Genomic DNA, 112061 nt, shown 5'->3' with positions numbered 1-112061 from the left:
CAAGCACGCGGACCGTGAGCTGGGGCATGGTGACAACGTTCTTGAGCGCGGTACTCAGTTCACCTCGAATCTGATCCGGGGTCTTGCCAGTGACTTTCACCACGCCGGCATACGGGAACTGGATGGTGCCAGCCGGACTCACCACGTAGCCTGGTACGTTGGCCGCCCCACTGTAGTTGGGGATGTCATAGGCGGCGCCAATCGAGTAGGTCTGCGTGGGGAATACCAGCTCGGGGTGGTCCCACACCACGATTGACAGGATGTCGCCAGGCCCCAGTGTGTACGGCGCCGGCGTGCCGAACAGATCCGCCACGCCTTCATTGGTCGGCCGGGCAGCAGCCCTTTGGGCGCGCACCAGTTCTGGCGTGATTGGGGTGACCTTGGGTACAGAATTGGGATCGTCCGGGTTCAGCGGACGCTGCGGATCAAAGCGCATACCCGGAGACAGCGCGCAGGACGCCAGCCAGGGAACCATTGCGATTGCGACCAGCCCTCTTCGGACACTCGGGAGTCTTGACAGCATTGAATACGTCTTCAAAGGTTGACTTGACGCCGAAGACGCGTGAAGCGAGGGCTTGCCGGGTGGCTGTGCCAGCGGCATCCCTTCCTGCGAACGCTTTGCATTCTTCCGGCGTGCCTGGTGTAACGCCGGACTGCCGGCCCCCACCACTTCCTCCACCCAGCATCACGGGCTTGCCGATGGCACGCCTCGCGCAGCTTTCTTAGCCGCTCTGGATCTGCATCGCGTCTGGCATCAGCGCGATTTTCTCGAATTTGGCCATTTTAGCATTTCGACCTTCCAGTGACCATGGGTTTTCCCGCATTGCAACAGGCGGATAAATGTCTACTACAAAGCACATGGCATGGTGTCGCTGCAGTGCAGCAAAGTTCCGCCCCCTGAGGGCAAGAGACGGGAGACTGCGATTAGGCGGCCAGCGATCCCGGACAACAACACCCAAGCGGGTGAGATGCAATGTTGCGACGCCGCAATACATTCCCGGCATCGCATAAGGGGTCCAAATGGCGAGGACGGCAGCGCCTTATACATCACCACATTCCTTGTGATGCTGCCGCTCCGCATGAAGCACCAACCAAGTTCTTCATATAAATCAATTGATTAGGGAATTCTTGGTTGCAACGGGACATACCTGCCGCTTCAGGTCAAATGTTGCCCGCCCGGGAGACTGGACGTGATGTTAATGCTTCGGTAACGGCGCTTGTCGGTACGGCTGCCACATTCTTTACCCCACAAAGGGGGTACCCCCACGATAGTAGGGGTGCAGTGCACAAAAGCCGTTCGGATAATCCGGGGAAGTGAGCGAAACAAGGCCTTGATAAAGCCCTATGACCATGAACAGCGCGCCCTTTATTCTGCTAGGCCTGGTGGTGTTCGAATTGTTATGGTTCGTACCGTTCCAGCGGGTCTTCCGGCAGGCACATTTTTCTTCCGGGTACGCCTATCTTTCGCTGGTGCCCCTGCTGGGCCCTCTCCTTTGCATCTGGATCCTTGCCTCGAAGCGCTGGCCGCTCAAGTCCAAACTGGTCAAGTCGTATTCTTGACAGTTGGCGATGGTTTAGGCGTTCCTGGTTCCCCGTGCCATTTGCGCCATTTTTATTCAATGTGAGACATCTAGAGTCTTCCCTCTAGACTCAAATCCCGCGTTAGGTGGCGGAGGCCGCGCTGGCCATGGGTTCTTCCTGGTAGCCGTCTTGCTCCTTTTTGACCGACTGGCGCGCGTCCCGCACCTTGCGGCAGGCCAAGTCTTTAGTGTGGCACTTCACCCCCCGCTCGGATGGGTGAAGGAACTTGGCCCAGTAGCGCTCCCTTCACTATAGTTCTCTACACATAGCCGTTTGTTATAGCCAAGACACCGTTTCGTACTGGTGGGGCAGTGGGAACGAAAAATCCCAAATTTGTGTCAAACCCCACAAATGTGCGGCAGGTCATAGAAGTGGCGGAGTGAAACGTAATATAAGGTTTCACCTAGTCGTTTTTTCCGAAGAAGCGCATATGATTGCCGCATCCCCTCCGTTGGGGGGTTTACCTAAAAGTGGCACATGTCGTTAACGCACCATAGAGTGCATTCTGCCAACCCACCGGGTGGCGGTAAGTGCATACGACAGTAGCAGGCCGCGGCGCAGGAAAAAGATGGGCAGCCAAGTTTGAGTATGGCGGCCTAGGGGAGCTGGAACCGGCACACGCAATGTACCGGTCTATTCTGTCAACGATCACGGGTGAGGAAATGTCAATCGACATCGATGTGACTGATAAGCCTTATTACAGTACACGTACCGCTGCGAAACTCCTTAACGTATCGCTCGGAACGGTTCAGAAAATGGTGGAGCGCGGTGAGCTGGGAGCATGGAAGACCAATGGCGGCCACCGCCGTATCCACAAGGAGACGGTTCACAACTTGCTGGCCACCCGGGTGGGCAGCCAGCCGGCATCCGAGCATGAACTGGATCTGGTGGTGTTCCACCCTAACCACCAGGAAGCCCAGCGCATCCACTCTCAGTTGTCTAAGTGGGGACTGCCGCTCAAGAGTGTCGTGGTGGAAGACGTGCTCGACACGGTGATCACTTCAGTCAGCGCCCATCCGCGCGTAGTGCTGTACTACGTAGAAGAGCTGGACGACGCTGAATCGGCCACCATCGAGAAGCTGCAAAACTTTTTTTCCAAACTGCACGTCGTCTTTGCCGTCATCACCAACCGCCAGGCCTATGACGGTGTGGCGGATGCCTTGCAGCACTGGGGCATCATGGTTTTCCTCAAGACACCGTCGCTTGAAGAGGTCAAGGGCTTTCTGCGGGCCCAGTTGATGATTGGCCGAAGAGGCTGAGTGCTCGCCCCGGGGTAAGCTAAGCCCGGGGACGCATGACTAGCTACGGCGCTGTCACTCGTTGCACGAGGACAGCGCCTTTTTCTTTTGCACCGCTGACAACTGAGCCCTGTGTACGCGGGGACCGGGACTGCTCTCGCCTCTCATGCCACCGCGGCCGTGTGCGGCACGGGCTTGTGGAGTCGCTGCGTTTCCATCATCCAGCCGTACAGGTTGCGCGGATCCGGCGGCACAGCTACCAGTTCGACAGCCCGGCCGGCATGGTGGACATGGGCGGCCGCGTACAGCCAGCGCAGCGCGGCATAGTCTTCCAGCGCAAACCCCACTGAATCGAAGATCGTCACATCGTCGACAGCGGTGCGGCCGGGTGCGCTGCCTGAGAGGACCTGCCAAAGCTCGGTCACCGGGTGGTCCGGCGGCAACTGCTGGATCTCGCCCTCGAGCCGCGTTTGTGGCTCGTACTCCACCACGACATGGGACGTGCGCAAAATGTCAGCATGCAGTTCGGTCTTGCCCGGGCAGTCCCCGCCCACTGCATTGACATGAATGCCCCGCTGGACCATGTCAGGCGTCAGGATGGTCGCGCGTGTCTTGTCAGCGGTGACGGTCGACACAATGTCCGCGCCGGCCAGGGCCGCATGCACTGATGTAGCCGGCACTATCTCCAGCCCCGGCACCCCCGCAAGGTTGCGCATCAGCCTTGCCGTGGCGGCGGGATCGATGTCGTAGGCGGCGATCTCGCGCACGCCCAGCATGGCGTGGAAGGCAAGCACCTGGAACTCGGCCTGTGCGCCGTTGCCGATCAGCGCCATGGTGCGCGCGCCAGGCCGCGCCATCGCCTGCGCCGCCAGCGCCGAAGTGGCGGCGGTGCGCAGCGCGGTGGCCAGCGTCAGGTCGGCCAGCATCAGCGGGAAGCCGGTTTCCACTTCGGCCAGCAGGCCGCACGCCATCACGGTTGGCATGCCATGCTGCGCATTGCGCGGATGGCCGTTGACGTACTTGAACGCGTACTGGATGCCATCGCTCACCGGCATCAGCTCGATCACGCCGCGCGCGGAATGGCTGGCCAGGCGGGCGGACTTGTCGAAGGCATCCCAGCGCAGGAAGTCCTGGCGGATATGTTCTGCCATCTGCACGATGGCGGGCTGCACGCCGAGCGCGGCCACCAGCCGGGCCACGTCGTTGGCGTCGAGGAACAGCGAGCGGGCGGTCTCTTTCATGATTGGCTCCATCATGCCGCGGCCGCGGCGATGCCGGGCCCGCTGCTGCGGTCGAGCCGCAGCGTCATGCAATAGGCGCCGCCGCCTGAGAGCATGAAGGGCGTCAGGTCGACCTCGTGCAAGTGATAACCGCGCCGGCTCAGTTCGGTGCGCAGATGCGGCGTGGTGCGGGTCATCACCACCTGGTCGTCCAGGTTGACGGCGTTGACGCTGAAGTGGCGCAGGTCGTCGGCGCTGGCCTCGATGCGCAGGCGCGCCGGCAGCCGGGCGCGCAGCTCGCGCAGCGCCGCTTCGCTGAAGGCCGGCGGGTAATAGAGGATCTCGCCGCCGGACAGCGGGCAGAAGCAAACGTCGAGGTGGTAGCTCTGCTCGGTGGCCAGCTCCAGTGCCACGACTTCCTTGCCAAAGAAATCCGACACGGCGGTGGCCGCCTCATGCGACGAGCGCGGCCCGAAGCCGGCCCAGAAATGGCCGCGGCCGGCATCCCAGATGCAGTCCCCCGCGCCCTCCTGGAAGCAGCCTTCGGGCAGCAGCGCCACTTCATCGAGCAGGCCGCGCTCCCGCAGCGCGCCGAAGATGGCCGCGAACGGCACTTCTTCGCCGCGGCGCTGCGGGTAGCGGAAGCGCGCCAGCAGTGCGCGACCGTCGAGCACCACGGCGGCATTTGCCGGGAACACCATGTCTGGCAGGCCGGGTGCACCCGCGGCCACTTCCACCGTAAAACCGGCCCGGCCCAGCGCGGTGCGCAGCGCGTCGAACGACTGCATGGCGTTGCTGTGCATGCCGCGCGGATCGCGCGCCCAGGCGGCGGGGTCCATCCACGGATTGATGCTGTACGACACGTCGTAGAAGGTCGGCTCGACAAGCAGGATCGTGGGGGTGTGGATCACGGCGGCTCCTTATTTAGGGGTTCTTGAAAGAATTCAGTCGATTGCATTCTGGTGCAGGCTGGTGTTAACTAATAGCCAGCAAGTTGTGCAATTTGCCTCCTGTGTCGATCAAAACGCCAGACACTATTGGCAATTCGACAAAACGCCCCTTACGCCATGGATGCCACCGATCAACAACTGCTCTCCCTGCTGCGCGACAACGCCCGGACGCCGGTCACCGCGTTGGCGCAAGCATTGCGCGTGTCGCGTGCAACCGTGCAGAACCGGATCGACAAACTGGAGAAGGAAGGGCTGATCGTCGGCTATACCGTGCGCCTGCGGCCCGAGGCCGAGGCGCACCGGATCCGCGCGTGGATGACGATCGCCGTCGAAGGCAACAAGGCCCGCACCGTGTTGCAGGCCCTGCGCGGCGAGCCCAACGTACAAGCCCTGCATACGACCAATGGGCGCTGGGACATCATTGCAGAGCTGCGTGCGGACACGCTCGAGGCGTTCGACCGGACGCTGGATCGGATACGGCTGATCGAGGGCATTGCAGCTACGGAGACGAGCATCCTGCTCTCTACTTACAAGCTTTGAACTTGCCCTTCACCGGCAGGCTTATGGCGCATAAGGTGAGGCTCCTACACCGCGGCCATTCTTCGCTAATCCGGACAACGGCCTGGATTCATCGCGGCACCGCACGTATGCAGATAGTATTGCGAGTCCTGGTTTTCGGACTGTTCAGCGTTTGGCATCCATGCACCTCTGGAACCTGGTTTCCCATTTCGGCGAGAGCGCTTATCTGCTGCCTAGTGCGCTGCTGATCGCAGTGTGGCTCCGCTACAGCCACACAACCGGCAGCGCCCTGCGCTGGCTCGCAGCCGTCATGACCGCTGCGGGGACGACCCTGATATCCAAACTTGCCTTCATGGGATGGGGACTGGGCATCCCCGCGCTCGATTTCACGGGCATTTCCGGCCATAGCGCGATGGCTGCGGCGGTATTTCCCGTGCTTCTTTATTTGTGCATACCGGCATCGCGGCCCGGGCTGGCGCGGTTCGGCGTGGGCTGCGGCATTGGCCTGGCCACGCTGATCGGCTGGTCGCGCCTGGCCCTGCATGCGCACTCGCCGTCCGAGGTTGTCACCGGGCTGGCATTGGGGCTGGCAACCAGCCTGGCCTTCCTCAACTGGCCCGGGCATGGCGCTCTGCCCCGTAGCGTGGCGCCGCTGGTCGCCGCACTGGTTGGCTTGGCCACCCTGCAAGCGCTCACCGGCGCAAGCTTTGTCGGCAACACTCACCGCTTGGTAGAAAGCACGGCGACCTTCCTGTCGGGGCACGATCATCCCTACCGCCGCGGCGAGCCAAAGAGTGAGTAAGGCTGCGAAGCCAGCTCCGAAGTGCCGGCTCGAAATTGCCGCGGATGCCGACCACCAGCCCGCCGATCGCCGGCCACCACATCTAGTAGTGCAGCGGCAGGGCGCGAGAACGCGGCGACATCTTGCTCTTGCCGAACAGCACGGTGAGGGAACGACATGGGGACGCCCCTTTTTTGCTCTTGTGCGGTGCGTCACGCCCCAACACAGGGATGCGCTGCACCAAAGGCGGCCACATATATCACCGCGTGATATATTACGTGCACCATTCCCAAGCCGCCCCCAGTCCAAGAATGCCAACTGCCCCCGCTGTCGCCTCGCTGGCGCAAAATACACGTGCATGGCTGCGCACTTTTGTGCCGTTGCCGGTCGCTGCCAACCGCCATGAGCGCATCAAGAGTTGCTTTGGCGCGCTGCTAGGCCTCTTCATCACCGAATGGATCAGCCACCAGACGCTGGGCGGATTCAATCCCTGGTTCGTCGCGCCGATGGGCGCCTCGGCGGTCCTGCTGTTCGCAGTGCCGTCTTCGCCACTGGCGCAGCCGTGGTCGATCATCGGCGGCAACCTGTTCGCGGCACTGGTGGGCGTGGCCTGCGCGCGCTGGATTCCGGACCCGGGCCTTGCCGCGGCGACGGCGGTGGCCGTGGCGATTGCGGTGATGTTCCAGTTTCGCTGCGTGCACCCGCCCAGCGGCGCCGTGGCTGTCACGGCGGTATTCGGCGGCCCGGCGGTCAGTACGCTCGGTTTCGGCTTCGTGGTGGTGCCGGTGCTGTTCAACTCGATGTTGCTGCTGCTGATGGCGCTGGCCTTCAACAACCTGTCGCGGCGGCGCTACCCGCACCGCCCGCCCGAGCCCGCGGTGCAGCATGGCACCAAGGACGTGCCGCCAACGCAGCGCGTGGGCTTTACCCGTGCCGACCTGGACGCGGCCCTGCAGGCGCGCGGTGAATTCCTCGATATCGAAGAAGACGACCTGGAAGCCATCCTGGTGGCGGCGCAGCTGCACGCGTACCGGCGCCACTTCGGCAACGTGCTGTGCGGCGAGATCATGTCGCGCGACGTCATCCTGGTGCGGCCCGAGCAGCCCGCGCACGAGGCCGGCCACCTGCTGTCGCGGCACCGCATCAAGGCGCTGCCGGTGGTCGATGCGAACAACCGCCTCGAGGGCATCATCACGCAGAGTGACTTTTTCGCCGCACAGCGTGATACCGGCGCGCGCCGGCTGGCCGGCACCGTGCGCGACCTGATGACGCGCGCCGTGGTCACCGCGCGCCCCGACCAACCCATGGTGGAGCTGGCGCGGGCCTTCTCCGACGGCGGCCTGCACCATGCGCCGGTGATCGACGACAAGCACCGCGTGGTCGGCATGGTGACGCAATCCGACCTGGTTGCCGCGCTGCTCAAGAGCGGCGTGATGGCGGTGCCGGGCTGAGGCTGGCCCTTTCCCCCGGTGCCGGCCACGCCCGGCGCCTTCTAGCTCCGTTTCCGCCTCCCCGCGTTGACGCCACGGCCCGCCGCGCTGTTCAACGTCACAAAGCTATGGCACTGTGGATGCGTCCGGGCATGCTGCGCCGGCGCACCGCGGTGGTGGCGCCTGAAGCACCCTTCCAGCACCCCTTTGGCATCGCCCGCCCCGGCGTAGGCTATATTTACGCCGTTTCCGTCACACCGGCGGGCCCAGGGAGAGCCATCGATGAGTTCCGGTCAGTTAATCGAGAAGATTGCTGCAGTCTTTGCGCTGATCGTGTTGATCGGCGGCTCGCTGCTGGTGCTCGCACCATTCACCACGGCGCTGCTGTGGGGCGCGATCCTGGCCTACAGCTCGTGGTACCCGTACACGGTGCTGTCGCGCTGGCTCGGCAACCGGCGCAGCCTGTCGGCGCTGATCTGCGTGCTGCTGGCCACGGTGATCGTGCTGGGCCCGTTCGTCTACGCTGGCGCCAGCTTTTCGGCGCACGTCGACGACCTGTCGGCGCTGGTCAACCGCTATATGGAACAGGGCATCCCGCAGCTGCCCGAATGGCTGAGCAGCCTGCCCTATGTCGGCACTTACCTGCAAAGCTCGTGGAACAGCATCATCAACGCCGACTCCGAGATGGTGGCCAACCTGCGCAAGCTGATCGCGCCGGTCGGGCATGTGCTGCTCGGCGCCGGCCTGTCGATCGGCGCGGGGCTGGGGCAGCTGGCGCTGTCGATCATCCTGGCATTCTTCTTCTATACCGGCGGCGAGTTCGCCATCGCGTGGTTGCGCGCGGGCATGCGCCGCATTGCCGGCGAGCGCGCCGACCACCTGCTGGAACTGGCCGGCAGCACGGTCAAGGGCGTGGTCTACGGCGTGCTCGGCACGGCCTTTATTCAGGCGGTGCTGGCCGCCATCGGGCTGTGGATCGCCGGCGTGCCGGGCGCGGCCATCCTCGGCTTCGTCACCTTCTTCCTGTCGGTGGTGCCGGTGGGCCCGCCGCTGGTGTGGCTGCCGGCGGCGCTGTGGCTGTACCACACCGGGTCCACCGGCTGGGCCATCTTCCTGGTGATCTGGGGCGTGGGCGTGGTCAGCATGGCCGACAACATCGTCAAGCCGCTGCTGATCAGCAAGGGCACCGGCATGCCGCTGATCTGGATCATGCTGGGCGTGCTGGGCGGCGCGCTGGCGTTCGGCTTCCTGGGAGTGTTCATCGGCCCGACGCTGCTGGCGGTGGCGTATGCGCTGCTGCGCGACTGGACCATCGGCTCGCAGGAGGAGCTGAAGCAGGAACTCGCGCGCGACCTGAAGCCGGGCGGCGCGCCGGCGGTGTCCGCGGCGACGCACCCCGCCGCGGCGGCCCCGGCGGCTCCGGCAGTCCCCGCCGTGGTCGACAATCCCGACGTGCCGCCGGCGACCACCGGCAAGCACTCCGGCTGAACGGCTGATGGCAGGTCCAGACAACGCTCCCGCACCCGCCTTGCCCGATACCTCGCCCGCCGCGCTGCACCGGCTGGTGGCGTGCGAATACTGCGATGCGGTCTACGAGCGCACCCCGATCTCGCCCGGCGAGCGCGCGCTGTGCCTGCGCTGCGGCGGCGAGCTGTACCGCGAGAGCCGCCGCCATTACCGGCGCCTGCTGCCGCTGGTGGTCACCGCGCTGATCCTGTTCCTGGTTTCCAACGCCTACCCCATCGTCGAGATGGACCTCAAGGGGGTGCGCACGCAAACCACGCTGCTGGGCGCGGTGCACGCGCTGTATGAAGACCACATGGCGCTGGTGGCGGCGCTGGTGTTCGCCACCACCATATTGTTCCCGCTGTCCGAGCTGCTGATGATGATCTACCTGCTGGTGCCGATGGCGCAGCACCGCATGCCCCTGGGCTTCGACCGCATCGTGCGCGGCATCCGCCAGACGCGGCCATGGGGCATGATCGAGGTCTTCATGATCGGCGTGCTGGTCACGCTTGTGAAGCTGTCCACGATGGCGCGCGTGCTGCCCGGCATCGCGCTGTGGTCGTTCTCCGCGCTGGTGATCGTGCTGGCGGCGATGCTGTCGTTCGACCCGCGCGACCTGTGGCGCTACCTGGAGACGCCGGACGATGAGGGCGCGACAGGCGGGTCCGGCGAGGGCGGCCAATGACGAACGCGCTCCCGCCACAACCGCCACGGCCTTCGCGCCCCGACCGCCTGGCGCACCCGCGCCGGCTCGCGCGCGAAGTGGTGGCCGAACTCACCGACGACGACGAACGCACGCCGCTGCCGCAGGTGCCCACCGCCGGCCGCCTGGGCCTGCTCTCCTGCCACGCCTGCGACCTGGTCAGCCCGCGCACGCTGGAAGGCGAGCCCTGCCCGCGCTGCGGCGCCACGCTGCACCACCGCAAGCCGGACAGCCTGGCACGCACCTGGGCCTTCCTGCTGGCTGCCTTTATCCTGTACATCCCGGCCAACATGCTGCCGGTGATGGTCACACAGTCGATCCTCGGCACCCAGCGGGACACCATCCTGTCCGGCGTGATCTACCTGTGGCTGTCCGGCTCGCACATGCTGGCGGTGCTGGTGCTGATCGCCAGCATCATTGTGCCGCTGCTGAAGATGCTGATCCTTACCTTCCTGCTGCTGTCGGTGCATTTCCGCGCGACCTGGCGCATCCGGCAGCAGACCCGGCTGTACGGGCTGGTGGAAGTGATCGGCCGCTGGTCGATGCTCGATATTTTCGTGGTGGCGCTGCTGGCCTCGCTGGTGCGGGCCGGGGCGCTGGCCACCATCATCCCGGGCGGCGGCGCGCTGGCCTTCGGCGCGGTCGTGGTGCTGACCATGCTGGCCTCGCTCAGCTTCGATCCGCGCCTGCTGTGGGATTCGCTGGAAGACGACAATGCCCGACACTGAACAACATCCGCCTGATCCCGCCGCCCCGCCCGGCCCTCCCGGCCCTCCCGGCCTGCCGCGGCCCGAGCGCCGGCGCCGCGCGCGCTGGCTGCCATCGCTGGTGTGGCTGATCCCGATCGTCGCGGCGGTCGTCGGCGTGTCGCTGCTGGTGCACACGCTGGCCTCTCGCGGGCCGGAGATCACCGTCAGCTTCCGCACCGCCGAGGGCCTGACGCCGGGCAAGACCGCGGTGCGCTACAAGGACGTCGATATCGGCCTGGTCAAGTCGGTGCGGCTCGCGCGCGACCGTTCGCATGTGATCGCGTCGATCGACCTGACCAAGGACGCCGAGAACTTCGCCGTGGCCGACACGCGCTTCTGGGTGGTGCGCCCGCGCTTCGCCGCCAGCGGCGTGTCGGGGCTGGAGACGCTGCTGTCCGGCGCCTATATCGGTGTCGATGCCGGCAAGTCCGGCGAGACCACGCACGAATTCAAGGGACTGGAAGTGCCGCCGGTGGTGACCACCGACGCATCCGGCAAGCAGTTCGTGCTGCGCGCCTCCGAGCTGGGCTCGCTCGACATCGGTTCGCCGGTCTACTACCGCCGCGTGCAGGTAGGCCAGGTGGTGGCCTACCAGCTGGAGCCCAACGGGCGCGACATCACGCTGAGGGTGTTCGTCAACAAGCCCTATGACAAGCTGGTCACCGCCGATACGCGCTTCTGGCATGCCAGCGGCGTCGACCTCAAGCTCGATGCCGGCGGCCTCAAGCTGTCGACGCAATCACTGGTGACGGTGCTGCTGGGCGGCGTTGCGTTCCAGGCGCCGGAGCGTACCACCGCCACCGATGCCGCCGCGGAAAACACGCAATTCCTGCTGGCCGCCGACCAGTCCGAGGCGATGAAGGAGCCCGAGGAACTGGCGCCGACGCTGGCCATGCTCAACTTCGACCAGTCCGTGCGCGGCCTGTCGCCGGGCGCGCCGGTGGACTTCCGCGGCGTGATCGTGGGCCAGGTGCGCTCGATCGGCATCGAATACCAGCGCGACAAGAAGGCCTTCCGCATGCCGGTGGTGGTCGAGCTGTACCCGTCGCGCATGGGCTTCCGCGAACGCGACGTGGAAGACCGCGCGCGCGCCCGGCAGATCATCGAGGGCCTGCTCAAGCGCGGCATGCGTGCGCAGCTGCGCACCGGCAACCTGTTGACAGGCCAGCTGTATGTGGCGCTCGACTTCTTCCCGAAGGCGCCGCCCGCCAAGGTCGACCTGGATGCGCCGATCCCCGAGTTCGCCACCACGCCGGGCACCTTCGACCAGCTGCAGGCGCAGGTCGGCGATATCGTCAACCGCATCGACAAGATCCCGTTCGACCAGATCGGCCAGGACCTGCGCACCACGGTGGCAAGCCTGAACAAGACGCTCAACACCGCCGACCAGCTGGTGCAGCAGCTCAACGGCGACGTCGCGCCGCAGGTGCTGGCGGCGCTGCAGGACGCGCGCAAGACGCTGACCGCGGCCAACGGCACGCTGGCGTCGGATGCGCCGCTGCAGCAGGACACGCGCCGCATGCTGCAGGAACTGACGCGCACCGCCACGTCGCTGCGCACGTTGACCGATTACCTCGAACGCCATCCCGAAGCGCTGCTGCGCGGCAAGCCGGAGAAAGACTGATGAAGCGCCATCCCCCAACCTCCGCACCTGCCGCCGTGCTTGCCCGCTGCGCCATTGCCGGCGCCATTGCCAGCACACTGGGCGCCGCCGTGCTGGCCGGTTGCGCCTCGCCGGAGCCGCGCTACTACACGCTGGCCCAGGGGCCTGCAGGCGTCGCCACGCTGCCGGCGGCGACGCCGGCGCCGTCGACCAGCACGCTGTGGCTGGAAGTCGCGCCGGTACGCGTGCCGGAGCGCCTCAACCGGCCGCAGCTGGTGGTGCGCGACGGCGGCAATGACGCCAGCCTGCGCCTGCTCGACCTGGCGCGCTGGTCGTCGCCGCTGCCGGATGAGTTGCGCGATGCGCTGTCACAGCGCCTGCAGGCCACGCTGGGCGCGGTCGATACCTACCAGCAGGGGCTGTCGGACGTGCAGCCGCTGTATCGGATCACGACGGAAGTACTGCGGCTCGACGCGGATGTCGGACAGCGCGCCGGCGCCACGATCAACTGGACCGTGCGGCGGTTGCCGGACGGCAAGGTGGTCAGCGGCCGCACGCAGGCGGAGTTGTCCGCGCCCGGCGAGGTCGATGGCGTGGTGGCGGCTTACCGGGAGATCGTGGCAAGCACGGCGAAGGATATTGCGGCAGGGGTGGAGGCGCTAAGGCGATAAACCGAACGCGACGGAGCTTGCCGGAAGGAAGGTGCGCCCAAGCCGCGAGATCTGGCCTCAGCAAGGTGTTCTCCCTCTCCCCTCAGCGGGAGAGCAAGGGAAGCAAACCAGCGGTAGAAAAAACGCCCTCAGTCATCCCCCCACACCGCGGCCTCCCGCTCGCGCCGCGCAGCCGCCTCCGCAGCGCGCCGGTGGATGGCCTCGGCCATCGCCGCCAGGCATTCCGCCGCCCCGCCCCGCACCAGCCTCACCGGGCACGCCAGCATCAGGTTCACGGGCAAGCCGAAGTCCTCCACCACGAACCCGCGTGCATCCAGCGGCCGGCCTTCCGCGTCGGTCACCACCGTGGCGCGATCGCGCACCGTTCCCAGGTCCGCGCTGTAGCCCCATACCGGCTTCTGCAGCGCCACCGCAAACCCCACCTCGAAGGCCGTGCCCGAGTCCGGCTCGCCCGGCCCGCGGAAATCGTCGAGGTTGGCCATCACCATGTCCGCGCGGCGCAGCAGCGCGATATTCGCGTCATAGATCCAGCGCGCCGCGTCTGGCGCCGACAGGCCTGCCGGCGCCGCCTTGTCGAGTGGATACAGCCCGGTGAAGCCATGCGCCGCGCACAGCGACTTGAGTTGCTCGCCCCAGGCGATGGCGTCCTTGCGGAAGACGTCGAAGCCGGCCAGGTAGATGGTTTTCATGGCGGTGTGTTCTTCAGGAAAGAAACGGGATGCCGCAGCATAACCTGCCGCCGCACGAACATCGCACAAAGTTGCTCGCGCGCCGGGGCGGCAGCGGCTGTGTGGTGGCCGGCACGACGCGGGGGCTTGCGCTACCATCTCTGCTCCCTCCGCCGCTACCGCTACCCCTCATGTCCGCTTCCCAGATCCTCCAGGTCGGCCCGCTCGCGCCCCAGACCAATGCCACGCTCCAGCAACAGTACGGCGCCATCGCGCTGTGGCAGCAGGGCGATGCGCTGGCGTGGGCGCGCGAGCATGGCCAGCAAGTGCGCGTGGTGGTGACCTCGGCGCGCCATGGCTGCAGCGCCGCGCTGATCGACGCGCTGCCGGCGCTGCAGGCCATCGTCAGCTTCGGCGTGGGCTACGACTCGATCGCACTGGATGCCGCCCGCGCGCGCGGCATCCAGGTCAGCAACACGCCCGACGTGCTCAACGACTGCGTCGCCGACCTGGCTTTCGGGCTGCTGCTCGACGCGGCGCGCGGCATCGCCCACGGCGACCGCTTCGTCCGGGCCGGGCGCTGGCCGCAGGGCGGCTTTCCGTTGACGACGCGGGTCTCGGGCAAAAAGCTCGGCATCCTCGGGCTGGGCCGCATCGGCGAGATCGTGGCGCGGCGCGCGCAGGGCTTCGACATGGAGATCGCCTACAACAACCGCCGCCCGCGCGACGGCGCGCCATGGCGCTTCGAGGCCGACCTGAAGGCGCTGGCCGCGTGGTCCGACTTCCTGGTGGTGACCTGCGTGGGTGGCCCGGAAACCGCCGGGCTGGTGTCGCGCGAGATCATCGACGCGCTCGGGCCCGGGGGCATCCTCATCAATGTCTCGCGCGGCAGCGTGATCGACGAAGACGCGCTGGTGGCGGCGCTGGCCGAAGGACGCCTGGGCGGCGCCGGCCTCGATGTGTTCCGCGACGAGCCCAACGTGCCGGCCGCGCTGCAGGCGCTCGACAACGTCGTGCTCGCGCCGCACATGGCCAGCGGCACGCACGAGACCCGCGCCGCGATGACCGCGCTGACGCTGCAGAATCTCGATGCGTTCCTGGCCGATGGCAAGGTGCTGACGCCGGTGCTGTAGTGGCTGGTCCCCCTGCCTATACTGGATACGCCGGCCGCGCGGCCGGTGACAGGAGGCACCATGGGACGCAAGTTTATCGATTGCCGCGAATACCCGAGCGACATCGGCTGCACGGTTGCGATGAGCGCCGACACTGAAGACGAACTGCTCGAAGCCGCGGTCCAGCACGCGGTCGCGGTGCACCAGCACCAGGACACCCCTGAGCTGCGCGCTCAGTTGAAGTCCTTGTTCAAGGAAGGCAACCCGCCGGCCTGAAGCCGGACAAGCTGGCGCCGCAACGGCGCCAGCCCTGGCACTTCCTCGCCGCGGGGCTCATTCGCAGATCCTGATACCGCACTTGCGGCTGCCGGAATACCCATGCCGGTGGTCATGGCGCATCATTGACGCACCGCTATATACGGACGTATATTGCGCCTGACAGTCCACCCATCCCAGCGCCAGCTTTTCTGGCCGCTTCGCCGAGGATTCCCATGTCCGCGTTCCGCTCCGCCCGCACCGGGCGCCGCTCCGTTCTTGCCGGCGCCGTCGGTGCCATGCTGGCCGCCGTGGCGCTGGCCCTGCCCGCCGGGCCGGCTTTCGGCGCCGACCTGGTGGTGTCCGCCGCGGCCAGCCTGACCAACGCCTTCAGGTCGCTGGCCGAGTCGTACGAGCGCACCCATCCCGGAACCAGGGTGGTACTGAACTTCGGTGCGTCCGACGTGCTGATGCAGCAGATCGTCAAGGGCGCGCCGGCCGATGTGTTCGCCTCGGCCGACCAGGAAGCGATGAACAAGGCCGAGACCGAGAAGGTGATTGCTCATGCCACGCGCCGCAATTTCGCCGCCAACGAGGTGGTGCTGATCGTGCCGTCGGACAGCAAGCTGAACATCGGCTCGCTGCAGGACCTGAGGCGGCCGGAAGTGAAGCGCATCGCCTATGGCAACCCGGCCTCGGTGCCGGTCGGCCGCTACACCCGCGGCGCGCTGGAAGCCGCCGGGTTGTGGGACGCGGTCGCCGCCAAGGGCGTGCCGGCGCAGAACGTACGCCAGAGCCTGGACTACGTAGCGCGCGGCGAGGTCGAGGCCGGCTTCGTCTTTGCCACCGACACCACCGTGATGCCGGACAAGGTCAAGGTCGCCGTGCGCGTGCCGAGCCGCACCCCGGTGACCTACCCCATCGCCATCACCAGCCAGACCCGCCAGCAGAAGGAAGCGGCGCAGTTCGTCGACTTCGTGGCGTCGCCGCAAGGCCAGGCGATCCTGTCGCGCTACGGCTTCCAGAAGCCCTGATTTCCGCCACGCCATGGATGCCGTCTGGGTCCCGCTGCTGTTGTCGCTGAAGGTCGCGGGCTGGGCCACGGCGCTGAACGCCGTGCTCGGCGTCGGCGCGGCGTATGCGCTGGCGCGCTGGCGCTCGCCGCTGCGCGACGTGGTCGACGCGGTGCTGACGCTGCCGCTGGTGCTGCCGCCGACCGTGCTCGGCTACTACCTGCTGGTGCTGGTGGGCCGGCGCGGCGTGTTTGGCGAGTGGCTGTCCAGCCTCGGCATCGAGCTGGTCTTCACCTGGCAGGGCGCGGTGCTGGCCTCGACCATCGTCGCCTTCCCGCTGGTGCTCAAGTCAGCCCGCGCCGCCTTCGAAGGGGTCGATCATCAACTGGAAAACGCCGCGCGCGTGCTGGGTGTTTCCGAATCCGGCATCTTCTTCCGCGTGACGCTGCCGCTGGCGGCGCGCGGCATCATCGCCGGCGTGCTGCTGGCCTTTGCGCGCGCGCTGGGCGAGTTCGGCGCCACGCTGATGATCGCCGGCAACCTGCCCGGGCGCACGCAGACGCTGTCGGTGGCGATCTACGAGGCCGTGCAGGCCGGCGACGACAACACCGCCAACCTGCTGGTGCTGGTGACCTCGGTCACCTGCGTGCTGCTGCTGGTGGTCGCCGGCCGGCTGGTGCCCGCCACGGCGCGCAATCCCGCCGAAGTGTATGAACGCCGGCGCCTGCGCCCGCGTGCCGCGCGCTGAGGAACGCCATGGGCATGCATGTCAGCATCCGCAAGCAGATGGTGTCGGCCGACCGTCAGTTTTCGCTTGATATCGATTTCGACTCCGACAGCCGCCGCATCGCGCTGTTCGGGCCGTCCGGCGCCGGCAAGAGCCTGACGCTGCGCGCCATCGCCGGGCTGCTCGCGCCCGACAGCGGCCGCATCGAGCTGAACGGGCGCACGCTGTTCGACAGCGAAGCAGGCATCGACGTCCGCCCGCAGGAACGCCGCGTGGCCTACCTGTTCCAGGAATACGCGCTGTTCCCGCACCTGACCGTGGGCCAGAACGTCGCCTTCGGGCTGGCGCGCGGCTGGCGCAACCCGCGCCGCGGCGCGATCCCGCCGGAAGCGCGGCGCTGGATCGATGCCTTCGGGCTGGACGAGATCGTCGGCAACTATCCCGCCGAGATCTCCGGCGGGCAAAAGCAGCGCGTGGCGCTGGCGCGCGCGCTGGTGGCGCAGCCCGATATCGTGCTGCTCGACGAACCGTTCTCGGCGCTCGATCCCGCCCTGCGCGCCCGCATGCGCGCCGAGTTGCGCACGCTGCAGGCAAGCCTGGAAGTGCCGATGCTGGTGATCTCGCACGATCCCGCCGATGTCGAAGCGCTGGGCGACCATGTGCTCGAGATCCGCGAAGGCCGCATCTTCGGCAGCGGCGACAGCCGCCACCATGCGCCGGTCTACGCGCCGGTGTCGGCGCGCGTGGCCTGAGCGCGCAACAGGCCTTTCTGCATTACCCCACCACCCCCAGGATCACGCTGGACGCCTTGAACACCGCCACCGCCGGCACACCCGCCGCCAGGCCCAGCGTCTCGACGCTGCCATTGGTAACGATCGCGGCGATCGTGCCGCCGCCGTCCAGTTCGATCACCACCTCCGCATTGACCGCGCCCGGCATCACGCGCGACACCACGCCCGGCAGCTGGTTGCGCGCCGACAGCCGCACGCCCGGATCGGGCAACCCAACCAGCACCGAAGACGCCTTGATCAGCACGAACGCTTCCACGCCCGCAGCCAGCCCCAGCGTCTCGACGCTTTCATGCGTGATCGTCGCCACGATCTGCTGGCCGCCCGGCAGCGCCAGCACCACCTCGTCGTTGACCGCGCCGCCACGCACGCTGGCGACGCGGCCGAACAGCTTGTTGCGCGCGCTGGTCTTGATCATCATTCGCCTCATCAGGTGGATATCGTCGGCAGCGCCCTCGCCGAGGCGCGACAGCTGCGCGACAAAGCGCCGGTGTTCGTCCTCGAGCGCGCGGTAGGTGTGGATCAGTTGCTCGCCCCGCGCCGTCAGGCGCGTGCCGCCGCCGCCCTTGCCGCCGGCGGCACGCACCACCAGCGCTTCGCCGGCGCTGTTGTTCATCAGGTCGATGGCGTCCCACGCAGCCTTGTAGCTGATGCCGACCGCACGCGCGGCGGCGGTGATCGAGCCGTGCTCGCCGATGGCGGCGAGCAGCGCGATGCGGTCCTTGCCGCCCCAGTCCTGCGAGCCGGAGCGGAACCAGATGGCTCCCTGGAGTTCAAGCATGAGTAGCCGGCACCGCGAACCGGTGCCGTGACAGAGTGGCAAACGCGGCTATGGTAATCCCAATCCCGTTTCCAGGATCAGCACCTGCACGCCCGCTCCGCTACGCCATGATGTGCACGCCGCCATCGACGTACACCGTATTGCCCGAAATCCGCCGCGCGTACGGCGTGGCCAGGTACGCCGTGGCAAAGCCCACGTCCATGATGTCGACCACCTCGCCCAGCGGGGCGCGCCCAGCGGCATCGGCCAGCATCTGGTCGAAGTCCTTCAGCCCAGACGCTGCGCGCGTCTTCAGCGGCCCGGGCGAGATCGCATGCACGCGGATGCCCTGTGGCCCCAGTTCATGCGCCAGGTAGCGGCAGCTGGCTTCCAGCGCGGCCTTGACCGGCCCCATCAGGTCATAGTTGGGGACCACGCGGTTGGCGCCTTCATAGCTCATCGCGAACAGCGTGCCGCCGTTGTGCATCAGCGGCGCGGCCAGCCGTGCCATGCGGATGAACGAATGGCACGAGACGTCCATGGCGCGCGCGAAGCCTTCCGCGGAGGAGTTGAGCAGCCCGCCCTGCAGGTCTTCCTTCGGCGCGAAGGCGATGGAGTGGACCACCGCATCGAGCCCGCCCCATACCGCTTCGATGCGCGCGAACAGCGCGCGCATCTGCTCGTGGTCTTCCACGTTCAGCGGCATCAGGATCGGCGCCTGCACGGCCTCGGCCAGCGGCGCGACGTGCGGATAGGCCTTGTCGTTCAGGTACGTCATGGCGATCTGCGCGCCGAGCTCGTGGAAGGCCCTGGCGCAGCCCCACGCGATCGAGCCGTCATTGGCGACGCCGGCCACCAGCACACGGGAACCGGCGAGCGGCGGGTTGGATAAGTTGACCATCGATGCCTCCGGGGGAAGACTTCAAGCTGGACTGGGTGGAATAGGATGACTGAAGCGGGTCACTCCGCGCACGGGTCAGCTGCCAGGCCGCGGCGCGGCCTTGCGCTGCGCCGAAGCACGCGAAGCCGGCTTGCCTGTGCTGTCGGCAGCCTGGGGCGCCGCGTGACGATCTGCGCCGACACGGCCTTCTCCAGCGTCAGGAAGGGATTGTCCGCGAGCAGCTGCACGTAACGCTGCCAAACATCGGCGAGGTATTCCAGCGCCGGCTGGCCCGACGCTGCGAATGGATTGGCGCCATCGTCGGATGGATGCGTGGCGGTGCCGGTGTCTTGCTCGGGCGGAACGGCGGCTATGCGTGCGGTCATTCCACTTCCCCCAGTTGGCGCCGCTTGCGGGCGTTGCGCGCTGGCGGCGCAGGCCGGAGTGGCGCATGTTGCACTGCAACCAGGATTAAGCCTAGCAGCCGGCGCTGCCCGCCGCAAGGCGCCGGAGGTGTGGCGATGGCTACGCCTGCCGGATGCAGGCGCGCCAATTCCACCTGTCATCCTGCAGTCCGAATCGTCGCCTATGCGGCCCGGCGCACTTACGCGATGCAGTAGTCCTGACACCCGGCGCAACCGCTGCGGGCCGTTCCGGCGCGTCAGTCTTCGAGGTAGTGCGCGCGCAGCCGCGCGACGTCGACGCCGAGCGCGTCGGCCAGGTAGTTGTCGACGCTGCCCCAGCCCTGCTCGATCGCCTGCAGCGAGGCATCGAGATAGCTGGCACGGACCTCGAGCAGCGGCATCATGGCCTCGGCGCTCACGCCCAGCCGCGCCATGCGGGCCAGCGCGGTCTCGTTGAAGCGGGCATTGCGCTGGTTCGATTCCAGGTAGTTGGCGAGGATGTCGTCCTGCGCCACGCCCAGCGCCGACAGCAGCAGCAACGAGGCAAAGCCGGTGCGGTCCTTGCCCGCGGTGCAGTGGAACAGCAGCGTCTTGCCCTCCTGCGCGGTCTGCATGAAGCCGCCGAAGGCGTCGCGGTAGCGCACCGGGAAATCGCGGTAGACCTCGAGCATGAAGCCGTCGATCTGCGCCGGCGTGCTGGCGCGCAGGCGCGGCATCAGCACGTCCATTGCCATGCTGCCATCGAGCACCGGCACCGCCACCCAGTTGAAGCGCGCACCGAAGCCGGCCTCGTCCGGCGACTTCTCGCCGGGGGAGCGGAAATCGACCACCATGTCGAGGCCGAGCGCATGCAGCCGGTCCAGGTCGGCCGCGCTGGCCAGCGCCGGGTTGCCGCTGCGATACAGCCGGCCGCTGCGAACGCGGCGTCCGGACGCGCCGCGCAGGCCGCCGAGGTCGCGGGCATTGCTGATGGTGTCGAATGCCAGCCCGGCGTCGCCGATCATGCCGTCCAATGCCGCCGGCCCGGGCGACACGACCGTGTGGGCATGCGGAAATGCCCGGTGGAACCACTTGTTCATTATTGCTCCCTGACTGTTCTTATCGATGCGGACCCGGCAGCCGTCAGTGGCTGAGGTCGGGCGCCCAACCTCAGCGGCCGCGGTACGCCGGCACATACCAGCGCAGGTGGGAGCCAGCGATATAGCGCCGGTCCAGCCGCGCCACCAGCTTCCACACCGCCAGCGCGCCGGCGTCGATATCGACCCAGGCCCACGGGCGCTTCGGGTCGCCGGCGTCGACCAGCTCGACCGAGCGGATGCTGGCGTATTGCGCCAGTGCCTTGCGCAGCGCCGCTGCGCTGAGTCCTGCCTTCAGTCCGCGCACCAAAACCTTCATCATCGGCTCCAATTATTTCAGATCACCCTGACGCATGCATCACCTGGCTGGCCGGGTGTGGCGACGCGTCCGCCGCATCAGCCGCCAGGCCTTGTGGCGCCTGCCTTTACAGATGGGATCACGAATCCGCCGCAGGATTTCGTCGTCCGAAGCAAAACTTGATCTGAATCATTGTCGGCGCAATAAGGCCCAATGAGGCGCTTTGGAGCCTCGACATCACCCCTACCGGCTCGGACAATTCCTATCATGTCGAACGCAACGGCCAGGCCAGAAGCCCGGCCGCCGGAGCAAGCCCGACGCGGATGCCGCCTCGCGACCGACAATGCCACCGCCGGTGCAGTTGCCGGCTTGTGCACCGATCGCCAGCACGCCGTGTCGAGGTATTCGACGAGGATCATCAACACAAGGATGACGGCGATGCCCGATACCTCTCACGCTTCACCTGCCTCCCCGGCCTCCCCGGCCACCCCGGCCACCCCCACTCCGCCCACGGCGCCCCCGACCGCTGCAACCGCCAGCGCCACCGCGCCCAGGATGACGCTGCACTGGGGCCTGTTCGTCGCCGTCGCGGTGCTGCTCGGCGTACTCGCGATCCCGCAGCCCGAAGGCCTGACCATTGCCGGCCAGCGCATGCTGGCCATCCTTGCCTTCGCCATCGTGGTGTGGATCACCGAGGCGGTCTCGTACGAGGCCAGCGCGATCATGATCACCTCGCTGATGGCGGGCCTGATCGGCTTCGCGCCAACGGTCAACGACCCCAGCGTGCAATACGGCACCTCCCGCGCGCTGGGCATGGCGCTGGCCGGCTTCTCCAACACCGCGCTGGCGCTGGTGGCCGCCGCGCTGTTCATCTCCGCGGCCATGACCGTGACCGGGCTGGACCGGCGCATCGCGCTGGTGACGCTGTCGGCGATCGGCACCAGCACGCGCCGCATCCTGGTCGGCACGATCGCCGTCACCATCGCGCTGAGCCTGGTGGTGCCCAGCGCCACCGCGCGCAGCGCCTGCGTGGTGCCGATCATGATGGGCGTGATCGCCGCGTTCGGCGTCGACAAGAAATCCAATATCGCCGCCGGCATCATGATCACGGTGGCGCAGGCGACCAGCATCTGGAACGTCGGCATCCAGACCGCCGCCGCGCAGAACCTGCTGACGGTGGGCTTCATGGACAAGCTGCTGGGCGAGCGCATCACCTGGCTGCAATGGCTGATCGCCGGCGCGCCGTGGGCGATCGTCATGTCGGTGGTGCTGTACTTCCTGGTGCGCTGGCTGCTGCCGCCCGAGACCGACGCCATTCCCGGCGGCAAGGAAGCGGTGCAGCGCGAGCTGTCCGGACTGGGCCCGATGACCGGCCCGCAGAAGCGCCTGGCCGCGGTGTCGATCGGCCTGCTGCTGTTCTGGGCCACCGAAGGCAAGCTGCACAGCTTCGACACCGCCACGGTGACCTTTGTCGGGCTGGTGATCCTGATGCTGCCGCGCATCGGCGTGATGGACTGGAAGACCATGCAGCAGCGCACGCCGTGGGGCACGCTGATCGTGTTCGGCGTCGGCATCAGCCTTGGCACCGCGCTGCTGTCCACCAAGGCCGGCCAGTGGCTGGGCGAGTTCGTGGTGACGCATTCGGGCCTGGCCACGCAGGGCGCGGTGATGGTGTTCGCGATCCTGGCGGCGTTCCTGATCCTGATCCACCTGGGCTTTGCCAGCGCCACCGCGCTGACCGCGGCGCTGCTGCCGATCCTGATCTCGGTGCTGCAGACCCTGCCCGGCGACATCAACCGCGTCGGCCTGACCATGCTGCTGGGCTTTACCGTGAGCTTCGGCTTTATCCTGCCGATCAACGCCCCGCAGAACATGGTGTGCCTGGGCACCGAGACCTTCAACGGCCGCCAGTTCGCGCGCATCGGCATCCCGGTCACCATCGTCGGTTATGGCCTGATGCTGCTGTTTGCGGCCACCTACTGGCGCTGGCTGGGCTGGGTGTAAGAGGCCATGAAGGAGGCCACGATGAGACTTTCCCTGGATTCCGCCCGCAGTTTCGCGCGCGACCTGCTGGTGGCGCAGTCGGTACCCGAAGACATCGCCGACGACGTCGCCGAGCACCTGGTGGAAGCCGACCGCTGCGGCTACGCCAGCCACGGCATCTCGATCCTGCCCAACTACCGCAAGGCCATCGAGACCGACAACGTCAACCGCGAAGGCCGCGCCACCTGCGCGCTGGACCGGGGCTCGCTGATGGTGTTCGACGGCCACCGCGGCTTCGGCCAGCACGTGGGCAAGACCGTGATGCAGGCGGCCATCGGGCGCGTGCGCGAGCATGGCCATTGCATCGTCACGCTGCGCCATTCGCACCACCTCGGCCGCATGGGGCACTACGGCGAGCTGGTGGCGGCGGCCGGCTTCGTGCTGCTGAGCTTCACCAACGTGACCAACCGCCCGCCGGTGGTGGCACCGTACGGCGGCCGCGTCGCGCGCCTGACCACCAACCCGCTGTGTTTCGCCGGCCCCATGCCGAACGGCCGCCCGCCGATCGTGGTCGACATGGCCACCAGCGCGATCGCCATCAACAAGGCGCGCGTGCTGGCGGAGAAAGGCGAAGCCGCGCCGGAGAACAGCATCATCGATGCCGAAGGCAATCCCACCACCGACGCCTCGACCATGTTCGGCGAGGATCCCGGCGCGCTGCTGCCGTTCGGCCTGCACAAGGGCTATGCGCTCGGCGTGGTGGCGGAACTGCTGGCGGGCGTGCTGTCGGGCGGCGGCACCATCCAGCCGGAAAACCCGCGCGGCGGCGTGGCCACCAACAATATGTTCGCGGTGCTGGTCAATCCCGAACTGGACCTCGGCCTGAGCTGGGAAAGCGCCGAGGTGGAGGCCTTCGTCAAATACCTGCACGACACGCCGACGGCCCCGGGCTTCGACCGGGTGCAGTATCCCGGCGAGTTCGAGGCGGCCAACCGCGAGCGTGCGGCCGATGCCCTCGACATCAATCCCGCGATCTGGCGCAACCTGGAACAGCTGGCGCAGGCGGTAGGCGTGCCGGTGCCGAAGGGCTGACCGCCGCGGTGCTGCCAGCCGCCGGCCAGAGGTACGGCAAGGGACAGCAGGAACTCGCCCCCCGCCGCCCGCGGCTGGCACAATACGCGGCATGAAAAGCCTCTGGTCCGCCTTCGTCAGGCTGCTGGTGCTCGCCGTGGTCGGCGGCGCGCTGCTTGCCACCGTTGCCATCCTCGCTCTCCAGCGGCAATTGCCGTCGCTCGACGCGCTGGCGGATTTTCGCCGCAGCGCTGACTATGTCCCGCTGTCGCGCTATCCGCGCGGGCTGATCGACGCCGTGGTGGCGATCGAGGACGAGCGCTTCTACGTGCATGACGGCATCGACTACGTCGGCGTGATCCGCGCGGGCGTCGCCAACCTGTCCGACGACCTGTCGCAGGGCGCGTCGACCATCACCATGCAGGTGGCGCGCAACTTCTACCTGTCGCGCGACAAGACCTATACGCGCAAGCTGTACGAGGTGCTGCTGTCGTACCGGATCGAGGACGCGCTGAGCAAGGACGAAATCCTCGAGCTGTACCTGAACAAGATCTATCTCGGCCAGGGCGCGTATGGCTTCGCCGATGCGGCGCAGACCTATTTCGGCAAGCCGCTGGCGCAACTGTCGCTGGCCGAATCCGCGATGCTGGCCGGCCTGCCCAAGGCTCCCTCGGCGAACAACCCGGTCGCCAACCCTCGCCGGGCGCGGCAGCGGCAGGTCTATATCCTGCGGCGCATGCTGGAGCTGGGCAGGATTTCGCATCCCGAATATGACGGTGCCTTGCTGGAGCCCTTGCGCCTGAAGTGATGCCTGACGGGCGGGAAGAAGCTCAAGGTCTATGCAGACGTCGACAGCGCATTCACGCAGAACTTTGCGGCCCGTCTGCGGCAAGCAACCCTATTCCAGCACGCTCCGGTGCCGCGCCAGCGCCTCCTGCACGATCGCATCCAGCCCCACGCCGGATTCGCCGTCGACGTGCCCCAGCAGCGCGCGGCGCATGCGTGGCTCCCAGAAGCGCTTGATATGCCCGGCGATATCGGAAACCGCCTCCTCGCGATCAGGCATCGCCTCGAAGAAGCTGCCGATCTGGTTGGCCATGGTGATCAGGTTGTCGACGTTCATACGAGGCTCGCTTCGTGTTGCAGGCCGTGTTGCAGGCGTTGTGGATGGGCATAGACGACGTGCGCGCCGGCGCGCACGAACCCGGCCAGCGTGATATTGGTCTGCTCCGCCAGCCGCACCGCCAGCGCCGTCGGCGCCGACACTGCCGCCAGTACGCCGGCGCCGATGGCGGCGGTCTTGAGCACCATTTCATAGCTGGCGCGGCTGGTGACCAGCACGGCGCCCGTGGAGATGTCCTCGCCGCTGCGCGCCAGCGCGCCGGCCAGCTTGTCGAGGGCGTTGTGGCGGCCCACGTCTTCGCGCACCAGCGATACGTGGCCATCGGCGCGCAGCCACGCGGCGGCATGCGTCGCGCCGGTGTGGCGCTGCAGTGCCTGGCGCAGCTGGAGCTGCACGAACGCGGCCTGGATCACGTCGGTATGGAAGCTGCCGTCGCTGCGCACCGGTGCCGGGGTGCGCATCACCTGCTCCAGCGATTCCGTCCCGCACAGTCCGCAGCCGGTGCGCCCCGCCAGCGAGCGGCGGCGCTCCTTCAGCTGCATGAACGCTTCCGAGGCAATTTCCAGACGCACCGCGATGCCGTGCTCGCGCATGTCGACTTCGATGTCATAGACATCGCGCGCCGTCGGCACGATGCCTTCGCTCAGGCTGAAACCGAGCGCGAAGTCTTCCAGGTCGGCCGGCGTGGCCAGCATCACCGCATGCGAGATGCCGTTGTATTCCAGCGCGACCGGTACCTCCTCGGCCACCTCGTCGGGGCTGAGCGAGATTTCGCCCTGCCGCCAGCGGCTGACGGCAAAGGTGCTGTGGGTCGGCATCTCGTCCAGCGTCACCGGATCTGCCTGCGGTGACTGCATGCAGCGCATCATGATGTCGCCCTCCCCTCAGTTTGCCGCCTGCGCCGCGGTTTGTGCCGGATCCGCGCTGGCGGCTTCCAGCAACTGCAGCTGCTGCGTGTTGAAGTCCTGGTACTGCTGCTGCCACGCCGACGGTTGCGCCACCGGCATCACCTGCACCGCGGTGACCTTGTATTCCGGGCAGTTGGTGGCCCAGTCCGAGTTGTCGGTGGTGATCACGTTGGCACCGGATTCCGGGAAGTGGAAGGTGGTGTAGACCACGCCCGGCTGCATGCGCTCGCTGACGATGGCCCGCAGCACCGTATCGCCCGCGCGGCTCTGCACGCCGACCCAGTCGCCGTCCTTGATGCCGCGCTCTTCCGCGTCGTGCGGATGGATTTCCAGCCGGTCCTCGGCGTGCCAGTAGACGTTGTCGGTGCGCCGCGTCTGCGCGCCCACGTTGTACTGCGACAGGATGCGCCCGGTGGTCAGGATCAGCGGGAAGGCGCGCGTGATCTTCTCGGTGGTCGGCACGTACTTGGTGATGATGAACTTGCCCTTGCCGCGCACGAAGGCGTCGATGTGCATGGTCGGCGTGCCTTCCGGCGCGTCGGCGTTGCACGGCCACTGGATGCTGCCCAGCTCGTCGAGCCGCTTGTAGCTGACGCCGGAGAACGTCGGCGTCAGGCGCGCGATCTCGTCCATGATCTGCGACGGGTGGGTGTAGTCCATCGGGTAGCCGAGCGCGTTGGCCAGCAGGATGGTGGCTTCCCAGTCGGCGTAGCCGGCCTTGGGCGGCATCACCTTGCGCACGCGCGAGATGCGGCGTTCGGCATTGGTGAAGGTGCCGTCCTTCTCCAGGAACGACGAACCCGGCAGGAACACGTGCGCGTACTTGGCGGTCTCGTTCAGGAAGATGTCCTGCACCACGATGCATTCCATCGACGAGAGCGCCGCGGACACGTGCTGCGTGTTCGGATCCGACTGGACGATGTCCTCGCCCTGGCAGTAAAGGCCCTTGAAGCTGCCACCAAGCGCGGCCTCGAACATGTTGGGAATGCGCAGGCCCGGCTCGGGGCTGATCTCGACATTCCACGCGGCCTCGAACATGCCGCGCACGGTCGAGTCCGACACGTGGCGATAGCCAGGCAGCTCATGCGGGAACGAGCCGATATCGCACGAGCCCTGCACGTTGTTCTGCCCGCGCAGCGGATTCACACCCACGCCCTCGCGGCCGATATTGCCGGTGGCCATGGCCAGGTTGGCGATGCCCATCACGGTGGTGGAACCCTGCGCATGCTCGGTGACGCCCAGGCCGTAATAGATCGCGGCGTTGCCGCCGGTGGCATACAGGCGCGCGGCAGCGCGCAGCTGGCCGGCTGGAATGCCGGTGACGGATTCCATCGCCTCGGGCGAGTTCTCCGGCAGCGCGACAAAGTCGCGCCATTGCCCGAAGGCACGATCCTCGCAGCGTTCGGCGATAAAGGCTTCGTTGAGCAGGCCTTCGGTGACGATCACGTGGGCCAGCGACGTCACCAGCGCGACGTTGGTGCCCGGACGCAGCTGCAGGTGGAAATCAGCGCGGATATGCGGCGAGTCGACCAGGTCGATCCGGCGCGGATCGACCACGATCAGCTTGGCGCCGGCACGCAGGCGCTTCTTCATGCGCGACGCAAACACCGGGTGGCCGTCGGTCGGGTTGGCGCCGATCACCATGATCACGTCGGCCTTCTCCACCGACTTGAAGGTCTGCGTGCCCGCCGATTCGCCCAGCGTCTGCTTCAGGCCATAGCCGGTGGGCGAATGGCAAACGCGCGCGCAGGTGTCGACATTGTTGTTGCCGAAGGCGGCGCGCACCAGCTTCTGCACCAGGTAGCCCTCTTCGTTGGTGCAGCGCGACGATACGATGCCGCCGATCGAATCCTTGCCGTGCTTGCCCTGGATGCGCTTGAACTCGGAAGCCGCGTAGCCGATCGCCTCCTCCCACGACACTTCGCGCCACGGGTCGGTGATCTTCGCGCGGATCATCGGCTTGAGGATGCGGTCCTTGTGCGTGGCGTAGCCCCAGGCAAAGCGGCCCTTGACGCAGGCGTGGCCCTCGTTGGCCTTGCCGTCCTTGTACGGGACCATGCGCACGACCTCGTTGCCCTTCATCTCGGCCTTGAACGAGCAGCCCACGCCGCAGTATGCGCAGGTGGTGACGGTGCTGTGCGAGGCCTGGCCCAGCTTGATGACCGAGGTCTCGGTCAGCGTCGCGGTCGGGCACGCCTGCACGCAGGCGCCGCACGAAACGCAGTCCGAGTCCATGAACGACTGGCTGGTGCCGGGCGACACGCGCGAGTCAAAGCCGCGGCCGCTGATGGTCAGCGCGAAGGTGCCTTGCGTTTCCTCGCAAGCGCGCACGCAGCGGTTGCAGACGATGCACTTGGACGCGTCGTAGGTGAAGTACGGGTTGGACTCGTCCTTCTTCAAAGCCATGTGCGTGGCAATCGGCTTCGCCTCGGGGCCGCCGTCGTTGTAGCGCACCTCGCGCAGGCCCACCACGCCGGCCATGTCCTGCAGCTCGCAGTTGCCGTTGGTCGGGCAGGTCAGGCAGTCGAGCGGGTGGTCCGAGATATACAGCTCCATCACGCCGCGGCGCAGGTCGGCGAGCTTGTCGCTCTGCGTCTTCACCTTCATGCCGGCTTCCACCGGCGTGGTGCACGAGGCCGGGTAGCCGCGGCGCCCCTCGATCTCGACCAGGCACAGGCGGCACGAGCCGAAGGCCTTGAGGCTGTCGGTCGCACACAGCTTGGGCACGGCGATCTCGGCTTCCATCGCGGCGCGCATCACCGACGTGCCGGCGGGCACGGTGACGCTGACGCCGTCGACTTCAAGGGTGACCATCTCGGTCGATTCGCTGGCGGGGGTACCGAAGTCGATTACATCGCGGCAGTCCATCTTTGTCTCCCGTGTTCTGTTCTGGCGTCAGACTGTGTCGGCTTATGCCGCCTTGGCCGCCGTCGTGGTCCGATTGGGGGCGAGGCCGAAGTCCTCGGGGAATTCATTCAGTGCGGACAGCACCGGGTACGGCGTCATGCCGCCCATGGCGCAGAGCGAGCCGTAAAGCATGGTGTCGCACAGGTCGCGCACCAGTTGCACGTGCCGGATGACGCTTTCCTGCGGTTGCTCGCCGGCGATGATGCGGTCCATCACCTCGACGCCGCGGGTCGAGCCGATCCGGCACGGCGTGCACTTGCCGCAGGATTCGATCGCGCAGAACTCCATCGCGTAGCGCGCCTGCTTTGCCATGTCGACGGTTTCGTCGAACACCACGATGCCGCCGTGGCCGACCACGCCGCCGAACGCGGCATAGGCCTCGTAGTCCAGCGGCACGTCGAAGCGCGTCTCCGGCAGGTAGGCGCCCAGCGGCCCGCCCACCTGCACCGCGCGGATGGCGCGGCCGCTGCGGGTGCCGCCGCCGTAGTCAACCAGCAGTTCGCGCAGCGTGACGCCGAACGCCTTTTCCACCAGCCCGCCTTGCTTGATATTGCCGGCCAGCTGGAACGGCAGCGTGCCGCGCGAACGGCCCATGCCGTAGTCGCGGTAGTACTGCGCGCCGCGCGCCAGGATCACCGGCACGGTGGCGAGCGAGATTACGTTGTTGATCACGGTGGGCTTGCCGAACAAGCCCTCCAGCGCCGGCAGCGGCGGCTTGGCGCGCACCACGCCGCGCTTGCCTTCCAGGCTTTCCAGCAGCGCGGTTTCTTCGCCGCAGACGTAGGCGCCGGCGCCCTTGCGCACTTCGAGGTGGAAGCGCTTGCCGCTGCCGCGCAGATCGTCGCCCAGCCAGCCGGCCGCGTTGGCGATGGCAATCGCGCTTTCCAGCACGGCGATGGCGTGGGGGTATTCGGAACGGCAGTAGATGTAGCCCTGCTCGGCGCCCACCGCGAGGCCGGCGATGGTCATGCCTTCGATCAGCATGAAGGGGTCGTCTTCCATCACCATGCGGTCGGAGAACGTGCCCGAGTCGCCTTCGTCGGCATTGCAGACGATGTACTTGATGGCCGACTGCGCGCCCAGCACCGTCTTCCACTTGATGCCGGTCGGGAAGGCGGCGCCGCCGCGGCCGCGCAGGCCGGAATCGGTGACCTCCTGCACGATCTCGGCGGGCGCCATCGACAACGCGCGCTCCAGGCCGGCAAAGCCTTCGTGCGCGCGGTAGTCGTCCAGCGACAGCGGGTCGGTGATGCCGATGCGTGCAAAGGTCAGGCGCTCCTGCTTCGTCAGGAAGGGGATCTCTTCGGTCAGGCCGTGCGCCAGCGCATGCGCGCCGCCCTGCAGCAGGCCCGCGTCGAACAGCGCCGGCACGTCTGCCGCGCTGACCGGGCCATAGGCCACGCGCCCCGCTTCGGTCTGCACCTCGACCAGCGGCTCCAGCCAGAACATGCCGCGCGAGCCGTTGCGGACGATGCGCACCGCTTCGCCGCGGCGGGCCGCCTCGCGTTCGATCGCGCGGGCGACTTCATCGGCGCCGAGCGCCAGCGCGGTGGAATCGCGCGGCACGAAGATGGTGTTGACGGTGGGATTGACAGCGGCGCTCATGCCTGGACCTCCGCGGTTTCGTTGGCGGCCTGCGCTTCGCGCAGCGACCGCACCAGCGCATCGAAGCGCTTCGCATCGACATAGCCGTGCAGCCGCTCGCCGACCATCACGGCCGGGCCGCACGCGCACTGGCCCAGGCAGTACACCGGCTCCAGCGTGACCGCGCCGTCGGTGGTGGTTTCATGGAAGTCGCAGCCAAGCGCCCGCCTGGCATGCTCGGCCAGCGCCTCGGCGCCGACCGCCTGGCACGCTTCGGCGCGGCACACCTGGATCACGTGGCGGCCGGCCGGCTGCTGGCGAAAGTGGTGGTAGAAGGTGATCACGCCATGCACCTCGGCGCGCGACAGGTTCAGCGCGCGGGCGATTACCGGGACAGCGGCGTCCGGTATATGGCCCTGCGTGTCCTGGATCTCGTGCAGGATCGGCAGCAATGCGCCCGGCATGTCTTGCCGCGCGGCCACGATGGCGTCAATCGTGGCCGCGCAGGCCTGGGCGTTGGGAGTATCTGGCATGGCGTCTCCTGTGGGGTCGCTTGGGGGCTCGCAGCATGGCCGCCAGGATCCCTCTATATGCTATTTTTTTCCTATTTACGGGCCTCCATCCCTGCCGTTTGGCCCGTGGATGCAATATATGAGAGTGACAACGGTCCATCAATAAGCTATTTTTTTCATATGCTTCGCATCTCGATCCTCCCCCACCTGCAAATCCGCGACGACGGCACCCCCGGCGCCGAGGCCCTCGACGTGTCGCGGCTGGTCGCCCTGCTAAGCCATGTCGGGGAATCGGGCAGCATCAGTCACTCCGCGCAGGCGGTGTCGCTGTCTTACCGCTACGCCTGGGGCATCCTGCGCGATGCCGAGGCCCTGTTCGGCGGCCCGCTGATCGACAAGACCCGCGGGCGCGGCAGCGCCCTGACCCCGCTGGCGCAGCAACTGGTGTGGGCCAGCAAGCGCATCGGCGCGCGGCTGTCGCCGACGCTGGACAGCCTGGCCTCCGAGCTGGAAATCGAACTGAAGAAGCTGATGGAGCAGTCCGAGGCGGCAGTGCGGCTGCATGCCAGCCACGGCTTCGCGGTGGCGGCACTGCGCGACTTCCTCGACGAGCAGCACGTGCGGCACGACCTGAAGTACTGCGGCAGCGTCGAGGCGGTGGCGGCACTGGCCGAGGGCGCATGCGATATCGCCGGTTTCCATGTGCCGGTGGGCGAGTTCGAGCACGGCATGTGGCGCCACTTCACCACCTGGCTCAAGCCCGACACGCACTGCCTGGTGCACCTGGCGGTGCGCAGCCAGGGACTGTTCGTGCGGCCGGGCAACCCCCTTGGGATCCGCACGCTGGAAGACCTGACCCGGCGCGAGGTGCGCTTCGTCAACCGGCAGGTGGGCTCGGGCACGCGGCTGCTGCTCGACCTGATGCTGGCCGCGCGCAACATCGACCCGGCACGGATCGAGGGCTACAGCAACGGCGAGTTCACCCACGCCGCGGTGGCGGCGTACATCGGCAGCGGCATGGCGGATGTGGGCTTCGGCGTGGAAACCGCGGCGCGGCGCTTCGGGCTGGAATTCGAGCCGGTGATCAAGGAGCGCTACTTCTTCGCCATCGAGAAATCGATGCTGCGCAGCGCGGCGCTCTCGGGCGCGGTCGGCGCGCTGACCAGCGAGGCGTTCCGCCAGCGCGTCAATGCGCTGCCGGGCTATGACGGCGCGCTGACCGGCAGCGTGCTGACGCTGGACGAAGCGTTTCCCGACTACGCCGGCACGCGCTAGCGCACCAGCAGCCCCAGGCGGTCAGGATGGTCCGCCCATTGCTCGTGGCCGGCGATCGGGCCCTTGGCCTGCAGCAGCGGCGGCCAGTCGGGCCGGCGCGACAGTTCGGCGTTCAGTGCGATGAAATGGCGCTTGTCGTCGGGCAGGTCATGCTCGGAATAGATTGCGCCCACGGGGCACATCGGCACGCACATCGAGCAGTCGATGCACTGGTCGGGATCGATGGCGAGGAAGTTGGGCCCTTCATGGAAGCAGGTCATCGGGCAGACTTCGACGCAATCGGTATGGCGGCACTGGATGCAGGCATCCGTCACGACAAAGGTCATGGGCAGGACAGTACGGCGGTACGGCTGTGAAGACCGCGCCATATTAGCCGCGTGCCGGCCGCGACGGGACGCGCTGCCTTGTGCGACTCTTTCAAATCGACTGATGTCCGCCCCTTTCGGGTCTGCTCCGGAGCGAGCATTGACGGGACCGGTGGGAGTCGTCTGGGCTTAACGAACGCGAGCGGTGGCAGTTCACCAGCCACCGCTCGCGACCGGCGCGGGAAGCCGATCAGGCGGTTTCCTGCATCAGTTCTTCCTTGCGCGCCGCCAGGGCCCGTGCCACGTCGCGCAGGTTGATTTTCTCCCTGATCACGTTCTTGAACAGTTCGCCTTCCTCCTCCTCGATATGGTGGGCGACATACTCCGAGAGCACCGTGAAGCTGGCTACGAGCATATCGCCGGCCGGGTCTTGCTCGATCGCCGCGATCAGGTCCTTGGCGACCTGGTGCTCGACCTGGGCTTCGTCCAGCATGTCGTCGATGTCATCGCTGGCGCCGCGCAGCGCCGGGTAGAAAATCTCTTCCTCGATAGTGGCATGCACGGTCAGCTGGTGACAGGCTTCGAGCGCGATCGATTCCTTTTCATCGCGGTCCTCGGTGTCCTTGAACGCCTTGAACAGCTTCTTGACCGCGCGATGATCGTCCATCAAGGCGCCGAGGGCCTCGGCCTGGTCTGCGGGGATCTTCGACTTGTCCACGATTACCTCCTGGGAGCTTGAGGGGGAAGCCGGTCGCACCCGGCTTTGCCCCCCGTCAGCAGGTTCTGTGCCCAGCCAGCGCACCGCCGGGCCGTGGCAAGGGCGGGCACGGACCCGGCACGCGTGCGCGGCAAACATTGCAATTCCTGCGCGAAAGGGTTGTTATTCGTGCCCGCCAAGGCGCGCGCCGCCGCGGCCGAACTCGAGCGCGTGGCGCCAGGCGCGTGCAGGTGCCGACGGCGCCGCACGCACAAGGAAAGGAAGACCGGAAACACTGGAACGCCGGATGGCGCGGGCGTTGGCCGCCAAGGCGCGGCCGACGCTCGAGGCATTGCCTTCGAGCTGGCCGGGATCATGACGTCAGAGGTATCGCCCTGGCTTGCGGGTCAGGCTTGCGGCTTGGCGCCGAGCCCGGCAACCACGGGGCAGGCGGCAATGCGGCGGGTGGCGCGCATACCGCCCAGCGAGATCGGCACGCCCCCGGGAAGGCGCGCGCGCAGAACCGTTGCGCGGCCTGGCGCGAATCGAAACCCGTTGGCCCACCGGCACTCTCATCCTCATGAACCGGCGTGGCGTACCAGCGCCCGCACACCGTGGTGATGACGATGTGGATCACCCTGGCCATGGCTACGTCCTCGCCGCGGCAGGCTTGCGTGCGCCGGCACGCAGGTCGGTGTAGCCACGCACTCGCATGTCGACCCAGACCTTGCCCCAGGCTATGCCTTCGGCAATGGCACGCTTGCTAGCCGAGACATGCACGTCTCACGACGATCGAACAGAGTACGTAAAAAGTGCTTTACGTACATGCCAAAAAAGCACACACGAGCACGTTAGCCATCACTATCTTGCCGACCCCCGCTGCTGGGACGAGTTTTGCTAATCAGAAGAAACAGGTCGCCTGCCGGATGCCGGGAGGGACGCCCGCCGCGCGACCGCAGACGAAAACCAGAACGAGGAATCCTCATGACGTCTACCTTCATCTACTCGAACCGCGCCCGTGACCTCGAAACGATGGAAGACGAATTGCGCATAGCCGACCGGGCCGGCTATACCGTCGACCTGCGTCGCGCCTTCTGGGAGTGCGAGCCGGCCTCGGTGCCCGCGGCCGAACGGCCGCGGCTGCTGTCGCTGCTGCAACGGGTGCGGGCCGGCGATATCCTGGTGACGATGCAGCTGAGCTGCCTGGGCTGGAGCGTGCAGGAAGTGCTCGGCACGATCCGCAGGTTCCGCCTGCTCGGGGTGGCGCTGCATTGCGTGCAGCTCAGCCGCGCCAATCTGGCCAGCGCCGCACCGCCGGAGTCTGTCATGGTGCTGCGCGCAGTGGCCGCGCTGGAGGGCAGCACGCGCAGCGCGCGCGTGCGCGACAGCCTGGCGGCGGCCAAGGCCATGGGCCGGGCGGTCGGTCGCCCGCCCAAGCACAAGCCCGACGAGCGCGATGCCATCCTGCGCTCGCTGGCGGACGGCCAGTCGGTCAGCGAAACCGCGCGGCGCTTCAACACCTCGCGCCAGACCGTGCTGCGCATACGCGCCGCGGCGCCGGCCATCGTCCAGCCATCCGACACCGGCGCCGCTGCCGTGCCCGAAGTGCCGGCAGAGGTATCGACCGCGGAATAGCGCGGAATAGACCGGCAGCCTGCCGATCCCCCTTGCTGCGGGCAGCGGCCTGAAATCAACCCGAGATACCATGAAGCGCGACACCGTAGTACTGGGCACTTCCTCCGGCGGCGTCGATGCGCTGCGGGAAATCGCCGCCGGGTTGCCGCCGGACCTGGATGCGACCGTACTGGCCGTGCTGCACATCGGCGCCAATCCGAGCATGCTGCCTGACATGCTGTCCAGCGCCGGACCGCTGCCGGCCCGCCACGCCCGCGATGGCGAGCCACTGCGCCCCGGCGCGATCTACGTGGCACCGCCAGACCACCACCTGCTGATCGTCGACGAGCATGCGCACCTCGTGCGTGGGCCCAAGGAGAACTTCGCGCGGCCGGCAATCGACCCGCTGTTCCGCAGCGCGGCCGTCGCGCGCGGCAGCCGCGTGGTGGCGGCAGTGTTGACCGGCCAGCTCGACGACGGCGCGGCCGGCCTGCGCGCGGTGAGCCAATGCGGCGGCGTGACCATCGTGCAGGATCCCGACAGCGCTTTCGCCGCCGACATGCCGCGCAATGCCATCCGCGCCTCGCCACCCGACTACGTGCTGCCCCTGGCGGCAATCGCGCCCAAGCTGGTGGAACTGGCCGGCTCCGTGGCAGGCCCTCCCGCAGACCCACCCGAATCGCTGCGCATCGAGCACAGCGTAGCGCTGGGCCCCTCCTCGATCGAAGCCGTGGAAAGGATCGCGCTGCCGTCGGCGCTGACGTGTCCGGCATGCGGCGGCACCCTATGGCAATTGCGCGACAGCCTGCCCCCGCGCTTCCGCTGCCACACCGGCCATGCCTTCGGCATCGCGACGCTGCGCCACGCCGCCCATGGCGCACTCGAACACACGCTCTTCGACGCCTTGCGCGCGCTGCACGAACAGAGCGAGCTCTACACACAGATAGCGGCGTATCATATGCAAGTCGGCGAAAGCGGCGAATCACGCCGGTATACCGAGGCAGCGGGCCGCGCTGCAGCGTCCGCGAAGCGCATCGAAGGCTGGCTTCGCGAGGGATAGCGCCGCATCCGGCCGGCGCACCTAAATTATCCACGCAGCGATGGCCAAGAATCGTGAACGCCCCCTGCCCAGCCAGCTTTCCTTTCCCGTAGTCGGGGTGGGCGCGTCGGCCGGGGGTATTGAAGCCCTGATCCAGGTGTTCGATGGACTGCCCGCCAGCACCGGCGCAGCCTTTGTCCTTGTCGTCCACCTCTCTCCCGACCACGCCAGCAACCTGGCGCCGGTGCTGCAGGCACGCACCACCATGCCGGTACGGCAGGTCACCGACACCACGCGCATCGAAGCCAACCACGTCTACGTGATTGCGCCCAACCACAGCCTGACCATGATCGACGGCTACCTGCGCGTGAGCCCGCAGGAACACCGCGACATCCGCAGCGCGGCCATCGACCTGTTCTTCCGCTCGCTGGCCGATGCGCATCGGCAGCGCGCCGTGTGCGTGGTTTTGTCCGGCGCCGGCTCCGACGGATCGGTCGGCCTGACCCGCGTCAAGGAGCTGGGCGGCATCGCCATCGCCCAGGAGCCGGAGGAAGCCGAATACTCGAGCATGCCGCGCGCGGCCATCAGCACCGGCCTGGTCGACTTCGTGATGCCGGCCAACGAGATCCCGCAGCGCCTGCTCGACCTGTGGAAGACCGCCAGCCATATCCAGCTGCCCAAGCCGCCCGAGGACGAAGAGGCACCCGAGCCCGCACCGCAGTCGGAAAGCAACGAGCGCGCGCTGCGCGAGATCATGGTGATCCTGCGCACCCGCACTTCGCATGATTTCCGCCATTACAAGCGCGCCACGGTGCTGCGACGCATCGAGCGCCGGCTCCAGGTCAACGGCCTGACGGACCTGCAGCAATACCGCGACTACCTGCACCTGCATCCGGAAGAAACGGCACCGCTGCTGCAGGACATGCTGATCAGCGTGACCAATTTCTTCCGCGACAAGGAAGCGTTCGACCTGCTGCGCGCGGACGTGCTGCCGCGCCTGTTCCAGGACCGCGCCGAGAGCGACTCGATCCGCGTGTGGGCGCCTGGCTGCGCCACCGGCGAAGAAGCGTATTCGCTGGCCATGCTGCTGCAGGAAGTTTCGTCGCAGACAGCCGAGCAGCTGCCCTTCCAGGTCTTTGCCACCGATATCGACGAGCGCGCAGTGGCGATCGCGCGCAACGGTCTGTATCCCGAACCGATCATCGCCGACGTCGAGCCGGCGCGGGTCCGGCAGTTCTTCACCAAGGACGGCGCGCACTACCGTGTGCGCAAGGAGCTGCGCGAACGCGTGCTGTTCGCGCTGCACAATGTGCTCAGCGACCCGCCATTCTCGCGGCTGGACCTGATCTGCTGCCGCAACCTGCTGATCTACCTGGACCGCGACGCGCAGGCCGAGATCCTGCGCACCTTCCATTTCGCGCTGCGCCCGGGCGGCTACCTGTTCCTGGGCAGCTCCGAAGCCGCCGACAGCGTCAGCAACCTGTTTTCGGTGGTCGACAAGAAGGCCCGCATCTATCGCGCCAACGTCGCGGTGCGCGCCGAAACGCCGTTGCCGCTGTCGGCCGGCATGCTCAATGCGCGCTCGCCGGTGGCGGTGCTGCAGCCGGCCGGCAAGCGCAAGTTCTCCTTCGGCGACCTGCACCAGCGGCTGATCGAGCAGCACGCGCCGCCGAGCGTGCTGGTCAGCCGCGATTCCGAGATCGTGCACCTTTCGGACCGCGCCGGGCGCTTCCTGCAGTACGCCGGCGGCGTGCCTTCGCACAACATCATCGGCGCGGTGCGCCAGGAACTGCGGCTGGAACTGCGTACCGCGATCTACCAGGCGCTGCAGACCAATCACAGCGTCGAGGCCAGGCGCGTGCAGCTCGAACGCGACGGCAGGCATTTCTTCGTCAACATGACCGCGCGCCCGGTACACGACACCGAAGCCAACGGCGACTTCGTGCTGGTGCTGTTCGACGAGGTTGAAGACAGCATGAGCGCAGCGCCGCGTGGCCAGGCGGGCGACGAGCGCGACCCGATGATCGCGCAGCTCGAGCGCGAACTGTATCGCACCAAGGAGCAGCTGCAGGCCACCATCGAGCAGTCGGAGACCTCGACCGAGGAGCTGAAGGCCTCCAACGAAGAACTGCAGGCGATCAACGAGGAGCTGCGCTCGACCACGGAAGAGCTGGAGACCAGCAAGGAAGAACTGCAGTCGATCAACGAGGAGCTGACCACCGTCAACGCCGAGCTCAAGTCCAAGGTCGAGGAAACCGGCAAGATCAACGACGACCTGCAGAACCTGATCATGGCCAACGATGTCGGCACGGTCTTCGTCGATCGCAACCTGTGCATCAAGCGCTATACCCCGCGTGCCACCGATGTCTTCAGCATCATCCCGTCGGACATCGGCCGTTCGCTGCTCGATATCACGCACCGGCTCGACTACGACAAGCTTGCCGACGATGCGGGCGAAGCCTTCGACTCGCTGCGCCTGATCGAGCGCGAGGTCAAGAGCAACGACGGCCGCTGGTACCTGGCGCGCTTCCTGCCGTACCGCACCACCGAGGACCGCATCGAGGGCGCGGTGCTGTCGTTCCTCGACATCACCTCGCGCCGCGCCGCCGAAGAGCGCCTGAGCGAGGGCGAGAAGCGCATGAATATCGTGGCGGAAAGCACCCGCGACTACGCCATCATCACCTTCGACGACGAAGGCCACGTCACCAGCTGGAACACCGGCGCGGAACGCATCTTCGGCTACACCGAGGCGGAAATGCTCGGACAGGAGGCGGAAGTCCTGTACACGCCCGAAGACCGTACCGAGCGCATCGCGCAGGAAGAAATGGCGCAGGCGCGCCTGTACGGCCGCGTTGAGGAGGACCGCTGGCACCAGCGCAAGGACGGCAGCCGCTTCCGCGCCAGCGGCGTGCTGTCGCGCCTGGACAAGGGCGGCTTCAGCGGCTTTGCCAAGATCATGCGCAACCTCGACGAAGTCGCGCTGACGCGGCTGGCCACGCGCACGGGGCGCCAGGTGGGCAACGAATCCGCCGAGGCGCGCGCCGGCGAACGCGCCGACGCGCGTGCCGAACGCATGCGCGACGAATTCCTGGCGGTGGTGTCGCACGAACTCAAGCATCCGCTCAACCTGATCAGCGCCAGCGCCGAACTGATCAGCCGTTCGCCCGAAGCACGCGGCAACCCGGTGATCCAGCGCGCCGCCGGCACCATCCGGCGCACCGTGATCGGCCAGGCACACATCATCGACGACCTGCTCGACATGTCGCGCCTGCGCACCGGCAAGCTGTCGATCGCGCGCGCGCCGGTCGACTGGGGCGAAGTGGTCGACCGCGTCTGCCGCGCCATCGAGGAAGAGGCCGGGCGCAAGGACATCGCGCTGGAGCGCAGCTTGCCGGCCCGCCCGCTGATGATCGACGCCGACCTGACCCGGGTCGAGCAAGTGGTCTGGAACCTGGTCAGCAATGCGCTCAAATACACCAGCGCCGGCGGCAAGATCACGGTCTCGCTATCCATAGCGGGCGGCGACGGCGTGCTGGAGGTGCGCGACACCGGCGTTGGCATCGACGCACAGAACCTGCCGCATATCTTTGACATGTTCCGCCAGGGCACTGCGCCGAGCGCGCGGCAGGGCGGCCTAGGCATCGGCCTGTCGCTGGTACGCGAACTGGTGACCATGCAGAACGGCACAGTGCGCGCGAATTCTGACGGGATCGGCAAGGGCTCGGTGTTCACGGTAACGCTGCCGCTGCGCGAGGAAATCGCTACCGACACCGCGCCGGCGCTGGCGCCCTCGCTGCCGCTGAATGGCACCGAGATCCTGCTGGTCGACGACGATTCCGGCACGGTCGAGACGTTCAAGCTGCTGCTCGAAATGGAAGGCGCCAGCGTGTCGGTCGCCACCAGCGGGCAGGAGGCACTGGACCGTCTCGGCGAGCATTGCCCCGACCTGCTGCTGTCCGACATCGGCATGCCTGGCATGTCGGGACTGGATTTCATTCGCGCCATCCGCCGCCAGCCACACCTCCACAAGCTGACCGCGATTGCATTGAGCGGCTATGGCCGGCCGGACGATATCCGCGAGTCGATGCAGGCAGGCTTCGACGCCCACCTGACCAAGCCGGTCTCACTGGAAGCCTTGCTCAACGCCATCCGGGAATTGCGCGTTGCCTGAAGCAGCGCGGCGTACGTTTTGCGTGCGTTTTTTTGCGTTTCGCCGGGTGCGCCAACGAACGTAGCGCCGGATTTACGCGCAACGTTGCAATAATCCCTGCAGGCCGGGCGCCGCCCTCACCGGCGCCCCGCCTGCCGTCACGATGGCGCGTTGGAACGCTCCTTGCAGCGCTACCAGTGAGCGCGCAAGCGCAACAGACTCCGGCACCGCGGCCCGACTTCATGCTTCGCATAAGTGGCAGATGCGGGCGCCGCCCCACCGCCATGACCTTCTTCCTGCATCACGACGCGCCCGCGGAGACCCCCGCGGAGACCGAGCCCGCGACTGGCGTCACTTCCGCGCAATCCCCCGGCTTACAGCCCCACGCCAGACGCCCCGCGCGGCCCACCATATTCCTCGAAGCCCTGCTGGCGACGCGCCTGGAACTGCTGAGCCGCGACCGCGTGTGGCCCGCGCATACCATGGCGCAACGAGAGCGGGTTCTACTGACGCTCTGGGCGCAACGGCCCGAAGACCTTTTCGAGCAGCATGGCACCGCCGACAGCATCGAGCATTGCTTGCACGAGGCGTTTGCCAGCGCCGAAGCGGGCTCGAAAGTGCAGGCCGCGATGGCGTTGAAACGCGCGTACTACCTGGTTTGCTGCACGGTCTCGGCCAGTACATCGGTGCGCGGAGGCGCAAGCGCGGCGCCGGACGGCGATGGCAATGGCAATGGCAATGGCAGCGTCAACGGCAGTGGCCGTACCCACGACAAGCGCTGAACGGGTGCGCTGCCTCCGGCTTATCCCGCCACCGTACGCAGGGCCTCGTCCCATTCCGCAACGAAGCGCCCGATGCCGAAGCGCTCGCGCGCCAGCCGGCAGCCACGCTCGCCCCATGCGAGCGCCAGCTCCGGATCGTCGAGCAGCTCGCGCATCACGCTGACCAGCACGTCCAGGCGCGTATCGACGTAGCCGTTGCTGCCGCTCTGGATCACCGTGGCGAGTTCCGCGGTCGCCAGCCCCACCACCGGCACGCCCAGCGTCATGGCCTCCACCACGGCCAGCCCCAGGCTGGTATAGCGGATCGGATTGAAGAAGAAGCGGTAGCGCGCGACAAAGGCGGCCAGTTGCGGATTGGGTATTTCACCGAGCCCTCCCGCCTGCTGCGCCGCCATGCCGACCAGGTCCAGCGGCACCAGCTCCCGCACCTGCGCAAACACGTCCGCGCCCAGCCGGCGGCCCCGGCTCTGCAGGTTGTTGACGACGCTGATGCCGCGCGCCAGCTCGCCGCTGTATTGCACCTGGCTGTCGACGATCACGCCGTGCTCGATCACGCGCCACGGCGTCACGCCGCTGTCCCACATCAGCGCATTGAACGGTGTCACATGGACCAGCAGCACCGATGCATCCTGGACCGGATGCAGCGTATTGGTGGGATGTTCCTGCGGCGGGTCGTGCTCGAGGTAGATTGCCGGCAGCGCGCGCTGCGCGTCGCTCAGCAGTTCCACGCGATCGCGCAGGTAATGGTGCCGGTGCTGGTACAGCACGCAGTCGAACTGCCCTTGCGGCACTCTCTGGTACGGCACCTCGCGCACGTTGTTGCCCCATGGCAGCGCGCCGCCGGCGCCGGCATAGCCGGGCGTGCCGTCGTCGCGCGTCACCAGGTACAGGTCGTGCGGGACCTGCGACAGGTAGTACAGGTAATTGCCATGGACATGCCAGGTCAGGATGCGCAGGCGCCTAGGCATGGTCATACTCCCGCGCCGCCAGTTCCAGCGCGGTATCGACCACGCGCTTTACGCTGATGCCGGCGGCGCACGGGTGGCCGGCGACCGGGCATTGCTGGTGCATGCAGGGACGGCACGGCGGATGCTCGGCCAGCACGCGGTGCAGCGAGGCATCGAGCGGCGCCCAGCGCGCGCTGTCGCTGCCGCAGGACACCACCACGCTGGGCGTATCCATGGCCGCGGCGATATGCGAGGCGCCGGTGTCGTTGCACAGCAGCAGGCGCGCATGGCCGATCAGCGCGGCCAGCGTGCCCAGCGAAGTCTGTCCGCACAGGTTGACCACCGGCTTGCCGATGCGCCGCGCGAGCTGATCGATAAGCGCCGCTTCGTCGCGGCTGCCGGTCAGCACCACCTTCCAGTGGCGGCGCAGCGCCCTGCCCGCCTCGGCGAAGCGCTGCAGCGGCCAGCGCCGCGACAGCATGCGCGCGCCGGCGTGGATGCAGACATAGCCGCCCGGGCCAAGCCCATGCTCTTCGGCCAGCAGGCGCCAGCTGGCATGATCGAGCGGGCGCAGCGGGAACTCCAGGTGGGGATCGGCGGCGGGATAGCCCAGCGCCTGCATCAGTGACAGCAGCCGCACGACTTCATTGCCTTGCGGCCACGGTAGCAGCATGCCTTCGCGCGTGCTGCGCACGCCCGTGGTATGGGCAGCGTCATGGTCGGCTGCGTCGGGGCAGAATCCTGCCGTGCGGCGCGCACCCAGTCGCCGCACCACCGCATTGCTGAGCGAGCCGCTGCCATGCAGCTGGATCGCCAGGTCGAAGCGCGCCGCGCGCGCGGCCGCGTAGAACGGTGCGGCGGCCGCCTCGGCGTAGGACTGCTCCGGCATGCCGGGCGCACCCGGGAAGACCATCAGCGCATCCACCAGCGCACCGAAGCGCGAGACGAACTCCTGCGCCCACGGCAGCCCGATCAGCGTGATGTGCGCATCGGGCTCGCCTTCGCGCAGCGCACGCAGCGCCGGCACCGCGCACAGCATGTCGCCCAGCTGCAGCGCGCGGAACACCGCGATGCGGCGCGCCGGCGCATGCGGCTTGCGCGCGGGCATCAGCGGCAGGTTCAAAGGGGAAATGGTTGCGCTTGTCATAGGAACACCACCCGGAATGCCAGTGCGCCGCGCAGGCGCCAGAACAGCGACAGCGGCGGAATCAATACGGAAGTGAGCGCCATCTCGGCCACATGCGCGGGCGTCAGCGCCGTGCCGCGCAGCCGGCGCAGGCAGAACGACACCGTCAGCGCCAGCCACAGCAGGCCGGCGCCGGCGGCAACACGCGGCGCCCCGGCCAGCAACGCCACCGGCGCGGCCAGCAGCGCCAGCACCGCCACGTAGTAATGCCACGGCGGCGTGCGGCGGATGCGCTGCCGGTACAGGCGCGGATGCTTCTTGTACAGCAGCGCGTCGTAATACACCTTGGCCTGCGCGGCGATACTGCTGCCCCATGCCGCCGGCCGCACCGGATGCACGACGACCGCGCGCGGCGCGCGGCCGACCGGGCAGACCTCGTTCATCAGCCGGAACTGCAGGTCCGAGTCCTCGCGCCACGCGCGCGTGAAGCGTTCGTCGAAGCCGCCGATGCGCCGCAGCGCTTCACGCCGCACGAAGCAGTTGGCGGTAACGAACTCCGCCTGCGCCAGTCCGCCGGTATCGCGCTCATGATCGGTCGGCCGCGGCGGCAGCGGCACCTCGACGGCGCCGGCCACGGCGCAGCATTCGGGCTGGCGCGCCAGCGCCGCGCAGCCTTCGCGCAACCAGTGCGGATCCGGCACGGTATCGTCGTCGGTGAATGCGATCACCGCGCTCGCAGCGCGGCGCCAGCCGGCATTGCGCGCCCCGGACGGACCCTGTGTGCCGGACACGGCCACGTAGCGCAGCGCATGCGCGGGATGCCGGGACGCCATCAGCGCCACCAGCCGTTCGATGCGCGCCTCGCAGCCGTCGTCGGCGACGATGATCTCGTACGACTGCGGCGGCAGCCGTTGCGCGCACAGCGCCTGCAGGCAGCGCGCCAGCAGCGCCGGGCGTCGCCAGGTGGGAATCACCACCGAGACCAGCGGCTCAGTCCTGTGCATGGGGTCCTCCCCGGCTGCCCGCCGCGGGCTTTTCCAGCAGGAACGAGCCGATCACCAGGGCATCCAGCGGCGAGGTCCAGAAGCACTCGACCGCATCGCGCGGCGTGCAGACGATGGGCTCGCCGCGCGTATTGAACGAGGTGTTGACCAGCACCGGCACGCCGGTGCGGCGCTCGAACGCGGCCAGCAGGTCGTAGTAGGCGGGATTCTGCTCGCGCCGCACCGTTTGCACGCGCGCGGTGCCGTCGACGTGGCAAACCGCCGGAATGCGCGGCGCCTGTTCCGGGCGCACGTCGTAGATGAACAGCATGAACGGCGCCTCGCCGCGGCCCGGCCTGGCCGCGGTGAACCAGTCGGCGGCGCGCTCCTGCATCACCACCGGCGCCACCGGGCGGAAGTCCTCGCGGTCCTTGATCTCGTTGAGCCGCTGCTGCATGCCGGCGTCGATCGGCGAGGCCAGGATCGAGCGCGCGCCCAGCGCGCGCGGGCCGAATTCCATGCGCCCCTGGAACCAGCCGATGATCTGGTTCTGCGCCAGCAGCTCGGCGGTCTGCGCGGCGATATCGTCAAGCCGGCGGTACGGCAGGTGCGCCCAGTCGAGGAACGCGGCGATCTCGTCGTCGGTATAGGCCGGGCCGAGGTAGGCGTGGTCCATCGACCACTGCCGCGCCGGCCGGCCGCGCTGCAGGAAGTCGACCCACAGCGCCGCGCCCAGCGCGGTGCCGGCATCGCCCGCGGCCGGCTGCACCCAGACTTCGTCAAAGGGGCTGCGGTCGCGCACGCGCGCGTTCATCACGCAGTTCAGCGCGACGCCGCCCGCCATCGACAGGTGGCGCTCGCCGGTCGCTTCGGCCAGCCACGTGGTCATGCCGACCACGGTTTCCTCCAGCACCTCCTGCAGCGAACGCGCGATATCGAGATGCCGGGGCCCGAACGCCTCGCCGCGCTGCCGCGGCGGTCCCAGCAGCGCCGTCAGGTCCGCTTGCGCCACGCGGTAACCGCCTTCTGCATCGCGGCTCACCATGCCGCGGAAGGCATCGAGGCAGTCCGGCTTGCCGTACGAGGCCAGCGCCATCACCTTGTACTCGTCCGACGAATGCAGGAAGCCGAGGTGCCTGGTCACCCGCTCGTACAGCAGCCCGAGCGAGTCGGGCAGGTCGATCTGCTTGATGCGGCGGTATTCCCTGCCGTCGAACACGCCGTAGCTGGTAGTGGCGCGCTCGCCGCGTCCGTCCATGGTCAGCACCGCGCAGCGCGCGAACGGCGCCGCGAGGAAGGCGCTGGCCTCGTGCGCCATGTGGTGCTCGACAAAGTGCCAGCGGAACGGGCCGTCATGGGTAACGCCGCGGAAGCGCGCGGCCAGGTGGTGCGGCGCGCCGCTGGCCAGCTGGCGCGGCGCGTTGACCACGTACGACAGGAACAGCGGGTCCCATGGCGATGCGTTGCCGGCGGGTGCGCCCTGCTTCGATGGCTCCAGCGGCAGCGTCACGGTGGCATCGTGCGTGCGCGCGCCCGGCATCAGCGCTGGGTCGAACGAGTAGGCCACGTGGTCGACGTCGCGCAGCGTGATGCCGGCTTCGGCCAGGCAATAGTCGATCGCGTGGAACGGCAGCTCCCACGCGGTGAACGGCACCGGGCGCTTGCCATGCTTGATGTGGGTGAAGCGCTCGTCTTCCGCGGCGGCGATCACCGCGCCGTCGTGCACGAGGCAGGCGGCGGAGTCATGGTACGCGGCGTTAATGCCAAGGGTGAACATGGGCAACCTCGTCGGGGCTCGGTGGATCGGCAGCCGGCACGGCCGGGGCGGCGCGTGCCGCGCCAAGGGCGGAAATGGCGGCGGGGACAAAGGGGGCAGCCGGGACAAAGCCCGCTGCCGGTTCGGTCAATGGAGCATCGGCGCCAGGCCACGGCAGCGGCTGCGCCGGCGGCGCGTCCGCATCGCCGGCAAGCAGCGCCAGCGCGCCCTGCACGGCGTGTGCGGCCGGCACGTCCTCCAGGCAGCGATGGTGGCCCTGCGGGCAGGTGCTCTTGTAGCAGTAGCGGCACGGCACGTCGGCGAACAAGGTGCGGTGCGGCACCTGCCACGGCGTGTGCTGCGGGTTGGTCAGCGCGTACAGGTCGACCACCGGCGTGCCAAGCGCGGCGGCAAGATGGACCGGACCAGTGTTGTTCGACACCAGCAGGTCGGCTGCCTCCAGCAGCGCGCCCATCTCGCCCAGCGTCAGCGCGCCCGCCAGCGGCACCACGCGCGCATGGTGTGCACCGGCGCAGACCGCCTGCACGGTTTCGCGCTCGCTGTCGGCGCCGGTCACCAGCACGTGCGCGCCGGCCTGCGTGGCGAGCGCGTGCGCGACCTCGGCAAAGCGCGCCGCAGGCCAGCGGCGCGAGGCCGCGCTGGCGCCCGGATGCACCACCACCAGCGGGCCGCTGCGGCCGCGGCGCCAGCCCGCGATGCGGGCGGCGAGCGCGGCACGGTCGGCCGCCAGCACGCGGAAGCGCAGCCGGGTATCGCGCGCGCTGGCGCCAACCTGAGCGACCAGGTCGAGCTGCCGCCGGGTCTCGTGGCGCAGGCGCTGGCCGGGCTGCATCGCAGGCTCGCGCTCGGGCACCCAGTCGGTCAGCAATGCATAGGGATTCTCGCGGCAGCAGGCGAGCCGCAGCGGAATGCCCGCCAGCGCGCACAGCATCGCGGCCGGCAACGGGCTCTGGCTGTAGACCGTGAAGATCACCGCGGCATCGAAGCGGTAGCGCGCCAGCCAGCGCGCGCAGCGCAGCATCGCAGGACCGGGCGCGACTGGCGCGGCTTCATCGTGGCGCGCCCACGGCGCATCCCACGCCAGCACGCGCCTGACCATCGGCAAATGCGGCGCGAGCGAGGCGGCGGCATTCGAGGTCAGCAGCGTCAGCCGGCGGCCGGGCATCGACTCGGCCAGCGCCTGCATCGCGGGCGTGCTCATCAGCACGTCGCCCATGTTGTCGAGCCGTACGCATAGTACCTGCCGCGCCGTCTGCCAGGTCGTCATGGCGCCACCGTTTGCATGGCGGGGACGTTGCCGCAGGCGCGCATGCGGGCGGCCACGATGCGCGCGGCAGCGTCGAGCGTGGGCACCACATAGTGCGCCAGGCGCGCTGGCGAAAGCTGCCATTCGGTCTCGTTGCCGCAATCGACCAGCACGGTGCCGCAGCCGGCACGACGCCCGGCTTCGACATCGTTGAGGATGTCACCGACCATCCAGGACCGGCCCAGCGCGAAACGCAGCGCACTGGCGGCCTGCACCAGCAAGCCCGGCATCGGCTTGCGGCAAAGGCAGGCGCGCGTGTAGGCGGGGACCGTGCCCTGGGGGTGGTGCGGGCAGTAATAGAAGCCCGCGAGCGTGGCGCCGTGTTCGGCGAACATCGCCGCCAGCCGCTCGCGCACCGGCACGAGGTCGGCCTCGGCGTGATAGCCGTGCGCGACGCCCGGCTGGTTGGTCACCACCACCAGCGGCACGCCGAGGCTGCCCAGGTCGCGCAGAGCCGCCGCGGCGCCGCGCGCGAGGCGCATCCGGCCGGGATCGACGTTGTACGGCACGTCGTCGAGCAGCGTGCCGTCCTTGTCGAGCAGCACCGCGCCGGGCAATACGCACGCGTTTTGAACCGGGTCGCTCATGGCCAGGAGGTTTCCTTCATCGGCAGCACCATGACCTCGGGGATCACGGTCTCTTCCGGCTGCGTCAGCACGAAGCGCACGGCGTTGGCCACGTTGGCGGGATCCTGCAGGTTGCCCTGGTCGATGTCGGGGAAACGGTCGAGCAGGAACGGCGTGCGCATGCCGCCGGCGACGATCGCCGATACCTTGATGCCATGCGGGCGCAGCTCCGCATGCAGCGCATGCGAGAAGCCGAGCAGCCCCCACTTGGTGGCGTGATAGGCCGACGCATTGGGCCAGGCGCGCTTGGATGCGGTCGACGCGATATTGACGATGTGCCCGCCGCCCTGCGCCTTCATCAGCGGCACGGCCGCATGCGACATCAGGTAGGGACCGTACAGATTGACCATCAGCACCTTGCGCCAGGTCTCGGCATCGACTTCCTCGACCGGCAGCGTGACGTCGATGGCCGCGTTGTTGACAATGCCGTCGAGCCGCTGCACCCGTTCGCGCACGGCATCGAAGGCGGCACGCACCGAACCCGGCTCCGCCACATCGAGTCGCAGCGGCCACGCCTGGCCGCCGGCTTCGGTCAAGGTCTCGGCGCTGTCGCGGGCCAGCTTGTCGTCGATATCGGCAACGATCACGCCCGCACCGGCCTGGACCAGCGTGCGGCACACGGCGGCCCCAAGGCCACGTCCGCCGCCGGTCACGAGGTAATGACGGTCCTGCAGCGGCAGCGCCGCCGCGGTGTTTGGATCGGGACGTTGCGAAGGTTGCGGAGTCTGCATGGTGAATCCTCGTGCAAAGGTGAGCGGTTGCCGCGGCGCTCATGGCGTCCGCAGATTCGGACAGCCGGAATCGGACAGCGGGTCGGACAGCCGGTCGGCCCGGCCGGGAATCACGCCGCAGCGAAATATGTGCCAAGCCCCGGCGCGAGCTTTCCTCAACCGGCCTGCGCGCGATGGCAGCACTCCTGCGCGACCCCACGCAACAGCGCCGCCACGCAGCCAGCGAAGGCTTCGTCGTACCAGGCATTGGCACCGCTTACCGCGACCACGATGCCGTCGAACACGGCCGCGCCGCCGAGTAGCGGGTCGTCGCTGCGCAACCGGTGCGGTGCGCAGTGGACCACCGCGGCGCTGGCCATGCCGGTGCGCCACGACAGGCTGGCCTTGGCGCGCGCATACAGGCTGTAGTCCGCATCCCACGCCTCGCGCGAAGGCAGCGAATGCTCGTACAGGATGGCTTCCTCGAAGGTGCAGTCGCCGGGTTGCAGCGTCGGATCCATCACGACTACGTGCATGCATCCGCTCTCGCCGACGGCCTTGTCGCGCAGCGATGCCTCCAGCATCGGCAGCGCCAGTTCGACGGCTCGCCTCGCCGCGGCGCGATCGCTGAAGCGGCTGGCGCCGGCATGCGAGGCGCGCGGGGAAGGCTCGGCACCAGGACGTGCGTTGTCGCTCGGATTCATGGGCAGCTCCATGGTGGGTGGCATGTTTTGCGCCTTCGACGCTGCAAGCATCGCGCCCGATCCGGTATGCGCCCGGGCGTGTTGCAAGCGTTCCAAGGCTCATGCCTGAATGGAAAAACTCGTAAGCGCAAATTACAACCGGCGGCGTAAGAATGACTCAATGCGGTAGCAATGCCGCAAGGCGCCTGCTTCGATACGCACAAAGCGATCTGTGATCGAGAAGCGCCGAGAATCGCTATAACGCTTCTCGGTCGGTTCCCTTCCGTCCGTCCTTTTCAACGCCTTTCGCAGTCGCGCGATCACGCCAGCGCACTGGCACGCTAGCTGCTGAGGCCAGCCCCTGTCCGAGTCGCCCGAATCCGCGGGCGGAGCGGCAACCAGGGAGACCGCCATGCGCAAGATCGCGCTTATCAGTGAACACGCTTCGCCGCTGGCCAGTGTCGGCAGCACCGATTGCGGCGGCCAGAATATCTACGTGGCACACCTGGCGCGCCAGCTTGGCACGCGCGGCTACCTGGTCGACGTGTTCACCCGCCGCGACAAGGCGCTGCTGCCCGAGGTGGTCGCCTTTGCGCCCAATGTACACGTGATCCACGTGCCCGCCGGACCACCGGTGCAGGTGCCCAAGGAGCAATTGCTGCCCTACATGGACGCCTTCGGCGAGTTCCTGGTGGAGTTCATCCGGCACGATCCGGTGGGCTACGACGTGCTGCACGCGAACTTCTTCATGTCGGGGCTGGCCGCGCTGCAGGCACGCCGGGCGCTGGGCATTCCGCTGGTGATGACCTTCCATGCGCTGGGCAAGGTGCGGCGCCTGCACCAGGGCAGCACCGACGGCTTTCCCGATGCGCGCTTCGACATCGAAGACACGCTGGTGCGCGTGTCCGACTGCGTGGTGGCGGAATGTCCGCAGGACCTGGACGACCTGGTCAGCCTGTACGGCGCCGATCCCGGCCGCATCAGCACGGTGCCATGCGGGTTCGACGGCGCCGAGTTTGCCCCGGTAGCGCGACACGCGGCGCGGCGCGAGCTGGGCTGGCAGCGCGATGCCTTCAGCGTGCTGCAGCTGGGCCGGCTGGTGCCGCGCAAGGGCATCGACAACGTCATCCGCGCGCTCGGCTGCCTGCGCCGCGACCACGGCATGCGCGCCGCGCTGTACGTGGTGGGCGGCAATGCCGAGCAGCCCAGCGTGCAGGCCACGCCCGAAATCGGCCGGCTGCAGGGCGTGGCCAAGGAAGAAGGCGTGGCCGACAGCGTGGTGTTCGTCGGCCGGCGCGGACGCGACACACTGCGCCTGTTCTACAGCGCCGCCGACGTGTTCGTCACCACGCCCTGGTACGAGCCCTTCGGCATCACGCCGGTCGAGGCGATGGCCTGCGGCGCGCCGGTGATCGGCGCCGACGTGGGCGGCATCCGTTCCACCGTGGTCGACGGGCAGACCGGCTACCTGGTGCCGCCGAAGGCGCCGGCCGCGCTGGCGGCGCGGCTGGCGACGCTGGCCACGGACCCCGCGCATGCGCGCCAGCTCGGCGAAGCGGGACGGCGCCGCGCGCAGCGCCATTTCACCTGGGCCGGCGTGGCGCAGCAGATGGAAGCCGTGTATGCCGGCGTGTGCGCCGGCGCCTGCCCCATCACGGCCGGCGCGCGCCGGGCCGCGGCGTGATCCCGGCCCAAGGAGAACAGAGATGAAGGAAAGCGACCGCAAGCGCATCCTGGTCACGGGCGGCGCGGGATTCCTTGGCTCGCACCTGTGCGAACGGCTGGTGCGGGCCGGGCAGGACGTGCTGTGCGTGGACAATTTCTATACCGGCACCAAGGAGAACATCGCGCACCTGCTCGGGCGGCCGAACTTCGAGCTGCTGCGCCACGACATTACTTTTCCGCTGTACGTCGAGGTCGACGAGATCTACAACCTTGCCTGCCCCGCCTCGCCCGTGCACTACCAGCACGACCCGGTGCAGACCACCAAGACCAGCGTCAACGGCGCGATCAACATGCTGGGGCTGGCCAAGCGGCTCAAGGCGCGCATCCTGCAGGCATCGACCAGCGAAGTCTACGGCGATCCCGAGATGCATCCGCAGCAGGAGGCATACTGGGGCCACGTCAATCCCGTCGGCATCCGCTCCTGCTATGACGAGGGCAAGCGCTGCGCCGAGACGCTGTTCATGGATTACCACCGGCAGCACCGGCTCGATGTCCGGATCGCGCGAATTTTCAACACCTATGGCCCGCGCATGCATCCCGCGGACGGCCGCGTGGTGTCCAACTTCATCACCCAGGCATTGGCCGGCCAGCCGCTGACTGTCTATGGCAACGGCGCGCAGACGCGCGCCTTCTGCTATGTCGACGACCTCGTGGACGCGCTGGTGCTGCTGATGGACGCGCCCGCTTCCGGCATGCCGGTCAACCTCGGCAATCCGCGCGAGACGACTATGCTGGAGATTGCGCAGGAAGTGCTGCGCGCCACCGGCTCGCATTCGCCGGTCGAGATGCGCCCCCTGCCCGCCGACGACCCGCACCAGCGCTGCCCCGATATCTCGCTGGCGCAAAGCCTGCTGGGCTGGGAGCCGCGCACGTCGCTTGAAGAGGGCCTGCGCCACACGGTCGACTACTTCGCGGCGCGGCTGGCGGCACAGGCGCACGCGCAGGGCGCGCGGGGCAACGTGGTGCCGGTATCCGCCACGGCACGCGAAGCCCGCGCCGTGGTGCTCAACAGGTAGCGCGCGACACGAACCTGCCAGTGGCGATGGCAAGGGTGATTCGATGGTGACTGACATAGCCGGCCCGGTGACGGTGATTGCACCGCACCTGGACGATGCGGTGTTCAGCTGCGGCGGCCTGATCGCCGCGGCACGGGGCGCGCGCGTGGTGACGGTCTTCGCCGGCGTCCCGCCCGCCGATGTGCCGGCACCGGACTGTGACCGCGCCGCGGGCTTCGACAGTGCCGAGCAGGCAGTGCGCGCGCGCCGGCGCGAGGACAACCGCGCCCTTGGCATGCTGGGCGCGCAGCCGGTCTGGCTCGATTTCTGGGACAGCCAGTATGGCCGCCGCCATACGCCGCGCGAGATCGCGGACAGCCTGCAGCCCGTGCTGCTGGCGCAGACCGACGGCATGGTGGTTGCGCCGCTCGGCCTGTTCCATTCCGACCACGTGCTGGCGCATGAAGCCTGCCGCCTGCTGATGCAGGCGGCGCAGGTGCGCGCCGCGGCGTGGGCCGCGCTGCTGGTGCCCTCGCGAGGGCAAGCGGCATCGGCGCTGCCGGTGCAGTGGCTGTACTACGAGGACGTAATCTACCGCCGGCTGCCCGGGGTGCTGCAGCAACGGCTGGCCGAATGCCTGGGTGCAGGACTGCAAGCGACCCCGGTCAACCTGCCGGTCAGCCAGCACCTCGCGCAGAAGAGCTACGCCGTCAATGCCTACCAGAGCCAGGTACAGATGTTCGGCGAAGAGCAGCTGTGCGACCTGTGCGCGCCGGAGCGCTACTGGTCGCTGTCCGCCGGCGAGCCTGCGCAACGCTGATTTCCCTTCGCGATACCAATACCGATACCGATGCCTGCCGACCCAGCCTTGCATGCCGCGCCGCCGCGCGCCTCGCTCGACATCAGCGTGGTGGTGCTGACGCACAACCGGCGCGACACCGTGCGCCACGCCCTGCGCCAGCTCAGCGCGCTGCCGGCGCAACCTCGGCGCAAAATGGGCGCGCACGCGCTATGTCGCCTTCTGCGACGACGATTGCTGCTGGACGCCGGGCTCGCTCGCCACCGCCTGCGCCATGTTCCGCGACCATCCAATGGAGGAAACGGCGGCTGAGTTGCCGCGCCTGCTGCGTTCGCAGGGGTGGCGCGGCATTGCGGAGGTGCTGAAGGGGATGCCGTGGGTGATGCGCGAGCGGCGGGTGATACCGCGGGAATTGGCCGCGTTGAGGCGGGATTTGCGGGGGCGGTGAAAGCCCTCATCCAGGCTCCTGCTCCGCCCGCGTCGCCAGCGACCTCACCGCCGCCACCAGCTCGCCGATCCGCACCGGCTTTGACAGATGCAGCTGGAACCCCGCCATCATCGCGCGCATGCGGTCCTGCGGCTCGGCGTGTCCCGATAGCGCGATGGCCGTCATGCGCCGCCCCAGCGGCACCTGCATCTGCGCTTCCAGCCGGCGCACGCGGCGCAGCACGGTGTAGCCGTCTTCCTCGCCGAGCGCCAGGTCGCACAGCAGCACCTGCGGCCACTCGGCCTGCGGCGTCGCCGCCAGCAACCCGATCACTTCGTCGCCGCGCTCCTGCGCGATCGCATGCGCGCCGTAGTCTTCAAGCGCGGCGCTCAGCACCTCGCGCGTGGTTTCGTCGTCGTCCAGCAGCAGCACGCGCATGCCCTTGAGCGCTTGCGTGTCGGGCACTTCGAGCGCCTCGGGCGTGCCGGGCGCCGGGGCGCGCCGCGGCTCCGGCTCCTGCACCGCGCGCATCGGCATCAGCAACTGGCACGCATGAGCGCCGGGATCGGCGGTCAGCGTCACGCCGTGCTTGCCCAGCCATTCGCGCAGTCCCTCCACGTCTTCCAGCGGCCCCTGCTGCGGCGACGCCGACACGCGCAGCCCGGCCTGCCCGTCGTGCCGTTCCAGACGCAGCTCCAGCCGCCCGCCCGGTTCCGTGGTGGCAATCATCTGCTGGCAGAGTTCCCAGATGGCCTTCTGCAGCACGCCGGGATCGCCGGTCACGCGCAGCTCGGCTTCGCTCTGCACCGTGAACAGGTTGACGTGGCGCTCGGCGATGGTCTCACGCAGGCCATCGACCACGCTGGCCACCAGCGTCTCCAGCCGCACCGGCTGCAGCGCCAGGCGCCGCTCGGCGCGCTCCAGTTCGCGCTGCTGCTGCTGCAGCTGCCACATCTGCGTGTAGATGCCGCCGCGCGCCAGCAGCGTGGCGTGCGAGCCCTGCTCGACGATGCGGCCGTGCTCCATCACCAGGATCTGGTCGGCATCGACGATGGTGGAAAGCCGGTGCGCGATGATCAGCGCGGTGCGGCCGCGCGCCACCGCCGACAGCTCCTGCTGGATCGCGCGCTCCGAGCGCGTGTCCAGCGCCGAGGTGGCCTCGTCGAACACCACCAGTGGCGGGCGCTTGAGCATCGCGCGCGCGATCGCCACGCGCTGCCGCTCGCCCCCGGACAGGCGCACGCCGCGCTCGCCGACCTGGGTTTCGTAGCCGTCGGGCAGGCGATCGATAAAGGCATCGAGCTGCGCCGCGCGCGCCGCCGCGACGATATCGGCGCGGGTCGCGCCTTCGCGGCCGTAGCCGATGTTGTAGGCGATGGTGTCGTTGAACAGGATGGTGTCCTGCGGCACGATGCCGATCATCTCGCGCAGGCTGCGCTGCGTCACCAGCCGCAGGTCCTGCCCGTCGATGCCGATGCTGCCGCTATCGGGCTGGTACAGGCGGAACAGCAGCCGCGCCAGCGTCGACTTGCCCGAGCCGCTGCCGCCGACCACCGCCACGGTCTGCCCCGCCTGCGCGCGGAAGCTGACCTCCCACAGGGTCTGGTGGCTGGGGTCGTAGCTGAAGTTGACGCGGTCGAACACGATCTCGCCGCGCGTCACGCGCAGCGGCCGCGCCCCCGGCGCGTCGTCGTCCTCGCCGGGCCTGCCGCGCGCGTCGAGCAACGCGAACAGGCGCTCGACGTTGGTCATGGCGTCGTTCGACTCGCGGAAGATAAAACCCAGCGTATTGAGCGGCAGCACCACCTGGATGATGTAGGCATTGATCAGCACCAGGTCGCCCACCGACAGCGAACCCTGGATCACGCGCTGCGTGGCCAGCAGCATCACCGCCGCCACGCCGAGCGCAATGCATACGCTCTGGCCGATATGCAGCGTCGACAGCGCGTACTGGTTCTCGACGCTGATGCCGACCCAGCGCCGCAATATGTCGGACAGCCGCCGTGTCTCGAACGACTCGCGCGCGAAGAACTTGACCGTGTCGTAGTTGAGCAGGCTGTCGACCACCTTGCTGTTGGTGGTGGCCTCCACCGCATTGACCTTGCGCTGCACGCGCATGCGCCGCTGCGTGTAGTACCAGGTAAAGGCCGAGTACAGCACGAACACGCCCAGGATGATCGCGGCGAACGCGCCGCCATAGGCGCCGATCATGATGGCCAGCACGGAGACGATTTCCATCAGCGTCGGCACGATGGTGAAGACTGCCACGCCCAGCAGGAAGCCGATCGCCGCTGTGCCCTTCTCCAGGTCGCGGATCACGCTGCCGGTGGCGCGCCTGGCATGGAAGCGCGCGCCCAGCGCGTGCAGGTGCGCGAAGGTGCGCTCCATGAACGCTGCCACTGTGCTTTGCGTGACATAGGCGAAGACCACGTCGCGCAGTTCGCTGAAGGCATTGCCCATCAGCCGCAGGATCGCGTAGGCCAGCACCAGGAACACGGGCATGGCCACCAGCCCGAGCCGCGCCGCATCGGTGCCGGCCGCGGCCGGCGTGACTTCGTCGACCACGAGCTTGAGCAGCAGCGGCACCGCCACCGCGCAGGCCTTGGCCAGCAGCAACAGCGATACCGCCACCACCACGCGCAGGCGGAAACGCCATATCGCGCGGAACAGTTCCGCGGCAATGCGGCGGCGGGACGGGGGCGCGATCGGTTGCTGGGGCATGCGTGCTGGGAATCGGCGTTCAGGTCAACGGAGGAAGCGGCGGGACCGGCCGCCTCCGAGGTGTTGGGGCGAGGCAAATTCCGTACCGGTGCGTAGCGCCCGCGGCGCATGGCGCGGAACCTGCTGCGCACCGGCTAGCGGCGCCATGCGTCCCACTGCCAGACATCGATGATGCCCGAGCGCAAGAAGCCACCAGTCAGCCGTGCCGAACTGAACGAATGCCGGCGTTGCCCGCTATGGCGCAATGCCACGCAAGGCGTGCCCGGTGCCGGCGCGGCGCACGCGCGCATCATGCTGGTGGGCGAGCAGCCCGGCTCGCAGGAAGACCTGCAGGGCTCGCCGTTCGTGGGTCCCGCGGGACAGCTGCTGGACGATGCGCTGGAGCGTGCCGGACTGGACCGCGACAAGCTGTTCATGACCAATGCGGTCAAGCATTTCAAGTTCGAATTGCGCGGCAAGCGGCGGCTGCACAAGTCGCCGGGCCAGCTGGAGATCGAAGCGTGCCACCTGTGGCTCGAGCGCGAGCTCAAGCAGGTGGATCCGCGGATCATCGTCGCGCTGGGCGCCACCGCCGCGCGCGCGGTGCTGGGCCGCAAGAGCGTGACGCTGGGCACGATGATGGACACGCCGGTCGAGCACGAGGGCCGGCTCGTCATCGCCACCTATCATCCGTCGTTTGCGCTGCGCCAGCGCTCCGACGACGCGCGCGCAGCCGCGTTCGACCGCATCGTGCGCAGCCTGCGCGCCGCCGCGCGCCTGGCGCGCGGTGAACGCTAGCCAGTTTCAGGAGCGGTTCATGGTGGGCGGCGCATCCGGATCGCGGCTGCCGGGGTCGTGCAGGTCGCGCTTGCCGACGCCGGGCGGGAACTCGCCGCGCGCGGGCTTCTCTTCGCGCCGCTGCGCGGGTTGGTCCGCGGATGGCTCCGCGGATTGGTCCTTGGGTGCGTCCTTTCTATGCGAAGCCGCATGCTCCCACTCCGCAGCGGCGCGTTCGCGCGCGCGCTGGTTTTCCGCCGCGTTTTCCTGCAGTTCGCGGTCATCCATCCCCTGCCGCTTGTCGAGCGAGGGGTTGCCCGACGTGTCGTGCTTGCTTTGCTTCATGGCGCCTCCTGAGCATCAGGCCGCGGCGCGGCCACTCCAGCATGGCGCGCAACTTTCATTCCACGGCGGCACTGCTGCAGCGGGCCGGACACATGCGCCGCGGCACCGCACGCCGCGGGTGACGCCTGTAAGAAGCGCCAGTGCTTGTAGAAAGTGCGATGCAGCGGGTGGCCACGGCGACACGGGCCGTCGTCGTATCCGTGGCCCGGCAAATGCTTTGCACAACAACAGCAGGACAACATCACGCCAGGAGAAACCAATGCGCATCCGCCTTGCGTCCGCTGTGACATCCACTTCCCGCTTTGCCGCGGCCGCCGCGCTGCTGTCGCTGCTGGCCGGCGGCGCGCTGGCCCAGAAGACAGACAGCACCGGTGTGCGCACCGACAAAGGGCCCATCGGCAGCCAGACCATTCCGCCGCCGGGCGCCGCGGTGGCGCCATCCAGCACGCCGGGTGCCACGCCGACCAATCCAGGCGGGCTCGCGCGCGAGCTGGGCGACGTGCCGAAGGAACCGCATACGGCTGGCGGCCTGCCCGGCCGCGACAAGCCCAAGCCGGCATCGGAAAGCGCCGGCAAGGCCGACCGCGATGGCTTGCACGGCAAGCCGCGCACCGGCAGCGGCGGCGCCAGCATCGACCAGACCCGCGTGCCCGATTCCAAGGGACGCTGACATCGATTCGAACTCGCGGCGGCCTTTTCCGCAGACATCACGACGGCGGGCTGATGGCGTAGAACGGACAACCCAGACAGGATTGAGGAGGCCATCATGATACGACCGGTCCATAAGATGATCCTGGCGGCGATGGCGCTGCTGCTTGCCACCGCCACCTATGCGGCGCCGTTGTCGGACAAGCCAGGCACCGCGATGGCGCCGAACAAGGACGCACTGTTCCTGCGCGACGCGGCCGAGGCCAGCGCGCTGGAAATCGCCGCCAGCAAGCTGGCGCAGACCCGCGCTGGCGGCGAACAGGTCAAGGCCTTCGCCGCGCAGATGATCCGCGACCATCAGGCCGCGGACGAGAAGATGCTGCAGCTGGCGAGGAAACTCGGCATACAGCTGCCGGCGTCGCCTCCCGAGCTAAAGAAGCAGCAACTGGAAGACCTCGGCAAGCTCAGCGGCGGCGCGTTCGATAGCGCCTACGCCCGGCAGTTCGGCGTCGAGGCCCACCAGGAGGCGGTGGCACTGTTCCGCAAGGCGGCCGACGATGCCAAGGACGACAGCGTCAAGGCATTCGCGCGGCAGACGCTGCCGACGCTGAACCACCACCTCGAGATGGCGCGGCAGCTGGCATCGCAGGCGAAGCAGTGAGCGGCGAAACACACGCGTCAATCAAACGCCAAACAAAAAGCCCCGGAATTTCCGGGGCTTTTTGCTGCTGCAAGGATGACCGGGGCTCAGGCGAAGTTCTTGCCGGCGAAGTCCCAGTTCACGACGTTCCAGAATGCCTCGACGTACTTCGGACGGGCATTGCGGTAGTCGATGTAGTAGGCGTGTTCCCACACGTCGCAGGTCAGCAGCGGCTTGGCATCGGTGGTCAGCGGCGTCGCGGCGTTGGAGGTGGACACCAGGTCCAGCGAGCCGTCGGCCTTCTTCACCAGCCAGGCCCAGCCCGAACCGAAGGTGCCGACGGCAACCTTGGTGAATTCTTCCTTGAACTTGTCGAACGAGCCCCACTTGGCGTTGATGGCATCAGCCAGCGCGCCGGTCGGCTGGCCGCCGCCGTTGGGCTTCAGCGAATCCCAGTAGAAGGTGTGGTTCCACACCTGGGCAGCGTTGTTGAAGATGCCGCCCGACGACTTCTTGACGATCTCTTCCAGGGTCGCGTTCTCGAACTCGGTGCCCTTGATGAGGTTGTTCAGGTTGGTGACGTAGGTCTGGTGGTGCTTGTCATGATGGAACTCCAGCGTCTCCTTGGAGATGTGCGGAGCCAGGGCATCATGCGCGTACGGAAGCGGGGGGAGCTTGTGTTCCATTGTTCTGTCTCTGTGGGTTGGGGTTGTAGGGTCCGGAATTGCCGATTGTAGGGGACTTGGAATACCCGCGCAAACCGCAGGCCTATGCCCCTGCTTCGATGTTAGTTTGTCTGGCGGCGGGTTTCCGGGGCGATTGAGAAAGGCGCCGGTTTGCTCCCGTCTCCCGCTGAGGGGAGAGGGAGAACACCTTGCCTGGGCAAGCTCGGGCCGCTCGGGAGCACCAAGACCACGCTTTTCTTCGTGCCTCAGAAATCGCCCAGCTTCGCCTGCACGCCGGCAATCGACAGGTCGGCCACGCCCTCGGCCAGATGCGCCTCGACCACGCTGCCCGGGCGGATCTCGGTGGGCGAGCGCAGCGCACGGCCGCGCTGGTCGAGCAGCACCGCGTAGCCGCGCTCGAGCGTGCGCTGCGGTGCCAGCAGCTCCAGCGCACCGGCGGCGCGCGCCAGGCGCTGTCCGGCGCGCTCGTGGCCGCGAGTGGCGGCGGCCTGCAGCCGCTGCCATAGCCGTGCCAGGTCCGCTTGTGCCGCGGCGGTGTCGGGGCGGCATGCGCTCCAGCGCATCGCCAGCACCTGCTGGCGATGCCGCTGCGACACCACGGTGTCGCGCAATGCCGACCGCAAGTGTCGGGCCAGATTGTCGACGCGCGCGCGGCGTTCCTGCAGCTGCGCCTGCGGGCTGCGCACGCGCCGCGCCAGCCAGTCCAGGTGCTGGGCGCGCAGGTCAAGCGCGCGGCGCATCGCCTGCGCCAGCGCGTCGCGGCCGCGCAGGGTCTGCGCCAGCAGGTGCGAGCGGTCGGGGCTGACCAGCTCGGCCGCGCCGGTCGGCGTGGGCGCGCGCACGTCGGCGACGAAATCGGCAATGGTGAAGTCGGTCTCGTGGCCGACGCCGGAAATCAGCGGCAGTGCGCAACTCGCGATCGCATGCGCCACCACCTCTTCATTGAACGACCACAGGTCTTCGATGCTGCCCCCGCCGCGGCACAGGATCAGCACGTCGCAGTCGCGGCGCGCATCGGCCAGGTCGATCGCGTCGGCGATCTTCTGGGCCGCCCCGGCCCCCTGCACCGGTACCGGATAGACCACCACCGGCACATGCGGCGCGCGCCGGCGCAGCGTGGTCAGCACATCGCGCAAGGCGGCTGCCTGCAGCGAAGTGATGACGCCGATGGTGCGCGGGTGCGACGGCACCGCCCGCTTGCGCTCCGGTGCGAACAGGCCGGCCTGCGCCAGCTTTTCCTTCAGCCGCAGGAAGGCTTCGTAAAGGTTGCCCAGGCCGGCGCGGCGCATCGCCTCCACGCCGAGCTGCAGTTCGCCGCGCGCCTCGTACATCGTGACCACGGCGCGCACCTCGACCGCCTCGCCCTCGCGCGGCTGGAAGTCGACATGCTGGTTGCGGCCGCGGAACATCACGCAGCGGATCTGGGCACGCGCATCCTTGAGCGAGAAATACCAGTGGCCGCTGGCCGCGCGGGTGAAGTTGGAGATTTCTCCGCGTACCCAGGCCAGCGGGAAGCTGCGCTCCAGCAATCGGGCGATAGTGTGGTTTAGCTCACCGACAGGAATGACTTCGCGGCCACCGCGGGGGCTGGTGGAGGAAGCGTCACGCGAAAAGCTGGTCAGGTCGGGCATGGCGCACGCCGGTCAAGCGGCGTTGATGGGACATGTCCACAGCATAACTGGTCTGTCAAGGGGGTAGCAGTGATGGGCCGATGCTGCCCGGCGAGCCGCATCACTTCGTACAACTCTTTGATTTTTATGAGATTTATGATTGAAATAAAAATTAGGCAATATAACCAATTCTCTTTTGCATCAACCACTTAGCGGGCGCCAATGGGGCTTGTTCACAAAGTTATCCACAGGATCTCTGGATAAAACGCGCCGTTTACCCGACTTTTTCGCTGATTATTACCTCAAGCGTGGCCGGCATCACGCTGCGGGGCGGCGTAGGCGGCATGTCAAGCCATGCGCCCGCACTGCACCATGTGGAACGTCGAATAGCGAGGCGCCGCCTATTTTTTAGGCAGCGAGCAACACCCCTCATGAAATCAATGGGTTAGCCCACCTCTCCAGACTTTATCCACAGGCCATCCACAATTCTCTCCCTGCCGGGTGTGGAAAAGCTCGGGTATACCCATGCATCGCACCATCGGGCGGTCGTGCAGCACGTCAGGAAGCATTTGCCTATTTTTTCAGCAATCACATGCAAGGCTTTTAAAATCAAGGACTTAGGTGGATTCTCCGACACCTGTCCACAACCGCTCCACAATTCTGTCCCGCAATGGTGTGGATGACCGCGTCACATCGTGCGCGATCGCACCGACAAGGGATGCAGCAGCTGCAAACACGCCTTTCCCCGGTGTGCGGCAAGCGTCGCGAGCGCCCGGGACGGATCTGCTTAATTTTTAAGCAGATCCACGCTTCCTTTTGCGAATCAAGCACTTGCATCGCTTGTCCGGCGGCTTTCCACAATCGATCCACAATTCTGTCCCTGCGCCCTGTGGAAAGTCGCCGCCAACATCGGCCGGCACCGATGCGCGCCCGAGACAGCCGGCCCGGCCGTCGCTTGCCGCGCGGCAGGCCGCGGGGTAGAGTTGCGCCTGATTTTTCAGAGCAATGCCGGAGTGCGCTGCCTGCTGACGCGCCTCAAGGCATGCCGACCAGCTGGTTGGGGTTTCTTTATTGGGTTGTCGATCCCGGGGGTCCAATTGTTTTCCATCATTCAAGCGGCCGGCTGGCCGATCTGGCCGCTGTTGCTGGCCTCGGTCCTCGCGCTGGCGCTGGTCGTCGAACGCTTCCTGTCGCTCAAGCGCAGCAAGGTGCTGCCGCCGCGGCTCTATGACGAAGCGCTGGCCGCCGCGCAGCAGCGCCGCGCGACGCCGGAAGTGGTCAACACGATCGAACAGAATTCGCCGCTCGGCCGCGTGCTGGCCGCCGGCCTGCGCCACGTGGTGCTGCAGCCGCACACCTCGCGCGACGCCGCCAAGGATGTCGTCGAGGAAGCCGGCCGTGCGGTCGCGCATGAGCTGGAGCGCTACCTGAACGCACTCGGCACGATCGCCTCGGTGGCGCCGCTGATGGGGCTGCTGGGCACCGTGATCGGCATGATCGAGATCTTCGGCAGCCAGGGCGGCACCGGCGCCAACCCGGAGCAGCTGGCGCACGGCATCTCGGTGGCGCTGTACAACACCGCCTTCGGCCTGATCGTGGCGATCCCGGCGCTGATCTTCTGGCGCTACTTCCGCCGCCGCGTTGACGACTACGTGGCCGAGCTGGAATTCCGCGCCACCGCGTTCCTGGACGCGATCCTGCCGCAGCGCCGCAGCTGATCACGGACCCGCCACGCCATGCGATTCCGTTCCCGCCAGCGGCGCGAAGAGCCGGAGATCAACCTGATCCCGCTGATCGACGTGCTGCTCGTGATCCTGATCTTCCTGATGATCACGACCACGTACTCGCGCTATACCGAGCTGCAGATCCAGCTGCCCACCGCCGACGCCGAGCGCGCCCAGCAGCGGCCGCAGGAAATCGTGGTGTCGGTGTCGTCGCGCGGGGTCTACTCGATCAACAAGAAAGTGCTGGAGCAGAAGGATGTAACCAGCCTCGCCGACCAGCTGCGCGCCGCGTCCGGCCCCGCCGGCGCCGGGGGATCCGGCAATGGCCAGCCGCCGGTGGTGATCGTCAACGCCGACGCGCAGGCCAGCCACCAGGCGGTGGTCAACGTGATGGAAGCCGCGCGGCTGGCCGGGCTGTCGCGCCTGACCTTCGCCACGCAGAGCTCGCAGCCGCGCTGAGCTCCGGCATCGTCGTTGCCCCACGGAAGCGGGGAACGGCGGCCTTGCCTGCGGGCGCGAAGCCAGCCTGGCCGGGCTTGCCCCATGCGCTGCGCAGTGCCCATAATGGGTGGATCCGCCGGTCCTTGCCGATCCACCCTTTCGGTCCCTTCCAGTCCCTTTGGGTCCCTTTTCGGGGGCGCGGGATCCCGGGCGCACTACAATCCCATCCCATCCACGACCTGAACGACTCGCCGCGTCCATGCCCGCTCCCCGCCATGCCCTCGCCGACTTCGTGACCGCCCAGTGGCAGCGCCGCGGCTGGTTTGCCTGGGTCATGCTGCCGTTCTCGCTGCTGTTCGGGCTGGTCGCCCGCGTGCGCCGGCACGGCTACCGGCGTGGCTGGTTCAAGTCCACGCGGCTGCCGATGCCGGTGGTGGTGGTGGGCAACGTGACCGTGGGCGGCACCGGCAAGACGCCGGCGGTGATCGCGCTGGCCCACGCGCTGACCGAGGCCGGCCTGCGCCCCGGCGTGGTGTCGCGCGGCTATGGCGTCGAGCTCAAGCATCCGCGCCGGGTCAAGCCGACCTCGCAGGCCAGCGACGTCGGCGACGAGCCGCTGCTGATCGCGCGCGCCACCGACGTGCCGGTGTGGGTGTTCCCGGACCGCGCGCTGTGCGCGCAGACCATGCTGGTGTCGCACCCCGGCGTCAACGTGCTGCTGCTCGACGACGGCCTGCAGCACTACAAGCTGCAGCGCGATTTCGAGATCGTGATGTTCGACACGCGCATGGGCGGCAATGGCCTGATGCTGCCGGCCGGCCCGCTGCGCGAGCCGCTGACGCGCCCGCGCGACGCCACGCTGATCAATGATCCCAACTTCCGCGCCACGCCCGACCGCCCCGGCGTCTACGGCATGCGGCTGGAGCTGGAAGACGCCTGGCAGCTGAACGACCCGACCATGGCGCGGCCCGTTGCCGCCTTTGCCGGGCGGCGCGTGCTCGCCGCGGCCGGCATCGGCAACCCCGAGCGCTTCTTCGCCAGCCTGCGCGGCGCCGGTCTGTCGCCGAAGACGCTGCCGCTGCCCGACCACTATGACTTTGCCGAAGACCCGTTCACCGGCAACGCCGACGCGCTCGATGCCGACGTGATCCTGATCACCGAGAAGGATGCCGTAAAATGCGAGCGCTTCGACGACCCGCGCATCTGGGTCGTGCCTACCAGGCCGGTGATCGACGCTGGCCTGATCGACAAAATCCGCAGCGCCGTGCTGGCGCATATCAACACCGCACCGACCGCGCAGTCGGCGGCGGCCACGTCCGGCGGCGCCGGGCGCAACGAGGAACACCGAGATGGACAACCGGCTGCTTGAAATCCTGGTCTGCCCGCTGTGCAAGGGCAAGCTGGAATACGACCGCGCCGCGCAGGAACTGATCTGCCACGCCGACAAGCTCGCATACCCGATCCGCGACGGCATCCCGGTGATGCTCGCCGACGAAGCGCGCCAGTCGGTGCCGGGCCGTGCCATCGACCCTGACGCGCCGGTGAATGGCAACTGAGCGCCACCGCGGGCAACTGAAGCTAACCAAGCCAGCACCATGACCGTTCCGGCCTTCACCGTCGTCATCCCCGCGCGGCTCGCTTCGACCCGCCTGCCCGACAAGCCGCTGGCCGATATCGGCGGGCGCCCGATGATCGTGCGCGTGGCCGAACGCGCCCATGCCTCGTCCGCCCGGCGCACCGTGGTCGCCACCGACGCCCCGTCCGTGGCGCAGGTCTGCGCGGACCACGGCATCGAAGCCGTGCTGACCCGCGCCGACCACCCCACCGGCACCGACCGCCTGGCCGAAGTGGCAACGCAACTCGGCCTGCCCGACGACGCCATCGTGGTCAACGTGCAAGGCGACGAGCCGCTGATCGACCCCACGCTGATCGACGAGGTGGCGCTGCACCTGTCGCGCCACGCCGACTGCGCCATCGCCACCGCGGCCCACCCGCTGCACGATATCGCCGAGGTCTTCAATCCCAACGTGGTCAAGGTCGTGTGCGACGCCGCCGGACGCGCGCTGTATTTCTCGCGCGCGCCGATCCCGTGGGCGCGCGACGCGTGGGCGGGTGTGCCGGCCGTGCCCGCCGCGATGGCCCTGGTCCCGCTGCCGGCCATGCCGGTGCTGCGCCATATCGGCCTGTACGCCTATCGCGCCGGCTTCCTGCGGCGCTTCCCGACCCTGGCCGCCGCGCCGCTCGAGCAGACCGAGGCGCTGGAGCAACTGCGCGCAATGTGGCATGGCGAGCGCATCGCCGTGGTGGAAACCGCTGCCGCCCCGGCGCCCGGCGTCGACACCCCGGCCGACCTGGAGCGCGTGCGCGCGCTGTGGGCCGAGTCGATGGCGCAGGACGGGCCCTGATCGCCACCCCACCCTGATCGACAACCTGGGCGCCAGCCACTCCGGCCAGCCGCCCGCTCAGGTTCAAACTGCTGCAACCTGAACCGGGGGGCGGATTTCAGGCCGAATCGGCGCCGCCTCATGGCATAATGCTTGCCGATACAGAGCCGCCCCGGCTGTGCGCCAACGCGCCGCCGGCCAAGGCTCGGTGGGGAGATAAAGATAGAGCCCGACTGGTGCGCCGCGCCGCCATCCCCCTGGCAGCCGCCGCCGGACGTCCGCGTGGGCATGATGTGCCTGCGCCAAATGCCGTCAATATCCGAACAAGACAGCTAGTAAGTCTTGCGTCAAGTTGCGGCATTACCCTCCTTCTGATCTCCCGCCACACCAGATTCAAAACTCTGAGGACCCGTAAATGCGTTTGATCCTGTTGGGCGCACCCGGCGCCGGCAAAGGCACGCAAGCCAAGTTCATCTGCGAGAAGTTCGCCATTCCGCAAATTTCCACCGGCGACATGCTGCGCGCGGCGGTGAAGGCCGGCACCCCCCTGGGCGTGGAAGCCAAGAAGGTCATGGACGCGGGCGGACTGGTGTCGGATGACATCATCATCGGCCTGGTGAAAGACCGGCTGAAGCAGGACGACTGCAAGAACGGCTACCTGTTCGACGGCTTCCCGCGCACCATCCCGCAGGCCGAAGCCATGAAGGAAGCCGGCGTGGCAATCGACTACGTGCTGGAAATCGACGTCCCGTTCGATGCCATCATCGAGCGCATGAGCGGCCGCCGCGTCCACGTGGCCTCGGGCCGCACCTACCACGTCAAGTACAACCCGCCGAAGGCCGAAGGCATCGACGACGAAACCGGCGAAGCGCTGATCCAGCGCGACGACGACAAGGAAGAGACGGTCAAGAAGCGCCTGGACGTCTACTCCCAGCAAACCCGCCCGCTGGTCGACTACTACTCGGACTGGGCCGCCAAGGGCGACCCCAGCGCCAAGGTAGCGCCGCCGAAGTACCGCAAGATCTCCGGCGTCGGCAACGTCGACGAGATCACCGCGCAAGTGTTTGACGCACTGAAGTAAGCCAGACAAAACCACGCAAAAAGCGGCCCAAGGGCCGCTTTTTCTTTGGGGCTGGGCGCTGCGCAGCCGCAGGCGTTCCTACATTAAACCGTGCATATCAAATATCCACCAGGTATCAGCACGGGCCAAACCCCCTTGCACAACAACCTCCACCCCGTACAATAGTTGACGTTTACGTAAACGGAAATCAACCCCAAAAGGAGACACCGCAAAATGCAAATCAAAGACAACGTCTTCATCATCACCGGCGGCGCCTCCGGCCTGGGCGCCGGCACGGCAAAAATGCTGGCTGAAGCCGGCGCCAAAGTCATCATCGCGGACCTCAACGAGCAAACCGGCCAATCCCTCGCCACCGAACTGAACGGCCAGTTCATCCGCTGCGACGTCACCTCCGAAGCCGACGGCCAGGCCGTGGTCGCCGCCGCCCAGGCACTGGGCCGCCTGTCGGGCCTGATCAACTGCGCCGGCATCGCCACCGCCAACAAGACGGTAGGCAAGAACGGCCCGCATCCGCTGGATGCCTTCGACAAGACCATCCGCATCAACCTGATCGGCACCTTCAACATGATCCGCCTGGCCGCCGCCGCCATGGTCCAGAACACTCCCGACAGCGAAGGCGAGCGCGGCGTGATCATCAACACCGCCTCGGTGGCGGCCTTCGACGGCCAGATCGGCCAGGCCGCCTATGCCGCCTCCAAGGGCGGCGTGGTCGCCATGACCCTGGCCATCGCCCGCGACCTGTCCCGCGACGGCGTCCGCTGCATGACCATCGCCCCGGGCATCTTTGAAACGCCCATGCTGCTCGGCATGCCGCAGGAAGTGCAGGACGCCCTCGGCAGGATGGTTCCGTTCCCCCCGCGCCTGGGCCGTCCGGCGGAGTACGCCAAGCTGGCCCGCGCGATCATCGAAAACACGATGCTGAACGGCGAAGTGATCCGTCTCGACGGCGCGATCCGGATGCAGCCGAAGTAATCAAGCGCCGGCGCTCAGGCCGCTGCGCCCATCGCGGGCGCCTCGACGCGCAGCGTCAGGCGCCGCACCAGCGCCCACACCGCCGCCGCGGCGGGCGACAGCGAGCGGTCCTCGCGCCGGACCATGACGATGCTGCGCTCCTCGCGCGGCACCAGCGGCCGCCACACCAGCGGCGATGCGGCGGGCAGCGGCAGCGAGAAAGAGGGCAGCACGGAGGCGCCAATGCCGGCCTCGACCATGCCGAACACGCTGGCCGAGTGCCCGAGTTCCTGCACCACCTGCGGCGCCACGCCGTGGCGGCCGAAGATGCGGTCGATCAGCGGCCGGCTGCCCGAGGCAAAGTCCAGCAGCACCAGCCGCATGCCATGCAGCGCCGACCACGGCACCGTTGCCGACTGCGCCAGCGGATGGTCGCGCCGGCAGACAAAGCAGAACGGGTCAGTTGCCACCGGCTCCACCGCCAGCCCTTCGCGCACCAGCGGATCGATCAGCACGCCGAAATCGACTGCGCCGGCGCGGACCTGCTCGAGGCCGTCGGCCTGTACGTTGTCGCGCACAATCAGCCGGATATCGGGGTATTGCGCGGCGCAGGCGGCGACATACATCGGCATCAGCCGCGCGGAAATGGTTGGAGCTCCAGCTATTACGACACGGCCGCGATAGCGTTCGCCTAACTGCCTCGTTTCTTCGAGGGTGTCGTCGAGCTGCCCCAGCAGCCGCTCCAGCGCCGGCACCAGCGCATGGCCGGCATCGGTCAGCACCACCTCACGCGTAGTGCGGTCGAGCAGCTTGACGCCAAGTGCCTCTTCCAGCTCTGCGACGCCGCGGCTGACCGCCGGCTGGGTCAGTCCCACCACCTCCGCGGCGCGGCTGAAACCGCCGCTGCCGGCCACCGCGAGGAAGACGCGCAGCTGGCGCAGTGTGTAATTCATGCAACGACCGGATAAATAGATTCTATAAATGAATTTGCATTCTAGACCCGGCTGGCGTCCAATACTAGGCAAAACCCTAACCAACCGCAGTCATGTCTCGTCTTTTTGCCAAGCTCAAGAAACTTTATGACCTGATCGACGGCTTCGTCCTCGTCATGCTGACCGCCATCGCCATTGCCCTGGCGGCCCCGGAGATCGGCACCGGCAAGGGCCCGCTGCACCTGGGCCTGGTCACCAGCGTGGGCGTGGCACTGGTCTTCTTCCTGCATGGCGCGGCGCTGTCGCGTGACAAGCTGGTGTCTGGCGCCAAGAACTGGCGCCTGCATGTGTTCGTGCAGTCGTTCACCTACGTGGTCTTTCCGGTGGTCGGCGCGCTGCTGATGCTGGCCCTGCACAACACGCTGCCGGCGGACCTGCTGCTGGGTGTGTTCTTCCTGTGCGCGCTGCCTTCGACGGTGTCGTCGTCGGTGGCCATGACCTCGATGGCGCGCGGCAACGTGTCGGGCGCGATCTTCAATGCCACCATCTCGGGCCTGATCGGCATGCTGGTCACGCCGGTGCTGATGGGGCTGGTGATCAGCGCCAGCGGCGCCTCGATGCCGCTGGGCAAGGCGCTCACCGGCGTGGCGCTGCAGCTGCTGCTGCCGTTCGCGCTGGGCCAGCTGCTGCGCCCGCTGATCGGCAACTGGCTGGCGAAGAAGAAGCAGATCACCACCAAGATCGACCGCGGCGTGATCGTGCTGATCGTCTATTCATCGTTCTGCGATGCCACCGCACAGGGCCTGTGGCACCAGTATGAGTGGCAGACCATTGGCGCGGTGATGCTGATCGCCGCGGTGCTGCTGTTCGTGGTGCTGGGCTTCACCACGCTGACCGCCCGCCGCATGGGTTTCTCGGTCGAGGACGAGATCACCGCGGTGTTCTGCGGCTCGAAGAAGAGCCTGGCCAACGGCATCCCGATGGCAAAGATCCTGTTTGCCGGGCATCCCGCGCTGGGGCTGCTGGTGCTGCCGCTGATGGTCTATCACCAGCTGCAGCTGATCGTCTGCTCGGTGATCGCGGCACGCTACGCCAACCGGGATGCGCTGCTGGAGGATCGCGCGGCGGCGCGGGCGTAAGATGGCGCAGTCGTAAAAAAACCGGGGCATGCCCCGGTTTTCTTCGTCCATCCCGGTCACACCGACGGGTTCTTCGACAACGGCGGATTCTTCGCGAAGTAGGCCTTGATCCCGCGCAGGATGGCATTGGCCAGCTGTTCCTGGTGCGCGCTGTCGTTGAGCTTGCGCTCCTCCGCCGGGTTGCTGATAAACGCGGTTTCGATCAGGATCGACGGGATGTCCGGCGCCTTCAGCACCGCAAACCCGGCCTGTTCCACGTGCGCCTTGTGCAGCCGGTTGATGCCGCCGATTTCGCCCAGCACGGACTTGCCGACCTGCAGGCTGTCGTTGATCTGCGCGGTGGTGGACAGGTCCAGCAGCACGCGCGCGACCTGCGCATCCTTGTTGCCCATGTTGGCGCCGCCGATCAGGTCGGAGGCGTTTTCCTTGTTGGCCAGCCAGCGCGCCGCGGTGCTGGAGGCGCCGCGCTCGGACAGCGCGAATACCGAAGCACCATTGGCTTCCGGCGACAGGAAGGCATCGGCGTGGATCGACACGAACAGGTCGGCCTGCACCCGGCGCGCCTTCTGCACGCGCACGTTCAGCGGCACGAAGAAATCGGCATCGCGCGTCATCATCGCGCGCATATTGGGCTGGGCGTCGATCTTGGCGCGCAGCCGGTGCGCGATCTGCAGGACCACGTCCTTCTCGCGCGAACCAGCGGCGCCGATCGCGCCGGGGTCTTCGCCGCCGTGGCCCGGATCGAGCGCCACCGTCAGCAGGCGGCGCATCTTGAACGGGCGCTCGGCAGTCGGGTTGTCGCGCGCGACGGGCGGCACCACGGGGGCATCGGGCTTCGGCACCACCGGCGCAGACGGCTTGGGCCGGGTGGCAACCACCGGCGGCGGCGGCGCGGTGGTGGCCGGCACTTCGCCCTTCTCGTCGAACTTGCGCACCAGCGCGCCAATGGCATCTTCCTCGGCACCGGCCGGGGCGCCGGCGATGCTGTCCGGACCCGGGGCCGGGTCCGAGGTGGCGAAGCGGCGCTGCTTGTCCTCGGTGTCGCGCACCAGTTTCCACAGCGGGTCGGGCGGGTTGACCGGGTACAGGTCGAACACCAGCCGGTTGCGGTAGCTGCCGATCGGCAGCAACGTGAACACCTGGGGCGCCACGTTCTCCTTCAGGTCGAACACCATCCGCACCACGCGCGGGCGGTTCTGGCCGACGCGCACGGTCTGGATATACGGGTCGTTGGGCGTGATCTTGGCCACCAGCTCGCGCAGCGTGGGCGACAGGTCCAGGCCATCGATATCCACCACCAGCCTGTCCGGATCGCGAATCATCTGGTGCACCGCGGACAGCGGCGCGTCGGATTCGATGGTGACGCGGGTGTAGTCCTCGGCCGGCCATACGCGCACCGCGACGATGCCGGCGCCGAACGCGATCTGCGGACCGGCAAGCGTCAGCACGGCAGTGCCCGCGCCCAGCTTCAGCGCCTGCGCCATCCATTTGCGGCGCGCCTGCAGCAGGCCGTCGGGTCCATCGGGGCGGTCGGTGGCTAGTCGCTTGATCAGCATGCGTTCAGCAGGGTAAGTCCAGTGGGAGTATAGGCGCGCAAGGTCGCGATGCGCCGCTCGCCGGCGTCGCCGGCGAGCATTTCGCTGTCGGCCGGCCGTGCCGTGTCCGATTGGAGCAACACGTGCAGGTCGGGTTCCCCCAGCAGGCGCCCCGCCTTCTCCGGCCATTCGACCAGGTTAAAGGCCGGTTCGGCGAAACAGTCGCGGAAACCCGCATCGATCCACTCCTCCGGATCGGCGAAGCGGTACAGGTCGAAGTGGTAGACCGTCAGCGGCGAGCCGTCGGCGCGGGCCACCTCGTAGGGCTCGCACAGCGTGTAGGTGGGGCTGCGGACCTTGCCGGCATGGCCGAGCGCGCGCAGCACCGCGCGCGACAGCGTGGTCTTGCCGGCGCCGAGGTCGCCGGACAGCTGCACATGCACCGCGCGCGGCGGCATGGCCTGCACGGTGGCGGCCAGCGCGGCGCCCAGGCGCGCGGTGGCGGCTTCGTCGGGCAGCGTCAGGGTGCGTTCTTCGAGCAAGGGCATTGCGTACAATTCAGGGATGATCGACCCAGCAGTCAAGCCGCCGGCCAGCGCGCCAGGCGCGCACAGTGTTCCCGCAAACGCTCCAGGGCAATCCGGCCAGGCCGGGCACGCCAACCCTGAGGAGCTGGCGGCGCTTGCGGAGTCCATCCGCGCATGGGGCGCCGCGCTGGGTTTTGCGTCGGTGCGCATCGCCGACGTCGATCTTGGCCATGCCGAGCCGGGGCTTCTGGCATGGCTGGAGCAGGGTTACCACGGCGACATGGATTATATGGCCAACCACGGCTTGCGGCGCGCCCGTCCGGCCGAACTGGTGCCGGGCACGGTACGTGCCATCGTGGCGCGCATGCCCTATGTCCCCGCCAGCGAGACCCCGCCGGGCGCGCCCGACTGGCGCCGGCGCGAACTGGCGCGGCTGGGCGATCCGGCCACCGCGGTGGTGTCGCTGTACGCGCGCGGCCGCGACTATCACAAGGTCCTGCGCAGCCGTCTCCAGCAGCTCGCCAGCCGGATCGAGGCCGAAATCGGCAAGTTCGGCTACCGCGTCTTTACCGATTCCGCGCCGGTGATGGAAGTGGCGCTGGCCAGCCAGGGCGGACTCGGCTGGCGCGGCAAGCATACGCTGCTGCTCGACCGCGACGGCGGCTCGATGTTCTTCCTGGGCGAGATCCTGGTCGATATCCCGCTGCCGGCCGATGCGCCCGAAACGGACCACTGCGGCAATTGCCACCGCTGCCTCGACATCTGCCCCACGCACGCGATCGTCGCGCCCTACCGGCTCGATGCGCGCCGCTGCATCTCCTATCTGACCATCGAGCACAAGGGCCCGATCCCGGTCGAATTCCGCGCGCCGATGGGCAACCGTGTCTACGGCTGCGACGACTGCCAGCTGGCCTGCCCGTGGAACAAGTTCGCGCACGTGGCCAGCGTGCCGGATTTCGACGTGCGCAATGGCCTGGACGCGCCCGACATGGTGGCGCTGTTCCAGTGGACCGAAGACGAGTTCAACCAGCGCCTGGAGGGCAGCCCGATCCGCCGCATCGGCCATGAGCGCTGGCTGCGCAACCTGGCGGTGGGGCTTGGCAACAGCCTGCGCGCTGCGCTTTCCGGCACGCGCGCGGAAGACGCCGCCCTGGCCGCGCGCATCCGCGAAGCGTTGCAGGCGCGGCGCGATTCCGCTTCGCCGCTGGTGCAGGAGCATATCGACTGGGCACTCGCGCAGGGCGAGCCCGCACGCACTAGCTGACCAGGGCCAGCCACAGCGGCGTGGTAACGATGGCACCCACCGTCATCACCGATATCGTGGCCGCCACCATGGGTCCGTTGCCGCCCATGCGCACCGCCAGGATATAGGCGCTCGACGCGGTCGGCAGCGAGGCATACAGCACCACGATCTGGTACTGCAACGCGGTCAGCGGCAAGTACCGGCCCACCAGCCACGCCGTGCACGGCATCGCCAGCAGCTTGACCCCGGTCCACCACGCCACCGGCCCCGCCGTGCCGGTCGCCCCGCTCATCTGCAACCCGGCGCCCACCGTCATCAGCCCCAGCGCGGTCGAGGCCGAGCCAAGCCGGTTCAGCGTCATCGCCACCACCTCGGGCGGGTGCAAGCCCAGCAGGTTGGTCACGAGGCCGCCTGCGGTGGCCAGGATCAGCGGGTTGCGCGCCAGTTCCTTCCACAGCGCGGTCTCGCCGTGCCGGGCCAGCGCCCACACCGCCGCCACGTTGCACAGCGGAACGGTACAGCCGACGATCACCGCCATCAGCGCGAGCCCTTCGCTGCCGCCCAGGCGCGACGCCAGCGCCAGGCCGATGTAAGAGTTGAAGCGAAAGGCGGTCTGCAGGCCCGAGGCAAAGCTCAGCGCATCGGGCTTCAGCACCCACTTGACGGCGTAGCCGCCGGCCATGCCGACGGCCATCGCCAGCAGCGCCAGGCCCAGCATCGCCGAGGTCGAGGAAAAATCAAAGACCGCGGCATTGGTCGACTGCAGCAGCAGCGCCGGGAACAGCACAAAGTAGACCAGCCGCTCCACCCCGCCCCAGAAGGCGCGGTCGAACGGGGAATAGCGCACCAGCAGCCAGCCGATCAGGATCAGGCTGAAGTCAGGCACCAGCAGGAGAGCAGAAGACATTGTCGTTGTTGTTGTAATGGCGAGGGCACGGCGCGGTAACTGCCCGGCGTCCCGTCGCGATCCCGGCCGCATGGGGATGCAAATAACGGCTGGCGATCTGGAATGTGCAGACTAGGGCAGATACGGATAGGTATTTTTCCAGATTTAGGTCAGCATCGCATGCCAAGTTGTATGCCCTGCCGCCATGTTGTCCCGCATCCGTTCCGCGCCGCCGGGCCCGGACACCCGCCTTCGCTCCCGTTCACGCCCTGGCCTGCCAAGCGGCCTGACCAGCCGCCTGCGCTCGCGCGCGGCCGCCCTGCTGGTGATGCTGTGCACCACCACCGCGGCTGTTGCCATGCCGGCGCGCGCGGTCGAGATGGAAGGAATCCGCTTCGATGACGCCGCGCGCGTGGGCGGCAAGGAACTGCAGCTCAACGGCGCCGCGCTGCGCGCGGGCTTCCTGACCAAGGGCTACGTGGCCGCGCTGTACCTGCAGGAAAAGGCCCGCAATGCGACCGTGGTACTCGGCACGCCCGGCGCCAAGCGGCTACAGTTGCGCATGCTGCGCGAGGCCGAACCGCCCGCCTTTGCCCGCGCCATCCGCCAGGGCATCCGCGACAACCACAGCGAAGCGCAAGTGCAGGGCCTGGCCGCGCGGCTGGTGCAGTTCGAGCGCACCCTGGGCGAGATCGGCAACGCGCACAAGGGCGACGTGATCAACCTGGACTTTACCCCGCAGGCGGGCACCGTCGTCGCCATCAACGGCACGCCGCGCGGCCGCCCGATCCCTGGCGAAGACTTCTACCAGGCCGTGCTGCGGGTGTTCCTGGGCGACCGTCCGGTCGACCAGGACGTCAAGCGCGGACTGCTCGGCGGATAACGCGGCAGCCCTCCTTTACGCTGCGGCCGCCCTCATTTACGCTGCCGCCGCCGTGCCTGTACCTGTGGCACCGCGACGGTTTCTTTGCTTCCGGGCAGCACCCTGCCCGGACTTCTGACGGGAGACATGATCTCATGCAAGCTGGCAAACTCGCTCTGACCCTGGCCCTGGCCGCGGCCGCCACCACGGCGCACGCCCAGAGCTTTCCGACCAAGCCGATCCGCCTGATTATTCCGTTCGCACCGGGCGGCACCACCGACATCGTCGGCCGCGGCGCCGCTGACCAGATGAGCCGCATCCTGGGCCAGCCGGTGGTCGTGGAAAACCGCGCCGGCGGGGGCGGCTCGATCGGTGCGGACGCGATCGCCAAGGCGGCGCCGGACGGCTACACCATCGGCATCTCGACGGTGTCGACCATGGCCGTGAACCCGGCCTGCAACCCCAAGCTGTCGTACGACCCGATCAAGGACTTCAAGCCCATCACCAACCTGGCCAACGTGGCCAACGTGATCGCGGTGAACCCGAACTTCCCGGCCAAGACCTACAAGGAATTCCTGGCCGTGCTGAAAGCCAACCCGGGCAAGTACTCTTACGCCTCATCGGGCACCTGCGGCTTCGGCCACATGCTGGGCGAGCAGTTCAAGGTCTCGACCAAGACCTTCATGGTCCATATCCCGTACCGCGGCGCGGGCCCGGCGCTGAACGACGTGCTGGCCGGCCAGGTACCGATCATGGTGGACAACCTGCCGTCGTCGATGCCCTACATCAAGGCCGGCAAGCTGCGCCCGCTGGTGGTGGCCTGGAACAAGCGCCTGGACTCGCTGCCGGACGTGCCGACCTTCGGCGAAATGGGCCTGAAGGAGCCGAACGACCCGGCCTGGTACGGCCTGGTGGCGCCTGCCGGCACGCCTGACGACGTCATCAAGAAGCTGAACGACGCCGCGGTCAAGGCCCTGCAGGACAAGGGCTTCCAGGAGCGCCTGCGCACCGCCGGCGCCGAGCCGTCGGGCAATACGCCGGCGCAGCACGCGGCCGAGATCAAGAAGGAATTCGACAAGATGAAGAACCTGGTGAAGGTGCAGAACATCAAGCTGGAGCAGTAATCCGGCCGCAGCATCGCATTCGCCACTGAAGGCCGCCAGCCAGAGCGGCCTTTTTTCTTGCCGGCGCAAAAAGCACTAGAATCCAGCATCCGCCCCAGCCAGACCGCCATGCCCGCCATATACGATGCCATCCTCCCTGCCCCGTTCGGCAAGGTCGGCGTGCGCACGGACGGCACACGCATCCGGGCCATCGTGTACCTGCCCGGGCACGTCGAGGCACGCGCGCCGGCCGATGCGCAGGCGCGGGAACTCGTGGCCCGGCTCGAAGCGCAGCTCGAGGCCTACTACGCCAACCCCGACGCGCGCTTCGACCTGCCGCTGGCATCGGCGGGCAGCGATTTCCAGCAGCGCGTCTGGCAGGCCATCGCCGCCGTGCCGCGCGGCGCCACCACCACCTACGGCACTATTGCCGGGGCCATCGGCGCGATGCCGCGCGCGGTGGGCCAGGCCTGCGGCCAGAACCCGTTCCCGATCGTGATTCCCTGCCATCGCGTGGTCTCGGCCCGCGGCATCGGCGGCTTCTCCCATCATGCCGAAGATGGTTTCTACCTCGATGTCAAACGCTGGCTGCTGCGCCATGAGGGCGCCATGCTGATATGAGCCCCGTGACACGCACGGCAGCGGCGGACGCACCGCCCGACCTCGCCGCGTCTCCCAGCGATGCCGACGCGGCGCTGGTCGGCCGCTTCTGCGATGCGCTGTGGCTGGAAGACGGCCTGTCGCAGAATACCATCGACGCCTACCGGCGCGACCTGACCCTGCTGGCGCGCTGGCTGCGCCACGAAGGCTGCGGCGAGCTGCCGGCCGTGGACGACAGCGTGCTGTCGGCGTACTTCAACGCGCGCCACACGCAGACGCGCGCGTCGTCGGCCAACCGCCGGCTCGCGGTGTTCCGGCGCTTCTACCAGTGGGCGCTGCGCGAGCACGTCGTCGAGGCCGATCCCTGCCTGCTGCTGCGCCCCGCCAAGCAGCCGCCGCGCTACCCCAAGACCCTGACCGAGGCGCAGGTCGACGCGCTGCTGGAAGCGCCCGACACCGGCACGCCGCTGGGCCTGCGCGACCGCACCATGCTGGAGCTGATGTACGCCAGCGGCCTGCGCGTGTCCGAGCTGACGCAGATGAAGACCATCGAGATCGGCCTGAACGAGGGCGTGGCGCGCGTGGTCGGCGGCAAGGGCGACAAGGAACGGCTGGTCCCGTTCGGCCAGCAGGCTGCCGACTGGCTGCGCAGCTACCTCGCCAGCGCGCGTCCCGCGCTGCTGGCCGGGCGCGCCTGCGACGCGCTGTTCGTCACGCAGCGCGGCGAGGGCATGACGCGGCAGGCGTTCTGGCACCTGATCAAGCGCCACGCGCGCGATGCCGGCGTGCACGCGCCGCTGTCGCCGCACACGCTGCGGCACGCCTTTGCCACGCACCTGCTCAACCACGGCGCCGACCTGCGCGTGGTGCAGCTGCTGCTCGGCCATGCCGATATCTCCACCACGCAGATCTACACCCACGTCGCGCGCGAGCGCCTGCGCGAGCTGCACCAGCAGCACCATCCGCGTGGGTGAGTGAAACTTAGCGACACTTAGCGGCACCATCGCCATGAGCAAGAACAAGCACGTCTCCGAAACCCCCGCCACCCAGTTCCTGCGCAAGCAAGGCGTGGCCTTCGGCGAACACCCCTATGAATACGTCGAGCATGGCGGCACCGGCGAATCCGCACGCCAGCTCGGCGTTCCCGAGCACGACGTGGTCAAGACCCTGATCATGGAAGACGAGCGCGCGCAGCCGCTGGTGGTGCTGATGCACGGCGACTGCTCGGTCTCGACCAAGAACCTGGCGCGCCAGACCGGGCGCAAGAGCGTGCAGCCGTGCAAGCCGGAGGTGGCGCAGCGCCACAGCGGCTACATGGTCGGCGGCACCTCGCCGTTCGGTACGCGCAAGCGCATGCCGGTGTATGTGGAGGCCACGGTGCTGGAGCTGGAACGCATCTACATCAACGGTGGGCGGCGCGGCTACCTCGTCAGCCTGGACCCGAAGCTGCTGCGGGGACTGGTCGATGCACAACCGGTCCAATGCGCGCTGCCTGACTGAGGCACTGGCCAGGCGCCCTAGTCGCCACCTGAGCGACACCTGGCGACACGCGCATGGCGGCCGCGCATGCCAATCCGGGAAGTCACGGACGTGGTGAAGGCGCCGCCGCGCTACAATCCCGCCAGCTTGAAAACACCCCACTGCACATGGCTAACCTGCCTAACCTGATATTCGCCCTCGCCGCCTACCTGATCGGCTCGATTTCCTTTGCCGTTGTCGTCAGCAAGCTGATGGGGCTGCCGGATCCGCATTCATACGGGTCGGGCAACCCGGGGGCGACCAATGTGCTGCGCACCGGCAACAAGAAGGCCGCGATCCTGACGCTGATCGGCGATGCGCTGAAGGGCTGGCTGGCGGTGTGGCTGGCGGCGCGCTTCGGCCCGGCCTACGGGTTGAACGAGACCGGCCTGGCCATGGTGGCGCTGGCGGTGTTTCTCGGCCACCTGTTCCCGGTGTACCACCGCTTTGCCGGCGGCAAGGGCGTGGCCACGGCGGCCGGCATCCTGCTGGCGGTCGACCCGATCCTGGGGCTGGGCACGCTGGCCACCTGGCTGATCATTGCGTTCTTCTTCCGCTATTCGTCGCTGGCGGCACTGGTGTCTGCCATCTTCGCGCCGTTCTTTTATGTGCTGATGAATGGCGTGGATGTGATGACTGGTGCCATCTTCGTGATCAGCGTGCTGCTGATCGCGCGGCACCGGCAGAATATTGCCAAGCTGCTGGCCGGCAAGGAAAGCCGGATCGGGGACAAGAAGAAGGTCTGAGCGTTACACTGCCAGCGCCGGCGTCCGGCGCGCGCTTTCCGCGGCCGGGCCCTGCCACGGCGGGTCTTTTCCGCTGATCCACGGCGGCGGGCCTGTCTCCGCCGTCCCATCGCGGCCTGCAACGGTGTGGTCGGCATCAAGCAGAGCCAGGGCGTGATCCCGCACAGCCAGGCGCAGGACCTGTTCGGCCAGATCGAGATCGACGGCCAGCTCTACGACAATATGTGCGCGAGCTGGTTTCCTTGGACCATGCCGTTCAACATGACCGGCCATCCGGCGATCAGCCTGCCCTGGCAAGACGGTGTTCATCGGGCCATCGCCGCTGTTCACGATCTTTCCGCTGACCTACAAGAAGCTCGGCTACGACGCCGACAAGCCTCTCTCTCTCTCTCTCTCTCTCTCTCTCTTCGCTGCGGCGGGCATCTGGTAGCTATTTGATATGCCCTGGTTTCGCCCCTAAAGGGGCGAGTCACTTTTGCCCGAGCGGCAAAAGTAACCAAAAACGCGTTTACGGCCCTGCGGGCGGCCACTCTTATCGTAGTGGGCTACGGCTTTCGTACGGGGCTTGGCTTCGTTGCAGGGCAGGACTGCCTGACGCCTTGGTGCGCCACGGTGGCCCGGGATTGACGCCATTGTTGAACGAGCCCAGAGCTGTTGGGTGGCCCCTGCTGCTGGCGGCAACGTAGGAACGCCTACGGCTGCGCTGCGCGCCGGCAGCATCTCAGGTCAGGGGCTCTGGCGCGGAACGCGTCGCTGCGCTCGCCTGGCGCTATCGCCGATGAGCCCACAGGCCTGTCCTTGCCCGTTGTTTGCTCCCCTCTAGCAGGGGTGAGGGCCGGAGCCTCCACGAAGTGCATCCGGTCAATTCCGTCAGACCGGGCGGAGGGCGGAACCGGGCATATCAAATTCCACCAGATGCCAAGTCGCAGCAAAACCGAACTTAAGCCCCCACCGCCCCAAACACCATCTCGACCCTAAACCCGCCCCCGTCGGCATTGACGAGATTGAGCTTCCCCCCAGCCTGCCGCACCAGCCGATCCACAATCGCCAACCCCAACCCGGAATGCGCATTCCCGCCCCGGGCCGGATCGAGGCGCACAAACGGCAGCGTGACGCGTTCCTTGTCCTCTTCAGGAATCCCGGCCCCCTGGTCTTCGACCACCAGCACATAACCATCAGCCGTACGCGTCGTAGCAATGCAAACCGGCGGCTTGCCGTAGGCATAAGCATTGTCAACAAGATTCCCGATAATCCGATCCAGCTGCGTAGCGATCATCCGGAACCCATCCCCCGCCCCCAGCGACAACACCACCTGCCGCTCCTGCTCGGCCAGCGAAGCCGCCAGTTCATTGACCCGCCGGTCCACCGGCACTGGCCGCGCCGTCGATTCACTGGTCTGTGCAAAGCTCAGGAACTGCTCAACGATCGCCTGCATCGAATCCACGTCGCGCGTAACCCCCGCCGCGGCCTTGGGATCGGACAGCATTTCGGCACGCAGCCGCAGCCGCGCCAGCGGCGTCTTCAGGTCATGCGCGATCCCGGCCAGCATCGTATTGCGCTCCTGGTCGATCCGCGCCAGGTCGGCCACCATGCGATTGAAGCGCTCGATCAGCTGGCGCAGCTCATGCGGCCCGCGTTCGCGCAAGGGCGGCACCGCGCGCTGGCGCGACAGCAGCTCGGCCGCGTTGGCCATGTCCCGCACCGGCCGCTGCAGCTGCCACGCGATCAGCAGCGCGAACACGATGGCCACGCCCACCACCAGCATCACGCCCGGCACCAGCCGGTTGTCAGGCGGCGGGTTGTGGACCCAGAGAATCGGCATCGCGATCCAGTCATCGCGGCTGGGCAGCTTGATCCAGATGCGCGGCGTGGTCTCGTCCTCGAGCCGGACCTCGGTGCCCTGCGGCAGCCGCGAGATGAACTGCTCGACCAGGCGGCGCGAGCGGCCGCCCTTGGGCGCGGTGGCGTGCTCATCGGCGCTGGCGGTATCGGCGGTCTCCACCAGGCTGGGCAGCTTGGCCGGCGGGTGCGCATCGAGCGCGCGCTCGATGCTGTCGAGCTGGAACAGCATCTGCTCCACGGAATAGTCGACCTGCTGCTGGCGCCGGTCCATGCGCAGGATGGCCAGCCACGAGAAGTGGCTGATCACGAGCACGGCCGCGATCAGCAAGGCAATGCGGCCGAACAGGGTGTCGATACGTCGCAACTTCATCGGGAAGCAGGCTCGGGTGGCACGCGGCGGCACGTAAGGCGATAAAACGGCCGGCCGCCGCGGGCTTTAATCGGAAAGCTCGGCGGGAATCTCTTCCGCTTCGTCGGGCACGAAGGTGTAGCCGCGGCCGCGCACGGTCTGGATATAGCGCGGGCGCTGCGCGTCTTCGTCGAGCAGCCGGCGCAGGCGCCAGATCTGCACGTCGATGCCGCGGTCGCTGATGCCGCTGGCGCTGCCGTACATCAGCTCGACGATACGCTCGCGCGATAGCACTTCGAGCGGATGCATCAGCAGCAGCTTGAGCAACGCGAACTCGGTATCGCTGATCGACAGCGGCTGGCCGGCGCGGCTCAGCGTGCGCTGGCGGAAATTGACGCGGAACGGGCCAAACGCGACCGATTCGCGGTCCTCCGGCGCCGCCGCGGGGCGGGCCAGCTTGCGGCGCAGCACGGCGTTGATGCGCGCCAGCAGCTCGCGCGGCGAGAAGGGCTTGCCGAGGTAGTCGTCGGCGCCGATCTCCAGGCCGACGATGCGGTCGATCTCGTCGCTGCGGGCAGTAAGCAGGATCACCGGGATGTCGTCGTTCTTGGCGCGCAGGTTGCGCAGCGCGGTCAGGCCGTCGACCTTGGGCATCATCAGGTCGAGCACGATCAGCGCTGGCCGCTCGCGCTCCAGGCGCGCCTGCAGGCCGTCGCCGTCGTGCAGCACCGAGACGGCAAAGCCCTGCTGGGTCAGGTACTCGCGCAGCAGGTCGCGGAGTTCGGGATCGTCGTCGACGACGAGGATCTGGGCAGGCTGGTTCGTTCGCATAGGCACATGATAGTCAGCCCGGGCGGCGCACACGCCGGATCGGCCGGGCGGTTTTGTTTCCGGAGGTTACACCTGGGGCGCTGGTAATCCTCTGTAATAAAAGCGCCGGGCGCCGAAATACGGGCGTCCGCGCCCGCACATTATCCTTGCCGCATGACTTGCCAACGGCGCCGCCCCATGCGCGCCGCAGGGCACTTGCCGGCACGCCGGCGGCCGCCGGGCGCGCTGCCCCCGCGGCCGGCCGGCGCCCATTGCGTTGCGGCATACTGCTGCATCCATCGTCACTTGCCAGCAGAACACCGCGGCGCGCCCGGGCGCGCCGTTCCCAGGATTGCGGACATGTCCAACCCCGAACAAGGCCAACCTAACCCTCCCCCATCCCCGTCTTCCCGTCCGCCCCTGCCGCCCGGCGGCACCCCACCGCGCAGGAGCCGGCGCCGGCTGTATGCCGGGCTGCTGGTGCTGCTGCTGGCCGGAGGCGGCTGGTACTGGTATGCGCACCGCGGCGACGCCCCCAAGGGCACCGCGGGCGGCCCGGGCGGCGCCGGCGGACCCGGTGCGGGAGGTCCTGGCGGTCCTGGCGGGCCAGGGGGCCGCGCCGGCATGCCGCGCTCGCCGGTCGTGGTCGCCACCGTGGCCCAGCGCGACATGGACGTGGTCCTGAACGGGCTGGGCAACGTGACCCCGGTCTCTAACGTGACCGTGCGCGCGCAGGTGTCCGGCCCGCTGCTGAAGGTGCTGTTCAAGGAAGGCCAGATGGTCAGGGCCGGCGACGTGCTGGCCGAGATCGACCCGCGCCCGTTCCAGGCCGCGCTCGACCAGGCCGTGGGCCAGCTGGCGCGCGACCAGGCCCTGCTGCAGAACGCGAAGCTGGACCAGCAGCGCTACCGCACCCTGCTGGGCCAGGATTCGATCTCCAAGCAGCAGGTCGATACCCAGGACGCGCTGGTGCGCCAGTACGAAGGCGTGGTCAAGACCGACCAGGGCAACGTGGCCAATGCGCGCCTGCAGCTGGGCTACACCAGGATCGTGGCGCCGGTGTCGGGCCGCATCGGCCTGCGCCAGGTCGATCCGGGCAATATCGTCAACACCAGCGACGCCAACGGCATCGCGCTGATCACGCAGATCCAGCCGATCGCCGTGATGTACACCATCCCCGAGGACAACCTGCCGTCGGTGCTGAAGAAGCTCAACGCCGGCGAAAAGCTGCCGGTGCAGGCGTGGGACCGCCAGGTGCGCAACCAGCTGGGCGAAGGCACGCTGCTGACCACCGACAACCAGATCGACACCACCACCGGCACGGTCAAGCTCAAGGCGGTCTTCCCCAATGAAGACGGGATGCTGTTCCCGAACCAGTTCGTCAACGTGCGCACGCGCGTCGACACGCTCAAGGACGCCACCGTGATTCCGGTGGCGGCGATCCAGCGCGGACAGCAGGGCACGTTCGTCTACACCGTCGACGACGCCAGCAAGGTCAAGGTCCAGGTGATCACCCTCGGCCCGGGCGATGGCAGCCGCAATGCGGTGCTCAAGGGCCTGGAGCCCGGCCAGCGCGTGGTGGTGGATGGCGCCGACCGGCTCAAGGAAGGCATGACGGTCGAAGCAGTCGACCCGGCCGCGCGTGCCGCGGCGACAGTGCCGGCCAGCCAGCCGCGCGGGCGCGGCCGACGCAACCGCGACGGCGCTGGCTGGGGCGGTGCCAGCGCGCCGCATGGCGATGCCAGCGGCGCGGCCGCGGGCGGCGCTTCCGGTGCTTCCGGCGCGGCCGGCGAGCATCGGCGCCAGCGTGAAGGCGGCGCCAGCGCTCCAGGTGCGGAAGGCCCGCGCCGCCAGCAGCAGTAAGGACCGCGCATGAACCCATCACGCCTCTTCATCCAGCGCCCGGTCGCTACGGCGCTGCTGATGCTGGCCATCCTGCTCTCCGGGCTGGTGGCCTACCGGCTGCTGCCGCTGTCGGCGCTGCCGGAGGTCGACTACCCGACGATCCAGGTCACCACGCTCTACCCCGGCGCCAGCCCCGACGTGATGACTTCGTCGGTGACCGCGCCGCTGGAGCGGCAGTTCGGCCAGATGCCCGGCCTGAAGCAGATGTCGTCGTCCTCGTCGGGCGGCGCCTCGGTGATCACGCTGCAGTTCGAGCTGACGCTGCCGCTGGACGTGGCCGAGCAGGAAGTGCAGGCCGCCATCAATGCCGGCAGCAACCTGCTGCCGGCCGACCTGCCGATGCCGCCGGTCTACAGCAAGGTCAACCCGGCCGACGCGCCGATCATGACCATCGCCATGACGTCCGACACCATGCCGCTGCCCAAGCTGCAGGACATGGTGGATACGCGCGTGGCGCAGAAGATCTCGCAGATCCAGGGCGTGGGCCTGGTCACCATCAGCGGCGGGCAGCGCCCCGCGGTGCGCATCCAGGCCAACCCGGCCGCGCTGGCATCGCTCGGCATGTCGATCGACGACCTGCGCACCGCGATCGGCTCGGCCAACGTCAACGGCGCCAAGGGCAGCTTCGACGGCCCGCAGCGCGCGTCGACCATCGACGCCAACGACCAGCTGCGCTCCGCCGACGAATACCGCCAGATCATCCTCGGCTACAAGAACGGCGCGCCGATCCGCATCACCGACGTGGCCGAGATCGTCGACGGTCCCGAGAACAGCCGCCTGGCCGCGTGGGCCAACGACAAGCCCGCGATCGTGCTGAACATCCAGCGCCAGCCCGGCGCGAACGTGATCGAGGTGGTCGACCGCATCAAGGCGCTGCTGCCGCAGCTGCAGAACGCGCTGCCGGCGTCGGTGCACGTGCAGCTGCTGACCGACCGCACCACCACCATCCGCGCCTCGGTCGAGGACGTGCAGTTCGAGCTGCTGCTAGCGATCGCGCTGGTGGTGCTGGTGATCTTCCTGTTCCTGCGCAATATCCCCGCCACCATCATCCCCGGCGTGGCGGTGCCGCTGTCGCTGGTGGGCACGTTCGGCGTGATGTACCTGTCGGGGTTCTCGATCAACAACCTGACGCTGATGGCGCTGACCATTGCCACCGGCTTCGTGGTCGACGATGCGATCGTGATGATCGAGAACATCATGCGCTACATCGAGAAAGGCGATTCGCCGATGCAGGCGGCGCTCAAGGGCTCGAAGCAGATTGGCTTCACCATCATCTCGCTGACCTTCTCGCTGGTGGCGGTGCTGATCCCGCTGCTGTTCATGGGCGACGTGGTCGGCCGGCTGTTCCGCGAGTTCGCGATCACGCTGGCGGTATCGATCCTGATCTCGGCGGTGGTGTCGCTGACGCTCACGCCGATGATGTGCGCGCGGCTGCTGCACCATGTGCCGGAAGAGAAGCTGTCGCGCTTCCACCGCGCCACCGGCCGCTTCTTCGACAACGTGATCGAGCGCTACGGGCGCGCGCTGGACTGGGTGCTCGATCGCCAGAAGGCAACGCTGGTCGTGGCCGTGGCCACGCTGGCGCTGACCGTGCTGCTGTACCTGCTGGTGCCCAAGGGCTTCTTCCCGGTGCAGGACACCGGCGTGATCCAGGGCATCACCGAGGCCGCGCAGACCACCTCCTTCGGCGCCATGGCGCGCAAGCAGGAAGCGGTGGCCAAGGTGGTGATGCAGGACCCGGCGGTGGCAAGCCTGTCGTCGTTCATCGGCGTGGATGGCAGCAACACCACGCTCAACGCCGGGCGCATGCTGATCAACCTCAAGCCCAAGGGCGAGCGCGACCCGATCGACGTGGTCACGCAGCGCCTGCAGCATGCGGTGCAGAGCCTCGGCGGCGTCTCGCTGTTCACGCAGCCGGTGCAGGACCTGACCATCGAGGACAAGGTCTCGCGCACGCAGTACCAGTTTACGGTGGAAGATCCCGATCCCGAGACGCTGGCCGCGTGGGTGCCGAAGCTGGTGGAGCGCCTGCGCCAGGAGCCGGAGCTGCGCGACGTCACCAGCGACCAGCAGAACAACGGCCTGCGCGCCTATGTCGATATCGACCGCGACGCCGCGGCGCGCTTCGGCATCACCACCGCGGTGATCGACAGCGCGCTGTACAGCGCCTTCGGCCAGCGGCTGGTGTCGACCATCTTCACGCAGTCGAGCCAGTACCGCGTGGTGCTGGAGACCATGCCGGAGTTCCGCAAAAGCCCGCAATCGCTGGCCGAGCTGCGCCTGCCCTCCTCTTCCGGCGGACAGGTGCCGCTGGGCGCGTTCGCGCGCATCACCGAGCGCACCGGGCCTCTGGTGATCAACCACCAGGGGCAATTCCCCGCGGCGACGATCTCGTTCAACCTGGCGCATGGCGAATCGCTCGGCGCCGCAGTCGACAAGATCACCAGGGTGGAGCAGGAGCTGGGCCTGCCGATCTCGATGCAGACCAGCTTCCAGGGCGCGGCGCTGGCGTTCCGCGCGTCGCTGTCGAACACGCTTTGGCTGATCCTGGCCGCGGTGGTGACGATGTATATCGTGCTGGGCGTGCTGTATGAAAGCACCATCCACCCGGTCACGATCCTGTCGACGCTACCGTCCGCAGGCGTGGGCGCGTTGCTGGCGTTGCTGGTGGCGGGGATGGACCTGGGCATCATCGCCATCATCGGCATCATCCTGCTGATTGGCATCGTCAAGAAGAACGCGATCATGATGATCGACTTCGCGCTCGAGGCTGAGCGCGAAGGCGGCATGACGCCGCGCGACGCGATCTTCCAGGCCTGCCTGCTGCGTTTCCGCCCGATCCTTATGACCACCATGGCGGCGCTGCTGGCGGCGCTGCCGCTGATGCTGGGCTCCGGCATCGGCAGCGAGCTGCGCCAGCCGCTGGGCGTGACCATGGTGGGCGGCCTGCTGGTCAGCCAGGTGCTGACGCTGTTCACCACGCCGGTGATCTACCTGGCCTTCGACCGCGTGGCGACGCGCGTGAAGGGCTGGCGCAAGCGCCGCTTCGGTGATCCGGAGGAAGGCGGCACGGGCGAGGAGCCGGTCTGACAATGAATCTTTCGGCTGCCTTTATCCATCGCCCGGTCGCGACCGCGCTGCTCACGCTCGGCATCCTGCTGGCCGGGCTCGCGGCACTGCGGCTGCTGCCGGTGTCGCCGCTGCCGCAGGTGGACTTCCCGACCATCTCGGTATCGGCGTCGCTCCCTGGCGCCAGCCCGGAAACGATGGCCGCCACCGTGGCGACGCCGCTGGAGCGCGCGCTCGGTACCATCGCCGGCGTGACCGAAATCACCTCCAGCAGCTCGCTCGGCTCGACCCGCGTGACGCTGCAGTTCGACCTGTCGCGCAATATCGACGGCGCCGCGCGCGACGTGCAGGCCGCGATCAACGCTTCGCGCGCGACGCTGCCGACCAGCCTGCCCAACAACCCGACCTACCGCAAGGTCAACCCCGCCGACGCGCCGATCATGATCATCGCGCTGACCTCGCCGACGATGACGCGCGGACAGCTCTACGATGCGGCCTCGACCATCCTGGCGCAGAAGCTGTCGCAGGTGGAAGGCGTGGGGCAGGTCACCATTGGCGGCGCCTCCTTGCCGGCGGTGCGGGTCGAACTGAACCCGACCGCGCTGAACAACTACGGCATCTCGCTGGAGGACGTGCGCAACACCATCAGCGCGACCAACGCCAACCGGCCGCTCGGCACGCTGGAAAACGCCAGCAACAACTGGCAGGTCTACGCCAACGACCAGATGATGAAGGCGGAAGACTACATGCCGCTGATCATCCGCTACGCTACGCCGGGCACCTACTCGTCGGCGTCGGCGGGCGCGCTGATCGCCAGCACCGCCAATGCGACCGCCAGCGGCGGCGTCAGCACCAAGGTGGTCAACGGCGTCACCGTGACCACGCTGACCACCAGCAGCGGCACCACAACCATCACCAGCGGCGCCACCGGGGGCACCAGTGCCACCAGCGGGCCGAATTCGTTCGCGGTGCCGGTGCGGCTGCGCGACGTGGCCAACGTGGTCGATTCGGTGCAGGACATCCGCAACGCGGGCTCGGCCAACGGCAAGCCGTCGGTGCTGCTGGTGCTGAACCGCTCGCCCGGCGCCAACATCATCGAGACCGTCGACCGCGTGCGCGAGATGCTGCCGAACCTGCAGAAGATGATCCCGGCGGCGATCTCGATGGACGTGATGATGGACCGCACCCCCACCATCCGCGCCTCGCTGCGCGAGGTCGAGCACACGCTGATGATCTCGGTGGCGCTGGTGATCATGGTGGTGTTCATCTTCCTGCGCAACGTGCGCGCGACGCTGATCCCCAGCGTGGCGGTGCCGGTCTCGCTGATCGGCACCTTCACGGTGATGTACCTGGCCGGGTTCTCGCTGAACAACCTGTCGCTGATGGCGCTGACCATCGCCACCGGCTTCGTGGTCGACGATGCCATCGTGGTGCTGGAGAACATTTCGCGCCATATCGAGGAGGGCATGAAGCCGCTGGCCGCCGCGCTGCGTGGCGCGCGCGAGGTCGGCTTCACGGTGCTGTCGATGAGCCTGTCGCTGATCGCGGTGTTCATTCCGCTGCTGATGATGGGCGGCATCGTCGGGCGCCTGTTCCAGGAGTTCGCGATCACGCTGTCGGTGGCGATCCTGGTGTCGCTGGTGGTGTCGCTGACCACCACGCCGATGATGTGCGCGCGCATGCTGCGGCCGGTGGAACCGGAGCAGCAGGGACGCTTCTTCCGCGCCACCGAGCGCATGTTCCGGTGGCTGCACGATGGCTATGCGCGTTCGCTGTCGACGGCGCTGCGCTTCAGCCCGCTGGTGTGGCTGGTGCTGATCGCCACCATCGCGCTCAACGTGTACCTGTACGTGATCGTGCCCAAGGGCTTCTTCCCGCAGCAGGACACGGGTCGGCTGATCGGCTTTATCCGCGCCGACCAGGCCACCTCGTTCCAGGCCATGCGCGGCAAGCTCGACAGCTTTATCAGGATTGTGCAGTCGGATCCAGCAGTGGAAAACGTGACCGGCTTTACCGGCGGCTCGCAGCGCAACACCGGCCAGATGTTCGTCACGCTCAAGCCGCTGGCGGAGCGCAAGGAGTCCGCCGACGCCATCATCGCGCGGCTGCGCGGCAAGCTGGCCAAGGAGCCCGGTGCGAGCCTGTTCCTGCAGCCGGTGCAGGACATCCGCATCGGCGGGCGGCAGAGCAGCTCGCAGTACCAGTTCACGCTGCAGTCCGACGACCTCGAAGTGCTGCGCACGTGGGAGCCCAAGGTGCGCGCGGCGCTGTCCAACCTGAAGGGGCTGGAGGACATCGACACCGACACCAACGACAAGGGGCTGCAGACCTCGGTGATCATCGACCGCGATACGGCGTCGCGCCTGGGCGTGACCGCGCAGCAGGTGGATGCGGTGCTGAACAACGCCTTCGGCCAGCGGCTGGTGTCGACCATCTACCATCCGCTCAACCAGTACCGCGTGGTGATGGAGCTGAGCCCCGAGTACCTGCAGGGCCCGAACGCGCTCAAGGACATCTACGTCGTCACCGGCAACGGCAACCGCGTGCCGCTGTCTGCCTTCGCGCGCGTGATCCCGACCAGCACGCCGCTAGGCGTGAACCACCAGGGGCAGTTCGCGGCATCGACGATCTCGTTCAACCTGGCGGAGGGGACCTCGCTGTCGCAGGCGACCGATGCGATCAACCGCGAGATGGCGCGCATCGGCGTGCCGGAAACGCTGCGCGCCAACTTCCAGGGCGGCGCCAAGGCGTTCCAGGACTCGCTCAAGAGCCAGCCGATCCTGATCCTGGCGGCGCTGATCACCATCTACATCGTGCTGGGCGTGCTGTATGAAAGCTATGTCCACCCGCTCACCATCCTGTCGACGCTGCCGTCGGCGGGCGTGGGCGCGCTGCTGGCGCTGATGGCGTCGAGGACGGACTTCAGCATCATCGCGCTGATCGGCGTGATCCTGCTGATCGGCATCGTAAAGAAGAACGCGATCATGATGATCGACTTCGCCATCGACGCCGAGCGCCGCGACGGGCTGTCGCCGCGCGAAGCCATCTACCGCGCCTGCCTGCTGCGTTTCCGCCCGATCCTGATGACGACCATGGCCGCGCTGCTGGGCGCGGTGCCGCTGGCGATCGGCCGCGGCGACGGCGCCGAGCTGCGCGCGCCGCTGGGCATCTCGATTGTCGGCGGCCTGGTGGTGAGCCAGCTGCTGACGCTGTACACCACGCCGGTGGTCTACCTGACGCTGGACCGCTGGCGCCTGAAGGTCAAGGCCTGGCGCCAGCGCCGCCGCGGCGGCACGCCTGACCAGCCGGCCGCCGTCTGAATTTACAGAGATTCCACATGACTGTGTTTCACCCTGTGTTTAGCGCTGTGTTTAGCCGATTGCTGACCCATGCCCTGCCGCTGCCGCTGGCGTGCGCGTTGCTGCTGGCCGGCTGCGCGGTAGGCCCCGACTACAAGCGTCCCGATGCGCCGGTGCCGGAAGCTTTCAAGGAAGCCGCCGGTACCAATGCCGATGCCGATACCAAAGCCGATGCCAATGCCTGGCGCGGCGACTGGAAAACCGCCGAGCCGCAGGATGCCATCACGCGTGCCGACTGGTGGACGGTCTTCGGCGATCCGCAGCTCGACACGCTGATGCCGCAAGTGCAGATCTCCAACCAGAACATCAAGGCGGCCGAGGCGCAGTACCGCCAGGCCATGGCCGCGCTGCAGGCGGCGCGTGCCGGCTTCTTCCCGGTCGTCGATGCGCAGGCCGGTGCGTCGCGCGCGCGCGGCGCCAGCGGCAATACGCTCAACGGGCAGAGCCTGACGCTGGGCGCGACCTGGGAGATCGACGTGTGGGGCCGCGTGCGCCGCCAGGTGGAAAGCAGCGAAGCCAGCGTGCAGGCAAGCCAGGCCGACCTGGCATCGACGCTGCTGTCGACGCAGGCGACGCTGGCGCAGAGCTATTTCCTGCTGCGCGTGGCCGATGCGCAGAAGGCGCTGCTCGACCGCACCGTGGCCGACTACCAGAAGTCGCTGCAGCTGGTGCAGAACCAGTACGCCGCCGGCACCGCGCAACGCTCAGACGTGCTGCAGTCGGAGACCCAGCTCAAGAGCGCGCAGGCGCAGCAGATCGACATCCAGATCACGCGCGCGCAGCTGGAGCACGCCATTGCCGTGCTGGTCGGCAAGCCGCCCGCGGCGCTGTCGCTGGCCGCGGACGATTTCCGCCAGGCCCCGCCGCGCGTGCCGGGCGCGGTGCCATCGGAACTGCTGGAGCGCCGGCCCGACATCGGCGCTGCCGAGCGCCGCATGGCGTCCGCCAATGCGCAGATCGGCGTGGCGCAGGCCGCCTACTACCCGACGCTGTCGCTGTCGGCCAGCGGCGGCCTGACCGCCAGCACGCTGGCGCGCTGGATGTCGCTGCCGGACCGCATCTGGTCGATCGGCGGCGGGCTGGCCGGCACGCTGTTCGACGGCGGCCTGCGCAGCGCGGCCAAGGCGCAGGCCGTGGCCGCCTACGACCAGACCGTCGCCAATTACCGCCAGACCGTGCTGTCCGCGTTCCAGGAAGTCGAGGACAACCTTGCCGCGCAGCGGCTGCTGGAGCAGGAGGCGGTGGTGCAGAACGACGCGCTGCGCTCCGCGCGCGAGGCGCTGGTGCTGGTCAACAACCGCTACCGCGCCGGCACCGCGGGCCTGCTCGACGTGCTGACCGCGCAGACCGCCGCCTACACCGCCGAGCGCACCGCGCTGTCGATTGCCGGGCGCCAGTACACGGCGGCCGTGGTGCTGATCAAGGCGCTGGGCGGCAACTGGCATCCGCAGGCGCTGGAAGGCGCCACCGGCAGCAGGCCCGCCGGCGCCGCACCCGCCACCACAGTCGGCCAGCGCTAGGCGCCGCGCTGCGGCGCATTCGGCAACGGCTGCGCGCAGATGCGCTCGCGCAGCCAGGTGGCGGCCTTGCCCAGCGGCCGCTGCTTGTGCCACACCAGTTCCATCGCCACCGGCCAGTCCTGCTGCTGGAACGCCAGCGGCGGCGACACCAGCTGCGCCGCGGCCGGCGAGTTGGCCACCACGTGCCACGGCACGAACGCCCAGCCGAGCCCGCGCTTGACCAGCTCGACGATGACCCACTGGCTCTCCACCCACCACACATCCGCCGCCACGCGCAGGCGCATCTTCTCTTCGCTGTCGGTACGCGTGGCGACCATCAGCTGGCGGTAGCGCTTCAGCTCTTCCCAGTCCACGCGCTGCGACGCCAGCGGATGGTCGGGCGCGCACAGGATCTGCATCGGCATCCAGCCCAGCGCATGGAAGCCCAGTTCGGGCGGCAACACTTCCTGCCGCCACATGATGCCGAGATCGGCGCCGCCCTCGAGCACCAGCCGGCTCACGTCTTCCATCAAGGGGAACAGCACTTCCAGCTCGACCGCCGGGAAACGGCCGGAGAACGCTTCGAGCAGCTGGCCCAGCGTTTCCTCCGGGTAGAGCTCGTCGACGGCGAGCACCAGCCGCGTCTCCACGCCCTCGCCCAGGCTCTTGGCCACGCCGCGGAAGTGCTCGCAGCGTTCCAGGATCACGCGCGCTTCCGCCAGCAGCCGCTCGCCGGCCGGGGTCAGCACGGGATAGCGGCCGGCGCGGTCGAACAGCGCGTTGCCGACATCGATCTCCAGGTTCGACACGGCGGCGCTCACCACTGACTGGGCCTTGCCGAGCCGGCGCGCGGCGGCGGAAAAAGAACCCGCCTCGGCGGCAGCGACGAAAGCCTGGAGTTGCTCCAGCGAGAGACTCATACGGCGCCCTTCTGCGACATCTATCGGTTCTGACGATAGTATCCAACTTGGCAATCCCTGCAAAGCAGATAGACTTGGCCCGGTCTGAATTATTGCCTCGCAGGAGGAAAATCATGCGCACTACCCGCGACCGGATCCGCCACGCCGTTGGCTTCGAGGTTGTCGGCCTGCTGATCTTCGCGCCGCTGGCCAGCTGGGCCTTCGGCTACGAGCTGCACCAGATGGGCCTGATCGGCGCGGTCGCGTCGCTGATCGCGACCGGCTGGAACTACCTGTACAACCTGCTGTTCGACAAGGCCATGCTGCGTTGGACCGGCCAGCTGCGCAAGTCGGTCGTGGTGCGGGTGCTGCACGCCATCCTGTTCGAGGTGGGCCTGCTGGTGGTGTTCCTGCCGGCGCTGGCGTGGTACCTGAATATCAGCCTGCTCGATGCGCTGATCATGGATATCGCCGTGGCCGTCTTCTACATGGTCTACGCGCTGGTGTACAACTGGCTGTACGACATCGTGTTCCCGGTGCCGTCCCTGAAGCACGCTGCCGCCCGGCCGGACGGCGCGGCGGCCGGCTGAGGCCGGGTTTTTCCTGACCCCGGAGCAGGCACTCCGGGGTGTTTCCCCGCCTTGCCGTGCGGACGCGAATTGTTATACTCAATAACAAAATTCGACGGACCGGGTGCGCAGCTGCGCGCCGCAAGCGGGGAGACAACATGAAGATCGCAATCGCCGGCGGCGGCATCGGCGGGCTGACGCTGGCGCTGCTGTGCCACCGCCACGGCATCGACGCCGAAGTCTGGGAAGCCAGCGAATCGCTGCGCCCGCTGGGCGTGGGCATCAACCTGCTGCCGCACGCGGTACGCATCCTGTCCGAGCTCGGCCTGCGCGACGCGCTGGCCGAGCTTGCGATCGAGACCTCGTCGCTCTCCTACTACAACAAGCTGGGCCAGCGCATCTGGCACGAACCGCGCGGGCTGGCGGCGGGCTACGACTGGCCGCAGTTCTCGATCCATCGCGGCGAGTTCCAGATGCTGCTGCATCGCACCGTGGTCGAGCGGCTGGGTGCCGATGCGGTCCACACCGGGCATGCGTTCGAGACCGTGCTCGATACCGGCGCACGCGGGCCGGCGCGTTTCGTGCTGCGCCGCCGCGGCGATGGCGCCGAGGTGGAAGCCAGCGCCGACGTGCTGGTCGGCGCCGATGGCATCCACTCCGCGGTGCGCCACCACTTCTACGCCACCGGCGATGCACCGCGCTTCTCGCGCCGCATGCTGTGGCGCGCGGTCACAGAGGCGCCCGCCTACCTCGACGGAAGCTCGATGTTCATGGCCGGCCACCAGGACCAGAAGTTCGTCGCCTATCCCATCTCCGAGCCGCTGCGCCGGCAGGGTCGCTCGCTGGTCAACTGGATCGCAGAGTTGCGTGTGCCCGACAGCGTGCCTGACACGCCGCCGCGCAGCGACTGGAACAAGCAGGTCGACAAGTCGGTGTTCCGCGCGCAGTTTGCCGGCTGGCAGTGGGACTGGATCGACATTCCCGCGCTGATCGATGGTGCGGCGGCGATCTACGAATTCCCGATGGTCGACAAGGACCCGCTGCCGCGCTGGACCTTCGACCGCGTCACGCTGCTCGGCGATGCCGCACACCCGATGTACCCGATCGGCTCGAACGGCAGCGCGCAGGCGATCCTGGATGCGCGCTACCTCGTCGACAGCCTGCTGGGCACGCAAGATACGCCTTACGCGCTGCGCGAATACGAGGCCGAGCGCCTGCCGCGCACCGCGGGCATCGTGCTGCGCAACCGCATGAACGGGCCGGAGCAGGTGATGCAGCTGGCGGAGGAACGCGCGCCGCAGGGGTTCAACGATATCGGGCAGGTGATCCCACGCGCCGAGCTGGAGGCGATTTCGCTGCGGTACAAGCAGCTGGCGGGGTTCGACCGGCAGTCGATGCAGGGCGGGCGATAGCGTCGCGGTCCGCCAGGCCACAACCAAGAATAAACCATCAAGAGGAGACAACATGGCGCCCCTGAACCTCACCCCGATCACCCGGCTCACCCGCCTCACCCACCTGACGCTGGCCGCCGCCCTCGCTTTCGCCGCCAACGCCGCACTGGCCGACATCACCGTCGGCGTCAGCCTGTCGACGACGGGGCCGTCCGCTTCGCTCGGCATCCCGCAGAAGAACTCGATGCCGTACCTGCCGCAGAAGATCGGCGGCGAGGCCGTCCGCTACATCGTGCTGGACGATGCCTCCGATCCCACCCAGGGCGCCAAGGTCGCGCGCCGCTTCGTCTCCGAAGACAAGGTCGACATCATCCTCGGCTCATCCGCGGTCGCCCCGTCGATCGCCATTGCCGAGGTCGCCGAGGAAAGCCAGACCGTCCAGCTTGCCTTCTCGCCGATCGAGCTCAAGCCCGGCCGGGGCGCCTGGACCTTCCGGCTGGCGCAGCCGGTGCGGCTGATGGCCAACGCCGTCGCCGCCACCGCCAAGACCAGAGGCGTCAAGACCATCGGCTTTATCGGCTTTGCCGACGCCTATGGCGAGACCTGGCTGAAGGATTTCACCGCCGCCGCCACCGCCAACGGCCTGCGCCTGATCGCCACCGAACGCTATGGCCGCGCCGATACCAGCGTGACCGCGCAGGCCATCAAGCTGATCGCCGCCAAGCCCGACGCCATCCTGATCGCCGGCGCCGGCACCGGTGCGGCGCTGCCGCATACCACGCTGCGCGAGCGCGGCTACGGCGGCGCCATCTACCAGACCCACGGCGCCGCCACCAAGGACCTGATCCGCATCGGCGGACGCCTGGTCAATGGCGCGATCCTGCCGGCGGGCCCGGTGATCGTGCCGGAGCAGCTGCCAGCCGGCGATCCGGTGCGCAAGCCGGGACTCGACTACGTCACCCGCTACGAGAAGCAATATGGCGCCGAATCGCGCACGCAGTTCGGCGCGCATGCCTACGATGCCGGACTGGTGCTGGAGCGGATCGTGCCGGTGGCGCTAAAAAGCGCCAAACCGGGAACGCCGGCCTTCCGCCAGGCGCTGCGCCAGGCGCTGGAGAGCGAAAAGGACATCGTGGTGTCGCACGGCGTGCTCAATTACAGTGGGCAAGACCACTATGGCTTTGACCAGCGCGGCCGCGTTATGCTGACAATCGACAACGGCAACTGGAAACTACTGCAATGATCCCTAACGCATCCAGTGCATCCAGTGCATCCAGTGCATCCAGTGCATCCGGTGCACCCGACGCACCCGCCGCGGCAGGCAAGACTGGCCGCTCGCACACCGCCAGCGCGCGGCGCAAGCCGCGCGAGCCGCTTGCGCCGGATCCGGCGGTGGCCGACGCCGGCTTCGATCCGCATGTGCCCAATATCGACTATGGCGTGCTCGACAGCCTGATCGGCTACGCCATCCGCCGCGCGCAGATCCGCATCTACGAGGATTTCGTGCTGTCGCTGTCGCAATGGCAGATCACCCCGCCGCGCTTCTCGGCGCTGGTGATCATCTCGCGCAATCCGCACCTGAAGCTGACCGAGCTGGCGCGCATCCTGGGCATCGCGCGGTCGGGTGCGGTGCTGCTGGTCGATGCGCTGGAAGAGATGAATCTGGTCGCGCGCCGCCCGGCGGCGGGCGACCGGCGCGCCTACAGCCTGGTGCTGACGCCGTCGGGCCGCAAGACGCTGGACGCTGCCACCCGCGCGGTGGTCGAGCATGACGCGCATGTGGGCAGCGCGCTGTCCGACAGCGACCAGGCCACGCTGAAATCGCTGCTGTCCCGGCTGGCGCCGCCGCGCGCGGGCTGAGCGCCACGCTGCTGTCATCCGGCAGGCGCTTGCCATGCGTTAACATGGCCGCCATGCCAAGAACAACCGCCACGCGTACCGCATCGCGAACTGGCGCGCTGCTGCGCCGCCTGTCGCCTCTTCTTGCCGCCGCCTTGCTGATGGCAGGTGGGCCCGTCATCGCGCCGGCGCTGGCCAGGCCGCCGGCCAAGGTACAGAAATCCCAGAAGGTCCAGAAAAGCGCGAAAGCACAGAAGGACCAGATTGCCGGCAAGGCGGCAAAGGCCACGCCTTCCGCCGATGCCGGCCTGGTGCGGGCCGGCGTGCCGGCGCAAGTGGCCGCGGCCCTGCGCCGCGCCGGCGTGCCGGCTTCGGCCGCGAGCTTCTACGTAGTCAAGCTGGGCGCACCCAGCGCGCGCACCAGCTGGAACGCGCAGCAGCCGATGAATCCGGCCTCGACCATGAAGCTGGTCACGACCTTCGCCGGCCTGCAGCTGCTGGGACCCGACTACCGCTGGCAGACCGCGCTCTACGCCGACGCGCAGCCCGGCTTCGACGGCACCGTCAACGGCAATGTCTACCTGCGGGGCCGCGGCGATCCCAAGCTGGTGCCGGAGGAAATGGCCAAGCTGGTCGCCAGCGCCCGCGCCGGCGGCGCCACCGCCATCAACGGCGACCTCGTGCTGGACCGCAGCTACTTTGCCGATGGCCTGGACGGCAACGGCACCATCGACGGCGAAGTGCAGCGCGCCTACAACGTCGGCCCCGATGCCCTGCTCTATGCCTTCAAGACGCTGTCGTTCACGCTGACGCCGGATCCCGTCACGCAGACGGTGGCGGTCAGCGTCACGCCGGAGCTGGCGCAACTCAAGCTCGACAACCAGCTGGCGTTGACCAACGGCCGCTGCGGCGACTGGCAAAGCCGCGCCACCCCCAGCGTGCAGCCGCAGGCCGACGGCACCGTGCTGGCATCGTTCGCCGGTGACTATTCGAGCGACTGCGGCGAGCACGTGCTCAATATCGCCACGCTGTCGCACGCGGAATTCACCTGGGGCGGCTTTGTCGCCGAATGGCAGCGCGCCGGCGGGCGTTTTACCCGCCTGCCCGCGTTGCGCAGCGGCAAGGTGCCGCGCGGCGCGGTGCTGCTGGCGCGCCACTATGGCCTGCCGCTGTCCGACATCGTGCGCGACATCAACAAGTTCTCCAACAACGTGATGGCGCGCCAGCTGTTCCTGACCATCGGCGCCGAGCTTGACCGCGGCGGCCCGGCCAGCCCCGAGCGCTCGATCCGCGTGGTGCGGCGCTGGCTCGCGAAGCAGGGGCTGGACATGCCCGGGCTGGTGCTGGACAACGGCTCCGGACTGTCGCGCGAGGAACGCATCAGCGCCTACGACATGGCGCGCCTGCTGCAGCAGGCGGCGGCCAGCAGCGTGGGCCCGGCGCTGGTCGATTCGCTGCCGGTGCTGGGCGTCGACGGCACGCTGCGCAACCGGATGACCGGCGCCAATGCGGCCGGCAGCGGCTACCTCAAGACCGGCACGCTGGCCGACGTGCGTGCGCTGGCCGGCTATGTCGACGCGGAAGACGGCAGCCGCTACGTGCTGGTGAGCATGATCAACCACCCCAACGCCTCGCAGGCGCGGGAGGCGCACGACGCGCTGATGCAGTGGGTGTATCGCGGCGCGCCCTGAGATTGCGCCGGCATCGGCGGATCGGCCACCCCGCGTGGCCTGCCGCCAACGCCGGCGCGGCATTTTGTTAAGCGCCCACTTACCAGGATGCGTTCCGACCCTATAATGCCAGGGTGCCGGCCGCGTCCTGCGGCGGCAGCTTTCCGGGCCAGCCCCCGGCGCCGGACCTGCATTGCCCCCTTTCCTCTGACATGACTTCCAGACAACCCTCGGTGTGGTTGCGCTTCTGGTATCGCTTCGCACCCGCCGAACGCGACGGCTTCATGGCCGGCGTGCGCCGCTTTGCCCCCTCCCTTCCCGCGGTGTTTTCCTGGGGGCTGGTGACCGGCGTGGCGATGAGCAAGTCGGTGCTGACCGTGCCCGAAGCCATCGGCATGTCGCTGCTGGTCTATGCCGGCTCGGCGCAGCTGGCGGTGCTGCCGTTGTTCGCCGCCGGGCTGCCGCTGTGGACCATCTGGCTGACCGCGGCCATGGTGAACCTGCGCTTCGTCATCTTCAGCGCCGCGATGCAGCCGCACTTCAGCTACCTGACACTGGCGCGGCGCACGGTGCTGGGGTTCTTCAACGGCGACCTGCACTTCGTCTACTTCCTGCAGAAGTATTCGACGCCGGGCTATGAGCCTGGCAAGGAAGGCTACTTCTGGGGCATGGCGCTGACCAACTTTGCGATGTGGCAGGTGTCGTCGATCCTCGGCATCGTGCTGGCGAGCCTGTTTCCGGACAGCTGGGGGCTGGGGCTGGCGGGCACGATGGCGCTGATCCCGGTGATGATCGCCACCATCAATTCGCGCTCGGCGCTGATGGCTGTGGTGATTTCGGCGGTGTTGGCGTTGTTGTGCTTTGACCTGCCGTACCGGCTCGGGCTGGTGGTGGCGGTGGTCGGTGCGATTGCTGCGGGCATGGCGACCGATGAACTGGCGGCGCGGCCTACGCTGCGGGGTATCCGCAAGCGCAAGTCCCCGCCGATTGGCAATGCGGCTGACGCACCGCCAGGAGACCGCGCATGAGCCATGCCGAGATCTGGATCGCGCTGGTTGGCATGGCGGTGGTTACGGTGCTGACGCGCGCGTTGTTCCTGATGGCCGGCGAGCACGTGTCGGTGCCTGACCGCATCCAGCGGGCCCTGCGTTATGCGCCCGCAGCGGCGCTGGCGGCGATCATCCTGCCGGACCTGATGACCTGGCAGGGGCATTTCACCGTGGCGCTGTCGAACTACAAGCTGGTGGCAGGGGTGGTGGCCACCGCGTTCTACCTGCTGACGCGGCGGATGGTGGGGATGATTGCTGTGGGGATGGCGATTTATACGGTGTTGCGGTTGTTGGGTTGAGGACTGGCGCATTGGAAATGCCAGCCGGAACCCGCTTCAGCCACCAAACGCCGCAGCCGCCCGCTCCAGCCGATCCCGCACCCCGGCCCAATCCTGCCCTTCAGGCAACGTCTCGAACACCAGCTGCGAATAGCCCTGCTTGTCGAGCTTGCGCAACAACCGATACAGCTCCTGCGCATACGCCGCAGCATCCGCGGGCGCCTGCACCCAGGTGCAGCGCTGATCCGCCAGCGGCGCTCGTCCCACCCAGGCCACACGCGCAGCCGCAGGCAGAGCGGCAAGCCGCGCGGCAGCCGCCTGCGCATCCGCCAGCAACAAGGGCGTGTGCGGAGCGTAGTGCGCCTTCAGGGTGCCTGATGCGCGTGGCGCGGCAGCATCGGGCGGCATCGGCGCTTCGCCCAGCACCTGCGCCAGCATTCCGACCGTGATGGCACCGGGACGCAACAGGACCGGCCCGACGCCGGCGTCCAGGCGCGACAGATCGACGATGGTCGATTCGATCCCGACCTCGACCCCATCGCCTTCCAGCACATAGACCGCGTCGCCGAACTCTTCGCGCACATGCTGCGCGGTGGTCGGGCTGACCTGCCCGAACTTGTTTGCCGAAGGCGCCGCAATACCGCCGCGACCGCGCTTGAAGCGCGCCAGCAGCGCCTGCGCCACCGGATGCGACGGGCAGCGCAAGCCGATGCTGTCCTGCCCGCCCGCCACCGCGGCATCGATATGCGAAGCGCGCTTCAGGATCAGCGTCAGCGGCCCCGGCCAGAACGCATCGATCAGCTTCTGCGCGGCTTCCGGAACCTCGTCGGTCCAGTAGCTGATATCGGCGCCGTCGACCACATGCACGATCACCGGGTGGTTGGACGGCCGTCCCTTCAGCGCGAAGATGCGGCCGACCGCCTCGGGATTCTCGGCATCGGCGCCCAGCCCGTAGACCGTCTCGGTCGGGAAAGCGACCAGTTGCCCCGCCTCGAGCAGGCGGACGGCTTCATCGAGTTCAGCAGCCGTGGGCGTGCGCGGCGACATCGTGTTCCTTGCGTCAGAGCGGGATATGCAGTGCCTGCGCGGCGGCGGTAAAGGCAGCGTCGGCTGCCTCGGCATGCTCGCCGATGCAGTTGACGTGGCCCATCTTGCGCGACGGGCGCGCATCGTTCTTGCCGTACAGGTGCAGCTTGGCGCCCGGCTGCGCCACCACCTCGTCCCACGCGGGGGTGCGTTCCAGCCCGAACTCGAACCACACATCGCCCAGCAGGTTCAGCATCTTGCCTGCCGAGTGCTGGCGCGTGCTGCCCAGCGGCAGGCGGGCCATGGCGCGCACCTGCTGCTCGAACTGGCTGGTCTCGCACGCATCCATGGTGATGTGGCCCGAGTTGTGCGGGCGCGGCGCCATTTCGTTGGCGACCAGCGAACCGTCGGTCAGCACGAAGAACTCGATGCACAGCACGCCGACATAGCCCATTTCCGTGGCGATGGCGGCAGCCGCGGCACGGGCGCGGTCGGCGATCTCGTGCGAGACGCTGGTCGACGGCATTTGCGTCGAGAACAGGATGCCGTCGCGGTGCACGTTTTCGGCCAGCGGCCAGGTCGCGGTGGAACCGTCCGCGGCGCGCGCGGCCAGTACCGAGACTTCATAGGCCAGCGGCAGCATCCGTTCCAGCACGCACGGCACGTGCTGCATCGCCTTCCATGCGGCACGCACGTCGTCGCGCGTCTTCACGCGGGCCTGGCCCTTGCCGTCGTAGCCCATGCGCGCGGTCTTGAGGATGCCGGGCAGCACGTGGTCGGGCAGCTGGTCGACATCGGCGTCGTGCTGGATCACCCAGTGCGGGGCCGTCGGCACGCCGGTGCGCTCGGCGCAGGCGGCAAAGAACTTCTTCTCGCCGATGCGGTTCTGCGCGATCGAGACGCAGTAGCCGCGCGGCGCGACAAACGAACCCAGTTGCTCCAGGCGGTCCAGCGACAGCGACGGCACGTTCTCGAACTCGGTGCTCACCGCCTGGCACAGCTTGGCCATCTCGGCCAGCGCGGCCTCGTCGGTGTACTGGGCGCAGATATGCTTGTCGGCCACCGCGCCCGCCGGGCTGTCCTGGTCGGGATCGAGCACGCATACGCGATAGCCCATCGCCTGCGCCGCATGCGTGAACATGCGGCCGAGCTGGCCGCCGCCCAGCATGCCCAGCCACGCGCCGGGCAGGATGGGCGCGTCGGGACGGTCGACGCCGAATTCGGCGCGCGATTCCGGCGTGTGGGCTTCGGAGAGGTAGGGATGGATATCGGTCGGCATTGCTCGGTTCCGTGTGGGTCCGGAGAATTACAGCGGCAGCATTACAGCGGCAAAGTCATGGCGCGCGCGGCTTCGGTCTGCTTCGCGCGGAAGGCTTCCAGCGCGTCGGCCAGCGCGTCGTCGGCGGTCGCCAGCGTGGCGATGGCATGCAGCGCGGCATTGGCGGCGCCCGCTTCACCGATGGCGAAGGTGGCGACCGGCACGCCCTTGGGCATCTGCACGATCGACAGCAGCGAATCCTCGCCGCGCAGGTACTTCGACGGCACGGGCACGCCGAACACCGGCACGATGGTCTTGGCGGCGATCATGCCCGGCAGGTGCGCGGCACCGCCGGCGCCGGCGATGATGGCGCGGATGCCGCGGCTGCGCGCGGTCTCGGCATAGCGGAACATGTCGTCGGCCATGCGGTGCGCGGACACCACCTGGGCTTCGAACGGCACGCCGAAATCCTTCAGCATGGCCACCGCGTGCTGCATCACGTCCCAGTCGGAACTGCTGCCCATCACGACGCCGACCAGCGGCTTGTCTTGCTTGCTCACGTTTGATCCTTGCTTGTTTGCTCCCCTCTCCCGCTTGCGGGAGGGGGGAACACCATTGGCTTTTGAAAAGCCGGTGGCAACGAAATTACTTCAGCTCTTCGCCCGTCAGGCGCGTCAGCGCCTCACGATACTTCGCCGCGGTCTTCTCGATCACGTCATCCGGCAGCTGCGGCGCCGGCGCGGTCTTGGGCCACGGCTTGCCGTCGATGCGCACCGCTTCCAGCCAGTCGCGCACGAACTGCTTGTCGAACGACGGCGGGTTGGTGCCCACCTGGTACGAATCGGCCGGCCAGAAGCGCGACGAATCGGCGGTCAGCACTTCGTCCATCAGCGTCAGCACGCCGTTGTCGTCCAGGCCGAACTCGAACTTGGTGTCGGCGATGATGATGCCGCGCGTGGCGGCAAATTCGGCCGCTTCCTTGTACAGGCGGATCGAGATCTCGCGCATCTGGCGCGCCAGCGCGATGCCGATGCGGGCCTCGACCTCGGCGAACGAGATGTTCTCGTCGTGCTCGCCCATCTCGGCCTTGGCGGCCGGGGTGAAGATCGGCTCGGGCAGCTTCTGCGAATTCTGCAGGCCGGCCGGCAGCGCGATGCCGCACACCTTGCCGGTGGCCTGGTAGTCCTTCCAGCCGCTGCCGGCGAGGTAGCCGCGCACCACGGCTTCGACCAGGATCGGCTTCAGGCGCTTGACCACCACGGCGCGGCCCTTGACCTGCTCCACTTCCTCCGGCGCGACCACGGTTTCGGGCGCGATGCCGGTCTCATGGTTCGGCACGATGTGCGCCAGCTTCTTGAACCAGAAGTCGGCCATCTGGTTCAGCACGCGGCCCTTGTCGGGGATCGGCTCGCCCATGATGACGTCGAACGCCGACAGGCGGTCGGTGGTGACGATCAGCAGCTTGTCATTGCCGACGGCGTAGTTGTCGCGCACCTTGCCGTGGCCCAGCAGCGGCAGCGAGTTGATGGAGGACTGGTAGAGAGCGTTGGACATGATGGTTCCGATAAAACGGCGAAGCCGCCGGGCGCAACATGCGTGCCGCGGCGGCCGGAACTGCGATCCGCCTTCCACTTGCGCGGAAGGCGGACACGGGACAATTACTGCACGACCTGCGCCAGCTTGCCCGACTTGTACTGCTGCGCGACGTCGACCAGCGTGACCGGCTTGATCTTGCTGGCCTGGCCTTCGCAGCCGAAAGCGATGTAGCGCGCCTTGCACACTTGCTTGGCGGCTTCGCGGGCCGGCTTCAGGTATTCGCGCGGGTCGAACTTGCTCGGGTTCTCGACAAAGAAGCGACGGATCGCGCCGGTCATGGCCAGGCGGATGTCGGTATCGATGTTGATCTTGCGCACGCCATACTTGATGGCTTCCTGGATTTCCTCGACCGGCACGCCGTAGGTTTCCTTCATGTCGCCGCCGAACTTGCGGATTTCTTCCAGCAGTTCTTGCGGAACGGACGACGAGCCGTGCATCACCAGGTGGGTGTTGGGGATGCGGGCGTGGATTTCCTTGATGCGGCTGATCGCCAGGATGTCGCCGGTGGGCTTGCGGGTGAACTTGTAAGCGCCGTGCGAGGTGCCGATGGCGATGGCCAGTGCGTCCAGCTGGGTGGCCTTGACGAAGTCGGCGGCCTGCTCCGGATCGGTCAGCAGCATGGAGTGGTCCAGCACGCCTTCGGCGCCGATGCCGTCTTCTTCGCCGGCCTCACCGGTTTCCAGCGAGCCCAGGCAGCCCAGTTCGCCTTCCACGGTCACGCCGACGGCGTGGGCCAGTGCCACCACCTTGCGGGTGACGTCGATGTTGTAGTCGTACTCGGCCGGGGTCTTGCCGTCTTCGCGCAGCGAGCCGTCCATCATCACCGACGAGAAGCCCAGGTCGATCGCGCCCTGGCAGATCGCCGGCGACTGGCCGTGGTCCTGGTGCATCACCACCGGAATATGGGGATAAGCCTCAACCGCGGCTTCGATCAGGTGGCGCAGGAAATGCTCGCCGGCGTATTTGCGGGCGCCGGCCGAGGCTTGCATGATCACCGGAGCGTTGACCTCGTCGGCCGCCTGCATGATGGCCTGCACTTGCTCGAGGTTGTTCACGTTGAAGGCCGGCAGGCCGTAGCTGTTCTCGGCTGCGTGGTCCAGCAGCTGGCGCATCGAAACGAGTGGCATGTCTAACTCCTAAATAAAAATGGGATGTCTCTGTATTTTTCTGTCGGCGCTCAATGCCCCACCCTGACGATCTTCAGGGTGTTGGTTCCGCCCGGCTGCCCCATCGGCTCGCCGATGGTCAGCACGATGAAATCGCCGCGCTGCACCACGCCCTGCGCCAGCAGCAGCTCTTCGGCCTGCTCCAGCGCGGTGTCGCGGTCGGCGCTGGATTGCAGCGGCAGCGGCACCACGTTGCGGTACAGCTGCATCTTGCGCTGCGAGGCCAGGTTGGGCGTCATGGCGTAGATCGGCACATGGATGCGGTGACGGCTCATCCACAGTGCGGTGGCGCCGGAATCGGTCAGCGCGGCAATCGCCTTCACCTGCAAATGATAGGCGGTGAACAGCGCACCCATCGCCACCGACTGGTCGATGCGCGAGAAGGTCTGGTTCAGGAAGTCGGTGTCGAGCTGCACCACCTCGGACTTCTCGGCCTCGATGCAGACCGCGGCCATGGCCTCGACGGTCTCGACCGGGTAGCGCCCGGCGGCGGTCTCGGCCGACAGCATCACCGCGTCGGTGCCGTCCAGCACGGCGTTGGCCACGTCCGACACTTCGGCGCGCGTCGGCACCGGGTTGACGATCATGCTTTCCATCATCTGCGTCGCGGTGATGGTGAGCTTGTTGGCTTCGCGCGCCAGCTTGATCATGCGCTTCTGCAGCGCGGGCACGGCGGCGTTGCCGACTTCAACGGCGAGGTCGCCGCGCGCCACCATGATGCCGTCGGACGCCTGCAGGATTTCTTCCAGCACGCCCGGGTGGATGGCCTCGGCGCGCTCGATCTTGGCGATCATGCGGGCCTTGTGGCCGTGCGGCTGGCCGGCCACGGCGGCCAGCTGGCGCGCCATTTCCATGTCGGTCGCGTTCTTGGGGAAGCTGACCGCGACGTAATCCGCGCCCAAGGCCATGGCGGTCTTGATGTCGTCCATGTCCTTGGCCGTCAATGCCGGCGCCGACAGGCCGCCACCCTGGCGGTTGATGCCCTTGTTGTTGGACAAATCACCGCCGATGCGCACGGTGGTAAAGATCTCGGTGCCCAGCACCCGGTCCACCACCAGCACGATCAGGCCGTCGTTGAGCAGCAGCAGGTCGCCCGGGCCGACATCGCGCGGCAGGTCCTGGTAGTCCAGGCCGACGCGTTCTTCGTTGCCGAGCTGGCAGGCGGAATCGAGGACAAAGGGGTCGCCCGGCTTGAGCGTGATCTTGCCATGCTCGAACTTGCCGACGCGGATCTTGGGGCCCTGCAGGTCGGCCATGATCGCGACTTCGCGGCCGCACGCCTGCGCGGCCTCGCGCACCAGGCGTGCGCGGTCGATATGGTCCTGCGCGCTGCCGTGCGAGAAATTCAGCCGCACCACGTCGACCCCCGCGGCAATCATGCGCGTCAGGATCTCCAGCGAGCTGGAAGCGGGGCCGATGGTGGCGACGATCTTGGTGGAACGGGTCATGCGCGGGTTTCCTTGGTGAAGGACGGGGGCCCGGCACGGCGCCAGGCCCGGCGGATGCTTCAGCCTGCTGCGCGCTGTTCCAGCACTTCAAAGGCGGGCAGCTTCTTGCCTTCCAGGAATTCCAGGAACGCGCCGCCGCCGGTGGAGATGTAGCCCACGCGGTCGGCAATGCCGTACTTGGCGATGGCGGCCAGCGTGTCGCCGCCGCCGGCGATCGAGAAGGCCTTGGATTCGGCGATGGCCTGCGCCAGCACCTTGGTGCCGTTGCCGAACTGGTCGAATTCGAACACGCCCACCGGGCCGTTCCAGACGATGGTACCGGCGGCCTTCAACTGCCCGGCCAGCAACGCGGCGGTTTGGGGGCCGATGTCCAGGATCATGTCGTCGTCGGCCACATCCTTCACATCCTTGACGGTGGCCGCGGCGGTCGCGCTGAATTCCTTGGCGCAGACCACGTCGACGGGAATGGGCACCGAGGCGCCGCGCCTGGCCATGATATCGATGATGGCCCTGGCATCGCCGACCAGGTCGGCTTCGGCCAGCGACTTGCCGATCTTCAGGCCGGCGGCCAGCATGAAGGTGTTGGCGATGCCGCCGCCGACGACCAGGTTGTCGACCTTGTCGGCCAGCGACTTCAGGATGGTCAGCTTGGTCGAAACCTTGGAGCCGGCCACGATCGCCACCAGCGGACGCGCCGGCTGGCCCAGCGCCTTGCCCAGCGCGTCGATCTCGGCGGCCAGCAGCGGGCCGGCACAGGCGATCGGGGCATACCTGGCGATGCCATGGGTGGTGGCCTCGGCGCGGTGCGCGGTGCCGAAGGCGTCGTTTACATACACGTCACAGAGCTTGGCCATCTTCTGGGCCAGCTCGTCGCTGTTCTTCTTCTCGCCCTTGTTCACGCGGCAGTTTTCCAGCAGCACCACCTGGCCGGGCGCGACCTCGACGCCGTCGACCCAGTTCTGCACCAGCTTGACCGGCTTGCCCAGCAGCTCGGACAGGCGCGTGGCGATCGGCGCCAGCGAGTCTTCCGGCTTGAACTCGCCTTCGGTCGGGCGGCCCAGGTGAGAGGTGACCATCACCGCTGCGCCGGCGGCCAGGCAGGCCTCGATCGCGGGCACCGAGGCGCGGATGCGGGTGTCCTCGGTGATATTGCCGGCGTCGTCCTGCGGCACGTTCAGGTCGGCGCGGATGAACACCCGCTTGCCGGAGATTTTGCCTTGGGAAATCAGATCGGAAAGACGCAGGACAGTGGTCATGACGGTGAAAGGCGCGAGATTTCGCTGAAAAATCGGGAAAACGGGATTTTACCTGATCGCGGTCGACGCTTTGGCGATTCCGGGTCGCAATGGTTTTGCAATGTGCGCCAGCACGCACAATGCGGTTCCTTGCCGGGCTGACCGATTCCCTGCCTCCCCACGAAAGAAGGGGCCGGGGAATGTCCCCCTGATCCCCCGAGTGCGGTAATGTATGCAACGTCTGCTTAAACAGACACGCACTGACACCAGAGCCGGTCCAGCAAAACGGCCAGAACAACACCAGGCGGATAACAAAAAGGCAGGCCGGCGTGCGCGTGGGCGCACAGCCGGCGCCGCGCATTGTCTTGTCGCGAATGCAGGGGGTAATCAGATGAAAGAAGCCGACATGCACGGAGCGATCCGTGGCTTGTACGAGGGCATTCTCGATCCCGGTGCGTGGCAGCAGAGCCTGCGCACCCTGACCGATATGGCCGGATCGGCGCACGCCTCGATGATGGTCTGGGACACCGTACGCGACCAGGTCACCGTCAATGAAATTGTCAATCCGGTGGTGGAGTTGTTCACCGAGTACGAATCGGATTTCCAGACCATCGACCCGGCCAAGCAGTTCGCACCGCGGCTGCAGCCCGGCGCGTGGTACGTCGACGCGCGCGAGCTGGGCGAAGGCGCCATGGCGCGCCACCCGTTCTACCGCGATTTCTTTCACCGCTATGACCTGCGCTCGTACGTGGCATGCCTGGTCGCGCGCCAGCCGCACTACGAAGTCTATTTCTCGATGCAGCGCGGACGCACGCAGCCGCTGTTCTCGACCGACGACACCCGCGGCATGGACTGGATCATCCCGCATATGCGCAGCGCCATGGCCATGCGCGACCGCACGCTGGGCCTGACGGTGCTGGCGCGGCTGTCGTCGCAGCTGGTGGAGCGGCTCAACTTCGCGCTGCTGGTGTTTTCGCCGCAGCGCCAGGTGCTGCTGGGCAACCGCGCCGGCGAACGCTGGGTGCGGCGCCTGGACCCGGCGGGCAAGGTCTCTGACTGGACCCTGTCACGCCCGTTCGGCGAAATGCTGGCCGCGGCTTGCGATCCGCAGCGCGCGGTGGCCGCCCAGGCCGCGCGCGCCACCGACGGCAACGGCGCCAGCGCGCAGGTGATCGTGCTGCCGCTGCCGCCCTCGCACGCCTTTGCCGCGCAGTGGCAGGAGCCGGCGGCGCTGGTGGTGGTGCACGAGCATGACAACGCGCCGCTGTTGCTGGCTCCGGTGCTGCGCGACCTGTACGGCCTGACGCCGGCGGAAACGCGGCTGGCGACCCGGCTCGCCGGCGGCCAGGGCCTGCCCGAAGCCAGCCAGCAGCTGAACATCCGCCATGAAACGGCGCGCACGCAGCTCAAGGCCGTCTTCAACAAGACCGGCACCAACAGCCAGGCCCAGCTCACCCACCTGCTTTCGCGGCTGGGCGCGGCACTGGAAGGGGCCTGAATTCCACCCTCGCGCGGTACGCCGGCCGGCAATACACCGGCAGCCCTGGCACAGCCGCGCGAAGGAAGTACCAAAAGTACGAAAAAGAAGAAAGAAGAAAAACCATGAGCGACACGCCGATGCATGAAACCATCCGCGCGCTGTACGAGGGGATCTTCGACGCCGATGCCTGGCGCCGCAGCCTGGGTGCGCTTTGCCAGGCCAGCGACAGCTCGCATGCGCTGCTGCTGGTGCGCGATACCGTCCACGAACGCGTGCTGGTGAACCAGGTGGTCAATCCCGTGCCCGAAGCGGTGGCCGCCTACAGCGAATACTACGAAACCATCGATCCGGCCCTGCCCTTCGCCCAGCGCATGTCGGTGGGCAGCTGGTATATCGATTCGCGCGAACTGGGTGCGCAGGCGATGCGACACTCGCCTTTCTATGGCGACTTCCTGCACCAGTTCGAGCAATCGTCGGTGATGGCCTGCCTGATCGAGCGCAAGCCGCACTATGAAGTGTTCCTGTCGCTGCAGCGGCCGCTGGGCGGCAACCAGTATTCGCCCGAGGACGCGCGCGCGCTCGACTGGGCGATTCCGCATGTGCGCCACGCCATGGCGCTGCGCGACCGCACGCACCAGGTGTCGGCGCTGGCGCATGCGTCGAGCCAGTTGCTGGAACGGCTGCCGTTTGGGGTGATCGTGTTGCGGGACGATGGCAAGACGCTGCTTGCCAACAGTACGGGAGAGGCGTGGGTGCGGCGGCTGCTGCCAGCGGTGTCGGCGGCGGTGTCGGCGGCGATTTCGGCGGCAAGCGGCCGGGCCGAAGAATGGCGGCTGTCGCGGCCGTTTGCCGAAGCATTGAAGGCCGCGTGCGATCCGGGCAATCCGCAGCCGGCGCAGGCGCTGCGGGCGGTGGATAACGGCGGGCGGCAGGCGCAGATTATCTTGTTGCCCTTGCCGCCGGCGCATCAGCTGTCGATGGACTGGCAGCGGCCCAGCGTGCTGGTGGCGATCCATGAACCGGGAGTCGCGCCGATGACATTGCCGGCCGTGCTGCGGGACTTGTACGGGCTGACGCCGGCGGAAACGCGCTTGGCGCTGCAGCTGTCGACCGGGATGGGGCTGCCCGAGGCTTGCGAGCAGATCGGGATCCGGCGGGAGACCGGCAGGACGCAGTTGAAGGCGATTTTCAACAAGACTGCCACTGGGACGCAGGCCCAGTTGGCGCATTTGCTGACGAGGTTGGGCGTCAGGGCTTAGGGGTTAGGGGTTAGGGGTTAGGCCGCAAACCTGTCACCGGCCGCCTGTTTGCGCCCCTCTCCCGCCTGCGGGAGAGGGGCGGGGATGAGGGCCGGAGCCTCAACGAAGTGAAGCCCCTTATGCAACCTCAGTCGCAACCTCAGTCGATCGAAGCCCCCACCGTCTTCACCACCCCCGCCCACTTCTGCCGGTCGGCCTTGACGGTCGCCTTGAACTGCTCCACCGACTCGATCCGCGGCGTATTGCCGGCATCGACCAGCTTCTGCCGGATCGACGGGGTTTCCAGCGCAACCTTGACCGCGTCGTTGAGCTTGCGTGCGATCTTCGGATCCAGCCCCTTGGGACCGAAGAAGCCGAACCAGATGGTGCTGTTGTAGCCAGCGACGCCGCTCTCGGCAATGGTCGGCACGTCCGGAATCACCGGCACGCGCTTGCTGGTGGTCACGCCCAGCAGCCGCACCTTGCCGGCGCGGTATTGCGGCAGCACGCTCTGCACCTGGTTGAAGATGCAGCAGACCTCGCCCTTGAGCACGGCCTGCAGCGCATCGGGGCCGCCCTTGTACGGTACGTGGGTCATGTCCAGGCCCGCGCGGGCATTGAATTCGGCGAAAGCCAGGTGCGTGCCGGTGCCGTTGCCGGTCGAGGCATAGTTGTACTTGCCTGGATTGGCCTTCACCTTCTCGATGAATTCCTTCACCGTCTTCACGTCGATCACGGCCGGGTTGACGGTCAGCACGTTGGACACTTCGACCAGCGGCGCCACCGGCGTGAAATCGGCTTCGGCGTCGAATGGCAGGTTCTTGTACAGCGCCGGGTTGATGCCGTGCGTCGCCGCGGTGCCAAGCAGCAGCGTATAGCCGTCCGGCTTGGCGTGCGCCACCACCTCGGAGGCAACGTTGCCGCCGGCGCCCGGCCGGTAGTCATAGATGATCGTGGTCTTGAGCGACTTCTGCAGCGATTCCTGCAGCGCGCGGCCCACCATGTCGACGCCGGAGCCGGCGGTGAAACCCATCAGGATGGTCACCGGCTGCGTCGGCCACTCGCCCTGGGCCTGGGCGGGCGCGCTCACGGCAGCGGCGGCGCACAGGGCGGCCATGCCTGCGGCCAGGCGGAAAGCGGAACGGAAGGACAAGCGCGGCAGGCGGAACGAGATGGGCATGGGGGTGGGCATGGGGGCACCGTCAGTAAAGTCAGCACAAGAGAGCTGCCGGGGTCTGGGCCCCGGGCAGCGCCACAAGATAGCAAGGATCCTGCCAAAACCAAACGAACCAGTTCGCTTGAAGGTATGCCCTGGAAGTATATGGTGGGCGCGGCGTGACGCTCAGCGGCGCAGCAGGCCCACCAGGTCGTCGATATCCGGCAATGGCGCACCGGTTCCCGCAGTGCTTTCGTCATCCGCCTCCAGCAAGCCGTCGGCCAGCGCGCGCTTGTCGCGGTGCAGGTCGACGATGCGCTCCTCGATGGTGCCGGCGTTGATCAGCCGGTACACCGTCACGGGGCGCTGCTGGCCGATGCGGTGCGCGCGGCCCATGGCCTGGTCCTCGGCGGCGGGGTTCCACCATGGGTCGGCGATGATCACGTAGTCGGCCGCGGTCAGGTTCAGGCCGAAGCCGCCTGCCTTCAGGCTGATCAGGAAGACATCGCCCTCGCCCGCCTGGAAGGCGGCCACGCGGCGCGTGCGCTCGGCCGCCGGCGTGGCGCCGTCCAGGTACTGCAGCGCGAGCCCGGCGCGCTCCAGGCCCTGGCGCAGCAGCTGCAGGAAATCGACGAACTGGCTGAACACCAGCGTCTTGTGGCCGCTGGCGGCCAGTTCGCTCGCCAGAGCGACGAAGGCGCGCAGCTTGGCGCCCTCTTCCCCCTCCCGCAGCTGGCTGCCGATTTCCGGCGTGGCCAGGCGCGGGTCGCACGCGGCGCGGCGCAGGCGCATGATCTGCGCCAGCACATGGATGCGCGCTTGCGATTGCTGCTGCGCCTGCGCGAGGGCGCGCGCCTTTACCCCTGCAGGCGCGCCTTGCGTGGCCTTGCGCACCGCCTCCACGCGCGCCAGCGCGGCTTCGGCCTGGGTCTGCGCTTGCCGGCGCAGCGCTTCGTAGTGCGCGGCTTCGACCGCGTCGGGCTCGACGCGGATCACCAGCTCCGTGCGCGGCGGCAGTTCGTCGAGCACCTGGGCCTTGGTCCGGCGCAGCACGAAGGGCGCGATCATGCGGCGCAGGCGCTGGCGGGCCTCGCGCACGCCGCCGCGCTCGATCGGATTGGCAAAATGTTCGTTGAAACGGGCCAGCGAGCCCAGCAAACCCGGGTTGCAGAAGCGCATCACCGACCACAGCTCGGCCAACCGGTTTTCCACCGGCGTGCCGGTCAATGCCATGCGGAAATCCGCCTGCAGCTCGAACATCGACTGCGCGCGCCGCGTGACGGCGTTCTTGAATGCCTGCGCTTCGTCAGCGACCACGGTATGCCAGTCGCGCGCGCAGAAATCCTGGCGCGCCTGCTGCAGCAGCGTGTACGAGACGATCACCAGGTCATGTGGGCCTGCCTGAGCCAGCAGCGTATCGCGCGCATTCTCTGCACCCTCTCCATAGACGTGGACATTCAGGGTCGGCGCGAAGCGTCGCGCTTCGGCGGCCCAGTTGCCGCACACCGAGGTGGGCACGATCACCAGCGCGGCGCCGCCGGCCGCGCGCGCCACCAGCACCGCCAGCGCCTGCACGGTCTTGCCCAGGCCCATGTCGTCGGCCAGGCAGGCGCCCAGCCCCGAGGCGGCCAGCGTCATGGCCCAGCGGTAGCCGGCTTCCTGGTAGGGGCGCAGCTCCGCCGCCAGCGTGGCGGGCACGGTGGTTGGCGTGTCGCGCGCCGCGCGCAGGCGGGCGATGCGCTGGCGGAAGCGGGCGTCGGGATCGATGCCCGCGCCGGCCAGCACGTCGTCCAGCCACGGCGTGGCCATCTGCGGCACGCGGATGCCGTCGGGAATGCGTTCGGCCACCGACGCCAGGTCGCGCAA

103 protein-coding genes and 1 pseudogene (2 of these 104 only partly in view) are annotated in these 112061 nt (G+C 67.8%); 60 read left to right on the top strand and 44 right to left on the bottom strand.

The genetic code is table 11. The annotated features are described in order from the left end of the window. On the bottom strand, positions 1–523 hold the 5' portion of the coding sequence (locus E1J61_RS10005) for a polysaccharide biosynthesis/export family protein (protein ID WP_133093902.1). 611 nt of this gene lie to the left of the window's left edge; the window shows 523 of its 1134 coding nt (coding positions 1–523); it begins with the start codon at positions 521–523; its stop codon lies beyond the left edge, outside the window. Positions 524–1344: 821 nt separating this feature from the next. Here E1J61_RS10005 and E1J61_RS10000 point away from each other — a divergent pair. Both E1J61_RS10000 and E1J61_RS09995 read left to right on the top strand, forming a co-directional pair. Further along, positions 1345–1560, top strand: a complete 216-nt coding sequence (locus E1J61_RS10000) for a hypothetical protein (RefSeq protein WP_243736827.1) — start codon at positions 1345–1347, stop codon at positions 1558–1560. Positions 1561–2243: 683 nt separating this feature from the next. Next, positions 2244–2840, top strand: a complete 597-nt coding sequence (locus tag E1J61_RS09995) for a helix-turn-helix domain-containing protein (RefSeq protein ID WP_133093901.1) — start codon at positions 2244–2246, stop codon at positions 2838–2840. A gap of 143 nt (positions 2841–2983) precedes the next feature. Here E1J61_RS09995 and E1J61_RS09990 read toward each other — a convergent pair whose 3' ends face one another. Both E1J61_RS09990 and E1J61_RS09985 read right to left on the bottom strand, forming a co-directional pair. Continuing rightward, a complete protein-coding gene (locus tag E1J61_RS09990) occupies positions 2984–4060 on the bottom strand; it encodes an ornithine cyclodeaminase (RefSeq protein ID WP_133093900.1) in 1077 nt (358 codons plus the stop codon). Positions 4061–4071: 11 nt separating this feature from the next. Beyond that, entirely contained in the window at positions 4072–4950 is an 879-nt protein-coding gene (locus E1J61_RS09985; protein WP_133093899.1) for a dimethylarginine dimethylaminohydrolase family protein, read from the bottom strand. A gap of 156 nt (positions 4951–5106) precedes the next feature. Here E1J61_RS09985 and E1J61_RS09980 point away from each other — a divergent pair, with 156 nt between their 5' ends. The 8 genes from E1J61_RS09980 to E1J61_RS09945 all read left to right on the top strand — a co-directional run bounded on the left by E1J61_RS09980 (position 5107) and on the right by E1J61_RS09945 (position 12951). Continuing rightward, the gene (locus E1J61_RS09980) at positions 5107–5529 is read left to right on the top strand and encodes an Lrp/AsnC family transcriptional regulator (RefSeq protein WP_133093898.1); all 423 of its coding nucleotides are present in this window, start codon (positions 5107–5109) and stop codon (positions 5527–5529) included. A 160-nt stretch (positions 5530–5689) separates the two neighbouring features. Beyond that, positions 5690–6310, top strand: a complete 621-nt coding sequence (locus E1J61_RS09975; protein ID WP_133094220.1) for a phosphatase PAP2 family protein — start codon at positions 5690–5692, stop codon at positions 6308–6310. Positions 6311–6600: 290 nt separating this feature from the next. Continuing rightward, the gene (locus E1J61_RS09970; protein WP_133093897.1) at positions 6601–7740 is read left to right on the top strand and encodes an HPP family protein; all 1140 of its coding nucleotides are present in this window, start codon (positions 6601–6603) and stop codon (positions 7738–7740) included. A gap of 261 nt (positions 7741–8001) precedes the next feature. Next, entirely contained in the window at positions 8002–9207 is a 1206-nt protein-coding gene (locus tag E1J61_RS09965; protein WP_133093896.1) for an AI-2E family transporter, read from the top strand. 7 nt (positions 9208–9214) lie between these two features. Next, positions 9215–9910: a paraquat-inducible protein A gene (locus tag E1J61_RS09960; protein WP_133093895.1), complete on the top strand. Its 696-nt coding sequence runs from the start codon at positions 9215–9217 to the stop codon at positions 9908–9910. Further along, positions 9907–10656 (top strand): paraquat-inducible protein A, encoded by a 750-nt coding sequence (locus tag E1J61_RS09955; RefSeq protein ID WP_133093894.1) that lies wholly within the window; start codon positions 9907–9909, stop codon positions 10654–10656. Before E1J61_RS09960 ends, E1J61_RS09955 begins: the two co-directional genes overlap by 4 nt. Beyond that, positions 10643–12301 carry an intermembrane transport protein PqiB gene (locus E1J61_RS09950; RefSeq protein ID WP_133093893.1) on the top strand — a complete coding sequence of 553 codons (1659 nt, stop codon included), beginning with the start codon at positions 10643–10645 and terminating at the stop codon, positions 12299–12301. The genes E1J61_RS09955 and E1J61_RS09950 overlap by 14 nt, the downstream gene beginning before the upstream one ends. Then, positions 12301–12951 (top strand): membrane integrity-associated transporter subunit PqiC, encoded by a 651-nt coding sequence (locus E1J61_RS09945; protein ID WP_240745928.1) that lies wholly within the window; start codon positions 12301–12303, stop codon positions 12949–12951. The genes E1J61_RS09950 and E1J61_RS09945 overlap by 1 nt, the downstream gene beginning before the upstream one ends. A gap of 128 nt (positions 12952–13079) precedes the next feature. Here the strand turns inward: E1J61_RS09945 and E1J61_RS09940 are convergent, their stop codons facing one another. After that, positions 13080–13640 carry a nucleoside 2-deoxyribosyltransferase gene (locus E1J61_RS09940; protein WP_133093892.1) on the bottom strand — a complete coding sequence of 187 codons (561 nt, stop codon included), beginning with the start codon at positions 13638–13640 and terminating at the stop codon, positions 13080–13082. Positions 13641–13810: 170 nt separating this feature from the next. Here E1J61_RS09940 and E1J61_RS09935 point away from each other — a divergent pair, with 170 nt between their 5' ends. The 5 genes from E1J61_RS09935 (at position 13811) to E1J61_RS09915 (ending at position 17478) form a co-directional block, all read left to right on the top strand. Continuing rightward, the gene (locus E1J61_RS09935) at positions 13811–14752 is read left to right on the top strand and encodes a 2-hydroxyacid dehydrogenase (RefSeq protein WP_133093891.1); all 942 of its coding nucleotides are present in this window, start codon (positions 13811–13813) and stop codon (positions 14750–14752) included. Between the two features lie 60 nt (positions 14753–14812). Continuing rightward, positions 14813–15007, top strand: coding sequence for a DUF1059 domain-containing protein (locus E1J61_RS09930; RefSeq protein ID WP_133093890.1), 195 nt, complete (start codon positions 14813–14815; stop codon positions 15005–15007). A 215-nt stretch (positions 15008–15222) separates the two neighbouring features. Then, positions 15223–16020: a molybdate ABC transporter substrate-binding protein gene (modA, locus tag E1J61_RS09925; RefSeq protein WP_133093889.1), complete on the top strand. Its 798-nt coding sequence runs from the start codon at positions 15223–15225 to the stop codon at positions 16018–16020. A gap of 13 nt (positions 16021–16033) precedes the next feature. After that, positions 16034–16747 (top strand): molybdate ABC transporter permease subunit, encoded by a 714-nt coding sequence (gene modB, locus E1J61_RS09920; protein ID WP_133093888.1) that lies wholly within the window; start codon positions 16034–16036, stop codon positions 16745–16747. A gap of 8 nt (positions 16748–16755) precedes the next feature. Continuing rightward, positions 16756–17478 carry an ATP-binding cassette domain-containing protein gene (locus tag E1J61_RS09915; RefSeq protein ID WP_133093887.1) on the top strand — a complete coding sequence of 241 codons (723 nt, stop codon included), beginning with the start codon at positions 16756–16758 and terminating at the stop codon, positions 17476–17478. A 22-nt stretch (positions 17479–17500) separates the two neighbouring features. Here E1J61_RS09915 and E1J61_RS09910 read toward each other — a convergent pair whose 3' ends face one another. From E1J61_RS09910 to E1J61_RS09890, 5 genes are all read right to left on the bottom strand, one after another. Next, positions 17501–18295, bottom strand: coding sequence for a TOBE domain-containing protein (locus tag E1J61_RS09910; RefSeq protein WP_133093886.1), 795 nt, complete (start codon positions 18293–18295; stop codon positions 17501–17503). A gap of 100 nt (positions 18296–18395) precedes the next feature. Beyond that, positions 18396–19175: an enoyl-ACP reductase FabI gene (gene fabI, locus E1J61_RS09905; RefSeq protein WP_133093885.1), complete on the bottom strand. Its 780-nt coding sequence runs from the start codon at positions 19173–19175 to the stop codon at positions 18396–18398. 59 nt (positions 19176–19234) lie between these two features. Further along, entirely contained in the window at positions 19235–19540 is a 306-nt protein-coding gene (locus E1J61_RS09900) for a hypothetical protein (protein ID WP_133093884.1), read from the bottom strand. 275 nt (positions 19541–19815) lie between these two features. Further along, positions 19816–20637 (bottom strand): tyrosine-protein phosphatase, encoded by an 822-nt coding sequence (locus tag E1J61_RS09895; protein WP_133093883.1) that lies wholly within the window; start codon positions 20635–20637, stop codon positions 19816–19818. Positions 20638–20707: 70 nt separating this feature from the next. Further along, a complete protein-coding gene (locus E1J61_RS09890; protein WP_133094218.1) occupies positions 20708–20953 on the bottom strand; it encodes an RNA-binding protein in 246 nt (81 codons plus the stop codon). A gap of 534 nt (positions 20954–21487) precedes the next feature. Between E1J61_RS09890 and E1J61_RS09885 the strand changes: the two genes are divergently transcribed. From E1J61_RS09885 to E1J61_RS09875, 3 genes are all read left to right on the top strand, one after another. Further along, positions 21488–22936, top strand: coding sequence for a DASS family sodium-coupled anion symporter (locus E1J61_RS09885; RefSeq protein ID WP_240745979.1), 1449 nt, complete (start codon positions 21488–21490; stop codon positions 22934–22936). Between the two features lie 21 nt (positions 22937–22957). Continuing rightward, entirely contained in the window at positions 22958–24007 is a 1050-nt protein-coding gene (locus tag E1J61_RS09880; RefSeq protein WP_133093881.1) for an Ldh family oxidoreductase, read from the top strand. A gap of 91 nt (positions 24008–24098) precedes the next feature. Further along, the gene (locus E1J61_RS09875) at positions 24099–24794 is read left to right on the top strand and encodes a transglycosylase domain-containing protein (protein WP_133093880.1); all 696 of its coding nucleotides are present in this window, start codon (positions 24099–24101) and stop codon (positions 24792–24794) included. A gap of 90 nt (positions 24795–24884) precedes the next feature. On the opposite strand, the gene E1J61_RS09870 is transcribed toward E1J61_RS09875, so the two are convergent. Genes E1J61_RS09870 through E1J61_RS09850 form a run of 5 tightly spaced genes read right to left on the bottom strand, consistent with a single transcriptional unit; the run spans position 24885 to position 31041 of the window. Next, the gene (locus tag E1J61_RS09870) at positions 24885–25109 is read right to left on the bottom strand and encodes a formate dehydrogenase subunit delta (protein WP_133093879.1); all 225 of its coding nucleotides are present in this window, start codon (positions 25107–25109) and stop codon (positions 24885–24887) included. After that, positions 25106–25978: a formate dehydrogenase accessory sulfurtransferase FdhD gene (gene fdhD, locus E1J61_RS09865; protein ID WP_133093878.1), complete on the bottom strand. Its 873-nt coding sequence runs from the start codon at positions 25976–25978 to the stop codon at positions 25106–25108. The genes E1J61_RS09870 and fdhD overlap by 4 nt, the downstream gene beginning before the upstream one ends. A 15-nt stretch (positions 25979–25993) precedes the next feature. Beyond that, entirely contained in the window at positions 25994–28885 is a 2892-nt protein-coding gene (fdhF, locus tag E1J61_RS09860) for a formate dehydrogenase subunit alpha (RefSeq protein ID WP_133093877.1), read from the bottom strand. Positions 28886–28927: 42 nt separating this feature from the next. Then, on the bottom strand, positions 28928–30529 hold the full coding sequence (locus tag E1J61_RS09855) for an NADH-quinone oxidoreductase subunit NuoF (protein ID WP_133093876.1): 1602 nt from the start codon (positions 30527–30529) through the stop codon (positions 28928–28930). Continuing rightward, positions 30526–31041, bottom strand: a complete 516-nt coding sequence (locus E1J61_RS09850; RefSeq protein WP_133093875.1) for a formate dehydrogenase subunit gamma — start codon at positions 31039–31041, stop codon at positions 30526–30528. Before E1J61_RS09850 ends, E1J61_RS09855 begins: the two co-directional genes overlap by 4 nt. A gap of 159 nt (positions 31042–31200) precedes the next feature. On the opposite strand from E1J61_RS09850, the gene E1J61_RS09845 reads away from it, so the two are divergent. Further along, positions 31201–32295 (top strand): substrate-binding domain-containing protein, encoded by a 1095-nt coding sequence (locus tag E1J61_RS09845; RefSeq protein WP_133093874.1) that lies wholly within the window; start codon positions 31201–31203, stop codon positions 32293–32295. Here the strand turns inward: E1J61_RS09845 and fdxA are convergent. Both fdxA and E1J61_RS09835 read right to left on the bottom strand, forming a co-directional pair. Next, the gene (gene fdxA, locus E1J61_RS09840; protein ID WP_133093873.1) at positions 32292–32621 is read right to left on the bottom strand and encodes a ferredoxin FdxA; all 330 of its coding nucleotides are present in this window, start codon (positions 32619–32621) and stop codon (positions 32292–32294) included. The two genes, E1J61_RS09845 and fdxA, sit on opposite strands and share 4 nt — an antisense overlap. 229 nt (positions 32622–32850) lie before the next feature. Beyond that, complete coding sequence (locus E1J61_RS09835) at positions 32851–33318, bottom strand: hemerythrin domain-containing protein (protein WP_133093872.1); 468 nt, start codon at positions 33316–33318, stop codon at positions 32851–32853. A gap of 963 nt (positions 33319–34281) precedes the next feature. On the opposite strand from E1J61_RS09835, the gene E1J61_RS09830 reads away from it, so the two are divergent. From E1J61_RS09830 to E1J61_RS09815, 4 genes are all read left to right on the top strand, one after another. Beyond that, entirely contained in the window at positions 34282–34932 is a 651-nt protein-coding gene (locus E1J61_RS09830) for a recombinase family protein (protein ID WP_133093871.1), read from the top strand. A gap of 70 nt (positions 34933–35002) precedes the next feature. Next, on the top strand, positions 35003–35971 hold the full coding sequence (locus tag E1J61_RS09825; RefSeq protein WP_133093870.1) for a chemotaxis protein CheB: 969 nt from the start codon (positions 35003–35005) through the stop codon (positions 35969–35971). A 40-nt stretch (positions 35972–36011) separates the two neighbouring features. After that, positions 36012–40121 carry a CheR family methyltransferase gene (locus E1J61_RS09820; protein ID WP_133093869.1) on the top strand — a complete coding sequence of 1370 codons (4110 nt, stop codon included), beginning with the start codon at positions 36012–36014 and terminating at the stop codon, positions 40119–40121. Between the two features lie 263 nt (positions 40122–40384). Continuing rightward, on the top strand, positions 40385–40882 hold the full coding sequence (locus E1J61_RS09815) for a hypothetical protein (protein ID WP_133093868.1): 498 nt from the start codon (positions 40385–40387) through the stop codon (positions 40880–40882). 20 nt (positions 40883–40902) lie between these two features. Here E1J61_RS09815 and E1J61_RS09810 read toward each other — a convergent pair whose 3' ends face one another. The 8 genes from E1J61_RS09810 to E1J61_RS09775 form a co-directional block, all read right to left on the bottom strand. Then, entirely contained in the window at positions 40903–41850 is a 948-nt protein-coding gene (locus tag E1J61_RS09810; protein WP_133093867.1) for a glycosyltransferase, read from the bottom strand. Then, complete coding sequence (locus E1J61_RS09805; protein ID WP_133094217.1) at positions 41843–42937, bottom strand: glycosyltransferase family 9 protein; 1095 nt, start codon at positions 42935–42937, stop codon at positions 41843–41845. The genes E1J61_RS09810 and E1J61_RS09805 overlap by 8 nt, the downstream gene beginning before the upstream one ends. 35 nt (positions 42938–42972) lie before the next feature. Then, positions 42973–43959, bottom strand: a complete 987-nt coding sequence (locus E1J61_RS09800; protein WP_133093866.1) for a glycosyltransferase family 2 protein — start codon at positions 43957–43959, stop codon at positions 42973–42975. Continuing rightward, complete coding sequence (locus E1J61_RS09795) at positions 43946–45715, bottom strand: carbamoyltransferase C-terminal domain-containing protein (RefSeq protein WP_133093865.1); 1770 nt, start codon at positions 45713–45715, stop codon at positions 43946–43948. The genes E1J61_RS09800 and E1J61_RS09795 overlap by 14 nt, the downstream gene beginning before the upstream one ends. Then, positions 45696–46982, bottom strand: a complete 1287-nt coding sequence (locus tag E1J61_RS09790; RefSeq protein WP_133093864.1) for a glycosyltransferase family 9 protein — start codon at positions 46980–46982, stop codon at positions 45696–45698. Before E1J61_RS09790 ends, E1J61_RS09795 begins: the two co-directional genes overlap by 20 nt. Further along, positions 46979–47608: an HAD-IIIA family hydrolase gene (locus E1J61_RS09785; protein WP_133093863.1), complete on the bottom strand. Its 630-nt coding sequence runs from the start codon at positions 47606–47608 to the stop codon at positions 46979–46981. Before E1J61_RS09785 ends, E1J61_RS09790 begins: the two co-directional genes overlap by 4 nt. Then, positions 47605–48378: an SDR family oxidoreductase gene (locus E1J61_RS09780; protein WP_133093862.1), complete on the bottom strand. Its 774-nt coding sequence runs from the start codon at positions 48376–48378 to the stop codon at positions 47605–47607. The genes E1J61_RS09785 and E1J61_RS09780 overlap by 4 nt, the downstream gene beginning before the upstream one ends. 155 nt (positions 48379–48533) lie before the next feature. Next, the gene (locus tag E1J61_RS09775; protein ID WP_133093861.1) at positions 48534–49061 is read right to left on the bottom strand and encodes a hypothetical protein; all 528 of its coding nucleotides are present in this window, start codon (positions 49059–49061) and stop codon (positions 48534–48536) included. A 391-nt stretch (positions 49062–49452) separates the two neighbouring features. Here E1J61_RS09775 and E1J61_RS09770 point away from each other — a divergent pair, with 391 nt between their 5' ends. From E1J61_RS09770 to E1J61_RS38805, 5 genes and pseudogenes are all read left to right on the top strand, one after another. After that, positions 49453–50724, top strand: coding sequence for a glycosyltransferase (locus E1J61_RS09770; protein WP_133093860.1), 1272 nt, complete (start codon positions 49453–49455; stop codon positions 50722–50724). Positions 50725–50746: 22 nt separating this feature from the next. Continuing rightward, positions 50747–51781: a UDP-glucuronic acid decarboxylase family protein gene (locus tag E1J61_RS09765; protein WP_133093859.1), complete on the top strand. Its 1035-nt coding sequence runs from the start codon at positions 50747–50749 to the stop codon at positions 51779–51781. Between the two features lie 43 nt (positions 51782–51824). Further along, the gene (locus E1J61_RS09760; protein WP_133093858.1) at positions 51825–52580 is read left to right on the top strand and encodes a PIG-L deacetylase family protein; all 756 of its coding nucleotides are present in this window, start codon (positions 51825–51827) and stop codon (positions 52578–52580) included. Positions 52581–52610: 30 nt separating this feature from the next. Next, positions 52611–52871 carry a hypothetical protein gene (locus E1J61_RS38195; RefSeq protein ID WP_243736826.1) on the top strand — a complete coding sequence of 87 codons (261 nt, stop codon included), beginning with the start codon at positions 52611–52613 and terminating at the stop codon, positions 52869–52871. After that, positions 52792–53007 (top strand): annotated as a pseudogene (locus E1J61_RS38805) (hypothetical protein); the annotation flags it as partial. The gene E1J61_RS38195 and the pseudogene E1J61_RS38805, both read left to right, overlap by 80 nt. 6 nt (positions 53008–53013) lie before the next feature. Here E1J61_RS38805 and E1J61_RS09750 read toward each other — a convergent pair. After that, a complete protein-coding gene (locus E1J61_RS09750) occupies positions 53014–55707 on the bottom strand; it encodes an ABC transporter transmembrane domain-containing protein (protein WP_133093857.1) in 2694 nt (897 codons plus the stop codon). A gap of 171 nt (positions 55708–55878) precedes the next feature. Here E1J61_RS09750 and E1J61_RS09745 point away from each other — a divergent pair, with 171 nt between their 5' ends. Next, positions 55879–56484, top strand: a complete 606-nt coding sequence (locus E1J61_RS09745) for a UdgX family uracil-DNA binding protein (protein ID WP_133094216.1) — start codon at positions 55879–55881, stop codon at positions 56482–56484. 6 nt (positions 56485–56490) lie between these two features. Here the strand turns inward: E1J61_RS09745 and E1J61_RS09740 are convergent, their stop codons facing one another. Continuing rightward, positions 56491–56808, bottom strand: coding sequence for a hypothetical protein (locus E1J61_RS09740; protein ID WP_133093856.1), 318 nt, complete (start codon positions 56806–56808; stop codon positions 56491–56493). Between the two features lie 259 nt (positions 56809–57067). On the opposite strand from E1J61_RS09740, the gene E1J61_RS09735 reads away from it, so the two are divergent. Then, positions 57068–57478, top strand: a complete 411-nt coding sequence (locus tag E1J61_RS09735) for a hypothetical protein (RefSeq protein ID WP_133093855.1) — start codon at positions 57068–57070, stop codon at positions 57476–57478. Between the two features lie 96 nt (positions 57479–57574). Then, complete coding sequence (locus tag E1J61_RS09730) at positions 57575–58117, top strand: DUF4142 domain-containing protein (protein WP_243736825.1); 543 nt, start codon at positions 57575–57577, stop codon at positions 58115–58117. 86 nt (positions 58118–58203) lie between these two features. Here the strand turns inward: E1J61_RS09730 and sodB are convergent, their stop codons facing one another. Then, positions 58204–58782, bottom strand: a complete 579-nt coding sequence (gene sodB / locus E1J61_RS09725; RefSeq protein WP_133093854.1) for a superoxide dismutase [Fe] — start codon at positions 58780–58782, stop codon at positions 58204–58206. Positions 58783–59027: 245 nt separating this feature from the next. Beyond that, on the bottom strand, positions 59028–60413 hold the full coding sequence (gene xseA / locus E1J61_RS09720) for an exodeoxyribonuclease VII large subunit (protein WP_133093853.1): 1386 nt from the start codon (positions 60411–60413) through the stop codon (positions 59028–59030). A gap of 1076 nt (positions 60414–61489) precedes the next feature. Here xseA and E1J61_RS09715 point away from each other — a divergent pair. The 7 genes from E1J61_RS09715 to E1J61_RS09685 all read left to right on the top strand — a co-directional run bounded on the left by E1J61_RS09715 (position 61490) and on the right by E1J61_RS09685 (position 66994). After that, a complete protein-coding gene (locus E1J61_RS09715; RefSeq protein WP_133093852.1) occupies positions 61490–62110 on the top strand; it encodes a MotA/TolQ/ExbB proton channel family protein in 621 nt (206 codons plus the stop codon). 18 nt (positions 62111–62128) lie between these two features. Continuing rightward, a complete protein-coding gene (locus E1J61_RS09710; protein ID WP_133093851.1) occupies positions 62129–62575 on the top strand; it encodes a biopolymer transporter ExbD in 447 nt (148 codons plus the stop codon). A 241-nt stretch (positions 62576–62816) separates the two neighbouring features. Continuing rightward, positions 62817–63926, top strand: a complete 1110-nt coding sequence (lpxK, locus tag E1J61_RS09705) for a tetraacyldisaccharide 4'-kinase (RefSeq protein WP_133093850.1) — start codon at positions 62817–62819, stop codon at positions 63924–63926. Continuing rightward, a complete protein-coding gene (locus E1J61_RS09700; protein WP_133093849.1) occupies positions 63907–64113 on the top strand; it encodes a Trm112 family protein in 207 nt (68 codons plus the stop codon). Before lpxK ends, E1J61_RS09700 begins: the two co-directional genes overlap by 20 nt. Positions 64114–64152: 39 nt before the next feature. Next, entirely contained in the window at positions 64153–64962 is an 810-nt protein-coding gene (gene kdsB / locus E1J61_RS09695) for a 3-deoxy-manno-octulosonate cytidylyltransferase (protein ID WP_133093848.1), read from the top strand. Positions 64963–65356: 394 nt separating this feature from the next. After that, a complete protein-coding gene (gene adk, locus E1J61_RS09690; protein ID WP_133093847.1) occupies positions 65357–66022 on the top strand; it encodes an adenylate kinase in 666 nt (221 codons plus the stop codon). 213 nt (positions 66023–66235) lie between these two features. Continuing rightward, positions 66236–66994, top strand: coding sequence for a 3-hydroxyacyl-CoA dehydrogenase (locus E1J61_RS09685; protein ID WP_133093846.1), 759 nt, complete (start codon positions 66236–66238; stop codon positions 66992–66994). 14 nt (positions 66995–67008) lie between these two features. On the opposite strand, the gene E1J61_RS09680 is transcribed toward E1J61_RS09685, so the two are convergent. Beyond that, positions 67009–67926 carry a LysR family transcriptional regulator gene (locus E1J61_RS09680; RefSeq protein WP_133093845.1) on the bottom strand — a complete coding sequence of 306 codons (918 nt, stop codon included), beginning with the start codon at positions 67924–67926 and terminating at the stop codon, positions 67009–67011. A 92-nt stretch (positions 67927–68018) separates the two neighbouring features. Between E1J61_RS09680 and E1J61_RS09675 the strand changes: the two genes are divergently transcribed. Next, on the top strand, positions 68019–69044 hold the full coding sequence (locus tag E1J61_RS09675; RefSeq protein ID WP_133093844.1) for a bile acid:sodium symporter family protein: 1026 nt from the start codon (positions 68019–68021) through the stop codon (positions 69042–69044). A gap of 56 nt (positions 69045–69100) precedes the next feature. Here E1J61_RS09675 and E1J61_RS09670 read toward each other — a convergent pair whose 3' ends face one another. Together E1J61_RS09670 and tsaE are read right to left on the bottom strand one after the other, a co-directional pair. Then, positions 69101–70600 (bottom strand): N-acetylmuramoyl-L-alanine amidase, encoded by a 1500-nt coding sequence (locus E1J61_RS09670; RefSeq protein ID WP_133093843.1) that lies wholly within the window; start codon positions 70598–70600, stop codon positions 69101–69103. Continuing rightward, complete coding sequence (gene tsaE, locus E1J61_RS09665) at positions 70594–71127, bottom strand: tRNA (adenosine(37)-N6)-threonylcarbamoyltransferase complex ATPase subunit type 1 TsaE (RefSeq protein WP_133093842.1); 534 nt, start codon at positions 71125–71127, stop codon at positions 70594–70596. Before tsaE ends, E1J61_RS09670 begins: the two co-directional genes overlap by 7 nt. Before the next feature lie 16 nt (positions 71128–71143). Between tsaE and queG the strand changes: the two genes are divergently transcribed. After that, positions 71144–72370: a tRNA epoxyqueuosine(34) reductase QueG gene (queG, locus tag E1J61_RS09660; RefSeq protein WP_243736824.1), complete on the top strand. Its 1227-nt coding sequence runs from the start codon at positions 71144–71146 to the stop codon at positions 72368–72370. On the opposite strand, the gene E1J61_RS09655 is transcribed toward queG, so the two are convergent. Then, entirely contained in the window at positions 72363–73256 is an 894-nt protein-coding gene (locus tag E1J61_RS09655; protein WP_133093840.1) for an AEC family transporter, read from the bottom strand. The genes queG and E1J61_RS09655 overlap by 8 nt on opposite strands. Positions 73257–73440: 184 nt before the next feature. Here E1J61_RS09655 and E1J61_RS09650 point away from each other — a divergent pair, with 184 nt between their 5' ends. From E1J61_RS09650 to E1J61_RS38800, 7 genes are all read left to right on the top strand, one after another. Continuing rightward, entirely contained in the window at positions 73441–74118 is a 678-nt protein-coding gene (locus E1J61_RS09650; protein ID WP_133093839.1) for a chalcone isomerase family protein, read from the top strand. A 134-nt stretch (positions 74119–74252) separates the two neighbouring features. Beyond that, positions 74253–75221, top strand: coding sequence for a tripartite tricarboxylate transporter substrate binding protein BugE (locus tag E1J61_RS09645; RefSeq protein ID WP_133093838.1), 969 nt, complete (start codon positions 74253–74255; stop codon positions 75219–75221). Between the two features lie 108 nt (positions 75222–75329). After that, on the top strand, positions 75330–75821 hold the full coding sequence (locus E1J61_RS09640; protein WP_133093837.1) for a methylated-DNA--[protein]-cysteine S-methyltransferase: 492 nt from the start codon (positions 75330–75332) through the stop codon (positions 75819–75821). Beyond that, on the top strand, positions 75818–76774 hold the full coding sequence (gene xerD, locus E1J61_RS09635; protein WP_195431748.1) for a site-specific tyrosine recombinase XerD: 957 nt from the start codon (positions 75818–75820) through the stop codon (positions 76772–76774). The genes E1J61_RS09640 and xerD overlap by 4 nt, the downstream gene beginning before the upstream one ends. 34 nt (positions 76775–76808) lie before the next feature. Further along, positions 76809–77300, top strand: coding sequence for an aminoacyl-tRNA deacylase (locus E1J61_RS09630; protein WP_133093835.1), 492 nt, complete (start codon positions 76809–76811; stop codon positions 77298–77300). 155 nt (positions 77301–77455) lie between these two features. After that, entirely contained in the window at positions 77456–78064 is a 609-nt protein-coding gene (gene plsY, locus E1J61_RS09625; protein ID WP_133094214.1) for a glycerol-3-phosphate 1-O-acyltransferase PlsY, read from the top strand. Between the two features lie 126 nt (positions 78065–78190). Continuing rightward, complete coding sequence (locus E1J61_RS38800; RefSeq protein WP_207951203.1) at positions 78191–78502, top strand: hypothetical protein; 312 nt, start codon at positions 78191–78193, stop codon at positions 78500–78502. Between the two features lie 502 nt (positions 78503–79004). On the opposite strand, the gene E1J61_RS09615 is transcribed toward E1J61_RS38800, so the two are convergent. Continuing rightward, entirely contained in the window at positions 79005–80276 is a 1272-nt protein-coding gene (locus tag E1J61_RS09615; protein WP_133093834.1) for an ATP-binding protein, read from the bottom strand. Positions 80277–80342: 66 nt separating this feature from the next. Then, positions 80343–81086, bottom strand: coding sequence for a response regulator (locus E1J61_RS09610; RefSeq protein ID WP_133093833.1), 744 nt, complete (start codon positions 81084–81086; stop codon positions 80343–80345). Positions 81087–81425: 339 nt separating this feature from the next. On the opposite strand from E1J61_RS09610, the gene E1J61_RS09605 reads away from it, so the two are divergent. The 4 genes from E1J61_RS09605 to E1J61_RS09590 are packed head-to-tail and all read left to right on the top strand — an operon-like array spanning position 81426 to position 90918. After that, entirely contained in the window at positions 81426–82928 is a 1503-nt protein-coding gene (locus E1J61_RS09605; protein WP_133093832.1) for an MdtA/MuxA family multidrug efflux RND transporter periplasmic adaptor subunit, read from the top strand. A 9-nt stretch (positions 82929–82937) separates the two neighbouring features. Next, a complete protein-coding gene (locus tag E1J61_RS09600; RefSeq protein WP_133093831.1) occupies positions 82938–86060 on the top strand; it encodes an MdtB/MuxB family multidrug efflux RND transporter permease subunit in 3123 nt (1040 codons plus the stop codon). Positions 86061–86062: 2 nt separating this feature from the next. Beyond that, positions 86063–89359, top strand: a complete 3297-nt coding sequence (locus tag E1J61_RS09595) for an efflux RND transporter permease subunit (protein WP_133093830.1) — start codon at positions 86063–86065, stop codon at positions 89357–89359. 17 nt (positions 89360–89376) lie between these two features. Further along, positions 89377–90918: an efflux transporter outer membrane subunit gene (locus tag E1J61_RS09590; protein ID WP_243736823.1), complete on the top strand. Its 1542-nt coding sequence runs from the start codon at positions 89377–89379 to the stop codon at positions 90916–90918. Here the strand turns inward: E1J61_RS09590 and E1J61_RS09585 are convergent. Then, complete coding sequence (locus E1J61_RS09585) at positions 90915–91817, bottom strand: LysR family transcriptional regulator (RefSeq protein ID WP_133093829.1); 903 nt, start codon at positions 91815–91817, stop codon at positions 90915–90917. The two genes, E1J61_RS09590 and E1J61_RS09585, sit on opposite strands and share 4 nt — an antisense overlap. A 113-nt stretch (positions 91818–91930) precedes the next feature. On the opposite strand from E1J61_RS09585, the gene E1J61_RS09580 reads away from it, so the two are divergent. From E1J61_RS09580 to E1J61_RS09550, 7 genes are all read left to right on the top strand, one after another. Beyond that, complete coding sequence (locus E1J61_RS09580) at positions 91931–92386, top strand: PACE efflux transporter (protein WP_133093828.1); 456 nt, start codon at positions 91931–91933, stop codon at positions 92384–92386. Positions 92387–92523: 137 nt separating this feature from the next. Beyond that, positions 92524–93777: a flavin-dependent oxidoreductase gene (locus tag E1J61_RS09575; RefSeq protein ID WP_133093827.1), complete on the top strand. Its 1254-nt coding sequence runs from the start codon at positions 92524–92526 to the stop codon at positions 93775–93777. Between the two features lie 52 nt (positions 93778–93829). Beyond that, entirely contained in the window at positions 93830–94999 is a 1170-nt protein-coding gene (locus E1J61_RS09570) for an ABC transporter substrate-binding protein (protein ID WP_133093826.1), read from the top strand. Continuing rightward, positions 94996–95616, top strand: coding sequence for a MarR family winged helix-turn-helix transcriptional regulator (locus tag E1J61_RS09565; protein WP_133093825.1), 621 nt, complete (start codon positions 94996–94998; stop codon positions 95614–95616). The genes E1J61_RS09570 and E1J61_RS09565 overlap by 4 nt, the downstream gene beginning before the upstream one ends. Positions 95617–95660: 44 nt before the next feature. Continuing rightward, positions 95661–97286, top strand: a complete 1626-nt coding sequence (gene dacB, locus E1J61_RS09560) for a D-alanyl-D-alanine carboxypeptidase/D-alanyl-D-alanine-endopeptidase (RefSeq protein ID WP_133093824.1) — start codon at positions 95661–95663, stop codon at positions 97284–97286. 191 nt (positions 97287–97477) lie between these two features. After that, complete coding sequence (locus tag E1J61_RS09555; protein WP_133093823.1) at positions 97478–98293, top strand: AzlC family ABC transporter permease; 816 nt, start codon at positions 97478–97480, stop codon at positions 98291–98293. Further along, positions 98290–98613, top strand: a complete 324-nt coding sequence (locus tag E1J61_RS09550) for an AzlD domain-containing protein (RefSeq protein ID WP_133093822.1) — start codon at positions 98290–98292, stop codon at positions 98611–98613. Before E1J61_RS09555 ends, E1J61_RS09550 begins: the two co-directional genes overlap by 4 nt. A 36-nt stretch (positions 98614–98649) precedes the next feature. Here E1J61_RS09550 and E1J61_RS09545 read toward each other — a convergent pair whose 3' ends face one another. The 7 genes from E1J61_RS09545 to E1J61_RS09515 all read right to left on the bottom strand — a co-directional run bounded on the left by E1J61_RS09545 (position 98650) and on the right by E1J61_RS09515 (position 106342). After that, the gene (locus E1J61_RS09545) at positions 98650–99639 is read right to left on the bottom strand and encodes an L-threonylcarbamoyladenylate synthase (RefSeq protein ID WP_133093821.1); all 990 of its coding nucleotides are present in this window, start codon (positions 99637–99639) and stop codon (positions 98650–98652) included. 13 nt (positions 99640–99652) lie between these two features. Next, positions 99653–100897, bottom strand: a complete 1245-nt coding sequence (locus E1J61_RS09540; protein WP_133093820.1) for a 5-(carboxyamino)imidazole ribonucleotide synthase — start codon at positions 100895–100897, stop codon at positions 99653–99655. A gap of 41 nt (positions 100898–100938) precedes the next feature. Continuing rightward, positions 100939–101436 (bottom strand): 5-(carboxyamino)imidazole ribonucleotide mutase, encoded by a 498-nt coding sequence (gene purE / locus E1J61_RS09535; RefSeq protein WP_133093819.1) that lies wholly within the window; start codon positions 101434–101436, stop codon positions 100939–100941. Between the two features lie 85 nt (positions 101437–101521). Continuing rightward, positions 101522–102430: a phosphoribosylaminoimidazolesuccinocarboxamide synthase gene (locus E1J61_RS09530; protein ID WP_133093818.1), complete on the bottom strand. Its 909-nt coding sequence runs from the start codon at positions 102428–102430 to the stop codon at positions 101522–101524. A gap of 104 nt (positions 102431–102534) precedes the next feature. Further along, on the bottom strand, positions 102535–103599 hold the full coding sequence (gene fba / locus E1J61_RS09525) for a class II fructose-bisphosphate aldolase (protein WP_133093817.1): 1065 nt from the start codon (positions 103597–103599) through the stop codon (positions 102535–102537). 50 nt (positions 103600–103649) lie between these two features. After that, the gene (gene pyk / locus E1J61_RS09520) at positions 103650–105086 is read right to left on the bottom strand and encodes a pyruvate kinase (protein WP_133093816.1); all 1437 of its coding nucleotides are present in this window, start codon (positions 105084–105086) and stop codon (positions 103650–103652) included. A gap of 59 nt (positions 105087–105145) precedes the next feature. After that, on the bottom strand, positions 105146–106342 hold the full coding sequence (locus tag E1J61_RS09515; RefSeq protein WP_133093815.1) for a phosphoglycerate kinase: 1197 nt from the start codon (positions 106340–106342) through the stop codon (positions 105146–105148). A 370-nt stretch (positions 106343–106712) separates the two neighbouring features. Here E1J61_RS09515 and E1J61_RS09510 point away from each other — a divergent pair, with 370 nt between their 5' ends. Then, complete coding sequence (locus tag E1J61_RS09510) at positions 106713–107819, top strand: helix-turn-helix transcriptional regulator (protein ID WP_133093814.1); 1107 nt, start codon at positions 106713–106715, stop codon at positions 107817–107819. Positions 107820–107923: 104 nt separating this feature from the next. Continuing rightward, positions 107924–109060: a helix-turn-helix transcriptional regulator gene (locus E1J61_RS09505; RefSeq protein WP_133093813.1), complete on the top strand. Its 1137-nt coding sequence runs from the start codon at positions 107924–107926 to the stop codon at positions 109058–109060. A gap of 139 nt (positions 109061–109199) precedes the next feature. Here E1J61_RS09505 and E1J61_RS09500 read toward each other — a convergent pair whose 3' ends face one another. Both E1J61_RS09500 and E1J61_RS09495 read right to left on the bottom strand, forming a co-directional pair. Beyond that, a complete protein-coding gene (locus E1J61_RS09500) occupies positions 109200–110219 on the bottom strand; it encodes a tripartite tricarboxylate transporter substrate binding protein (RefSeq protein ID WP_133094212.1) in 1020 nt (339 codons plus the stop codon). Positions 110220–110381: 162 nt separating this feature from the next. After that, on the bottom strand, positions 110382–112061 hold the 3' portion of the coding sequence (locus E1J61_RS09495) for a DEAD/DEAH box helicase (RefSeq protein ID WP_243736822.1). Its footprint extends 1320 nt past the window's final position; 1680 of the gene's 3000 nt are visible here — the last part of the coding sequence; its start codon lies off the right edge, out of view — the gene reads right to left on this strand; its stop codon occupies positions 110382–110384.

The organism is Cupriavidus sp. L7L (assembly GCF_004353535.1).
In the GTDB taxonomy this organism is placed as follows: Bacteria; Pseudomonadota; Gammaproteobacteria; order Burkholderiales; family Burkholderiaceae; genus Cupriavidus; species Cupriavidus oxalaticus_A.
Note: the sequence above shows the minus strand (reverse complement) of the source record. Positions and strands in the feature narration are given on the sequence as shown.

Excerpts from the sequence above, each read along its gene's own strand:
- E1J61_RS09930 (WP_133093890.1), top strand. The coding sequence starts at position 14,813 with ATGGGACGCAAGTTTATCGATTGCCGCGAATACCCGAGCGACATCGGC.
- E1J61_RS09830 (WP_133093871.1), top strand. The coding sequence starts at position 34,282 with ATGACGTCTACCTTCATCTACTCGAACCGCGCCCGTGACCTCGAAACG.
- E1J61_RS09970 (WP_133093897.1), top strand. The coding sequence starts at position 6,601 with ATGCCAACTGCCCCCGCTGTCGCCTCGCTGGCGCAAAATACACGTGCA.
- E1J61_RS09870 (WP_133093879.1), bottom strand. The coding sequence starts at position 25,109 with ATGAACGTCGACAACCTGATCACCATGGCCAACCAGATCGGCAGCTTC.
- E1J61_RS09645 (WP_133093838.1), top strand. The coding sequence starts at position 74,253 with ATGCAAGCTGGCAAACTCGCTCTGACCCTGGCCCTGGCCGCGGCCGCC.
- fba (WP_133093817.1), bottom strand. The coding sequence starts at position 103,599 with ATGCCACTCGTTTCGATGCGCCAGCTGCTGGACCACGCAGCCGAGAAC.
- fabI (WP_133093885.1), bottom strand. The coding sequence starts at position 19,175 with ATGGTCAACTTATCCAACCCGCCGCTCGCCGGTTCCCGTGTGCTGGTG.
- E1J61_RS09555 (WP_133093823.1), top strand. The coding sequence starts at position 97,478 with ATGACTTCCAGACAACCCTCGGTGTGGTTGCGCTTCTGGTATCGCTTC.
- E1J61_RS09765 (WP_133093859.1), top strand. The coding sequence starts at position 50,747 with ATGAAGGAAAGCGACCGCAAGCGCATCCTGGTCACGGGCGGCGCGGGA.
- pyk (WP_133093816.1), bottom strand. The coding sequence starts at position 105,086 with ATGACCCGTTCCACCAAGATCGTCGCCACCATCGGCCCCGCTTCCAGC.
- E1J61_RS09565 (WP_133093825.1), top strand. The coding sequence starts at position 94,996 with ATGATCCCTAACGCATCCAGTGCATCCAGTGCATCCAGTGCATCCAGT.
- E1J61_RS09745 (WP_133094216.1), top strand. The coding sequence starts at position 55,879 with ATGCCCGAGCGCAAGAAGCCACCAGTCAGCCGTGCCGAACTGAACGAA.
- fdhD (WP_133093878.1), bottom strand. The coding sequence starts at position 25,978 with ATGATGCGCTGCATGCAGTCACCGCAGGCAGATCCGGTGACGCTGGAC.
- E1J61_RS10000 (WP_243736827.1), top strand. The coding sequence starts at position 1,345 with ATGACCATGAACAGCGCGCCCTTTATTCTGCTAGGCCTGGTGGTGTTC.
- tsaE (WP_133093842.1), bottom strand. The coding sequence starts at position 71,127 with ATGCCCTTGCTCGAAGAACGCACCCTGACGCTGCCCGACGAAGCCGCC.
- E1J61_RS09945 (WP_240745928.1), top strand. The coding sequence starts at position 12,301 with ATGAAGCGCCATCCCCCAACCTCCGCACCTGCCGCCGTGCTTGCCCGC.
- sodB (WP_133093854.1), bottom strand. The coding sequence starts at position 58,782 with ATGGAACACAAGCTCCCCCCGCTTCCGTACGCGCATGATGCCCTGGCT.
- E1J61_RS09815 (WP_133093868.1), top strand. The coding sequence starts at position 40,385 with ATGACCTTCTTCCTGCATCACGACGCGCCCGCGGAGACCCCCGCGGAG.
- E1J61_RS09810 (WP_133093867.1), bottom strand. The coding sequence starts at position 41,850 with ATGCCTAGGCGCCTGCGCATCCTGACCTGGCATGTCCATGGCAATTAC.
- dacB (WP_133093824.1), top strand. The coding sequence starts at position 95,661 with ATGGCCGCCATGCCAAGAACAACCGCCACGCGTACCGCATCGCGAACT.
- E1J61_RS09950 (WP_133093893.1), top strand. The coding sequence starts at position 10,643 with ATGCCCGACACTGAACAACATCCGCCTGATCCCGCCGCCCCGCCCGGC.
- E1J61_RS09600 (WP_133093831.1), top strand. The coding sequence starts at position 82,938 with ATGAACCCATCACGCCTCTTCATCCAGCGCCCGGTCGCTACGGCGCTG.
- E1J61_RS09545 (WP_133093821.1), bottom strand. The coding sequence starts at position 99,639 with ATGTCGCCGCGCACGCCCACGGCTGCTGAACTCGATGAAGCCGTCCGC.
- E1J61_RS09515 (WP_133093815.1), bottom strand. The coding sequence starts at position 106,342 with ATGACCACTGTCCTGCGTCTTTCCGATCTGATTTCCCAAGGCAAAATC.
- E1J61_RS09790 (WP_133093864.1), bottom strand. The coding sequence starts at position 46,982 with ATGACGACCTGGCAGACGGCGCGGCAGGTACTATGCGTACGGCTCGAC.
- E1J61_RS09915 (WP_133093887.1), top strand. The coding sequence starts at position 16,756 with ATGGGCATGCATGTCAGCATCCGCAAGCAGATGGTGTCGGCCGACCGT.
- fdxA (WP_133093873.1), bottom strand. The coding sequence starts at position 32,621 with ATGACCTTTGTCGTGACGGATGCCTGCATCCAGTGCCGCCATACCGAT.
- E1J61_RS09685 (WP_133093846.1), top strand. The coding sequence starts at position 66,236 with ATGCAAATCAAAGACAACGTCTTCATCATCACCGGCGGCGCCTCCGGC.
- E1J61_RS09505 (WP_133093813.1), top strand. The coding sequence starts at position 107,924 with ATGAGCGACACGCCGATGCATGAAACCATCCGCGCGCTGTACGAGGGG.
- E1J61_RS09975 (WP_133094220.1), top strand. The coding sequence starts at position 5,690 with ATGCACCTCTGGAACCTGGTTTCCCATTTCGGCGAGAGCGCTTATCTG.
- E1J61_RS09575 (WP_133093827.1), top strand. The coding sequence starts at position 92,524 with ATGAAGATCGCAATCGCCGGCGGCGGCATCGGCGGGCTGACGCTGGCG.
- E1J61_RS09540 (WP_133093820.1), bottom strand. The coding sequence starts at position 100,897 with ATGCCGACCGATATCCATCCCTACCTCTCCGAAGCCCACACGCCGGAA.
- E1J61_RS09735 (WP_133093855.1), top strand. The coding sequence starts at position 57,068 with ATGCGCATCCGCCTTGCGTCCGCTGTGACATCCACTTCCCGCTTTGCC.
- modB (WP_133093888.1), top strand. The coding sequence starts at position 16,034 with ATGGATGCCGTCTGGGTCCCGCTGCTGTTGTCGCTGAAGGTCGCGGGC.
- E1J61_RS09730 (WP_243736825.1), top strand. The coding sequence starts at position 57,575 with ATGATACGACCGGTCCATAAGATGATCCTGGCGGCGATGGCGCTGCTG.
- E1J61_RS09570 (WP_133093826.1), top strand. The coding sequence starts at position 93,830 with ATGGCGCCCCTGAACCTCACCCCGATCACCCGGCTCACCCGCCTCACC.
- E1J61_RS09795 (WP_133093865.1), bottom strand. The coding sequence starts at position 45,715 with ATGTTCACCCTTGGCATTAACGCCGCGTACCATGACTCCGCCGCCTGC.
- E1J61_RS09585 (WP_133093829.1), bottom strand. The coding sequence starts at position 91,817 with ATGAGTCTCTCGCTGGAGCAACTCCAGGCTTTCGTCGCTGCCGCCGAG.
- E1J61_RS09955 (WP_133093894.1), top strand. The coding sequence starts at position 9,907 with ATGACGAACGCGCTCCCGCCACAACCGCCACGGCCTTCGCGCCCCGAC.
- fdhF (WP_133093877.1), bottom strand. The coding sequence starts at position 28,885 with ATGGACTGCCGCGATGTAATCGACTTCGGTACCCCCGCCAGCGAATCG.
- xseA (WP_133093853.1), bottom strand. The coding sequence starts at position 60,413 with ATGCCCGACCTGACCAGCTTTTCGCGTGACGCTTCCTCCACCAGCCCC.
- E1J61_RS09655 (WP_133093840.1), bottom strand. The coding sequence starts at position 73,256 with ATGTCTTCTGCTCTCCTGCTGGTGCCTGACTTCAGCCTGATCCTGATC.
- E1J61_RS09550 (WP_133093822.1), top strand. The coding sequence starts at position 98,290 with ATGAGCCATGCCGAGATCTGGATCGCGCTGGTTGGCATGGCGGTGGTT.
- kdsB (WP_133093848.1), top strand. The coding sequence starts at position 64,153 with ATGACCGTTCCGGCCTTCACCGTCGTCATCCCCGCGCGGCTCGCTTCG.
- E1J61_RS09500 (WP_133094212.1), bottom strand. The coding sequence starts at position 110,219 with ATGCCCATCTCGTTCCGCCTGCCGCGCTTGTCCTTCCGTTCCGCTTTC.
- E1J61_RS09900 (WP_133093884.1), bottom strand. The coding sequence starts at position 19,540 with ATGACCGCACGCATAGCCGCCGTTCCGCCCGAGCAAGACACCGGCACC.
- E1J61_RS09530 (WP_133093818.1), bottom strand. The coding sequence starts at position 102,430 with ATGTCCAACGCTCTCTACCAGTCCTCCATCAACTCGCTGCCGCTGCTG.
- E1J61_RS09580 (WP_133093828.1), top strand. The coding sequence starts at position 91,931 with ATGCGCACTACCCGCGACCGGATCCGCCACGCCGTTGGCTTCGAGGTT.
- E1J61_RS09850 (WP_133093875.1), bottom strand. The coding sequence starts at position 31,041 with ATGCCAGATACTCCCAACGCCCAGGCCTGCGCGGCCACGATTGACGCC.
- E1J61_RS09855 (WP_133093876.1), bottom strand. The coding sequence starts at position 30,529 with ATGAGCGCCGCTGTCAATCCCACCGTCAACACCATCTTCGTGCCGCGC.
- E1J61_RS09605 (WP_133093832.1), top strand. The coding sequence starts at position 81,426 with ATGTCCAACCCCGAACAAGGCCAACCTAACCCTCCCCCATCCCCGTCT.
- E1J61_RS09680 (WP_133093845.1), bottom strand. The coding sequence starts at position 67,926 with ATGAATTACACACTGCGCCAGCTGCGCGTCTTCCTCGCGGTGGCCGGC.
- modA (WP_133093889.1), top strand. The coding sequence starts at position 15,223 with ATGTCCGCGTTCCGCTCCGCCCGCACCGGGCGCCGCTCCGTTCTTGCC.
- E1J61_RS09640 (WP_133093837.1), top strand. The coding sequence starts at position 75,330 with ATGCCCGCCATATACGATGCCATCCTCCCTGCCCCGTTCGGCAAGGTC.
- E1J61_RS09995 (WP_133093901.1), top strand. The coding sequence starts at position 2,244 with ATGTCAATCGACATCGATGTGACTGATAAGCCTTATTACAGTACACGT.
- E1J61_RS09610 (WP_133093833.1), bottom strand. The coding sequence starts at position 81,086 with ATGCGAACGAACCAGCCTGCCCAGATCCTCGTCGTCGACGACGATCCC.
- E1J61_RS09885 (WP_240745979.1), top strand. The coding sequence starts at position 21,488 with ATGACGCTGCACTGGGGCCTGTTCGTCGCCGTCGCGGTGCTGCTCGGC.
- E1J61_RS09980 (WP_133093898.1), top strand. The coding sequence starts at position 5,107 with ATGGATGCCACCGATCAACAACTGCTCTCCCTGCTGCGCGACAACGCC.
- E1J61_RS09800 (WP_133093866.1), bottom strand. The coding sequence starts at position 43,959 with ATGCACAGGACTGAGCCGCTGGTCTCGGTGGTGATTCCCACCTGGCGA.
- E1J61_RS09750 (WP_133093857.1), bottom strand. The coding sequence starts at position 55,707 with ATGCCCCAGCAACCGATCGCGCCCCCGTCCCGCCGCCGCATTGCCGCG.
- E1J61_RS09630 (WP_133093835.1), top strand. The coding sequence starts at position 76,809 with ATGAGCAAGAACAAGCACGTCTCCGAAACCCCCGCCACCCAGTTCCTG.
- E1J61_RS09670 (WP_133093843.1), bottom strand. The coding sequence starts at position 70,600 with ATGCTGATCAAGCGACTAGCCACCGACCGCCCCGATGGACCCGACGGC.
- E1J61_RS09590 (WP_243736823.1), top strand. The coding sequence starts at position 89,377 with ATGACTGTGTTTCACCCTGTGTTTAGCGCTGTGTTTAGCCGATTGCTG.
- E1J61_RS09700 (WP_133093849.1), top strand. The coding sequence starts at position 63,907 with ATGGACAACCGGCTGCTTGAAATCCTGGTCTGCCCGCTGTGCAAGGGC.
- E1J61_RS09595 (WP_133093830.1), top strand. The coding sequence starts at position 86,063 with ATGAATCTTTCGGCTGCCTTTATCCATCGCCCGGTCGCGACCGCGCTG.
- E1J61_RS09650 (WP_133093839.1), top strand. The coding sequence starts at position 73,441 with ATGTTGTCCCGCATCCGTTCCGCGCCGCCGGGCCCGGACACCCGCCTT.
- E1J61_RS09785 (WP_133093863.1), bottom strand. The coding sequence starts at position 47,608 with ATGAGCGACCCGGTTCAAAACGCGTGCGTATTGCCCGGCGCGGTGCTG.
- E1J61_RS09775 (WP_133093861.1), bottom strand. The coding sequence starts at position 49,061 with ATGAATCCGAGCGACAACGCACGTCCTGGTGCCGAGCCTTCCCCGCGC.
- xerD (WP_195431748.1), top strand. The coding sequence starts at position 75,818 with ATGAGCCCCGTGACACGCACGGCAGCGGCGGACGCACCGCCCGACCTC.
- E1J61_RS09965 (WP_133093896.1), top strand. The coding sequence starts at position 8,002 with ATGAGTTCCGGTCAGTTAATCGAGAAGATTGCTGCAGTCTTTGCGCTG.
- E1J61_RS09895 (WP_133093883.1), bottom strand. The coding sequence starts at position 20,637 with ATGAACAAGTGGTTCCACCGGGCATTTCCGCATGCCCACACGGTCGTG.
- E1J61_RS09740 (WP_133093856.1), bottom strand. The coding sequence starts at position 56,808 with ATGAAGCAAAGCAAGCACGACACGTCGGGCAACCCCTCGCTCGACAAG.
- queG (WP_243736824.1), top strand. The coding sequence starts at position 71,144 with ATGATCGACCCAGCAGTCAAGCCGCCGGCCAGCGCGCCAGGCGCGCAC.
- E1J61_RS09820 (WP_133093869.1), top strand. The coding sequence starts at position 36,012 with ATGGCCAAGAATCGTGAACGCCCCCTGCCCAGCCAGCTTTCCTTTCCC.
- E1J61_RS09940 (WP_133093892.1), bottom strand. The coding sequence starts at position 13,640 with ATGAAAACCATCTACCTGGCCGGCTTCGACGTCTTCCGCAAGGACGCC.
- E1J61_RS09890 (WP_133094218.1), bottom strand. The coding sequence starts at position 20,953 with ATGAAGGTTTTGGTGCGCGGACTGAAGGCAGGACTCAGCGCAGCGGCG.
- E1J61_RS09675 (WP_133093844.1), top strand. The coding sequence starts at position 68,019 with ATGTCTCGTCTTTTTGCCAAGCTCAAGAAACTTTATGACCTGATCGAC.
- E1J61_RS09880 (WP_133093881.1), top strand. The coding sequence starts at position 22,958 with ATGAGACTTTCCCTGGATTCCGCCCGCAGTTTCGCGCGCGACCTGCTG.
- E1J61_RS09770 (WP_133093860.1), top strand. The coding sequence starts at position 49,453 with ATGCGCAAGATCGCGCTTATCAGTGAACACGCTTCGCCGCTGGCCAGT.
- E1J61_RS09615 (WP_133093834.1), bottom strand. The coding sequence starts at position 80,276 with ATGAAGTTGCGACGTATCGACACCCTGTTCGGCCGCATTGCCTTGCTG.
- adk (WP_133093847.1), top strand. The coding sequence starts at position 65,357 with ATGCGTTTGATCCTGTTGGGCGCACCCGGCGCCGGCAAAGGCACGCAA.
- E1J61_RS09510 (WP_133093814.1), top strand. The coding sequence starts at position 106,713 with ATGAAAGAAGCCGACATGCACGGAGCGATCCGTGGCTTGTACGAGGGC.
- E1J61_RS09935 (WP_133093891.1), top strand. The coding sequence starts at position 13,811 with ATGTCCGCTTCCCAGATCCTCCAGGTCGGCCCGCTCGCGCCCCAGACC.
- E1J61_RS09875 (WP_133093880.1), top strand. The coding sequence starts at position 24,099 with ATGAAAAGCCTCTGGTCCGCCTTCGTCAGGCTGCTGGTGCTCGCCGTG.
- E1J61_RS09760 (WP_133093858.1), top strand. The coding sequence starts at position 51,825 with ATGGTGACTGACATAGCCGGCCCGGTGACGGTGATTGCACCGCACCTG.
- E1J61_RS09910 (WP_133093886.1), bottom strand. The coding sequence starts at position 18,295 with ATGCTTGAACTCCAGGGAGCCATCTGGTTCCGCTCCGGCTCGCAGGAC.
- lpxK (WP_133093850.1), top strand. The coding sequence starts at position 62,817 with ATGCCCGCTCCCCGCCATGCCCTCGCCGACTTCGTGACCGCCCAGTGG.
- E1J61_RS38195 (WP_243736826.1), top strand. The coding sequence starts at position 52,611 with ATGCCTGCCGACCCAGCCTTGCATGCCGCGCCGCCGCGCGCCTCGCTC.
- E1J61_RS09960 (WP_133093895.1), top strand. The coding sequence starts at position 9,215 with ATGGCAGGTCCAGACAACGCTCCCGCACCCGCCTTGCCCGATACCTCG.
- E1J61_RS09990 (WP_133093900.1), bottom strand. The coding sequence starts at position 4,060 with ATGAAAGAGACCGCCCGCTCGCTGTTCCTCGACGCCAACGACGTGGCC.
- E1J61_RS09710 (WP_133093851.1), top strand. The coding sequence starts at position 62,129 with ATGCGATTCCGTTCCCGCCAGCGGCGCGAAGAGCCGGAGATCAACCTG.
- E1J61_RS09825 (WP_133093870.1), top strand. The coding sequence starts at position 35,003 with ATGAAGCGCGACACCGTAGTACTGGGCACTTCCTCCGGCGGCGTCGAT.
- E1J61_RS09780 (WP_133093862.1), bottom strand. The coding sequence starts at position 48,378 with ATGCAGACTCCGCAACCTTCGCAACGTCCCGATCCAAACACCGCGGCG.
- E1J61_RS09805 (WP_133094217.1), bottom strand. The coding sequence starts at position 42,937 with ATGCCCGCGCGCAAGCCGCATGCGCCGGCGCGCCGCATCGCGGTGTTC.
- E1J61_RS09845 (WP_133093874.1), top strand. The coding sequence starts at position 31,201 with ATGCTTCGCATCTCGATCCTCCCCCACCTGCAAATCCGCGACGACGGC.